The following is a 115,343-nucleotide window of genomic DNA, read 5'->3' as shown; positions in this document are numbered from 1 at the left end:
CCAGCAGATCGTGGCCGTTGGCCCGGCTGGCTGTCGCGGTCACTGTTGGCACTCTCCGTGACGGATTTGTGTGCTACTCACCCGGTAGTGCAGTTGCGACAAGGGAGGTGACGACAGTGCGCGACAACAACTGGACGGTCCGGTCGTGACCGGACGACCGGCTCGAGCCTCGACCCCGGGTCGAGACTTCCGTCTTCGCAGGTGAGAGGAGGTGTCCACGGTGCGGGACAACAACTGGTGACCGAACTGCCGCGCGCGCGGCGCCCGAACGTCATCGAAGGGAGGCGAAATGGACTTGCGGGACAACAACTGGACCTGCTGAGGCCGGAGGCTGGCCGTTTTGCGAGAAGGGAGGTGGCTACGGATGCGCGACAACAACTGGACCCGCTGAAGCGAATGGCCGGCCGGTTCTGTGAGAAGGGAGGTGGCCTGGATGCGTGACAACAACTGGACTCGCTGAAGCGAGTGGCCGGCCGGTTCTGCGAGAGAGGAGGTGCCCGGATGCGTGACAACAACTGGACCCGCTGAAAAGACTCGATCCGTCTCGTGGCGAGGAGGTGAAACCCGTGCGCGACAACAACTGGACCCGCTGAAGCCCGTACGTCCGCCCGGTTTGCTCTGCGTGCGGAAGGAGGCCCGGATGCGTGACAACAACTGGACCCGGTGAGCGGTCGCCGTCCCGGAAACGTGCCGTCGAGGAGGTGAAAGGCATGCGTGACAACAACTGGACCTGAGGTCACCCGACCCCGCGGATCACTGCGCCGGAGGTGGCGTGGCCCCGTCGAGGGGACTTCGGCGGGGCCGCACCGCGCGGGCCCACGCGGTGCCGGCCACGGCTGCGCACAGCGCACCCGCGACGCCCGCGATCGCGACCACTGTCGTCGGCGTGAACGCCTGCGTCAGTGCTCCCGCGACGATGATGCCGAGACCCTGTGCCGCGCGCAGGGCGGCGATCGCCACGCCGATCACCTGGCCGCGTTGCCCGGGTGGTGCGGCGAGGCTGTACTGCACCTGCGTGATCAGGTCGTGCGCGGAGCAGGCGCCGGACACCGTCCACAGCACGACCAGCACCGGCAACGCGGGCGTCCAGCCGGTGGGCAGCAGCACCAGGCTGCTGGCCACGGCGAGCGGACCGAGCCAGCGGATCTGCCGTGCCCTCGGCAGACGGCTGATCAGCAGCGCGCCCAGCAGCGTGCCGACCGGGTTGGCAACCAGCAGCCAGCCGAGCACCCCGGTGCCGCCGAGCTGCGCCGCCACCGGCACGGCCAGTCCTTCGGGGACCACGTAGAACCCGCAGCAACACGCGATCGCCAGCAGCGATCGCAGTTTCCGGTCCCGGGCGACGAGCCGGCAGCCGGCGACCAGCGAAGCCCACTGTGGCGTGCGTTCGACGACCGTCGTGACCGGATACGGCCGCAGCCCCCAGCGCAACGCGGCCGCCGACACGGCGAAGGTGACCGCGTCCACCCAGAGCGCGCCGGACACCCCCAGCCACGTCACCACGGCCGCGCCCGCGCCGAAGCCCACGACGAGGGCCGCCTGGTAGGTCGAGGACAGGATCGCCTGTCCGGTCGGCAGTTTCTCCTCGCCCAGCAGGTCCGGCAGCACCGCTTGGCGTGCCGCCTGAAACGGACCGGCCGCCAGTTGCACGAGCACGAGCAGCCCCGCGGCGAGCGGCCACGGGATGGCGGGGATCGCCATCGCCGCGACGAGCACCGCACGCAGCACGTCGGCCACCACGAGCACCGAACGGCGCGGGAACCGGTCCGCCAGGCCGCCGAGCGCGCCACCGAGCAGATCCGGCAGATAGGTCAGCGCGTACGTTCCGGCGGCCCAGCCGGCGGACTCGGTACGGTCGAACACGAGCACCGTCAGCGCCACCCTGGCCAGTTGATCTCCGGCCACGGACAGCACATGAGCCACCCACAACGCGCGGAATTCCCCGACACCGAACACGTTCCGGAACGACGGTGCCGTGGTGGTCATGTGCTCAGCCTGTCCTGGCGCGGGCACTCGGAGCAACCCCCGCGGGCCGGGGTGGGTCGTCGGAGGCGCCCGGGCCGGTTCGTGGAAAACTGGGAGGTCGCCGTCCGTGAATCGTCGCATCGAGGGGTTTTCCGTTGACCGAGGAGAGCCGGCAGGTCGCCGGTCGCTACGAGCTCGTCGAACTCGTCGGCAGCGGTGCCATGGGCATGGTCTGGCGGGGTGAGGACAAGATCCTCGGCCGGATCGTCGCGGTGAAGGAACTCCTCATGCCCGTCAACCAGGGCGAGGACAAGGTCGAAGAGGCCAAGAACCGTGCCATGCGCGAGGCACGCATCGCGGCCCGGCTGCAGCATCCCAACGCGATCTCCGTGTTCAACGTGGTCGAGTACGAGGACCGGCCGTGGCTGATCATGGAATACCTGCCCTCGCGCAGCCTGTCGGTGAAACTGCACGAGGACGGCCCGCTCGGCGTCGAGGAGGTCATCCCGATCGCGGTGCAGCTGGCGGGCGTGCTGGCCGCCGCGCATCGGGCCGGCGTGGTGCACCGCGACGTCAAACCGGGCAACGTGCTGCTCGGCGACGACGGCACGGTCAAGGTCACCGACTTCGGCATCTCCCGCGCGATGGGTGACGTCACGCTCACCGCGACCGGGGAGATCTCCGGGACGCCGGCGTTCCTCGCGCCGGAAGTCGCCCGTGGCGAGGAGGCCACGTTCGCCTCCGACGTGTTCGCGCTCGGTGCCACGGTGTACATGGCGGTGGAAGGCGCGCCGCCGTTCGGTACGTCGGACAACGCGATCGCCTTGCTGTACCGGGTTTCCAGCGGGTCGATCACCCCGCCGAAGCAGGCGGGGAAGCTCGAACCGCTGCTGCTGAAACTGCTCGAACTGAAGCCCGACGACCGTCCGTCGATGGCGGAGGTGGTCACCGAACTGCGCGCGCTCGACGGAGGCGTCACGCCGGTCGTGACGGTCCCCGAACCGCCGACGCTGCCGAAGACCGCACCGATGACCGTGCTGCCGGGTGGCCGTGGGCGTTGGGGCTCCGCCGCGGGTGGGCACGGTGTCGGCTCGGCTGCCGGTGGTGGGGAATGGGGCTCGGGCGCGGGGGTAGCGGGTGCCGGTGACTCGGCCGCTGGAGCGGGCGTGGCGGGCTCGGGTGCAGGCGTGGCGGGCTCGGCCGCCGGTGACTCGGGCGCTGGTGCAGGTGTGACCGGCCCGGCTTCTGCGGCGAGCGATGCCGCTGGAGGAGCGCCTACCTTCGATGCCACGCACGGTGCTGCGGCCTCCGCGGCCGGTTCACCCGGTCCGGATGCTGCATCCGGTTCGACCGCCGGTGGCGCGCCGGGGGACACGGCCTCGCTGCCGGCCGATCGAAGACGTCGCGCGATGATCCTCGCCGGGGCGGGCGCACTGGTCGTGGTGCTCGCCGTGCTCCTCACCGTCGTGCTCACGCGCAGGCAGGACCAGCCGGACCCGGTCGCGAACCCCCCGGCTCCCGCGCCGTCGACGTCGGCGCCCGTGTCCACGCCGAGCAGTTCCCCTCCGGTGTCCTCGTCTTCCTCGAGCCCGCCGGTCTCGTCGAGTTCCGCCGATTCGTCGCCCGAAGCGATGTCCGCGGCGCTGCGTAGCTACTTCTCGCAGATCCCCACGAACTTGAAGGTGAGCTGGACGATGCTCAGCGACAAGTTCCGCGCTGAGCGCAACCAGACATTCGAGAGTTACTCCGATTTCTGGGACGGGTTCTCCTCGGTGTCCGCGAACGACGTCAAGGTCACCGGCAGCAACACGCTCAGCGCTCAGATCACCTACCGCCGCCGGAACGGCAGCACCACGGTCCAGCACCACACCTACACCATGGTGCAGCAAGACGGCGTCTGGAAGATCGAGGTGGAGAGCAAGTGACCGCGGCCCGCCGAGGCGGTTTTTAGCCCGTTCGGGTGGCAGATCCCCGGTTTTTGTCGTACTTCGATGCGAACATGTGTTCGTGACGAACGAAGGACCGATCCTGCATGCCGACCTCGACGCGTTCTACGCGTCGGTCGAGCAGCGTGACGCGCCCCGGCTGCGTGGCCGGCCGGTGATCGTCGGCGGCGGCGTGGTGCTGGCCGCGAGTTACGAGGCGAAGGCGCTCGGCGTGCGCACCGCCATGGGTGGTGCGCAGGCTCGGCGGCTGTGCCCGCAGGCGGTGGTGGTGCCGCCGCGTATGCCGGTGTACAGCGCGGCGAGCAAAGCCGTGTTCGAGGTGTTCCGGCGGACCACGCCCGTGGTCGAGGGCGTGTCCATCGACGAGGCGTTCCTCGACGTCGGCGGTCTGCGGCGGATCGCAGGGCGACCGTCGGAGATCGCGACGCGGCTGCGTGCGGAGGTGCTGGCGCAGGTCGGGCTGCCGATCACGGTCGGGGTGGCGCGCACCAAGTTCCTCGCGAAGGTGGCCAGCGCGGTGGCGAAGCCGGACGGGCTGCTGGTGGTGCCGCCGGAGGGAGAGCTGGAGTTCCTGCACCCGCTGCCGGTGGAGCGGCTGTGGGGAGTGGGGAAGGTGACGTCGGCGAAGCTGCGGGCGCTCGGCGTCACCACCGTGCGGGAGGTGGCGCTGCTGCCGGAGGTGGATCTGGTGTCCCTGCTGGGTCCCGGCGCCGGCCGGCATCTGCATCTCCTTGCCCACGGTCGTGATCCACGCGCGGTCCAGCCGGCGCGGCGCCGCCGTTCGATGGGTGCGCAGCGGGCACTCGGCCGCCGAAGACGTTCCCGGGCCGAGCTGGACGAGATACTGATGTCCATTGTGGACCGACTGTCCCGCCGCCTCCGCGCGGCGTCACGGGTGTGCCGCACGGTGGTGCTCCGCCTGCGATTCGCCGACTTCACCCGCGCCACGCGTTCGCGCAAGCTGGGAGAATGCACCGACCACACGGCCACCCTCCTGGCAGCAGCATGTGCCCTGCTGTCCGCCGCCGAGCCCACGATCCACGACCGAGGGCTGACGCTGCTGGGCCTGTCGCTGACGAACCTGGACAGCCCCCACGCAGTCCAGCTGACGCTCCCTTTCGACACCCTCCAGCCGACGCCCCTTCCACCATCGGCAGACGCCCTACCAGCGAGAGCTGCAACACCGGCGAGCGCCAGGTCAGCGACAACTTCACCTCCGGCGGCAGTCCTTCCGCCGTCGCCCGTTCCACCGTCGAGGCACGTTGCTCAGCCGCCGAGGCCCGTTGCTCAGCCGTCGCCCGTTGCGCCGACGAGGCACGCTGCGCCGCCCGCGAGTTCTGCCGAGCTGACGAGGCTCGTTGTGCCGCCGAGGTTCGCTGAGTCGTCGGGGCCCGTTGTATCGGCGACGTCTGCTGAGTTGACGAGGCAGTTGCTCCGGCGAAGTTTGCTGAGTCGCCGACGTCCGGCCAGCCGAGGCGCGCTGCTCAGCCGACACACGTTGTGCCGCCGACGTCCGCTGAGCCGGCGAGGCACGCTGACCCGACGAGGTCTGCGCAGGCGTCGTCGCGGGTTGCGCCGTCTAGGTCCGTTGCGTCGAGGGATGCTGCGCCGCCGACGTTTGCTGAGTCGAGACTCGTCGCGCTGCCGATGAACGTTGCGCGGCCGAGGTTTGCTGAGTCGCCGATGTCCGGCCAGCCGACGCACGTTGTGCCGCCGACGTCCGCTGAGCCGGCGAGGCACGCTGACCCGACGAGGTCTGCGCAGGCGTCGTCGCGGGTTGCGCCGTCTAGGTCCGTTGCGTCGAGGGATGCTGCGCCGCCGAAGTTTGCTGAGCCGGGACTCGTTGCGTTGCCGACGTCTGCTGCGCCGGCGAGGTCCGTGCCGCCGATGCATGCTGCGCCGACGACGCCCACACAACCACCGACGTCCGCTCAACCGACGACGTCCGCTCAACCACCGACGTTCACCTCGCCACCGACGTTCACCTCGCCTCCGGCGGTCGGACTGCCGTCGACGTCCCACCCGTCGGTGACGCCCATTCCGGCACCGGTGACGGCCATCCCGCTTGTGGAGTCCAACCCGGCATCGGTACCCGACCCATCGCCGAGGTCGCCACGGGGCTCGGCTTCGACGGGTTCCGCTCCGCTGTCGAGGTCTGGCCTCCAGGCGGACGCGCAGCCACCGAAGCCCGTTTCGTCGTTTCGATCTTCTCCCTCGCCCGCCTCGTCTGCTCGGTCGGGCACGTCCGCTCGGTCGGCGCCTGCCGATCCGCTGGACGTCGCGATGGACAGCGTCCGCGATCGGTTCGGGGCCGCGGCGGTGACCCGGGCCGCCCTGTTGCGCCACGATCCCGGAGTGGAGATGCCCATGCTGCCGGACTGACTCACGGCCGGGCACCGGTCTCACAACTCGGACAGCCGGCTGAGCATCAGGTCGAGTGCTTCCCGCCAAGCGTCCGGCGGGTAGCTCCCGATGGGCGGATACACCACGAGAAGCCGCCCGTCGACCAGTTCGCCGACGATCGCGCGGGTGTCCTCGACGGGCAATTCCAGCCGAGCAGCCAACTCGGCGACCGCCATCGTGTCCCCACACAACGCGCAGGCTCGGTCGTACGGTGCCCGCAACAACCGTTGTAACCGCAGCCCGAGTCCAGTGGTCGAGAGCAATGCCTCGAGTGCCGGATCGCCTCCCGCGCTGTGCCGCGGGTCGCCACTCGCCGGGATTTCTCTGCCGGGTAACCCTTCGAGGTCACGCCGTACGTCGGCACCGGTCTGCACCTCGACATCCGGCAACGGTCCCGGATCCACAGACCCAACGGTTCCCTGACGCTCGAACTCCTGGTGACCCGTCCAAGGCGACTCCACGGCACCCGTGTGCCCGACCTCGACCCCTGCCGAACCGACCCGTCGCCGCCCCGCCAGCGGCTGCCCGGGTGGTGGCTGTCCGGCTGATTGCCGCCTGGGCGCCGGCTGCCCGACCGGTGGCTGCCCGGCCGGGTGCTGTCCGAGCGGTCGTTGTTCCGTGGGTTCGGGCAGCCGGTGCCGGCCCGGGCGCGGTGGCGGGAACGGCGCTCCGGGGAGTTCCGGCTCGAGCATGCCGCACCTCCTCACGTCCTGTGCGGCAGTACAGCACCGGGCGCGGGGCGATGCCAAGGGCCGTCCGTCGTGCCTTGTCCGAAGTGGACCGGGTGTCGCCGCGACCGCCGGCGCGGGCCGCGATGCGGAAGTGGCGGGGCAGGCGGCCGGTTCCTGCTCGAACGATCACGCGAGAAAGCCGCCTGGCATCCAGGCGGCTTTCCCCACTATCTGTTCTCCGTCAGGCCAATCCAGCCCAAAAGCTGCTCAGGCGGCTTGGGTGTCGGTCCGGGCGTTGTGGCGGCCTCGGAGGTCCAGTTCGATTTGCTCCAGGCTGCGGCCCTTCGTTTCCGGGACCAGCCACTTCGTCAGGGCGAACAGGACGACGTTGATGCCGGCGAAAAGGAACATCGAGCCGCCGATGCCGAGGGCTCCGGGGTCCGAGATGATCGGGAACACGGCGCTGATGATGCCGGTCGCGGCCCACAGGACGACGCTGCTCACGCCCATGCCGGCGGCGCGCGCCTTGAGCGGGAACACCTCCGACATCATCACCCACACCACGGCGCCCCAGCCGAGTTCGTAGCCGACCAAGTACAGCACCATCGCGATCAGCATCAGGACGCCCTTGGTTCCGGTGTCCTCGACCCCGATCACCACGAAGCCGGCGGTGACCAGCGTCAGTACCATGATCACGTTGCCGATGAGCAGCAGCGGTTTGCGGCCCCAGCGGTCCACCACGAAAACCACCCACGCGGTGAACAGGAACTTCGTCACGCCCAGCAACACCCCGGACAGCAGCGCCGCCTGCGTCGCGAACCCGAGGCCGATCAGCATGGTCGGGAAGTACGCGTTGACCGCGTTCACGCCGCTGAACTGCTGACCGATCGCCAGCAGCAGGGCCACCACCAGCATCGGGCGCACCATCGGCGTCACCAGATCGCGGAAACGGGTCTTCGCCGATTCCGTGTCCAGCCGGATGACCTCGCGGATCGTGCCGATCTCCTCGTCGACGTTCACCGCCGAACCGTGCGAGCTCACCAGCACCGCGCGGGCCTGTTCCTCATGCCCGTTCGCGACCAGCCAGCGCGGCGTTTCCGGCAGGAACATCAAGCCCACCAACAGAATCGCCGCCGGCACGACCGCGCCGGCGAACATCGCGCGCCAGTTCTCCGACGAGCCCAGCCCGTAGCTCACCAGGAACGCGATCAGGATGCCGAGCACGATGAAGATCTGGTTCAGCGCACCCATCGCGCCACGCAACCGGGCCGGCGCCAGCTCCGACAGGTACGTCGGCACGGTCGACGACGAGAACCCGATACCCACGCCGATCACCAGCCGCGACACGATCAGCAGGCCGAACGACGGCGAGAAGGTCGCCGCCGCGGTGCCCACGATGACGATCACCGCGGCCACCATGATCGTCCGGCGCCTGCCCAGTTTCTCGTTGAGTCGACCCGAGAAGAGCGCGCCGACGACCGCACCCACCGAGATGCTGGCGGTGATCACGCCCTTGTCCCAGCCGGTCAGGTCCCAGACCTTCCCGATGAACGGCAACACCCCGGAAATGACCCCGAGGTCGTAACCGAACAGGATGCCGCCCAGTGCGCCGAAGAAGTACAACGTGGTCCTGTTGATGGGCCGCCGCGCCGCGGCTGTCTGTGTCATTGCCGAGCCGTCTCTTTCCGGAGGGGCCGGCCGGTCGGAGTCCGCTGGCGGGAGACCAGCGCCGTCCGGGCCGGGCGATGGGGGTCGGTTGGCCGCCGCGCGCGCCGAACGTGCCCGCGGATCGCCGTGAACAGCACTGTGGAACGATCGGTTCCCTTGCCGGGCAACGCCTTTCCTCGTCACCACTGCGGTGGGGAAACGAACTTCGCCGTACACAGTCACACGCGGTCTCCACACGGGCAAGACGCGGGCTGATAACTATTCAGTCACGTGACTAGCATTCACATATGTGTACGCCTATGAGGGGCAAATTCGCAGGTCAGCGCCCTCGTGTTCACCCGGAAACTGAAGGTGCCAGGTTTGCTGTCGTACGGTGGTCGTCCGGCTCAGGCGCCGGTGAGGACGCCGTCGGCGTGCGGCTGAGAATGAAGAAGTGGCCCTGGGGATGCGCGGGAGAGGGTTTCGAGGTCGCTCCGGCAGGAGGTCCAGAGGGAGTGTGCGCATCGAGCCGTCGTGGTGGATGCGTCCGGTCTACCTCACGGGCGCGCTCGCCGGCGTCGGGCTGCCAGGCGAGGCGAGCGTGGTGGCTGGCCCGCGGCTGGCTACGGCGAAGCGGCGGGAGTGGGGGACGGTGAAAGTTGTGACGGTTCAAGTTCCGGCAAGGTGAAGCACGAGAACTACCGGCGAAGATCATTATCCGTCGCCAGAATCAGTGGCTGCTCCCGGTTTCGTCGCCAGAGTCGGCGGTTGGTTCCCGGTGCCATTGCCGGAGTCGCCAGTTGGTTCCCGGTGCCATTGCCAGGGGTGGCGGATGGCTCCCGGCCCGCGGATGAACCGGTGTGGGAGGTCCTGAACGCCGCGCAGCTCGCGATGCCGGTGAAATCGCCTGAGAAACGCCCGGCGCGGACGTGGTTGGCGGGAGCTGGTCCGGACGGGGTGGGTCCGGACTGATCGGGCCGGCGGTCGGCGCGGACGTCGACGGTGGGATTCGACGGCGGGGTCCGACGGCGGGGTCCGGACAAGCCAGGCCAGCCGCGGGAAGGCGGGCTTCGGTGGTGGTCTCGAAGCCCGCCCTGCGGTGTGCTCAGGCGTTCTTGATCGCGGAGATCTCGAACTCGAGAGTGATCTTGTCCGAGACCAGCACGCCGCCGGTCTCCAGCGGGGCGTTGAAGGTGACACCGAAGTCGCTGCGGTTGATCACGGTCGAGCCGTCGAAGCCCACGCGGTCGTTGCCGAACGGGTCCTTCGCCGCGCCGCCGAACTCGAACGGGATGGTCACCGGCTTGGTGATGCCCTTGATGGTCAGGTCGCCGGTCACATCGAAGCCGTCCTCGCCGTTCTGGGCGATGGCGGTCGAGGTGAAGGTGATCACCGGGTGCTCGTCGGCGGACAGGAAGTCGTTGGTGCGCAGGTGGCCGTCGCGGTCGGCGTTGCGGGTGTCGATGCTCTTGGTCTGCAGGGTGACCTGGGCGCTGGACTTCTCCGGGGCGTCGCCGTCGACCGTGAAGCTGCCTTCGAACTCGTTGAACGAGCCCCGGACCTTGGTCACCATGGCGTGCCGGGCGACGAACCCGATGCGGCTGTGCGTGTCGTCGATCGTGTACTCGCCGGTGAGCTGGGGGTAGGTCATGTCTGCTTCCTTCGTGCTTCGGGCTAGGTTGTTGAGGGCTCAACCAACACTGTAACCCAGGATAACTGATTGCGCGAGCAAGTGTTCGGCTAGACTCGTCCCCGTGGTGAACAGAGCTCCGCTGACCGGTAGGGAACAAGCCGTGTGGCGGCCGCTGACCAGGATCATCACCGTGCTGCCCCGCGTGCTGGAGGACCAGTTCGACCGGGACACCGGCATCTCGATGACCGACTACACGGTACTGGTCTCGCTGTCCGAGGCCGCCGAGGGCCGGTTGCGCCTCACCGACCTTGCCGAGGCCGCCGCGCTGTCGCTCAGCCGGATCAGCCGGGTGGTGGAAAGTCTCGAGCGCCGCGGGCTGGTCCGCAAGGTCAGGTGCCCGCAGGACCGGCGGGCCGCGCACGCCACCCTCACCGACGAGGGGCACGCGAAGCTCGCCGCCGCCTACCCTGGGCATCTCGAGCGGGTGCGGACCCACTTGTTCGACCACCTCTCTCCCGACGAGGTGCGCGCCGCGGGTCCGATCCTCGCCCGGCTGGCCGCCGCGCTCGAGCCGCCCGAACCAAGCCGACGAAAGCAGGGCCGATGACCGAGAAGGGCGCTTTCCGGCGCGACATGAACTACCTTGCCGACCGCGTCACCGCCGACGGCCGCGACGGCTGGCCGGTCGAACCCGGCCGCTACCGGCTGGTGATCGCCAGGGCCTGCCCGTGGGCCAACCGCGCGTCCATCGTGCGGCGGCTGCTGGGACTCGAGGACGTGCTGTCCATGGGCATCTGCGGGCCGACGCACGACGAGCGCAGCTGGACCTTCGACCTCGACCCGGGCGGCCGCGATCCGGTGCTCGGCATCGAACGGCTGCAGCAGGCGTTCTTCGCGCGCGATCCGGAGTACCCGCGGGGGATCACCGTGCCGGCCCTCGTGGACGTGGCCAGCGGCCAGGTGGTGACCAACGACTTCAAGCAGATGACGCTCGACTTTTCGCTGGAATGGCGTGCGCACCACCGCGAAGGCGCCCCCGAGCTGTATCCGGAGCCGCTGCGCGCGGAAATCGACGACGTGGCGGAGAAAGTCTTCCACGACGTGAACAACGGCGTGTACAAGGCCGGGTTCGCCAGTTCTCAGGACGCTTACGAGCAGGCCTACCGCGATCTGTTCGGGAGGCTCGACTGGCTGTCGCAGCGGCTGGCCGGACAGCGTTACCTGGTGGGCGACACGATCACCGAGGCCGACGTCCGGCTGTTCACCACGCTGGTCCGCTTCGACGCGGTGTACCACGGCCACTTCAAGTGCAACCGTGCGAAGCTCACGGAGCTGCCGGTGCTGTGGGCGTACGCGCGGGACCTGTTCCAGACTCCCGGGTTCGGCGACACCATCGACTTCGCCCAGATCAAGGAGCACTACTACGTGGTGCACCGGCAGGTGAACCCGACCGGGATCGTGCCGCTGGGCCCGGAGCTGTCCGGCTGGCTCTCCCCGCACGGACGCGAGGAGCTGGGCGGCCGTCCCTTCGGTGACGGCACCCCACCCGGCCCGCCGCCGGCGGGCGAGCGCGTGCCGGAGCTGCCGTCGGCGGACTGACTCAACCCGTCGCGAGGAGGATGCGCAGCAGCTCCCGCGGCGCGTCCCGCATCAGGTCGTGCCTGCTGTCCAGTTCGTGCACGTTCCAATGTGGATCGTCGCGGAGTGTGCAATAGGTCGGTTCGAACGGCGAGCCGCCGTCCCAGATCTTCGCGTAGACGTAGTCGCGGCGGCGGAACCGGCTCAGGTCGCCCTCCAGCCGGATGGTCTGGAGCAGGGAGGCCAGCGGGTGCGCGGAAGCGCGGGAGTCGAAGAACGGCAGCGGAGGTACGGCGTAGCCGATCTCGCCGACGGTCAGGTACCACTCCCGTTGCCGTTCGTCGGTGAGGCTCCAGCAGGATTCGCCGTTTTCCGGGACGAACGCGTCGAGGTAGACCAGCGCGTCCACTCGCCAGGGGACACGGTCGGCGGCGCCGGTGATGACCATTCCCCCGTAGCTGTGGCCCACGAGGACCGCGTTCTCGACGCGTTTGGCTTCCAGCACGTATACGAGATCTTCGATGTGGGTTTCGAGATTGACGCCGGCGTGCAGCAGGTGACGACGTTCACTGAGGCCGGTCAGAGTCAGCGGGACGACACGGTGTCCGGCGTCGCGCAGCTCCGCGGTGAGCCGATCGAAGCACCAGCCGCCGTGACAGGCGCCGGGGACGAGGATGTAAGTGGTCACGTCCGCAACGCTACGAACGCGGGCGGCGGAAGTCCAAGGCCTGGTTCTTCCACGTACCATAAGCAGTGGTTATTCCGGCAGTGCCAGGTCGTGTGCTTTGCGGAAGTCCGTTAGTGTCGACCACGCGAGGTGCGGGTCGAGGGCGAGGTGGCGGCGGGCCACGGCCAGCTGGTGCAGGGCCGGGGTGAGGCGGTCGTCGGTCAACGCGTCCGTGAACAGCTCCAGCATCGTGGCGCAGAAGAGGACGAACGCACTGCTGTGGTGGCGCAACAGGTTCACCGGCGTGGCGAGGTCGTGCGTGGCGCCCTCGTGCAGTTCGGCGGCCAGCGCGGCGAGTTCGGCGGCCTCCCGGGTTTCGGGGATGCGCAGCAGTTTCGTCCAGAGCTGCGCCAGTTCCGTCGTCTGCTCCAGTGCGCGCGCCTGTCCGGTGAACGCGCTCGTCTTCGCGGTCAGCTCCGCGCGGAGCAGGATCGACGTGACCGCGGACAGCGACGGCTGGTACAGCTCGGTCGTCACGTCCACCATGTCGATCGTGACGCGGCGCAGGTCGCGGGGGAGGCCGCCGGACAGGCAGTGCCCGAGGTGGCAGAACTGCTCCGGGACGCCGGGCAGCCGCTGCGCGATCCACAGCCTGCTTTCGTCCTGGGTGAACGGTTCCAGGCGGACCAGTTCGGAGAACGCGCTGTCGAAGGCGTCCCGCATGGCGAGTCCGCGCTGCTCGAAGCTGAGCACCGCGTCGTCGGACACCGCGACCAGGTAGAGGCAGCCGGGGACGCCGAAGATGCCCTTGACGTCGTTCACCAGCTGCTGGGCTTTTTCCTGCTCGCCGATCTTGTCCAGTTCGTCGATGGCGACCACGAGCCGGTCGGTGACCCCTTCGCCGCGCAGCAGCCCGGCGGTCCGCTGCGCGAACGCCCGGAACTCCGCCACCACCTCGGGATGGGTCAGCTGCTGCTCGGCCCGCTGCGTCGACTGCGTCCGGCCCAGGTCCGCGCTGCCGGGGAAGAGCAGCTTGCCCGACCATCCGCTGGTGTGCGTCTGCAGGTAACGGATCCGGTCGAGCTGGCGGCGCGCGTCCGCCTCCAGCTCGAGCAGTCCGGCAGAGCGCTTGCGCTGCACGGCGTCCAGCAGCACGTCGATCGGGATGCGCAGCACTTTCAGCGTCCACCGCAGGGCGAGCAGTACGATCACGATCAGCGCGATCCGGTTGCCCGCCGGCTGGTCTGTCCACAGAGGATCTATCAGGTCCGGGAAGTGGATCCGGCGCAGCAGCAGTCCCAGTTCGATCGGGAAGCGGGTGAACGAGCCGTCCCACAGCCAGCCGCCGATCGCCCAGGCCACCGCGGCGGAGCCGATCAGGTCTGCCGACAGCCGCGCACCCCGGCGCAGCCAGCTGCGCCAGGAGCGGACCGGGGGCAGTTCGTTCCAGAGCAGGTCGAGCACCGCCTTGCACAGCAGCCCGTGCAGATGCAGCACGAAGTCCCGGGCGTCGTAGTTGGCCGGGGCCGCGGCGACGACCACCAGCGGTGCCGGATTCTCCGTGCCGTGGATCAATCCGCGTTGCAGGGAAAGGATTGCCGTCGTCTTGCCGGAACCGCGTTGCCCGCCGAGCGCGATCGCGCCCGTCCCCGCGCGTTCGAGGATGCGGCGCAGTCGTTTCGCCGCCGCTGTGGGCACGACGTCACCGGTCGCCTCCTCGTAGAGTTCGCACTGCTTTTCGAAGACCAGCTCGGTGCCGTAGTGCAGCAGGCGGTGCGCGGAGATGAAGTCGCGCGCCTCGGGCAGCACGATCTCCCGCAGCGCGAACGGACGGCGGCGGCCGAGCCCGAGCTGTTCGTCGCCGAATTCCGCCGGTCCGCTCGTGAATCGGGCACGCAGCTCAGGCGTCCTCCTGGACATTCGCGCCACGGCAGCCACCAGGCCGCAGGGCAACGCCAGAACCGCGAAGATCCGGAGGAACACCGGCATCGCGTCCCAGGCCCGCTGCAGCAAGCTCAGGTAGCCGACTTCGAGCACGAAGGGGATCAGCAGCCACCCCAGCTCGCTCACGCGGACCGGACGGCCACGCGGCCGGAACCCGCTCGCTCCCTCGGCCGAGACCTGATCCTGCAGCATCCGGATCTTCGCGAGCAGGGACTCGTTCTCCAGCAGCCCTTCGCGGACGTCGGTCGCCCGCAGTGACTCCCGGCGGAGCGCGCCGGCGAGCTCCGGTCCGGCGAGGGCTTCATCGACCAGGGATTCCAGTGCGGCGCGAGCGGTCCACGAGGCGAAGTCGTCCAGCCACCCGGCATCGAACGCGCGCGGGTCGCTCCACTCACCGGTCACCGGCGGATGATGCCACATCGGTCACGGCGGAACAGGCGGTTTCGTGTCAGTGCGGTGTCAGCGCGAACGCCACCGGGTGTCAGGGAAGCCGGGCACGGTGCGGGCATCACAGCGAAAGGGGGACCGATGTCCACCACCCCGGCGATCAGCGTCCGCGGGCTGCGCAAGGCCTACGGCGAACACACCGTGCTCGACGGTATCGACCTGCGGGTCGAACCGGGCACCGTTTTCGCCTTGCTCGGGCCCAATGGCGCGGGCAAGACCACCACCGTCCAGATCCTCTCCACGCTGCTTGCCCCGGACGGGGGTGACGTGTGGGTGGCCGGATGCGAGGTGCGGCGGGAGCCGGACGGGGTCCGGGCCGCGATCGGCGTGACCGGGCAGTTCTCCGCTGTCGACGACCTGCTCACCGGGACGGAAAACCTGCGGCTGATGGCCGATCTGCGCCACCTCGGCCGGGCGGGCGGACGTGCGCGGGTGGCCGAGCTGCTGACGCGGTTCGACCTCACCGACGCGGCCCACCGGCTGGCCGGCACCTACTCCGGCGGCATGCGGCGGCGGCTCGACCTGGCGATGAGCCTCGTCGGCTCGGCGCGGATCGTCTTCCTCGACGAGCCGACCACCGGGCTCGATCCGCGCAGCCGGCGCACGATGTGGTCGATCATCCGGGACCTCGTGGCCGATGGGGTCACCCTCTTCCTGACCACGCAGTACCTGGACGAGGCCGACCAGCTCGCCGACCGGATCGCCGTGCTGGACCGCGGCCGGCTCGTCGCCGAGGGCACCGCGGACGAGCTGAAACGGCTCGTCGCCGGCGGCCACGTGCGGTTGCGCTTCTCCGACAACGCATCGCTGGACGCGGGTGCGCGGCTGTTCGGCGAAGCCGTCCGCGACGACGACGCGCTCACCCTGCAGGTGCCGAGCGACGGCGGGGTCCGGTCCCTTCGTGCGCTGCTGGACCGGCTCGACGCGGCGGACGTGGAAGTCGGCGAGCTGTCGGTGCACCTGCCCGACCTCGACGACGTGTTCCTCACCCTCACCGAACGGAGCGTGACCGCTGATGCGTGACTCGGTCGTCATGGTGCGCCGCAACCTCAAGCACCTGATGCGCTACCCGTCGATGACGCTGGTGCTGCTCGCGATGCCGGTGATCTTCCTGCTGCTGTTCGTGTACGTCTTCGGCGGTGTGCTCGGCGCCGGTATCGGCGGGGGCCGCGGGACCTACCTCGACTACGTGGTCCCGGGCGTGCTGCTGATGGCGATCGCCGGTTCGGTGCAGGGGACGGCGGTGTCCGTGGCGATGGACATGACCCAGGGCATCGTCGCCCGCTTCCGCACGATGGCGATCAGCCGCGCGGCGGTGCTCACCGGGCACGTGGGGGGCAGCTGTGTGCAAGCGATGCTGAGCGTCGTGGTGACACTGGGGCTGGCGGTCGCCATCGGGTTCCGGCCTTCCGCGGACCTGCCGCGCTGGCTGGGCGTGCTCGGCATGCTCGCGCTGCTGGCGTTTTCCCTGACCTGGCTGACGGTCGCGCTCGGGATGGTGACCAAGAGCGTCGAGGGCGCGAGCAATCTTCCGATGCCGCTGATCCTGCTGCCGTTCCTGGGCAGTGGCTTCGTGCCCACCGGCTCGATGCCCGCCGGACTGCGGTGGTTTGCCGAATACCAGCCGTTCACGCCGGTGATGGAGACGGTGCGGGGCCTGCTCCGTGGTACGCCGGTGGGCTCGAATCCGTTGCTGGCGCTGGGTTGGTGCGTGCTGATCAGCCTCGCCGGGTACCTGTGGGCACGTCGGCTGTTCGAGCGGAACCTGATTCGCTGAGCACCTCGTGGGCCAGCGCAATCGCGTCCGCGACCGGGGCTTCGGCAGGCGCGTGCTCGCCGAGGCCCCGGATCGAGGCTTCGACGGCGGCGGTGTCGGGGGAGCCGTGGTCCGGTCCGCCGCGCAGATCCGTGGCGGCGCGCAGCAGTAGGGCAGCGTCGGTGATCCGGCCCAGGCGCACGGCGTGGTCGGCGACCCCGACCAGGCTCTGTGCCAGGTAGACCACGTCGTTGACCTCGAGGAACAGGTCCAGGGCCCGGCGCCGGCGGACGCGTGCCGAGTCCAGATCGCCGGCGCCGGCGTCGAGGTAGGCGTGCGAATGCTCCAGCATCGCGCGGAACACCGGGTGCATGGTGGTGTGGCCGAGCAGGGCTTCGGCCCGCTCCAGGTTCAGCCGTGCGGTGGCCGGATCGCCTTGCCAGCGGGCAAGATCTCCCTTCGCGTGAGCCAGGCCGGCCAGCGCGTCGGGGAACGTGACGGTCGCCGATTCGAGGTCCGCCGCGGCGATCGCGGCCGCCGCACCCGCTTCGTCGCCCAGGTGCAGCAGCAGCTGCGCTTGCCGGCCGCGCGCCCAGATGGCGTCCTCGAGTGCGCCCAGCTCGCGCACGGCGTCGACGGATTCCCCGTACAGCGCCGCGGATTCGGCCAGCGCGCCACGCCGGGCGACGAGCTCGGCGAGCCCGCTCAACGCCAGCGACGCCCCCCAGCGTTCCCCGCTGAGCCGGAACAGCCGTACCGACTCCCGGCCGTCCTCCTCCGCCGCGGCCACGTCGCGGTGGACGCTCACCTGCAGCCGGGACCGGTTCAGCAGGGCGTGCGCCCGCAGCCACGGATCCGGGTCCACCACCAGATCGTCCAATGCGGACAGAGTGGGCGGCGTACCGTCCCTGCCACTGCGCAGCAACTCGTGCGACGGGACCATGAACCGCAGGATCGGATGCTGCCGCGCGACCCGGCCGCCGGCCAGCTCCAGCGCCGCGTCCACCCAGTCGTCGGCACTGCGGTCGTCGGCCAGCCCGGCGGTCATGAGCAGCGCCCGCATCGCGTACGCGGTGGCCCGTGCCCCGTCGTCCACCCGGCCCGGCACGGCCAGCGCGGCCGCGATCAGGTCGAGGCCTTCCAGTTTGTGCCCGGTCAGCAGCCAAAACCACGAACAGCTGACCACCAGCCGGACGGACAGGGCCGCGTCGCCCGCGGCGATCGCACTCCGGATGGCGGCGACGAGGTTGCCGTGGTCGGCTTTCAGCCGGGGAAGCCAGTCGAGTTGTTCGATAGCGCGCAGATGGCCGTCGGCGCGTTCGGCCAGCGAGGCGAACCACTGCGCGTGCGCCTCCCGCACCGCTTCGCCCTCACCCGCCTCGGCCAGCCGCTCCAGGCCGTAGGCCTTGATCGTCTCCAGCATCCCGTAGCGCGGCTCGGGATCGCCGGAGACGGTCAGCAGCGATTTGTCGACCAGCGGGAGAAGCGAGTCGGCGCCGCCCTCGCAGACCGCCTCGGCAGCCTCGGCCGTCGCGCCGCCGGAGAACACCGCGAGCCGGCGAAGCAGCCGGCGTTCGTCCGGTTCCAGCAGATCCCAGCTCCAGTCGACGACCGCGCGCAGCGTCCGGTGCCGCGCCAGCGCCGTGCGGCTGCCCCCGGTCAGCAGGCGAAACCGGTCGTCGAGCCGGGCCGCGAGCTGCGGCACGGTCAGCGACCGCAGCCGCGCCGCGGCCAGCTCCACGGCCAGCGGCATTCCGTCGAGCGCCCGGCAGACCCGGACCACATCGTCCACAGTGGAATCGTCAACGGTGAAGCCCGGCCGCACCGCGGCGGCCCGGTCGGCGAACAGGCGCACCGAGGCGCAGGTCATCGCCTCGGGTGCGCCGGCGCCCTCGGCCGGGAGCGTCAGGGGTTCGACCGGCCACAGCGCTTCACCGGTCACCGCGAGGGCTTCCCGGCTCGTGGCCAGGACGCGCAGCAGCGGGCACTCGCCGAGCAGTCGTTCGGCCAGCTCCGCGGCCGCGTCGATGACGTGCTCGCAGTTGTCCAGCACCAGCAGGGTTTCCCGGCCGCGCAACGCTGCCACCGCACGGTCCCGAGGTGAGCCGCCGGCGTGCAGCCCCAGGTGCACGTGCCCGCGTTGTTCGAGTGCGCCGAGCACGGCCTGGGCGAGATCCGTGCCGGGGGCGGCCGAGGCGAGCTCGATGAACCAGACGTCGCCGTTCGCTTCACTCAGCAACCGGTGCCCGGTCTCGCCCGCGAGACGGGTCTTCCCTGCGCCGCCCGGCCCGATGAGCGTGGTGAGCCGGTATTCACCGACGAGCTTGGCCACCTCGGCGACGTCCGAGTCGCGGCCGACGAAACTGGTGAGCCCGGCGCGTAGATTCGTCCGCGGTCCGGTCGCAGTCGTACCGCTGTTCTCGCGCAGCAGCGAAGTGTGCACTGTGGACAGCTCGGCGGACGGATCAGCGCCGAGTTCGTCAGCGAGCGCGGCCCGGATCCGCGCGAACACCCGCAACGCTTCGGCCGGCTGTCCAGCGGCATGCAGCGCGCGCATCAGCGCGGCCGCCAGCCGTTCGCGCAGGGGGTGCTGGGCCAGGAGTTCGGACAGCTCCGTGGTCAGGTCCGCTCCGTGGCCGAGGCGCAGTGCGGACTCGGCGTGGTCTTCGGCGGCAGTGAGCCGGAGTTCGGTGAGCCGGGCGACGGGAGCCTGGAAGAACTCGCCGTCGGCGACCTCACCGAGTGCGGGTCCACGCCAGAGGTCGAGTGCTTCGCGCAGCAGCCGCACGCGGGTGTGGTCGTCTCCCGCGGCGCGGGCAGCGGTGACCAGCTCCTCGAACCGCGCCACGTCCACGGTCGCGGCGGGCAGCCGGTACCCGGCGGGCGTGCTCTCCAGATCCGCGCCGGCCCGCCGCAGCCGGGAGACGAGTGCCTGCAAGGCATTGGCGGTGGCCGGCGGATGTGCTCCCCACACCGCGTCCACCAGCCGTCCCGGCGCGACGACCCGCCCGGGCTCCAGCGCGAGCGCGCTCAGCAACGTCCGCACCCGGACGCCGGCGACCTCGACCTCGGCGCCCGCGTCGGTCCGCACCTCGAGGGGTCCCAGCACGCCGATCCGCACCACCCGATTCTGCCGCGTCCGCGGACGTCCCGCGTCCGGGTTTTCCCCGGATCCTCGATTTAGTGGTGTCGACTCCAAATTTGGAGTGTGCTTCAATGAGCGGTATGGGACTGCGCGAGCGGAAGAAGCGGGAGACCGTCCGGCGGATCGCCGACACCGCGCTCGGGTTGTTCGCCGAGCGGGGGTTCGACGCGGTGACGATCGCCGAGGTGGCCGAGGCCGCCGATGTTTCGGTCAACACCGTCTACAACCATTTCCGGGTCAAGGAGGACCTGGTGCTGCCGCCGGACGAGGCGTCGGCCGGGCGGCTGGCCGGGATCGTGCGGGCGCGGGAACCGGGGGTTTCCGCGGCCGGGGCGGTGCTGGCGCACCTGCGTGGCGAGATCCGGCGGCGGGAACGGACCGTGGGGCTCACCCCGGGGTTCGGCCGGATCCTGCCGATGATGCTGGCCGCGCCGACGCTGGCCGCCCGGTTGCACGCGCTCGGCGAGCAGATGGTCACCGAGCTGGCCGAGCTGCTGGTGGCGGAGACCGGCGCGGATCAGGCCGATCCGGTCCCGGGGCTGGTCGCCGCCCAGATCGGCTGGGTGCACAGCCTGGTGTTCGCCGAGATCGGCAAGCGCACCGTCGCCGGGGAGGTCCCGGACGACATCGCGAAGGCGGCCGAAGACCTGCTCGACGCAGTGGAAGGGCTGCTCGGCGAGCGAGTGCTCGGCTATGCGACCAGGAAGGAGAGCTGACATGGACGCGTTCCGCGTGCTTATCCGCGGCAAGTTCGACGGTCTCGACGACGCCGGCCGCGCCGCGCTGGCCGCCAAGGGCGGCGACCTGATGTTCAGCGAGGCCGGCACGTTCACCTACGACGTGAACGCGACCGCGTTCACCTTCCGCTGCCAGGTTCCCGCCGGGCCGGACGACGACGAGAAGACGGCGAAAGCCCGTGCCACCACGGCATTGCGGGCGCACGGGCTGCCCTGCCGGGACCTCAACTACGCGGTCACCGATCTGCGGGCGATGCGGGTGCGGCGCAAGAAGCGTTAGCCGGAGGTCGCGTCGTTCCCGCCGTTCGGCGCGCTTCGTACCTACAGTGGCCGGGTGACGACGGCTGCTGAGGACCAGCGTGACCAGGCCGAAGCGCGGGTGTCCGCACTTCGGCGGCAGCTGCGTGCCGGCTTGGCCGAGCTGCCCGCGCTCGCGGACGCCGAACGCACCCAGGCACTCGACGTGCTGGTGGCGCGGGCGGAGAACCTGCTGCGGACGGAACAGGACGCGGAGGTGGCCGCCGAGCAGGTGCGGCTGGCCCGGATGGAGTCCAAGCGCGCCGTGGTGCAGCGGACGGTGCTGTATCTGGCCGTCGCGCCGGTCGCGGCCGGCATGGTGAGTGGCGCGCTGCTGCTCTTCGGCGTGCTCGGCGTGGCGTGGGTGCTGTTCGCGCTGCCGCTGCTCGGCGCCGGGCTGCGTATCGCGTTCGGCCCCATCGGCCCGACGCCGCTGATGGTGGGCCGCCGGCTCCGTGCCGCCTACCTCGGCGCCCTGGCCGCGGTGCTCACCACCGTCGCGCTGCTCGTCCCCGGCGGTACGGCCGAGACCGTGCTGGTCGTCCTCGCCGCGGTCGCCACCGCGGCGACGGCGGCCTGTCTGGTGCAGGAGGTCCGGTGACCTATTCCGAGTACTACCCGGACACCGACTACTACGTGGACGAGGACGGTCCGGCGACCGAGCAGGATCCCGAACTGCTCGCGTTGTCCGACACCGTGGGCGGCATGCAGGAGACGGTCGAGGACCTCGAATCCCGCACGTCGCGCGATCTGACCGAGCTGCGCGAAACCGTCGAAACCTTCACCGAGACCCATGCCCGGCACGAATCGCGGCTGGACCACACGGCACGGCAGCTCGAACGGCTCCGCCAGCGGTTGCTGGTGCTCGAGCGCGCCGTGCGGGTGTCGGAGAAGGTTCCCGTGGTCGACCTCGACGACGTCGGGCCGGAGGTGCGGAAGCTCGCCGCGGAAGCGCAGCGAAGGCACGCGCTCACCGCGCAGCTGCTGACGCCGAGCCAGCGGCGCCCGTACGAGGAGGACACCGAACGTCTGCCGCAGGCCCGGGAAGCCTTGGCGCGCAGCGAAGAAGCGTTGATCGGTGTGCTGGAAGCACTGGCGGGCAGCGAACGTGGCGGGCCGGGACGGGCCGAAGCGCAGGAGCGGCTGCCCGAGGTGATCGCCCGCCGTCGTGGCGTACTGGACCGGCAGCTGCCCGCCGCGGTGCAGGATGCCGAAGCGGCACACCAGGTCCTGGCCGCGGACGAGGTGACCCGTACCCGGGTGCTGCCACAGATCGAGAAGTCCGAACGCGACTGGGAAGAGCTGCACCTGCGGCTGCGCGAGCGGATCACCGGCGCCATCGGGTCGAGCGCGCTGCTGCCGGTGTGGTTCACGCACGCCTTCGGCGTCGCCCCGCCCACCGGCGCGGCGGGCGACCGCTGGATCCGCGCGGCGACTTCGGCACTGGCCTACCGCGTCACCCACGGCGTCGCGGACCCGGCGCTCCCACTGGGAGAACCGCCGGCCGAGGACACCGACTGGACCGAACCACAATGGTCCTGGCGGGCCCGCATCGAACACGACATCGAAGAACTGGACGTCGGCGGGGACTAGCCGCGGGTCCTGTCCCCGGGAAGTCGCGGCCGCCTCGGCAGGGCGGTGGCGGGATCATCGCCAGGTGATCAAAGCGATTTTGTGGAGGCTGCGCGCCGGTGCGCCATGGCGTGACCTGCCTGATCGCTATAGACCTTGGAAGACCGCGCATGAACGGCTGCGGTTGTGGACCTGAGACGGCACCGGGGACAGGATTCCGCGCCGGGTGATCGTCAGAGACGACGCCCTCTCCTGCGACGGAGAGGGACTCGGGCGGTCCCGCGGCGGGCTGGGCACCAAGATCCACCTCGCGGTGGACGGGTGTGGTCTGCCGATGCGTTTTCTGCTCACCCCGGACCCGCGGGTGACAACCCGCAGCTGGTTCCGTTACTGGACGGCATCAACGCGGACCGGTCGCGGGCCGGGCAGGGCGCGACGCCGACCGGAGACGGTGATCGCGGACAAGGCGTATTCACACCCCTCGACCCGGCAGCCGCGGGTCAGCCCTCGGGAAAGGCGAAGAACTCCAGCGCGATGTTGTCCGGGTCGCGGAAGGAGATCCCGCTGCCGTAGTGCGCCTTCTTGATTCCGTCGTGTGCGATGCCCAGCTCGGTCAGCTTCCGTGCCCACTGCTGCAGATCGGCCTGCGAGCCGACCGCGAAGCTGATGTGATCGAGGCCGGTGCGCTCCTCCGCGAAGCGGTCACCGGACTCCCGCCCCTGGTGGGTGTGCAGCCCGAACAGCATGCCCCCGTCGAGGGCGTAGACGGCGTGGTGGAACCTCCCGCCCTCCTCGTCCTCGTCGAGGACGGGCTCGGCGCCGAACAGCGCGGAATACCACCTCGCGCTGCGCTCCAGGTCGCTGACGGTGATCGCGACGTGCTGCAGGCCGGGGAAAGCCACGGGACGACTCCTCTGTCGATCGGCGGAGGGGATCCGCGCGGCGGACCGGCCCTCCGGCTATCTCTTGATACAGAATGTGGCCCGGTCGTAAGGCAATTGTCAAGTAACGGGCGGCAGTCCCGTGCGGGACGGGGCTCAGTGCGGCTCGGCCGGGGCTTCGGTGGTGGCCGGCGCCAGTTCCCGTTGTGCCCAGGCGACATCGCGCCACGCGCCGTGCTTCCAGCCGATCCGGCGGTAGGTGCCCACGGGCTCGAAACCGAGCGCGCGGTGCAGTCCGATGCTCGGCTCGTTGGGCAAGGTCATCCCCGCGACCGCCGTGCGGAAGCCGCGCTCGGCGAGGCGGGCGAACAACGCCTCGTACAGCGCCCGCCCGCCGCCGGTACGGCGCCGGCCCAGCTCCAGGTACACGCTGACCTCGCACGACCATCGGTAGGCGGCCCGTTCCTTGAACGGAACCCCGTAGGCGTAGCCGGCGACCTGTTCGTCCACTTCGAGCACCAGCCACGCGTGGGTCCTGCTCGCCTTGGCGATCCGCGCGGCCATCTCCGCCGGGGTGGGCGGCTCGGCCTCGAAGGTGATCGTGGTGTCGCGGACGTACGGCGCGTAGATCGCCGCGCAGGCCGCGGCGTCCCGCTCCTCGGCAGGTCGAATCAGCATGGACACTATAGTAAACAAATCCCGCTGCTATAGTCGACAGCTGTGTCCGATGCCCTCACCGGTTCGCTGGCCACCGCGCTGCGTGCGGCCCGCGAGTCCCACGAGCTGTCCGCCGGCGCGCTGGCCGAACGCTCCGGCGTTTCCCGCGCCATGATCGGCAAGATCGAACGCGGGGAAGCGCAGCCCACCGCGGTGCTGCTCAGCCGGCTGGCCACCGCGCTGGGGCTGACGCTGTCCGAACTGGTGGCCCGCGCGGAGGGTGGCGACCGCGGCCTCGTCCGCCGCGCGGACCAGCCGACCTGGCAGGACCCGGTGACCGGATACGTCCGCCGCGCGGTCTCCCCGCCAGGGCACGGGGCGACCGAACTCGTCGAAGTCGAGCTGCCGTCGGGCGCCGAAGCCGGTTTCCCGGCCGGCTCGTACGCCTTCGCCGGCCACCAGATCTGGGTGCTGTCCGGCCGGCTCCGGTTCCACGAGGGCGAGCACCGGCACGACCTCGCCGCGGGTGACTGCCTGCGGCTCGGCCGTCCGGTGGACTGCGCCTACGAAAACCCGGGGCCCGAACCCTGCCGGTACCTCGTGGTGCTCACGAAACGCTGAGGCTCACGCCAGCTCGGGAACCACCTTGTCGGTGAACAGTTTCACGCCGGAACGGTCGTAGGCCGACTCGACGAAGTACGCGATCGCGTACGTCATGCCGAGCCCTTCCAGCTCCTTGAGCCGCTCCACGATCTGCTCCGGAGTGCCGACCAGCGGACCGGTGGCGTAGTTCTGGTAAGCGTTCTCCAGCACGTCCGCGGGCAGGTGCGGCGCGTAGTGCGCGCGGATCCAGGCCAGCCGGTCGGCCACGTCCTTCTCGGTTTCGCCGATCACCACGTTGTAGTTCGCGGACCGGACGATCGCGTCGAAGTCCGTGCCGAGGTCCTTGCAGTGCGCGGCGAGCACCTCCGACTTCTGCCGGAAACCCTCCGCGTTGCCGACGAAGTTCGTGTAGGAGGCGTACTTCGCCGCGGTGCGCAGGGTCTTCTTCTCCCCGCCGCCGGCGATCCACAGCGGAATCCCGCCCTCCTGCAACGGAAGCGGACGGGCGATCGCGCCGTCGACCTGGTAGTGCTTGCCCTCGAGGGTGGCCTTGCCCTCGGTCCACAGCTGGCGCATGATCTGCACGCCCTCGTCGAGCTGGCCCAGCCGCTCGCCCGCGCTCGGGAAACCGTAGCCGTACGCCCGCCACTCGTGCTCGTACCAGCCGCCGCCGATGCCCATCTCGACCCGGCCGCCGGAGATCACGTCGATGGTCGCGGCGACCTTCGCCAGGTACGCGGGATTGCGGTAGCCCATGCAGGTGCACATCTGGCCCAGTCGGACCCGGTTCGTCGCGGCGCCGTAGGCCGCCATCAGGCTCCACGCCTCGTGCGTGGCCTGGTCACTGGGCACCGGCACGGTGTGGAAGTGGTCGTAGACCCAGATCGATTCGTACGGGCCCGCGTCGGCGTAACGGGCGAGGTCGAGCATGGTCGTCCAGTGCTGCGCGGGGTCGATGCCGACGAGATCGTGGCGCCAGCCCTGGGGAACGAAGAGTCCGAATCGCATACCCCGACCGTATGCCTGGAGCTGCTCCATCCGCGCGCCGATTTCTACAGCCGAGGCAGGCGCTGTGCGCTTTTCCCCAGCTCGGCGTACGGATCACCCACCCGCGCCACCCGATCCAGCACGGTACGCAGGGTCCAGCGGTCCGGCGTGAGGTCCGGATCGTCGAGTTCGTCCCAGTTCAGGGGGACCGACACCGGACCACCCGGGCGTGGCCGCACGCTGTAGGGCGCGACGAGGGTCTTGTTCAGCACGTTCTGCGTGTAGTCGAGCCGGGCCAGCCCACCGCGCCGGTCCTTGTGCCAGGCCCAGCTGATCAGGTCCGGCACGGTGCGGCCGATCGTCCTGGACACCGTCTCGGCGAACCCGCGCGTCTCGGCGTAGGTGTAGCGCGGCTCGATCGGCACCCACACCTGGATGCCGCGCTGGCCGGTGGTCTTCGGCAACCCGGTCAGCCCGAGGTGTTCCAGTGCGGTGCGGTGCAGGCGGGCGAGCGCCAGCACGTCGTCGAACGACGTCTCGGGACCCGGGTCGATGTCGAACAGCAGCCACGTCGGATGCTCCACGTCGGAGATGCGGGACGTCCAGGCGTGCAGCTCCAGCGCGCCGAAGTTGGCCAGCCACGCCAGGTCGGCGACGCCGGACGGGACGAGGTACTGCTGCACGTCGTCCGGTTCGGCGGCCTGGTAGTGCCAGCGCCGCAGCCACTTCGGCGCGTGGCCAGGGACTTCCTTGTGCCAGAAGCCGGGCTTGTCGATCCCGCCGGGGAACCGGTGGGTGTTCAGTGCCCGGCCGGCCAGGTAGGGCAGCATCGTGGGGGCGATCCGGGTGTAGTACTCGACGAGCTCGCGTTTGGTGATCGGCTCCTCGCCGTCCCGGCCGGGAATGAGCACCTTGTCCAGGTTGGTGAGCTTCAGCTGCCTGCCCGCGACGGTCCAGGTGCCGTTCGCACCCAGCTCGTGCAGTGCTTCCAGCTCCTCCTCGGACGCGGGGTCCACCACGGTCTCCAGCGGCACCTCGGCCTGGTCGGCGGGCAGGTCGCCGCGCCACAACGCCGGTGGGGCGTCGGCGATCTCGTCGTTGGTGAGGCCGCTCTTCACCGACTTCGGATGGTCCTCGGCGTCCCAGCCGCGGCTGGCGTGCTCGTCCTGCTTGTGCAGCAGCAGCCACTGCTTGCCGTCCCCGTCGCGGCTCGGGTGGACCAGCACGAAGCGGCCGGCCAGCTTGTCCCCGAACAGGTCGAAGTGCAGGTTCCCGTCGGCCAGCGCCTGTTCCGGATCCTCGGTGTCCACGGGCTGCCAGGTACCGCGGTCCCACACGATCACGTCGCCGCCGCCGTACTCGCCGCGGGGGATCACCCCCTCGAAGTCGGCGTAGTCGAGCGGATGGTCCTCGACGTGCACAGCCATCCGCCGCGCCTTCGGATCCAGCGTCGGTCCCTTCGGCACGGCCCAGCTGACCAGGACGCCGCTCAGCTCGAGGCGCAGGTCGTAGTGCCGGCGCCGGGCCCGGTGGCGTTGCACCACGAACCGGTTGCCCGGACTGCCCGCGGTGTCCGAACCGGAGGGTTCGGCGGTCTTGGCGAAGTTGCGCATGGCGCGGTACTTGGCAAGTCGTTCCGCCGCTGGGTCCATCCCCGCAGTTTAGGGGACGACCAGCGCCGGGTGCCGTGTTATAAACGCCGTGACCTGCGTAAAGCGTCCTTGGGGGATCAGCGAGATGGCCCATTTGCTGCACATCGACTCGAGTATCAGCGGCGCGCGGTCGGTGACCCGCAAGCTCACCGCGCGTGCGGCCGCGGTCTGGCGGGCGGCGCATCCCGGCGCCCCGGTGACCTATCGCGATCTGGGTGCGGATCCACTGCCGCACCTGGACAGCGAGACCGGCCTCGCCCGTTTCATCCCGTCCGCGGAGCGCACGCCCGCCCAGGCGGAGTCGGTGCGGCTGACCGAGGAGGTGCTCGCGGAGGTGCGGGCCGCCGACACCGTGCTGCTGGGCCAGCCGCTGTACAACTACGGTCCGCCGAGCGGGGTCAAATCGTGGATCGATCACCTGGTCGCGCGTGGGTTCAGCATGGACGCCGAAACCGGGGAGGGCCTGCTCGGCGGCCGCGACTTCGTGGTCATCTCGGCTCGTGGCGGGCGGTACGGCCTCGGCAGCCCACGGCACGGCTGGGACCACGCCCAGACCTGGCTGCCGTGCGCGCTGAGCTGGGTCGGCATGGAGGCACGCTTCGTCACCGTGGAGATGACCGCGGCCGCCTGGGTCTCCGAGATGACCGAGCTGCGCGCCCGTGCAGTGGAAAGCCTCGCCGCCGCGGAACGCGAGATCGACGCCCTCTGGACCCCGGTCACCGCCTGACCCGGCCGCGCACGCGGGCGACCTCGCGACGGACGTGAAGGGCTTCGTGAACGGTTTCGCGCTAGACGAGGTCGCTGTGCCGGATTCGGTACACCTGCAGGCGCAGGCCGTAGTACTTGGTGGTTTCGCCGACCCACTGCATGCCGAGGCGTTTCGCGGTGGCGTTGGCGCGCGTGTTGGCCGGACGGGCGACCGCGAAGAGCTCGTCGGTGTCGTGCTGGGCGAAGGCCCATTCGATCAGCGCGCGGGCGGCTTCGGTGGCGTAGCCCTGCCCCCAGGCCTCCGGGTGCAGCTGCCAGCTCAGCTCGAGGTCTTCCTGGTACGGCGGCAGCAGCCGGATGCCCAGCCCGCCGACCACCCTGCCGTCGGACCGGCGTTCCACCGCCCAGCGCCCGCGCGGCGGGATCAGGTTCGGCTGCGCCTCCTGCCAGGCCTGCAGCACCGAGCGCATCGCCGCCGCGTCGGTGACCTGGTCCATCGCCGGCGTGAGCCAGTGGGTGACTTCGGACGAGCCGTAGATCGGGTACGCGGCTTCGGCGTCCTCTTCCGACCAGTCCCGGATCACGAGACGGTCGGTCGTCAGCGGCATGCTCATGTCCGAACGGTACGCCGGTCCGGGCCGTTTTCGGCAGTGATCCGGGACGCAGTACCGACGACGTCCTCAGTGGACGGATCGGCGTCCGGCGCCCGGGTAGGGTGGAGCCGTGGAGATCTGGGTGAACCCCCGTTGTGCGAAATGCCGCTCGGCGGTGTCACTGCTCGACGAAGCGGGCGCGAAGTACACCGTGCGGCGGTACCTCGAGGAGCCGCCGGCCGAGGACGAACTCGTCGCGGTGCTCGGCAGGCTCGGCCTCGAACCGTGGGACATCACCCGCACCGGGGAGAAAACGGCCGGTGAACTCGGACTGAAATCGTGGCCCCGCACCCCGGAGGAACGGCCGCGGTGGATCGCCGTGCTCGCCGCGCACCCGGAGCTGATCCAGCGTCCGATCATCACCGCGGACGACGGCACCACGGTGGTGGCCCGCGACGAGCAGTCGGTGCGTTCGGTGCTGGAGCACTGACCGACTGGGGCACTGGCCAGGCCGGAGCACTGACCGGCCGGAGCACTGGCTCGACCGGAGCACTGACCGACTGAAGTACTGACCCGCCGGTCTCAGCCGCCGAACGCGACGGCGAGCAGGGCGGCCGCCAGCAGCAGGACGTACGCGATCGCGTGCCCGCGGTCCGGGAGCCGGTCGGCGACCCGGCGGAGCACCGCGATCGCCGGCAGGGAGCCGGCCAGCAGGGCGGCTGCGGCGACCGGGTCGAGGTAGCCCGCGGGGCCGCTACCGGCGGTGGCGTAGACCGCGGTGCCGATCACCGCGACCGGCACGCTCAGCGGGTTGGCCATCGCGGTGGCGCCGGCCATGGCGAGGCCCTTGCGGCGCAGCAGGGGCACCGTCAGCACACTGCCGCCGACCCCGAGGAAGCTCGCCACCGCGCCGATGCCGATTCCGCCCACCGTGGTCGTGACCGGACCGAGCGGCCGCGGTTCTCCGTGCGCGCGAAGGAATCCACCGCGTAGCACACTGTCCACAATGGTCAGAGCGAGATACCCGACGAACAGCACGCGCAGCACGCCGTCGCCGATCCGGGTGGCCAGCACCGACCCGGCCACGGCGCCGGCCGCGATGAACGCGGCCAGCGGCCACACGTACTCCCGCCGAAGCCGTCCGGCGCGGGCCTGCACGATCGTCGCGGTCACCGAGTTGACCACCATCACCGCGGTGGACGTGGCGACCGCGACGTGCATGGCGTCACCGCTGCGGGTCACCGCGGCGACCACCGGCACGGTGACGAACCCGCCGCCGAAGCCGAACAGCACCGTGGTGACTCCACTGAGGCAGCCGAAGAGGAACAGCACCAGGATCGAGGGGAACACCGGGGTGACGTTAGGGCTCCGCGGTCGCGGCGCGCATTCGAACGTTTGCCAGGTTCTTTCGCGGAACGGACACTGGGTCCATGCGTAACGTCCCGCTCGGCGAGGTGGACGGCATCCCGCGTGCCGTACTGGCGATCAGCACCGACTACCCGCCGGAGCACGTGCTGCCCCGGCACCGGCATCGCCGCGCGCAGTTCCTCTACGGCGCCACGGGTTCCATGCGGGTCGAAACGGCCGACGGCACCTGGACCGTCCCGACCCGCCGTGCGGTCCTGATCCCGCCGGAGACCGACCACGGCGTCGTGATGACGAACGTGACCACGCGCAGCCTCTACCTCGAGCCGTCGGCGGTGCCGTGGTTTCCCCGCCGCTGCCGGGCCGTTGACGTTTCGCCGCTCCTGCGGGAGCTGGTGGCCGAAGCGGTGCGGCTGCCGCCCGAGTACCCTCGCCGCGGCCGGGACGCGGCGCTGATGTCCTTGGTGCTGCACGAGATCTCGCGATGTGTGCCGCTGCCGCTGGAACTCCCGCAGCCACAGGATGACCGGCTACGGGCGTTGTGCCGGTCCTTTTCGGACACTCCGGATGTGCACGACCCGCCGTCGCGCTGGGCACGCGAACTGCACGTGAGCGAACGAACGGTGCACCGCCTGTTCCGCGCGGAAACCGGGCTGAGCTTCGCCCGCTGGCGCGAGCGCGCGTGTGTCCTGCACGCGCTGCCGTTGCTGACCGCGGGCCTGCCGGTGGCCGAGGTCGCCGCGCGTCTGGGCTACGAAAGCCCCGCCGCGTTCAGCACCAGGTTCACCCGCCTGCTGGGTGCGCCGCCACGGGCGTATCACGCCGTGGACTGAGCTGTCCGCGGTTTTCCGCCGTTCGCCCGGCCGGGACCACTACGATGTGCCGCCATGAGCACGCCAGGGGGGCCGCAGCAGCCCGAAGCACACCAGCCGGAACCACCCGTCCCGAACGCGGGATGGTCACCACCGGCCGCACCGAGGCAACCGGCGCCGTCCGGTCAGGGAGGTCAGCCGGGTTACGCGGGCCAGCCCGGCCAGCCGGGCTATGCGGGCCAGCCCAGCCAGCCCGGTCACCCGCCGCAGACGGCGCAGACCGCGCAGTCCGGCTACTCCGGTTATTCCGGTTATGGCCAGCCAGCCCAGTCGCAACCCGGCTATCCCGCGCAACCAGCCCAGGCCCAGCCCGGTCAGCCTCAGTCCGCCCAGACGCAACCAGGTTACCCCGCGCAATCCGCCTACTCCGGCCAGCCGCAGCCCGCGATGGCCCAGCCCGGTTATCCGTCCCAGCCACAAGGCTTCGCCGCGCAGCCACCGCCCGGCCAGCCGTTCCCGGGGCAGCCGCAGCAGGCGTGGCCGGGTCAGCCGTATCCCGGTCAACCGCAGGCGGTCAGTGGTCCGCTCACCACCGCCGGGCTCGGGGCGATTCCGGCGGGGATCGGGATCGTGCTGCAGGTGGTCGCGTTGGTCGCGGTGCCGTGGGTCAGTGTCACCAGTACAGGGCAGCCGGCGAGCCTGACGTTCCTCGACCTGATCAGGGCCTCCGCCAACGCGAGCGGGTTCACCCAGGTCTACGTGCAGATCATCGCCATCGTCGCGACGGTCCTGATGCTCTACTCGTCGCTCGCGTGGACGCTCGGGGCCTACCGGGGCCGGCGGTCCACCCGGCTGCTCAGCGGGATTCGCAGCCGGGAGCTCACGCGGGCGAACTTCTGGTGGTACCGCACGGTCAATGCCGCCAGGGCGGTGGTGATCCTGATCGTCCACGTCGCCGGGATCATCGCCGTGTTCTCGGACGACTTCTCCGTGATCGGGCTCGGGCCCTGGCTGCTGGCCGGTGGCGGTTTGCTGATCGCGGCCGGCATGGCGGTCGGCCCGCGGCAGGGGCCGGGCCTGCCCTGAGCGGGCGCGCCGCGCGGGCCCGGGACAGTACCGAGCGCGTCCGGAATCCGGCCGTGATCGGTACTCTCCCGGGCGTGGAGCACCGTCCGGATTCCGATGCGCAGCGCTGGCTGCTCGGCTGGCGTCGGCTGCTGCTGGACGTCGGGCTGCTCGTGTTCCCCGTCGTCGTGCTGACGCAGGCCGGGCGGTCGCCCGGTGCGGTGGCGCTGGTGCTCGCGTTCTGCGTCTGCTACGTGGGCGCGGCGTTCGCCGACTACCGGGCGTGGCCGCGGGTGTTCTGGTGGCTGACCGGCGTGCTCGGGCTGCTGTTCCTGGCCGCGTTGCCGTTCACCGGGGCCGACGGGTTCTACCTGCTCGTCGTGGTCGCTTCGCTCGCCGTGCCGCGGCTGCCTCGCGGCGGCGGGTACGTGCTCGCGGTGGCCGCGGCCGCGACGCTGGTGGTGCCGTGGCTGGTTCCCTCCTGGCAGAGCGGCCCGGCGTGGGGGCAGACGGTCGCGCTGGTGTTCACCGTGCTGATGATCTCCGTGTTCGCCGAGGCGATCCGGGCGAACCGGGAGCTGGTGCGCGCCCGCGCGGAGCTCGTGCGCCTCGCCGCGGACGCGGAACGCGCGCGGATTTCGCGGGACCTGCACGATCTGCTCGGCCATTCGCTGACCGCCATCACGGTCAAGAGCAACCTCGCCCGCCGGCTCGCGATCAAGGGAGCCGGCCGGGCCGTCGACGAGATCACCGAGGTCGAGCAGCTTTCCCGGCAGGCGCTGGCGGACGTGCGCGCGGCGGTCTCCGGCTACCGCGAGGTCACGCTGGCCGGTGAACTCGCCCGCGGGCGCGAGTTGCTGCGTGCCGCCGGGATCACCGCCGATCTGCCCACCTACGCCGACGGCGGGTGTCCGGAACTGTTCGGCTGGGTGATCCGCGAAGGCCTCACCAACGTGGTCCGGCACGCGCGGGCCACCTCGTGCACGGTCCTGCTTTCGGCCACTTCGGTCGAGGTGCGCGACGACGGCGTGGGGGGTTCGGCGGGCTCCGGCAGCGGACTGTCCGGATTGCGGGACCGGGTCGCCGAGGCCGGCGGCACGATGGAGGCCGGACCGGTCCGGCCGCGGGGCTGGCGGCTCCTGGTCACGGTGGAGGCACCGGCGTGACCGTCCGCCTGCTGCTCGCCGACGACCAGGTGCTGGTCCGCCAGGCACTTCGCGCGCTGCTGGAGCTGGAGGACGACTTCACCGTGGTGGCCGAGACCGGCCGCGGTGACGAGGTCCTCGACGCCGCGCGCGAGCACCGGCCGGACATCGCCCTGCTCGACATCGAGATGCCCGGGCTCGACGGGCTCGCCGCGGCCGCACTGGTCACCGAGCACGTGCCCGGTACGAGAGTGGTCGTGCTGACCACGTTCGGCCGGGCAGGCTACCTGCGCCGGGCGATGGACGCGGGCGCTGTCGGGTTCGTGGTGAAGGACGCTCCGGCCGAGGCGCTGGCCGACGCGATCCGCCGGGTGCACAGCGGGGAACGGGTGGTCGATCCGGCGCTGGCCGTGGCCACGCTGGCCGCCGGCGAATCCCCGTTGACCGCGCGCGAACGGGACGTGCTGATCGCCGCCCGCTCCGGTTCGTCGGTCGCCGGGATCGCGGGCAGCCTCCACCTGTCCGAGGGCACCGTGCGCAACTACCTGTCCGCCGCGATCGCCAAGACCGCCACCCGCAACCGCATCGAAGCCCTGCGGGTCGCCGAAGAACGGGGCTGGCTCTAAGCCCTGTTACCCTCGCCCCAACTCTTAGGTAAACCTTGCCTAATAGCTGGATGTGTGGTGGGGTGACCGGGTGATCGAGGGAGCACGTGAGTACTGAGCTGGTGGCGGCGAGCCCGCCGGTCGTGGTGCGGCCGTACCGGGTGGCGTACGCCGAGGTGCTCCGGGTGAGCGAGGTGACCCCGCACATGCGCCGGGTCACGCTCGGCGGCCCGGACCTCGCCGGGGTCACCAGTGCCGGGCTGGACCAGCGGATCAAGGTTTTGCTGCCACAGCAAGGGCAACCGGAACCGATGGTGGCGCGGACGCCCGACTGGTACGCCCGTCACCAGCAGCTGCCCGAGGAACTCCGACCGGTGCTGCGCACGTACACGGTCCGCGCGTTCCGTCCCGCGGAGCCGGAGATGGACGTCGACTTCGTGCTGCACGGCGACACCGGCCCGGCCACGCGCTGGGCCGCCCGCGCCCGGCCCGGTGACCGGCTCGTCGTGGTGGCTCCGGACGTCCGGCACGACCTGATCACCGGGTACGAGTTCCGGCCGCCGGCCACGGCCGCGTGGACGCTGCTCGCCGGCGACGAGACCGCTCTGCCCGCTCTCGGGTCCATTGTGGAATCACTGCCGGACGGACACCGCGCGCTCGTCTTCGCCGAGGTCCGCGACGCCAAGGCCGAGCAGGCGCTGGCGGTTCCCCGTGGAGTCGAGCTGACGTGGGTCCGCCGGGATCGTGGACAGACCCTGCTCGACGTGCTCCGCGCCAGGGAACTGCCGCAGGGGCCCGGATACGCGTGGCTCGCGGGGGAGGCGAGTGCGATCCGGGACCTGCGCCGGCATCTGGTGGCGCAGCGGGGCTTCGCCAAGGACGAGATCTACTTCGCCGGGTACTGGAGATTCGGTGAGCGATCTTGACGTCCGCGTGGCCCCCGGGGCCGGTCCCGGCCGGGCCCCGCTGAGTCACGCTGCCTGGGTGCGGCTGCTGGGGCTGCTGGTCGTCGCCGGACTGCTGCTTTTCGTGGTGCTGTTGAGCATTTCGGTCGGGGCACAGAGTCTGCCGCTGGGCACGGTCTGGCATGCGCTGTGGTCCGGCGCGCACGACTACGACAGCAAGGTCATCCTCGACCTGCGGCTGCCGCGCACCCTCGTCGGCGTCGCGGTCGGCGTCGCGCTCGGGCTGGCGGGCACGCTGATGCAGGCGCTGACCCGCAATCCGCTCGCCGATCCGGGCATTCTCGGGGTCAACGCCGGCGCGGCCTGCGCGGTGGTGATCGCGGTGGCCTACCTGGGGTTGAGTTCGCCGCTCGGATACGTGTGGTTTGCCTTCCTCGGCGCGGGAATCGCCTCGCTGGTGGTGTACCTGCTGGGGTTTCGCGGCAGCGTCGGCCCGGTTCGGCTCGCGCTCGCCGGTACCGCGGTGTCGGCCGTGCTCGGGGGCCTGACCTCGACGGTGCTGGTGCGGGACGCGGCCACGCTGGAGGTGGTGCGGTTGTGGCAGGTCGGTTCGCTGGCCGGCCGCGATCCGGCGGTGACCACCCAGCTGCTGCCGTTCCTGGTGGCCGGCGCGGTGCTCGCGCTGACGGTGGCGGCTCCGTTGAACGCGCTCGCGCTCGGGGACGAACTCGGCGGGGCGCTCGGCGTGCGCACCGGCGTGACCCGGGTGCTCACCGGGATCGCGGTGATCCTGTTGTGTGGCACGGCGACCGCGATCGCCGGGCCGATCGGGTTCGTGGGGCTGGTGGTGCCGCACGCGGTGCGCATCGTCTCCGGCCCGGACCAGCGCTGGCTGATGGCGTACTCGATGCTGGTCGCGCCGGTGCTTCTGGTCGGCGCCGACATCATCGGCCGGTTCGTGGTGCGGCCGGGGGAGCTGGAGGTCGGGGTGATGACCGCGGTGATCGGTGCGCCGCTGTTCATCGCTCTGGTGCGCAGCCGGAAGAAGGTGCGGTTGTGACCCACGGCGTGGTCGTTCCCGCGGAGACGACATGAGCAGCGCGCTGGCCGGCAAGCCGGTGCGGCTGTGGGGGGACCGGATTTCCGCGCGGGTGCGCGGCAGGCAGGTCGTGGTGTGCGCGGCGCTCGCTGCCGGCCTCGTGGTGGTGCTCGTGCTGAGCCTGATGCTGGGGGACTATCCGGTGCCGGTCGGTCGGGTGCTGTCCGCGCTGTTCGGCGGGGGCGCCCGGCTGGACCGGTTCTTCGTGCTCGACGTGCGGCTGCCGCGGGCGTTGCTGGCCATGGCGATCGGTGCCGCGCTCGCGCTGGCCGGCGCGATTTTCCAGCGGCTGTCCGGGAATCCGCTGGGCAGCCCGGACATCGTGGGGTTCAACGACGGTGCCGCGACCGGTGCGTTGCTGGTCACCCTGGTGCTCGGCGGGGTGTCGGTGTCCGCGCCGCTCGGTGCGGTGCTGGGCGGTTTCGTCGCCGCGGTGGCCATTTACCTGCTGGCCTACCGGGGCGGGGTGCACGGGCTGCGGCTGATCCTGGTCGGCATCGGGGTGAGCGCGATCCTCACCTCGGTCCGCTCCTACCTGATCACCCGCGCCGACCTCTCGGCCGCGCAGGGTGCGCTGGCCTGGCTCATCGGCAACCTCAACGCGCTCGGCTGGGATCAGGCCCGCCCGGTGCTGATCGGGCTGGCCTGCGCGGTTCCGGTGCTCACGGTGCTCGGCCGTGGCCTCGGCCTGCTGGAGATGGGTCACGAGCGCGCCGCCGGGCTCGGGGTCGCGGTGCAGCGCACCCAGCTGCTGTTGCTGCTGGTCGCCATCGTGTTGACGGCGCTCGCGGTCGCCTACGCCGGTCCCATCCAGTTCGTCGCGCTGGCCGCGCCGCAACTCGCCCGGCGGCTGGCGCGGACCGCCGGATCCGCGCTGGTGACCACGGCGCTGATGGGAGCCGTGCTGCTCGGCTGCGCGGATCTGGTGGCCCAGCGGCTGTTCGCGCCCACCCAGATCCCGGTCGGCGCGGTCACCCTCGTGCTCGGCGGTGCTTACCTGGCGTGGCTGCTGCACACCGAACGGCGGGCGGGGCGAGCTTAGTCACGCTCGGAAATGTGGCGTCCACCCAATTGACCTATTGGTCACCAGATTACTTAGGTTATGCTCGCCTAAGTTGAACACGTGGTGACGAGACAGATGGGGCATGCGGTGACGAATCCGTTCGATGACGAGGACGGCCGGTTCTTCGTGCTGGTGAACGACGAGGGGCAGCACTCGCTGTGGCCCTCGTTCGCCGAGATCCCGGGCGGCTGGCGGCAGGTCTACGGCGAGGCGGACCGCCAGTCCTGTGTGGACTACGTCGAGACGCACTGGACCGACCTGCGGCCGAAGAGCCTCATCGACGCGATGGAATCCGATGCCTGAGCCGGAATCCGGTGAGGTACGGGGCCTGAGCAGACGGGAGCTGTTCGGCGGTGCGGTTTCGCTGGCCGCGGTCGGGGCACTCGGCTACCGCGCCTTGGTGGCCGAGCCCGGCGCGCAGGCCGCGGCGAGCACGCCGACCGTCCACACCGGACACCACGGCACCGTCGTCCCGGCTGCGAACGCGACAAGGCCCGGTGGCGACATCGCGCCGTCGGTCAAGGACCTGACCCCGTTTCTCGACCGGCTCCCCGTGCCGCCCACGGTGCGCATGCGGGAGCAGGACGGAGTGTCCTACGCGACGGTGACGATGCGGGAGTCGTGGGTGCGCCTGCATTCGCAGCTGCCGCGTACCCGGGTGTGGGCCTACGACGGGCGGTATCCCGGTCCGACGTTCGACGTGCGTCGCGGGCAGAAGCTCCGCGTCACCTGGACCAACGAACTCGGCGGGGACTATCCGCTGCAGGTCGTGGAGCTGCCCTTCGCCACCGGAAGCGAGCCGTACCAGTGGGACCGGCCCGGCAAGGAAGGCGGAACGCCGCGCGAAGACGTGGCCGCGCTGCCGCCGTGGGTCGCGGTGCATCTGCACGGTGCGCTGACCGGCGGCGGGCAGGACGGCTGGCCGGAGAACGCGGTGCTGCCGGGGCAGTCGCAGCTCTCGGAGTACGAGAACGACCAGGCGTGCGCCACGCTGTGGTACCACGACCATGCCATGCACATCACGCACTTCAACGTGCTGGCCGGCCTGAACGCGGGCTTCTACCTGATTCGCGACGATGAAGAGCGCGCGCTCGGGCTGCCCTCTGGTGCGCACGAGATCCCGCTGGTGCTCTCGGACCACAATCTGGACACCGACGACGACGGGCTGCTCGACGGCGGCGTGCTGTACAAGACCATCGTCACCAATCCCGAGGGCGTCCGGCTGGTCCGGCCGTTCACCGGGCCGTATTCGCTGGTGAACGGGGTCATCTGGCCGTATGCCGAGGTGCAGCCGCGGTGGTACCGGTTCCGGCTGCTGAACGCGTCGAACATGCGGCCCTACAGCCTGCGGTTCGAGGACGAGCAGGGCAACCGCGTGCCGGCCGGCACGGTGCGTCAGATCGGCGCGGACGCCGGACTGTTCCCCGCACCGGTCACTGTGGACGGTGACCTGGTGATCACGCCGGCCGAACGGGCGGATCTGCTCGTCGACTTCTCCGCGTTGCGGGGCAAGAAGATCCGGGTGCGCAACGGGTTCGCCACGCCGCCGGTGCCGTGGGTGATGGAGTTCCGCGTGGGCGGTTCTCCGGTGCGGGACCCGTTCCGCCTGCCCGCGAAGGTCTCGCTGTCGTTCCGCCGGGTCACCGATGCGGAGCTGGAGTCGGTGCCGGAGCGCGTGGTGGTGGTCACGCCGGTGTCGCCCCCGGATGCGCAGATGTGGGAGATGGAACGCACCGAAGCGCCGGAGGGTCCGTTGCCGATCGACGGGATCGTGCAGGTCCAGCAGGGCGACGGCAGCGTGGTGACCTACCGCAGGGTGGCCTCGATGCCCTCGGACGCGGTGCAGTTCACCGTCGCGCGCGACAGCTGGGAACGCTGGACGTTCTTCAACGTGGAGCCCGCGGCCGGCGCGTTCCCGCATCCGATGCACCTGCACGCCTGCTCGTTCCAGGTGCTGGGCAAGGAGAAGTGGGATGTCAGTGGCTTCCGTTACTTCAAGCTCGCCGACGGGAAGAGCTGGGGTGGTGGCACCGCGACGCCGATCAAGCGCACGCAGGCCGAGGAGATTCCGCGGGGGGAGCGGGCCTGGAAGGACGTGGTGCCGATGTGGCCGGGCCAGAAGGTCAGCATCGCGCCGCAGTTCGCCCGGGTCAGCGGCCGCTACGTCTACCACTGCCACACCTACGAACACGAGGACATGGCGATGATGCGCCCGTTCGTGGTGATGCCGCCGGAGGTGCTGGCGATGGACCCGCACACCGGTGGCGGCGGGATGGCCGGACACCGCGGCCCGCATTCCTGATCAGTCGAGAATCCGGGGGATCTTGGTGCCCACGAACGAAACCGAGTCCACCGCGTGGCCGCTGACCCGGGCTCAGTCCGGGATCTGGCGTGCCCAGCACGTGGACGAGGACAGCCCGGCCCACAACACGGCCGAGTACGTCGACCTCGCCGGCGAGCTGGCCGAACCGGTGTTCGCCGCGGCGGTGCGGCAGGTGCTGGAGGAGGCCGGCGGGCTGCGGGTCCGGTTCTCCGGGGACGCCGAGCCGACGCAGCAGGTGCGCCCGCTCGGGGAGAACCCGTTGCAGGTACTCGACTTTCGCGACGAGCCGGAGCCGTTCGCGGCAGCGCACGAGTGGATGCGGGCGGACGTCGCGAAGCCGGCCCGGCTGACCGGCGATCGGTTGTGCACACAGGCGTTGCTACGGGTCGGTGAAGCGAGGTACCTGTGGTTCCAGCGGTTCCACCACATTCTGCTCGATGCGTATGGGTTCGCCATCGTCTCCCGGCGGGTCGCCGAGGTGTATCGCGCACTGCGCGAGGGCGGACCGGTGCCGCCCTCGCCGTTCGCCTCGTTCGACGACTGGGTGGCTGAGGACGTCGCCTACGCCGAGTCGCCGCAGTACACAGTGGACCGGGAGTTCTGGACGGAACGGCTCGCCGGTCTCGGCGAAGTCCCGGTGCTCGGCGATCGTGCAGCACCGGCGGCGCACTCGTTTCTCCGAGCCGAGCAGACTGTGGACGCCGGCGTCTTTCGGCGGGTCGAGGCGTTCGCTGGAAAGACCAAAGCCACCTGGGCCGAAGTTCTGATGGCGGCCGCGGCGGCGTATCTGCACCGCCGGACCGGGTCGGCGGACGTGGTCCTCGGTCTTCCGGTGATGGGCCGGATGGGATCGGTGGCCGCGCGGGTGCCGGCGAGCACGGTGAACGTGCTGCCGCTGCGGTTGGCAACCCAGCCGTGGACGAGCGCAGGCGAGCTGGTGGCCGCGGTCCGTGCCGAGCTGCGGGCCATCCGCCCGCACCAGCGTTACCGCGGCGAGGAACTTCGGCGGGATCTTCGTCGACTGGGCCGGGGACGGCGGCTCACCGGTCCGTGGATCAACGTCAAGCCGTTCGACGCGGAGCTCGATTTCGGGACCTGCCGCGGCCGGTCACGGTATCTAGCGGCGGGTGCGGTGGAGGATCTTTCGTTCACCGTCAGCCGTTCGACGGACGACACGCTTCTCCTGCAGGTCGACGGCAATCCGGACGGGTACCGGCCGGCGGAGCTGGCGACCCACCTGCAGGCGTTCCGGGCGCTGGTGGAGCAGTTCACCGAGCCGGATGTCCGGCTGGGAGCACTGTGCGCGACGGTCCACAGTGAACTCCCCGTCGGCGCGGACGGTCCGGTCGCGCAGGTGCCGCCGGACGGTCTCGCGGCTTTGGTCGATCGCCAAGTCGCCGCGAATCCCGAAGCCACCGCTGTGGTCGCCGGAGACGAACGGCTGTCCTATCGCGACCTGGCGGGTCGGGTCGACCAGCTGGCTCACACGCTCGCCGCGGACGGTGCGGGTCCCGGAAAGCTCGTCGCGGTGCTGCTGCCGCGGGCTTCCGATCTCGTGACCGCGCTGCTCGCGGTGACCCGTACCGGCGCGGCGTATCTGCCGCTCGATCCGGATTTTCCCCGGCCACGGCTGGAAATGATGCTCGAGGACGCCCGGCCCGCGGTCGTGCTGACCGCGGACCACACGGATCTCGCGGTGCCGGAAGGGACCGTGCTGCAGACTCTGCCGGAACCGGGACCAGCGGGACCGTTCCCCGCGGTGGTGCCGAATCCGCGGCAACCGGCGTACGTCATCTACACCTCCGGCTCGACCGGAAAGCCCAAGGGCGTGGTGGTCTCGTCCGGGAACCTGGTCAACTTCCTGTCCGCGATGCAGGCCGAAGTCCCAGTGCGACAAGGAGAACGGCTACTGGCGGTGACCACGGTCGGGTTCGACATCGCTGCGCTCGAACTGTTCCTGCCGTTGGTGAGCGGGGCGACCGTGGTGCTCGCAGACCGCGATCAGGTCCGGGATCCTGCGCTGCTTTCCGGGCTGTTGTCCGAAAGCGGCGCAGACGTGATGCAGGCGACGCCGTCGTTGTGGACCGCGCTGGCCGAGCACGCACCGGAATCGTTGCGTGGCCTCCGGGCGCTCGTCGGTGGTGAACGGCTGCCGGGTGCGCTGGCGGATCGGTTGCACGACGCGGGCGCGACCGTTACGAATCTCTACGGTCCCACGGAAACCACGATCTGGTCGGCGGTCTGGCACCTCGATCCTGTTGTCCGCGGGGAAGACCCGCCGATCGGCCGCGGGGTGCTGAACACGCGGCTTCGCGTGCTCGACAGTGCGTTGCAGCAGACTCCGGCCGGTGCGATCGGTGAGTTGTACCTCGCCGGGGACGGTGTCGCGCTCGGGTATCTCAACCGTCCGGGATTGACCGCGCAGCGTTTCGTCGCCGCAGCCGATGGCGCGGTGCTCTACCGGACGGGGGACTTGGCGCGAGTGCGCCCGGACGGGGTGACCGAGGTGCTCGGCCGGGCCGACCATCAGGTCAAGGTCCGGGGTTTCCGGGTGGAACCCGGCGAGGTGGAAGCCGCTTTGCTGGCTCAGCGCGGCGTTTCACGCGCGGTCGTCGTCGCCTCCGGTCCCCGGCTGATCGGTTACCTCGTCGCCGAGGCAGGCGCTCAGCTCGATCCGGAGGTCGTCCGGCGGGCGGTCGGCGAGAACCTGCCGGAATACCTGACGCCGTCATTGCTGGTGGTGCTTGACGAGTTTCCATTGACGCCGAACGGAAAGATCGACCGTGCCGCGTTGCCCGATCCGGGACCGGACGCAGCCGCGGTGAAGACTGGCGCGACGCCGGACGAACAGGTGCTGTGTGGGCTCTACGCGGAAATCTTGAACGTTTCCGGGGTTGGCGTCCACGACGACTTCTTCGCGCTCGGCGGGCATTCCCTGTCGGCGATGCGGCTCGTCGCCCGGCTGCGGCCCGTGCTCGGCGCGGAAGTGCCGGTGCGCGCGGTCTTCGACACGCCGACCCCGGCCGGGCTCGCGCGCGTGCTGGGGAAGCGCGGGGGGACGAGGCCTGCTCTGCGCGCCGGGTCCGCGGGTGCCGGTCCAGCGCCCCTGTCGTTCGCCCAGCGGCAATTGTGGTTCCTGCACCGGATGTCAGGACCTTCCGCCACCTACAACGTGCCTCTGGCGCTGCACCTTTCCGGGGCCTTGGACACGGACGCGCTGGCTGCCGCGGTACGCGACGTCGTCACCCGCCACGCGAGCCTGCGCACCGGGTTCGACGAAGGCGACGGCGAGGTCACATCCGTCCGTCAGGTACTGACCGACGGACCGCGGCTGATCAGCTTCGACACTGGTTTTTCGACCGAACACGCGCAGCGCGCGTTCGAACTCGGCCCGGAGCCGCCGGTGCGGTTCGAGCTGTACCGGGCCGAAGGCGGCGAGCACACGCTGCTCGTGCTGCTGCACCACATCGTTGCCGACGAGTGGTCGCTGGACATCCTCGCCGCCGACCTCGCCCGTGCCTACACCGCACGTCGAGCCGGGACCGAACCGTCGTGGGGTGCCGAGGGACCCGGCTATTTCGACGCGACGCTGTGGCAGGTCGAGGTGCTCGGCTCGCCGGACGACCCGGATTCGGCCGGTGTCCGGCAGCTCGGGTACTGGCGAACGCAACTCGCCGGGCTGCCGGAGGAGATCGCACTGCCGGTGGACCATGCGCGTCCGGCTTTGCCGGCCGGCGCCGGTGACGTGGTGGCGTTCGACGTGTCACCAGCGGTGCACGAGCAGCTCCGGGCCCTCGCCGCGGCCGAGGGCGTCAGCCTGTTCATGGTGCTGCACGCCACCCTCGCGACCTTGCTGACCCGGCTCGGCGCGGGAACCGATCTGCCCATCGGTGTCCCGTCCGCGGGCCGGACGGACGCCGCGCTCGACGCGGTGACCGGCTTCTTCGTCAACCCGCTCGTGCTCCGCACCGGTACCGCGGGCAATCCGACGTTCGCCGAACTGCTCGCCCGCGTCCGCGACACCGACTTGGCGGCGCTGGCGCAGCAGGACCTGCCGTTCTCCCGGCTGGTCGAGGAGCTGAACCCGGCGCGGGTGCCGGGCCGGCATCCGCTGTTCCAGGTCATGCTCGACGTCCGGACCGGGAACGCGGTGGCGGACGCCGAGTTCGCCGGGCTGACGCTCCGGCGGGAACTGATCCGGGCCGGAACCGCGAAGTTCGACCTCGCCTTCGCCTTCACCGAGGACGCGGGTCTGCGGGCGGAGATCGAGTTCAGCACCGAGCTGTTCGACCGGTCCACAGTGGAGTCGGTCGCCCGCTGGCTCGGCACGCTGCTGATCGAGGTCGTCGTGGACCCGCATCGGCCGCTGTCCGCGATCGAGGTTCTTTCCCCGGCCGAGCAGCGCGGTGCGCTGCGGGCCGGACGCCAGGCGGGAGTGCGCGCGGAGACCGCGCCAGTGATCTTCGAACGACAGGTCGCGCGTGATCCGGACGCTCCGGCGTTGCTCGACGACGAACGGGAGCTGACCTACCGCGAGCTGAACGAGCGGGCGAACCGCCTGGCTCACGAGCTGATCGCCCGTGGCGCCGGACCTGAGCAGCCTGTGGCCGTGCTGCTGCCGCGGTCGTCCGAGGTCGTGGTGAGCCTGCTCGCGGTGCTCAAGGCCGGTGCGGTGTATCTGCCGGTCGACCCGGACTATCCGGCCGAGCGCGTGGCTTTCGTGCTCGGTGACGCGCGTCCGGTGCTCGTCGTGACCGACCGCGCGAGCGTGGGGAGAGCGCCATCCGGCGTGCCGGTGCTCGTCCTCGACGACGAAGCGGACCGGGCCACGCTGGCAACTCGTCCGGCCACGAACCCGTCCGACGGGGATCGTCGCGCACCGTTGCGTGTCGCGCACGCGGCGTACCTGATCTACACCTCGGGATCGACGGGGAAGCCGAAGGCAGTCGTGTCCACCCACGAAGGCCTCGCCGGCCTGGTCGAAACCTGGGACAGCACGGTGACCGCCGGCCCGGGCACCCGGCATCTGCAGTTCGCCTCCCCGAGCTTCGACATGATGTTCTCCGAGTTGGCGATGAGCGTGTTCTGCGGTGGCGCGCTGGCCGTGGTTCCCGCCGAACACCGCCTGGGCGCGGGACTGGCCGAGTTCGTCACGCGGCACCGCCTGACCCACATCGACGTGCCGCCGTCGGCGTTGGCCACGGTGCCGGAGGGCAGCCTGCCCCGTGGCATGACTGTGATCGTGGGGGCGGACCACTGCCCGCCGACACTGTTCGCACGCTGGTCGGCGGACCATCCGATGTTCAACGCGTACGGCCCGACCGAGTCCACGGTCAACTCGACCTTGTGGACGTGCCCACGGGATTTCCGCGACGGCACTGTCGCGATCGGACAGCCGGACGTGGACAAGAGCGCTTACGTGCTGGATGCCGCGCTCCGCCCGGTTCCGCCGGGAGTGCCGGGGGAGCTGTACCTCGGCGGCGCCGGCCTCGCCCGCGGTTACCTGCGCCGGCCGGGGCTGTCCGCGACCCGGTTCCTGGCCGATCCCTTCGGCCGGGCCGGGACTCGGATGTACCGCACCGGCGACCTGGTGCGCTGGACCGGTGACGGACAGCTGGAAATGCTGGGCCGGATCGACGACCAGGTCAAGATCCGGGGCTTCCGCGTCGAACCGGCCGAGGTCGAGGCCGCCGTGCTGGCGGACCCGGCGGTCGCCGAGGCCGTGGTCGTCGCGACCGGTGACGGCGACGGCGGACGGCAGCTGGTCTGTTACGTCGTGCTGGACAGCGGTGTTTGTCGGGAGGGTGACGCGGGTCCCGCCCGGTTGCGCCGGAATGCCGCCGGGCGGCTTCCCGCTCACCAGGTGCCCGCCGCGTTCGTCGTGCTGGACGCGTTTCCGCTGCTGCCCAACCAGAAAGTCGACCGGCGCGCGCTACCGGCACCGGACCGTGCGGCGCTGGTGGGCGGCACGGAGGCGCGCACCCCGGTGGAAGCGGCGTTGTGCCGCGTCACCGGCGAAGTACTGGGTGTGCCCGGAGTCGGCATCGACGACGACTTCTTCGCGCTGGGCGGGCATTCCCTGCTCGCCATGAAGCTGATCACCAAGGCGCGCGCCGAACTGGGTGTCGAGATCGCGCTGCGGGATGTGTTCGCCTCGCCGACCGTCCGTGATCTCGCCGCGGCCCAGCGGACTGCCGCGACGCGCACCCCCCTGCGCCCGGCAGAGCGTCCTCCGGAAGTCCCGCTGTCTCCGGCGCAGCAACGGCTTTGGCTCGCCGACCGGCTGGACGGCGGGGCGGCGTACAACGTGCCGGTGGGCATCCGGCTGCGTGGCCGGCTTGACGAGAACGCGCTCCGGGCCGCGGTCGCGGACGTGCTCGAACGGCACGAGATTCTGCGTACGATCTACCCGACCCGTGACGGAGTCCCCTACCAGCAGGTACTTCCGTCCGGGGATGCCGACCAGTGTTTCGCCGAGCCGGACGTGTCCCCGGAAACGGCCGCCGCACGCCGGTTCGACCTGGAAACCGAGCTGCCGCTCCGAATCCGGCTGTGGGAGCGTGGGTCGGAACACCTGCTCCTGATCGTCGTGCATCACATCGCGTGCGACGAGTGGTCGATGGGGCCGCTGCTGGGTGACCTCGCGCGCGCGTACTCGTCGCGTGTGGACGGTCATGCGCCGGACTGGGTGCCGCTGCCGGTCCAGTACGCAGATTACGCGCTCTGGCACCGCGACGTGCTCGACGAGGTGCTGGAAAGCCAGACCGGCCACTGGGAACGCGTGCTGGCCGACCTGCCGGTGGACCACGATCTGCCGTTCGCCCAGCACGGTACCGGGGTCGGGAACGAGGGCGGGTACCACGACGTGGTGCTGTCCGCGGCGGCCACCCGAGGTGTCCGGCGGCTGGCAGCCGCGACCTCGACCACGCCGTTCATGGTGCAGCGGGCCGCGACCGCCGCCGTGCTCTCGCGGCTGGGCGCCGGGACGGACCTGCCGCTCGGCACCGTCACCGCGGGCCGTTCCGACCCCGCGCTCGACGGGCTGGTCGGGTTCTTCGTCACCACGCTGCTGGTGCGTACGGACGTCACCGGAAACCCGGCTTTCGGTGAACTGCTGAGCCGGGTCCGCGACACCGACCTGGCCGCCTACACGCACCAGGACGTCCCGCTGGACCACCTGATCGACACGCTCGGCCTGCGTCGCGCGGATCCGGCCGCGCCGGTGCCCCGGGTGCTGCTCGTGCACCGGGACGCGGTGAGCCCGCCTGCGTGGGGAGAGCTGGTCGCGGAGCCGTTCCCGCTGCGTACCGCGACCGCGAAGTTCGACCTGACGCTCGTGTGCACCGACGCCGGGATCACCGTCAACTACCGCACCGCGTTGTTCGACCCGGCCGACATCGAACGGCTCGGCGCGTATCTGGCCCGGTTCCTCGAACTGGCCGTCGCCGAACCGGATGTCCGGATCGGCTCGATCCCGCTGGTCGCCCTCGACGCGCTTCCGGTGCGAACCGAGCCGGGCTCGCTCCTCGCGCCGGACGAGTTGTTCCGCGCCCAGGTCGCGCGCACGCCGGATGCGATTGCCTTGGTACAGGACGAACTCACGGTGTCCTATGCGGACTTGGACGCCCGGGTGACGACGCTGGCAAGGCGGTTGTCCGCGGCAGGCGCCAAGCCGGAAACGGTGGTGGCGTTGGCTTTGCCGCGCAGCGTGGACCTCGTCGTCGCGACGTTGGCCGTACTGCGTGCCGGAGCGGCGTACCTGCCGTTGCAGGCCGGACAGCCCGCCGCTCGCACGGCGGAGTTGCTGCGGTCCGCCAAGGCCGTACTGGTGCTCGCGGACCACGAGGTACCCGGCGCCGGCACGGTGGTGCGGGTCGATGAGCCCGGATCCTCCGGTGAGCTGCCGGAGCCGGACCCGGCCCGGCTCGCTTATGTCATGTTCACTTCCGGGTCCACCGGTGTGCCCAAGGGCGTCGCGGTGACCGGGCGGGACATCAGTGCGTTGGCGACGGACCGCCGGTTCTCCACCAGCGCGCACGAACGCGTGCTGCTGCATTCGCCGTATTCGTTCGACGCGGCGACTTATGAGCTGTGGGTTCCGTTGCTGTCGGGAGGTCAGGTCGTGATCGCGCCGGACGGCCGTCTCGACCCACCGGCGTTGCGGGACCTGATCGTGCGCCGCGGCGTCACCGCGCTGTGGCTGACCGCCGGACTGTTCACTGTGGTCGCCGAAGAGATGCCGGAAGCCTTGCAGGGCTTGCGTGAAGTGTGGACCGGCGGAGACGTCGTACCGCCCGCCGCGGTACGCGAGGTGCTGAAGACCGTGCCGACGGTCGTGAACGGTTACGGCCCGACGGAGACCACGACGTTCGCCACCGCGCACGCGATGACGCAGGTACCGTCCGCGGTGAGCCCGATCGGCACCGCTCTCGACGGGATGAGCGCGTACCTGCTGGACGCGACCCTGCAGCCGGTGCCCGACGGCGTGACGGGTGAGTTGTATTTGGCCGGCGCCGGGCTGGCCCGCGGCTACCTCGGACAGCCCGGGCTGACCGCTGAACGATTCGTCGCCGACCCGTTCGGCGAACCCGGTGCACGGTGCTACCGGACCGGGGATCTCGCGCGCCGTCGCACGGACGGGACGCTGGTCTTCGTGGGCCGGGCGGACGCCCAGGTCAAGATCCGCGGCTACCGCATCGAACCCGGTGAGGTCGAGACGGTGCTGGCGGACCATCCCGAGGTGACCGGCGCGGTGGTGCTGGCCCGGCCGGACCGGCTGGTGGCCTACGTGACCGGAACAGCGTCCGTCGAAGCGATCGCCGAACACGCCCGTGCCCTGCTGCCCCCGCACCTGGTGCCCGAGGCGTTCGTCCCGCTGGAGACGTTCCCGTTGACCGGTAACGGAAAGCTCGATCGTTCGGCGTTGCCCGACCCGTCCGCCACACCCGCCCGGTCCGCGGCTGCAAGCACGGACGGCGAGAAACTTCTGTGCCGGTTGCTCGCGGACCTGCTGGAAATCCCGGAAGTCGGTGTCGACGACGACTTCTTCGCCCTCGGCGGGCATTCCCTGCTGGCCATCCGTCTGGTCTCGCGGATCCGCGCGGCGACCGGGGCCGAGCTCAACGTCCGCGCGGTGTTCGAGGCACCGACGGCCCGTGCCCTCGCCCTCCGCGTCAATGGTGGTTCGCGACGTCCGGAGTTGGTCGCCGTCCCGCGTCCAACAGCGGTCCCGTTGTCGTTCGCCCAGCAGCGTTTGTGGTTCCTGCACCAGTTGGAAGGCGACAATCCGGCCTACAACGTGCCCGTGGTGCTCCGGCTTTCCGGTGACCTCGACCGCTCCGCCCTGACCGCGGCGCTGAACGACGTCTTGCAGCGCCACGAAAGCCTGCGCACGGTGTTTCCCGAGGAGGGGGGTGTACCGAGGCAGCACGTACTGTCCGATGTCCACCTCGGACTGTCCGACTCGGACGACCTGGCGCCGGCCGCGCGGACACCGGTTCCGCTGAACGACGGGCCGCCTGTCCGGGCCCATCTCGTCCAGGCCGGTCCGGACGAGCACACCTTGCTCCTCGTCGTGCACCACATCGCCGCGGACGAGTGGTCCTTGCGCCCGCTGGCCGACGATCTCGCCACTGCCTACCGGGCACGGCTGGCCGGTTCGGCTCCGGAGTGGGTGCCGCTGCCCGTGCAGTACGCGGACTACGCGATCTGGCAACGGAATCTCCTGGGTGACCCGGCGGATCCCGGCAGCACGCTGTCGACGGAGGTCGACTACTGGCGTGCGCGCCTGGCGGGGTTGCCCGAGGAGCTGAATCTGCCGTACTCGCGGTCCCGGCCGGACACTCCCGGTTACCGCGGGGAGACGGCGGAATTCCGGCTGCCATCGGAACTCTCCGGACAGGTGCGGGAATTCGCCGAGCAGACCGGCACGAGTGTGTTCATGGTGTGTCAGTCGATCGTGGCGGCGTTGCTGGCGAAGCTCGGGGCCGGTCCGGACGTGCCGATCGGCACCCCGGTCGCGGGCCGTGACGAGGACGCGCTGGGAGAGCTGGTCGGCTTCTTCGTCAACACTCTGGTGCTGCGCAACGACCTCAGCGGCGATCCCGGCCTGACCGAACTGGCCGACCGGGCCCGCCGCAGCGTGCTGGACGCGCTGGAGCACTCCGCGGTGCCGTTCGAGCAGCTGGTCGACGAGCTGCGTCCGGTGCGGTCGCGGTCCCGGCATCCGCTGTTCCAGGTACTGGTTTCCTACCAGCGCCGGGATTCCCGCCGGATCGAGCTGCCCGGTCTGACCGCGGAGCTGGACCTGATCGACACCGGCACGACGAAGTTCGACCTCACCTTCGCCGTGGTCGACGACGGCGACGGAATCCACGGTGCAGTGGTCGCCGACGCCGATCTGTTCGTCTCGGGTACGGCTGCACAGCTCGCCGGACGCTGGCAATCGCTGCTCGCCGCGATGCTCGCCGAACCGGACGCGCCTTTGTCCCGGTTCGACCTGCTGACCGCCGACGAACGTCGGAAAATCCTCGGTTCCTGGGCCGGAAGCACTGACGAGCCCGCGCACGAGTCCATCGCCGACGTCTTCCAACGGGTGGCCGCGCGGCAGCCGGACGCCCCAGCAGTCCGGTTCGCGACGTCCTCGACGGCGGCACTGACCTACGGCGAACTCAACGCCCGCGCGAACCGGCTCGCGCGGGTCCTGATCCGCCACGGCGCCAGGCCGGAACGCTTTGTCGGGCTGTGCCTCGACCGCACGCCGGGCCTGGTCGTCGCGCTCCTCGCCGTGCTCAAGTCGGGCGCCGCGTACCTGCCGCTCGACCCGGCGTATCCGGTGCAGCGACTGGCGTTCATGATCGAGGACGCCGAGCCGGTCCTGGTGCTCACCGACCGTGCAGACCCGCCGTTGCCACCCGGCTGCCCGGTCCTGCGGCCGGCCGATGAGTCCGGTCCGGACGACGACCTCGACGTCCCGGTTTCACCGCAGCATCCGGCGTACGCGATCTACACGTCCGGTTCGACCGGTCGGCCGAAGGGCGTCGTGGTGCCGCAGTCCGCGGTGGTCGGGCTCGCCGCCTGGGCGCAGGCCGAACTCGGCGCGACGGCGCTTCGGAGCGTCCTTGCGACGACGTCGCTGAACTTCGACGTGTCCGTGTTCGAAATCTTTGCGCCACTGTTGAGCGGCGGCACGCTGGAGCTGACCACCGACCTGCTGGAACCGGCCCGGAGCCCGGACCGCGACTGGGCACCCAGCGCGATCAGCGGCGTGCCGTCCGTGCTGGACGCGCTCGTCAGTACCTCGGACCTGCGGCTGGAAACCGGGCTGGTGGTACCCGCGGGCGAGGCGTTGTCCGCGGGATTGCTGCGAAAGATCCGCGAGACGTTGCCCGGCGCGGAAGTGCTGAACGCGTACGGGCCCACCGAAGCGACGGTCTACGCCACGGCGTGGCAGGCGCCGGACGCGCACGATGCCGAGCCGTCCATCGGCCGGCCGATCGGTGGAACCACCGTCTACGTGCTCGACGCCGGGCTCGCGCCGGTGCCCCCTGGCGTCACCGGTGAGCTGTACCTCGGTGGTTCCCGGCTGGCGCGGGGATACCTCGGCCGGCCGGGGCTGACGGCGGAACGGTTCGTCGCGGATCCGTTCCGCGGCGGGCGGATGTACCGGACCGGCGACGTCGTGCGCTGGCGGGCGGACGGGCAGCTGGACTTCCTCGGCCGCTCCGACGACCAGGTGAAGCTGCGGGGGTTCCGGATCGAACCCGGTGAGGTCGAAGCGGTCCTTCGGACCCTGCCGGGGGTGGCGACCAGCGCCGTCGTCGTGCGGGAGGAACGGCTGGTCGGCTATGTCGTCCCGCAGCCGCGGTCGCGGCTGGACGAAGACGCTGTGCGGGCGCAGGCGGCGGCCGTGCTGCCGGACTACCTGGTGCCGTCCGTCGTGCTCGTGCTGCCGGAGCTGCCACTCGGTCCGACGGGCAAGCTGGATCGCTCCGCGTTGCCGGCGCCGGCGCGCACCGGGACCGGTTACCGGGCGCCGGTTTCGGCTGCCGAGAAGACGCTGACCGCCATCGTGGCCGAGCTGCTCGGACTGGACAGCGTCGGTCTCGACGACAACTTCTTCAGCCTCGGCGGCGACAGCATCGTCTCGATCCAGCTGGTCAGCCGGGCCCGGGCGGCGGGACTGTCGGTGCGGCCACGGGACGTGTTCGACCACGCCACGATGGCGGAGCTGGCCGCCGCGGCCACCCCGGTGGAGGTCGTGCGCACCGGCGGAAGCGGAACCGGCGTCGTTCCCGCGACGCCGATGGGCCGGTGGCTGGCGGAACGTGGCGGTGACTCCCGTTCCTTCGCTCAGCACGCCGTGGCCTACACCCCGGCTGGCCTGACTCTCGACCGGCTGCGGGAGCTGTTGTCCGCGCTGCTCGTGCGACACGACCTGCTCCGCGCCCGGCTCGGCGACGACGGAACGCTGGTGGTCCCGGACACCGCTGAGCCGGCACTCCGCAGGGTCGATGCCACCAGTGCGGACCTGACGGAACTGGTCGCGGCCGAACACCGCACCGCACTGTCCGAATTGGACCCCGCAGCGGGTGCGATGGTGCGGTTTACGTGGCTGGATCGCGGCGGCGAGCCGGGGCGACTGCTCATCGTCGCGCACCACCTGGTCGTGGACGGGGTTTCCTGGCGGGTGCTGCTGGGTGACCTCGCGGAAGCGGCCGAATTGCGGGCCCTCGCCCCGGTGCCGGTGTCCTACCGAGAATGGTCAGAATCCCTGCGGCAGCGGGACTTTTCCGGGGAACTGCCGTTCTGGCTCGACCAGGTCGGGCCGGAAGAGCCACTGGGCAGTCGGATGCTCGATCCGGTCCGCGACACGACCGCCACGGTCGAGCACCTGTGGCGTGAGCTGCCGACCGAACGGACGACGGAAGTCCTGACGACCGTTCCGGCGGCCTGGCACGCACGGTTGCCGGAGGTGCTGTTGTCCGCGCTCGCCCTTGCCGTCACGCGCTGGCGGGCCGGTGACCAGCCGGTCCGGATCGCGGTCGAGGGGCACGGGCGCGACGGCGACCTCGACCTGACCCGGACGGCCGGCTGGTTCACCAGCCTGCACCCGGTGACCTTCGACCTGGCCGGTGCGACGGACGTCGCCCAGGTGGTCGACCAGGTCAAGACGCGGCTGCGGGCGGTCCCGAACGGTGGCACCGGCTTCGGCGTACTGCGGTACCTGCACCGTGAACCAGGACTGGCGAGCACACCGCAGATCTCGTTCAACTACCTCGGCCGCGTCGGCGGCGGGACCGGGGCCGACTGGTCGCCCGCGCCGGAACCCGGGGCAGGGGACGGGGTACCGGAAAGCCTGGCCGCCGCTGCCGTACTCGACATCAATGCGTCCACAGTGGACACCGCCGAGGGGTCGGTGCTGAAGGTCCGGTGGTCGTTCCCGAGCGGCGTGCTGACCGAAGCCGAGGTCGCGCGCCTGGCCGACGGCTGGTTCACGGCGCTCGCCGAGCTGGCGGACACACCTGGCCGCCGTGGCCCGGCCGACTTCCCACTCGTCGAGCTGACCGACGGAGAAGCACAAGAGCTGCACCCGGTCGTTCCGGAGCGAGCCGAGGTGTGGCCGCTGACGCCGTTGCAGCGCGGGCTGTTGTTCCATGCCCTGTTCGACGGTGACGACGCTGTCGCGCCCGACGTCTACACCGTGCAGCTGGTCTTGTCGCTGAGCGGTCCGGTCGACGCGGCGCGGCTGCACGCGGCGGCACGGGAGCTGACCGCTGCGCACCCGGCGTTGCGGACGACCTTCCGGCAGCTCGGCTCGGGCACGACGGTGGCGGTGATCCCGCCACGGCTCGATCCCGGCTGGCGGAGCACGACCGCGACCGAGGCGGAGCTGGACCAGCTGCTCGCCGCGGACCGCGCGGAGCGGTTCGACCTGGGTACCGGGCCGCTGCTGCGGTTCCTGCTCGTCCGGCTCGGTCCCGGCGAACACCGGCTCGTACTGACCAGCCACCACTTGATCACCGATGGCTGGTCCAATCCACTGCTCGTGGGCGAGCTGCTCAGCCGGTACGCCGGCGAGCCGGTTCCGCCGCGCCGGCCCTATCACGATTACCTCCGCTGGCTGGCCGGCCAGGACGCCGAGGCAGCACGGAAAGCCTGGACGCAAGAGCTTGCGGACCTGCCGGCGCCGACCCTGCTGGCCGCGCCGGACCCGGCCCGGCCGCCGGAGGTGCCCGCGGAGACCGAGCTGAGCATCCCGGACGCCGCGGGGCTCACTGCCCTCGCCCGCGAGTGCGGGGTCACCCTCGGCACCGTGCTGCAGACCGCCTGGGCGCTGACGCTGGGCAGGCTGACCGGGACCACCGACGTCGTGTTCGGCACGGTCGTGTCCGGACGGCCCGGTGAACTCGCCGGGGTCGAAGCGATGGTCGGGTTGTTCGTCACCACGGTGCCGGTGCGGATCCGGCTCGGGGAGATCGGCGACGTCGCCGGGCTGCTCGCCCGGGTGCACCACGAACAGGCCGGGCTGCTCGCACACCAGCACCTCGGTCTCGGTGAGATCCAGCGTGCGGCCGGGGCCGGCGAGCTGTTCGACACCTTGCTCGTGGTCGAGAACTACCCGGTCGATCCGGCGGCCGGACGCAAGGTGGCCGGGCTGTCGGTGTCCGGTGTGACCGGCCAGGACGCCACGCACTACCCGGTCAGCGTGCTCGTCGCGCCCAGCGGCGGCGGGCTGCGGATCCTGGTGAAACACCGGCTCGACCTGATCCCGCAGGAACAGGCGCGGCTCATCGGCGACAGCCTGCGATCCGTGTTGGCGCAGTTCACCGCCGGGCAGCCAGTGCGGGAGGTCGTGCTCGACGCGCCCGCCGAGTCGCGCGGACCGGAGCTGGTCGTGCCGCGGTCCGGCTTGGCGCAGTTGCTCGCCGAACGTGTTCGCGCCCAGCCGGACGTCGTCGCGCTCGTCGCTGGTGCGCAACGGCTGACCTACTCGGACCTGAACCAGCGGGCGCGGACCTTGGCAGCCCGGCTCGCCGAGCAGGGTGCCGGGCCGGAACGCCTCGTCGCATTGCTGTTGCCGCGTACGGCGGATTACGTGACCGCGGTGTTCGCGGTGGCGATGACGGGTGCGGCCTTCGTACCGGTCGATCCGGATTATCCGGCCGAACGCATCGAGTACATGCTCGCCGACGCCGCTCCCCTCCTCGTGGTGACCACGGCGGAAACCACGGTGCCGTCGACGGTTCCGGTGCTGCGGATGTCCGGCGACGAGCAAGCGCAGGCGTTCCCGGACGCAACAGCGCCACCTTCGGACGCGTTGGCTTACGTCGTCTACACCTCGGGTTCGACCGGACGTCCCAAGGGTGTCGCGGTGTCCGTCGGTGCGCTGGCGAATCTGTACGCCGGCCATCACCGGACGTTGTTCGCCCATGCCGGGGCCACGCGGTTGCGGGTCGCGCATCTGGCGTCGTTCTCCTTCGACGCCGCGCTGAACCCGCTGCTGTGGATGCTCGCGGGGCACGAACTGCACCTGATCGGCGAAGCCGAGCGGCGCGACCCCGAACTGCTCGCGGCCACCTTCGCCGAACAGCGCATCGACGTGTTCCAGGCGACGCCCTCGCAAGCGGAACCGTTGCTGGACCAGGGTTTGCTCGACGGATCGCATCCGCCGGCCTTGATCGCCTTCGGTGGCGAGGCGCTTCCGCCGGCGATGTGGGACCGGGTCGCGGCGTCCGACACTGTCGGCTTGAACCTGTACGGGCCGGCTGAATCCACTGTGGACGCCCTCAGTGCACAGGTCGACGGGCCGGAACCGGTGCTGGGCGGTCCGGTGCCGAACGTGCGGGTGCTGCTGCTCGACTCCGGTCTGCGGCCGGTGCCGGACGGTGTTCCTGGGGAGATCTACCTCGGCGGCGCGCAGCTGGCCCGCGGATACCTCGGGCGCCCGGGCCTGACCGCGGAACGGTTCGTGGCCGCGCCGGGCGGCACTCGCCTCTATCGCACCGGCGATCTTGCCCGGCGAAACACTGACGGCCGGCTGGAATTCCTCGGCCGCGCCGACCGACAGGTCAAGATCCGCGGATTCCGGATCGAGCCCGGCGAGGTGGAAGCCGTCCTCGGCGAACACCCCGCGGTGGCCCGATGCGCGGTCGTGCCTCGTGAGGACGTGCCCGGCGTACGCAGGCTGGTCGCCTATGTCGTGCCGGTGGGCGCACTGGACGCCGTCGAACTGCGCGAACACCTCGCCGCCCGGCTGCCTGCTTACCTCGTGCCCGCGGTGTTCAGCGAGCTGCCCGAGCTTCCGGTGACACCGAACGGCAAACTCGACGTCGCGAGCCTGCCCGAGCCCGAGCAGTCGGCCGGCGGTGCGTTGCCGAGGGACGAACGGGAACGCGTGCTGACGGAGCTCTTCGCGGATCTGCTCAAGGTTCCGGGTGCCGGCGTGCACGACGGGTTCGTGACGCTCGGCGGCGACAGCATCCTGGCCATCCAGCTGGTCGCCCGCGCCCGCGCGGCCGGGCTCCGCATCACGCCGCGGCAGGTGTTCGAACGTGCCACTCCCGCGGAGCTCGCCGCTGTGGCCACCGCCACCGCCGGGGCGCAGGCCGACGACCGGGAAGCGGTCGGGTCGGCCCCGCTGACCCCGATCATGCGGCGGCTGCTCGATCGCGGCGGTCCGATCACCCGGTTCTGTCAGTCGATGCTCGTGCGCTTACCCAGCGAGATCGACCACGGTGGACTGGTCGCGGTGCTGCAGTCCGTGCTGGAGCGACACGACGTCCTCCGGGCCCGGCTCGCCGTTGGCATGCTTCGCATCGATCCGGCGCGTGACGGGCTGGCCGAAGGCCTGCTCGAGGAAGTGTCCATTCCGGATGATCCAGCGGTCGAGGTGGAACGGGCGGCTGCCCGGCTCGATCCCGCGGGCGGTGTGCTCGCCCGTTTCACCCGCCTCGGCGACGACCGGCTGCTGATCGTCCTGCACCATCTGGTGGCCGACGCGGTGTCGTGGCGGATCCTGCTCGGCGACCTCGCCGCCGCCTGGACAGCGGTGCGCGACGGGCGTTCGCCGGTGCTCGATCCGGTGCCGACGTCGTGGCGGCGCTGGGCGGGCTTGCTCACCACGGAAGCCACCCGGCGGTCCGGAGAACTGGATCACTGGACGACCACCTTGCGTGGCAACGATCCGAAGCGCCTCGATCCGCACCGCGACACCATGGGCGCCGCGCGGACGCTGACCCGCACCCTGTCCTCGGCGCGCACCGAACCGGTGCTGGGTGCCGTCACCGAGGCCTTCCACGCACGCGTGCACGAGGTGCTGCTCGCCGGGCTCGTACTCGCGCTCGGCACGGAGTCCGTGGTGGTGGAGGTCGAAGGCCACGGCCGGGTCGACGAGCTGGATGTGGATCTGTCCCGCACCATCGGCTGGTTCACCACCGCGCACCCGGTCCGGTTCGACCTCGCCGGGCTCGACGTGTCTGCCGCACGGAACGGCGGGCCCGATGCCGGGCAGGCGTTGAAGCGGGTGAAGGAGACCGTCCGCGCGGTTCCCGGGGACGGGATCGGCTACGGCCTGCTGCGGTACCTCAACCCGCGGACCTCCGGGGCGCTGAGCCGGTTGCCCGCTGCCGGGCTCGCGTTCAACTACCTGGGCCGGACGGACACGGCGGCGACGGCGGACGAGCCGTGGGCGCCGTTGTCGGCCGGGCTCGGCGGTACCGCGGATCCCGGACTGGCATTGGCGAACGGGCTGACCGTGAACCTGTCGGTGGTTCCCGGACCGGAACTCGCCCTGCACTGGGTGTACGCGCCCGAGTTGTGGAGCGAGGACGAACTCGGCGCGCTCACCGACCGCTGGTTCGGCGCACTCGACGGCTTCGCCGCCCATGCGGCGGGTGACGACGCGGGTGGCCACACCCCGTCCGACCTTCCGTTGGTTTCGCTGAGCCAGGACCAGATCGATCTGCTCGAAACGACTTGGAGGACCCGGTGACGACGCGGTCGCGCATCGAGGACGTCCTGCCCGCCGCACCCCTGCAGCAGGGCCTGCTCTTCCACACGATGTACTCCGAAGCCGGCCCCGACCGCTACACCGTGCAGCTCGCCCTCGACCTGCGCGGACGGCTGGATCCGGACCGGCTGCGCGCGGCCGCTGCCGCGCTGCTGCGCCGGCATCCGAACCTGCGGGTGGCGTTCTGGCACGAGGGCATCGACCAGATCGTGCAGGTCGTGCCGGCCGAGGCGGAACCGGAATGGCACGAGACCGACCTGCGGGGACGCCGGGAGGAGCTGCCCCGGCTGTCCGAAGAGGACCGCAGCCGTCGCTTCGATCCGGGGACACCGCCGTTGCTGCGGTTCACTCTCGTCCGGCTGGCCGACGAGGAGCATCGCCTGCTGCTGACCCATCATCACCTGCTGCTGGACGGCTGGTCGGTGCCGCTGCTGGTGCGTGAACTGCTCGCGCTCTACGGTGACGAGGATTCCTTGCCCACCCCGCGCCCGTACCGCGACTACCTGGCATGGCTGACCAAACAGGACAATGCCGCCGCCCGAAAAGCCTGGCGCACCGCGTTGACCGGGGTGGACGGTCCGACTCTGCTGGCGGAGGGCGGCAACGGGGAACCGGACTCGGACCCGCGGCGATACGACACCGAGCTGGACACCGCGACGACCGAGGCGCTCACCCGGCTCGCCCGGCAGCAGGGCGTCACCCTCGGCACCCTGCTCCACACCGCGTGGGGGATGCTGCTCGGCGCCTCGACCGACCGCTCCGACGTGGTGTTCGGCGGGGTGGTGTCCGGCCGTCCGACCGACCTGGCCGGGGTCGAGTCGATGATCGGGCTGTTCGTCAACACGGTCCCGGTGCGGGTACGGCTCCAGCCCGGCGAGCCGATTTCCACGCTGCTGCGGCGGGTGCAGGCCGAGCAGAACACGCTGCTCGAACACCACCACGTCAGCCTGGCCGAGATCCAGCGTGACGCGGGCGCCGGAACCCTGTTCGACACGCTCGTGGTGATCGAGAACTACCCGGTGGACCCGGATTCGATCGACACCGCCGGTGCCGCCGCCGGGCTCCGGCTCGCCGGGATCACCGGCAGCGACGCCACGCACTACCCGGTCACCCTGATCGTGCAGCCGGGTCGCCGGCTGAAACTGGGCCTGCTCTACCTGCCCGATCGCCGCACCGCCGGGCAGATGGCCACGCTCGCGGACCGGCTCGTCCGGCTGCTCACCCGGATCGCCGCCGGCCCGGACCGGGCGCTCGCGGAGTTCGACCTGCTCAGCGACGGTGAACGAGCCCAGTTGCCCCGCACGCCGGTGGCCGTCGACCGCGTGCGGACAGTGCCGGAACGCATCCGTGAGCACGCCGTTCGCCGGCCGGACGCGATCGCGGTCTCCGATTCCGAGCAGTCCCTGACCTATGCCGAACTCGACGACCGTTCCGGACGGCTTGCCGCGGTGCTCGTCGGGCGCGGTGCTGGACGCGGGGACTTCGTCGGCGTCATCCTTCCCCGTGGCGTAAACACCATCGTCGCCTTGCTCGCCGTGCTTCGCGCTGGTGCCGCGTACGTGCCCATCGATCCGGACTACCCGGCCGACCGCATCGCCGGGACACTGGATGACGCGCGCCCGGTGACCGTGGTGACCGACCGAGCCACCGAACACGTGCTTCCCGCGGGTGTCGACCGCGTCCTGGTTGACGCCGGTGCAGCGGCGCGGGGGGATGTCGTCGTCGATCCCGAAGAGGCGGCCTACGTCATCTACACCTCCGGTTCGACCGGGCGCCCGAAGGGCGTGATCGTCACGCACCACAACGTCACGCGGCTGCTCGACACCACGCGCGAGCTGTTCCGTTTCGGGCCGGAGGACGTGTGGACGTGGTTCCACTCCACGGCTTTCGACTTCTCGGTGTGGGAGATCTGGGGTGCGCTGTGTCACGGCGGCCGTCTGGTCGTCGTTCCGGCAGAAGCGCGCCGGTCGCCGCGCGAGATGCTTGGCCTGCTCGCCCGCGAACGCGTCACAGTGCTCAACCAGACGCCTTCCGCGTTCGCCGCGCTGTGCCGTGCCGACGACGAGGAACCTGAACCGGGACTCACGCTGCGGCAGGTGATCTTCGGTGGTGAAGCGCTCGACGAGTCCGTGCTGCGGTCGTGGTTCGCTCGCCACCCCGGGACGTCGCTGGTCAACATGTACGGGATCACCGAGACCACCGTGCACGTGAGCCACACCGAGCTGCGCGCGGACCACCCGTCGGGCATCGGTACGGCGCTCCCGGACCTGCGGATGTACTTGCTGGACCACGCTTTGCGGCCGGCGCCGCCGGGGGTGCCCGGTGAGATCTACGTCGGCGGCCCCGGCGTCGCCCGCGGCTACCTCGGCCGTTCCGCGCTCACCGCGACGCGGTTCGTCGCCGATCCGTTCGGCCCGCCCGGTGCGCGGCTGTACCGCAGCGGCGACCGGGCGATCGCGCGGCCGGACGGAGTGCTCGACTACCTCGGACGGGCCGATCGGCAGGTCAAGGTCCGCGGGTTCCGTATCGAACTCGGCGAGGTGCGTGCCGTCTTGGCCGGACACGCCGAGGTCGCCGCGGCCGAAGTGGTGGCCCGTCCCGGTCCGGACGGCACACTGCGGCTGATCGGCTACTACGTACCCACGGCAAGCGCCGGTCCGGACGGACTGCATGACCACCTGGCGGCCCGGCTGCCCGCACACCTGGTTCCTGCCGTCCTCCTGCCAGTGCGCGAGTTCCCTTTGACGCGTAACGGAAAGCTCGATGTCGATGCTTTGCCCGAACCGTCCGCGCGGGCAGGGAGGACCCCAAGTGGACCGGCCGAGGAGCTGGTCGCCGCGGCCGTCGCGGAGGTCCTGGGGGTGTCCGAAGTCGGCGCGGACGACGACTTCTTCGCCCTGGGCGGGCACTCCCTGTCGGCGATCCGGCTGGTTTCGCGGCTGCGTTCGAGGCTGGGCACGGACATCAGCATGCGCGCGGTGTTCGACCAACCCACGGTGTCCGGGATGGCCGCCCTTGCCGCCGGCCCGGCTCGGCACGGCCCGGCGTTGACTCCGCGCGAACGGCCGGCGGCGCTACCGTTGTCGTTCGCGCAGCAGCGGCTGTGGTTCCTGGATCGGCTACACGGCCTGGGAACCGGTTACACCATCCCGTTCGCGGCGCGGATGCGAGGCGAGCTTGACGAAGCGGCGTTCCGCTCGGCACTCGCTGACGTCGTCGCGCGGCACGAGGTTCTGCGTTCGCTCTTCGGTGAGGACGGCGGACTGCCGTACCAGCGGGTACTACCCGTTGCCACGCCTGAGGTCGTTTCGACGGCCGTCACGGCCGCGGAGGTCCCCGAACGGCTGGCGGAGATCGCGGCTTACGAGTTCGACCTTTCCGCCGAGATTCCGGTACGGGCGTGGGTCTTGCATCTGTCCGAAGTGGAATCCGTGGTGGTCGTGCTGGTGCACCACATCGCTGCGGACGAGTGGTCGGCCGGTCCACTGCTGGGCGACCTGGCCACGGCATACGGTGCACGAGCCGCCGGCGGGCCGCCGGACTGGGCGTCGCTGCCTGTCCAGTACGCGGACTACGCCCTGTGGCAGCGGGATCTGCTCGGCGGAGAGGACGACCCCGATAGTCCACTCGGGACTCAAGTTGGCTACTGGCGCGACGCGCTGGATGGCCTGCCCGCGGAAACCACCCTGCCGTTGGACCACGCGCGTCCGGCGGTCTCGGACAACCGTGGCGACACGGTGGATTTCACTCTGGATCGGGACAGTTACCTTGCGCTGTCCGAGTTCGCGGCGGCTGCCGGGGTAACGGTGTTCATGGTGTTGCAGGCCGGGGTGGCCGGGTTGTTGTCGCGGCTGGGTGCCGGAGACGACGTCCCGCTGGGTTCTCCGGTGGCCGGGCGCGGCGACGCCGCGCTGGACGAGCTCGTCGGGTTTTTCGTGAACACCTTGGTCCTGCGTACCGATGTTTCCGGCGATCCGTCGCTGCGTGCACTCGTTGCCCGCGTCCGGGAGGCGAACCTGGGTGCGTTCGCTCACCAGGACGTGCCCTTCGAGCGGCTGGTCGAGCTGGTGAACCCGGAACGCTCGCTGTCGCGGCATCCGTTGTTCCAGGTGATGGTGCTCTACCAACGCCGCGACGCCGGGCTGCCCGGTCTGCCCGGGCTGGAAAGCGAACCGGAGCCGGTGCACCGGCAGACCGCGAAGTTCGACTTGACCTTCGCGTTCGCCGAGGACCCCGGCGCCGGCCTGTCCGGTTCCATCACCTACCGCACCGACCTGTTCCAGCGGGACACCGTGGCGTCGGCCGCTCGCCGGCTCGGCCGCCTGCTTCGAGGGTGGGTTGCCGATCCGGACACCCCGCTCGGTGCGGTGGAAGTGACGGACGAGGACGAACAGCGTGCGCTCTCGCAGTGGAACTCCACCACCGCGCCGGTTCCGTCGACGACGTTGCCCGAGTTGTTCGCCGAGCAGGTCCGCCGGAATCGGGACACCACCGCTCTCGTGGCCGGCCAGGTCCGGCTCAGCTACGGCGAGCTGGACGCCCGGGCCGAACGGCTGGCCGGTTCCCTGCGCAGGCACGGTGTCGGCCCGGACGTGGTCGTCGGGGTCGCCGTGCCGCGCTCGATCGAACTGGTACTGGCGTTGCTCGCGATCCATCGCGCCGGTGGTGCGTACCTGCCGATCGACCCGGACCACCCGGCTGCCCGCAACGACTACGTGCTCCGTGACGCTCGTCCGGCGCTGGTGCTGTCCAATGAGGACTTCACTGCGCCGGTACCAGTGCACAAGTTCACCGCCGATGGAGTGCTGGACGCACCGGGCAAGGCCACCGAGACCGCCCAGCCGCGACCGGAGCACACGGCCTACGTCATCTACACCTCCGGTTCCACGGGCAAGCCGAAGGGCACAGTCGTCTCGCACCAGGCCATCGTCAACCGGCTGTGCTGGATGCAGGACACCTTCGGGCTCACGGCCGGAGAGCCGGTGCTGCAGAAGACTCCGTCCGGATTCGACGTTTCGGTGTGGGAGTTCTTCTGGCCGCTGATCACCGGCGCGACGCTCGTCGTCGCCGAACCCGGCGGCCACCGTGACCCTGCCTATCTGGCGAAGGTCATCCAGGACGAGCGGATCACAACTGTCCACTTCGTACCGTCGATGCTGCGCGCCTTCCTGGCCGAGCCCGCCGCCGCGCGGTGCACCTCGGTGCGGCGGGTGCTGTGCAGTGGCGAAGCACTCCCGCGTGAGCTTGCCGACCAAGCTCTGTCGACAATGGACGCGGAACTGCACAACCTGTACGGGCCGACCGAGTGTGCGGTGGACGTCACCTGGACCAAGGTGGAGTCCGATGCCCGTCCGGTGCCGATCGGGGCACCGGTGTGGAACACCACCTGTCACGTGCTGGACGCACGCTTGCGTCCGGTGCCGCCCGGCGTGCCGGGGGAGCTGTACCTCGGCGGCGTGCAGCTCGCCCGTGGCTACCTCGCGCGCCCCGCTCTCACAGCGAGCCGGTTCGTCGCGGCGCCCGGGGGAGCGCGCCTCTATCGCACCGGCGACCGGGCGCGGTGGACCGCGGAGGGGCAGCTCGAATTCCTCGGACGCGTCGATGATCAGGTGAAGATCCGTGGTCAGCGCATCGAACTCGGCGAGATCGAGAGCGTGCTGACCACGCATCCGGACGTCACCTCGGCCGCCACGGCGGTGTGGGACGGCCGGATCGCCGCGTATGTCGTGTCACGGCCGGGCGCCGAACCGGCGGAGGCCACGCTGCTCGCCCACGCGGCGGAGACACTGCCGGACCACATGGTGCCCACGGTCGTCCTGCGGCTCGACGAGCTTCCGCTGAACCCCAACGGGAAGCTCGACCGCGGCCGGTTGCCCGAGCCCGACTTCGGCACCCGCACCGGCAGCCAGGCCCCGCGGACACCCCGAGAAAGTCTCTTTGTCGACTTGTTTGCCGAGCTGCTGCGGCTGCCGTCGGCCGGGGCGGAGGACAGCTTCTTCGCACTCGGCGGGGACAGCATCCTGTCGCTGCAGCTGGTGAGCCGCGCGCGGGACGCGGGCCTGCTCGTGACGCCAAGGCAGGTGTTCGAGAGGCAGACCCCGGCCGGGCTCGCGGAAGTGGCCGAAGCCGCGGCGAGCGCGCCGGCGCCGGACCCTGGTGAGTCCTTCCGGGATCTGCCCCTCACGCCGATCATGCGCGAACTGCTCGACCGCGGTGGGGACCTGCGCCGCTTCGCCCAGCATCGACTGCTCACCACCCCGCCGGGCCTGCGGCGGGACGAACTCGTGCACCTGCTCAGCGTGGTGCGTGACCGGCATCCGATGCTGAACGCGCGACTGGACCGCGCGGCCGGCCGGCTGGTGCTCGAAGGTGGGACGCCGGCGATCACGGTCACCGGACCTCGCGATCCGGACGGGATTTCCCGTGCCCTGCGTGATTCCGTCGCCTGGCTCGACCCGGAACGCGGACAGGTACTGGCCGCGGTCTGGTTCGACGCCGGTGCACAGGAGCCCGGACGGCTGTTGCTCGTCGTCCACCACCTTGTGGTGGACGGGGTGTCGTGGCGCATCCTGATCGACGAGCTGAGCCGCGCCTGGCACGATCCGCATGCTGTTGCGCCGGGCGGCACGCCGATGCCGGCGTGGGCGCGCGCCCTCGCCACGCGCAGCGGGGAGCTGGCCGGTGAACTGGACCAGTGGCGACGGATTCTCGGCGGCCCGGACCCGCTGCTCGGTACCCGTGCACTGACCCGGGACGACACCATGGAGTCGGTGTCGCACCTGGTCACCTCGGTGCCTGCCGACGTGACCGAGCAGCTGCTGATCACCGTCCCCTCGGCCTTCCACGCCCGCACCGACGACGTGCTGCTGACCGCGCTCGGGCTCGCCTTGGGTACCTGGCGCCGTGCGCCGGGTGCGTTGATCGCTTTGGAGGGGCACGGCCGCGAAGACCACTTGGTGCCCGGCGCGGACCTTTCCCGCACTGTCGGCTGGTTCACCAGTCTGTACCCGGCGCGGCTCGATCTGTCCGGCATCGATCTGTCCGCGGCGATGCGCGGGGAGGCGGCGGCCGGGCAGGCGGTGAAACGGATCAAGGAGGATCTGCGTTCGTTGCCGGGCAACGGTTCGGCATTCGGCGTGCTCCGGTATCTCGAAGAGTCCACTGCGGACGTATTGGCGCAGTTTCCGGAGCCGCAGATCGGGTTCAACTACCACGGTCAGGTCGGTGCCGGCCGCGTCGAGGACTTCTCGGTCGCGCCGGAGAGCGGTGCACTCGTTCCGGCGGTCCCGTCCGGGCTGCCGGCGCCCCGGGTGCTGGACCTCAATGCGTCCGTAATGGACGGAGTGCTGCGGATCAGCTGGTCCTGGGTGCGGCCGCTGCTGGCCGAAGACGACGTGCGGGAGATCGCCCGGCTGTTCGGCGACGCGCTCGCCGCGCTGGGCGAACACGTCGAGGGTGGCGCCGGCGGACACACACCGTCCGACGTGGACCTGCTGGACCTCGACCAGGCCGAGATCGACGAATTCGAAGCGGAGTGGGGAACACGATGAGTGCCGACCGGGGACTCGAGGACATCCTGCCGCTGTCGCCGCTGCAGGAAGGACTGCTCTTCCACGCCGAGGAGGCCGCTTCGGCGGGGGACACGGACCCGTACACCGTGCACCTCGCCGTCGACCTGGCAGGCGAGGTGGACGAGCACCGGCTGCGGGAAGCGGCCGTCCGGCTGGTCGCGCGGCACACCGCGCTGCGGTCGTGTTTCCGCCGCCGGAAGAACGGCGAGCCGGTGCAGCTGGTCGTGCGTGCCGTGGAACCGGAGTGGAGTTTCCACGACGTGCAGGACGCCGAGACCGCCGAGGCGATCGCGGCGGCGGATCGGGCCAAGCCGTTCGATCTCAGCAGGCCACCGCTGGTGCGGTTCACGGTGCTGCGGCTGGGATCCGCGCGGCATCGGCTGCTCGTCACGCACCACCACATCGTGCTCGACGGCTGGTCGCTGCCGCTGATCGTGCGTGAACTGCTCGCCCTCTACGAAGGCGCGGAACACACTCTCCCGCGTGCCCGGCCGTACCGGGATTACCTGTCCTGGCTGGCCAGGCAGGACACCGCGAAAGCGATCGACGCGTGGCGCTCGGCTCTGGAAGGCGTCACCGAGCCGACCCTGCTCGGAACCGGCGCCGGAAGCGCCGGCGCACCGGTGGAGATCACCGCCGAACTCGACGAGGCGGAGACCGGACGGCTGACCGCGTACGTCCGGTCGCAACGGCTCACGCTCGCCGGCGTGACACAGGCGGCGTGGGCGCTGGTCCTCGGCCGGCTGACCGGCCGCGCCGACGTCGTGTTCGGCAGCACGGTGTCCGGCCGCCCACCGCAGCTGCGTGGCAGCGAGACCATGCCGGGCCTGTTCGTCACCACCGTCCCGGCACGGTTTCGCATCCCACCCGCGGAGAGCTTCCTCGAACTGGGCTCGCGCACGCAAGCCGAACAAGCGGAACTGCTCGAGCACCAGCACCTCGGCCTGGCCCGGATCCAGCAGGAGACCGGCCACGGCGAACTGTTCGACACGTTGTTCGTGGTCGAGAACTACCCGCTGGAACAGGCCCCGGCCGAGGAGCACGAGGTCACCGTCACCGGTAGCGCGGGCCAGGACGCCACGCACTACCCGCTGACCGTGCTCGTCATCCCCGGACCGCGGCTGCGGCTGCGCGCCAAGTACCAGCCGGGCCGGATCACCGCGGCACGGGCGCAGGCGGCGGTGAACGGCTTGCGGGCAGTGCTCGTCGCGGCACTGTCCGAACCGGAACGGCCCACGGGCGCCCTGGGTCTGCTGGAAGCTGCTGACCGGCAGGCGATGCTTCGGCAGAGCCGGACCGAACCGCCGGCCCTCGGCGAAACCACGGTGCGAGACCGCTTCGCCGCCCAAGTCCGGCAAACCCCGCAGGCTCCGGCGGTGCACCTGCCCGGCGGCGACTTCTGGACTTACGCCGAACTCCAGGCCCGCGCCGAACGGGTCGCGGGTGCGCTCGTCTCGCGGGACGTCGGCCCGGGCGACCTGGTCGCGATCGCCCTGCCCCGGACACCGGAACTGATCGCGGTGCTGCTCGGCGTGCTGACTGCCGGGGCGGCCTACCTGCCGCTGGATCCGGAACATCCGGCAGAACGGCTCGCGTTCACCTTCGCCGACGCACGTCCACGGTTGCTCATCTCCGACCGGGAACTCGCCGGCGACCTCCCCGCTGTGGCGCCGGAAGCGCTCGACGGTCCGGTGGGGTCCAGCCTCGTGCGGCCGGTGCTGCCCGGGCATCCGGCCTATGTCATCTACACCTCCGGATCGACCGGCGTGCCCAAGGGCGTGGTCATCAGCCAGCGCAACCTGGCCGGCCTGGCTGCCTGGGCGGCGGCCGAGTTCGGCCGCGACGGGCTCGGCCGGGTGCTCGCCGCCACCTCGCTGACCTTCGACGTGTCGGTCTTCGAGATCTTCGGGCCGCTGCTCTGCGGCGGTTCGGTCGAGCTGGTGCGGAACCTGCTCGAACTCGCCGAGCACCCGGGCCGCAGCTGGGAATTCGACCTGGTCAGCGGTGTTCCGTCGGTTGTCGAAGTGGTACTCGACGAGCCCGCGGTAGACCTGCGCGCACGGACGATCGTGCTGGCCGGGGAAGCCTTTCCCAGGGAGTTGTTCGCCCGGTTGCGGGACCGGCTGCCCGCCGCGCGGATCGGCAACATCTACGGTCCGACCGAGGCGACTGTGTACGCCACGGCATGGTTCGGCGACGACCCCGAAGGCGCGCCGCCGATCGGGCGTCCGATCGAGGGCGCCTGCGCTCACGTGCTGGACAGTTCGCTGTCGCCGGTCCCGCCCGGGGTGCCGGGGGAGCTGTACCTCGGCGGACAGGGGGTGGCCGACGGCTACCTGCGTCGCGCAGGACTCACCGCACAACGGTTCGTCGCCGACCCGTTCGGGCCGCCGGGCGCGAGGCTGTACCGCACCGGGGACCTGGCACAGTGGACCGCCGACGGCCAGATCGACTACCTCGGCCGGCTGGACGACCAGGTCAAGGTCCGTGGTTTCCGGGTCGAGCCGGGCGAGGTGGAATCCGCACTGCTGAGCCACCCCGCGGTGCGCCGGGCAGTCGTTCTCGCAGACGGCGGAGGCAGCCTCACCGCGTTCGTCGTGGCGGACCAGCCGGTGGCCGAACGTGATTTGCTCGCCACGGTCGCGGATCGGGTGCCGTCCTACCTGGTCCCGTCCACAGTGGAACAGCTCGCCGAGCCGCCGTTGACCGCGAGCGGCAAGCTGGACCGCAAGGCGCTCGCCGCGCGGCCCAAAACTGCTTCCGTCACGCGCGCACCGCGCACGCCGCAGGAGGAAGTGCTGGCGGGCTTGTTCGCCGAACTCCTGGGAGTCGGCGAGGTCGGGATCGATGACGACTTCTTCACCCTCGGCGGACACTCGCTCCTGGTGGTCCGCCTGATCGGCCGGGTCCGCGCAGTGTTCGGAGTGGACCTTCCGGTTCGCGAGGTCTTCGACCACCCGAGCGTTGCCGCGCTGGCTGCGAGGCTCGGCGAAGGTGATCCGGCGCGGCCGCCGTTGCGACCCGCGGCGCGGCCGGAGGTGATTCCGCTGTCCTACGCGCAGCAGCGCCTGTGGTTCCTGGACCGGCTCGGCAACGCCGGGGCCGCATACAACATCCCACTCGTCGCGCGCATGCGGGGAAGCCTGGACATTCCCGCGCTGCGGGCGGCGCTGGGCGACGTGGCTGCGCGCCACGAGAGCCTGCGTACCGTCTTCGCCGAGTCCGGAGAGACGGCTCGGCAGGTGATTCTCGACGAGGCGCGACCCGAGCTGGTCGAACAGGAATGCCAGACCGGTCTGGACGCCGCGCTGTCCGAAGTGGTCCGGTACGAGTTCGACCTTTCCGCGGAAATCCCCTTGCGGGCATGGGTGTTGCGGGTGGCGGCGGAAGAATCCGTCGTGGTGCTGCTCGTGCACCACATCGCCGCGGACGAGTGGTCGGCCGGCCCGCTGCTGGGTGACCTTGCCACCGCGTACGGCGCGCGAGTCTCCGGCACCGTTCCGAGCTGGACACCGCTGCCGGTGCAGTACGCGGACTACGCGCTGTGGCAGCGGGAACTGCTCGGCTCCGAGGGTGACCCCGGCAGCCTGCTGGCGAGCCAGACTTCGTACTGGCGAAAGACCCTGGCCGAGCTTCCCGACGAACTCCCGCTGCCGAGAGACCGGCCGCGCCCGGCCGTGCCGACCTACGGCGGTGGCTCGGTGCCGTTCCACTTCCCCGCCGAGACCCACCGGCGAGCACGAAAACTCGCCGCGGACGCGGGTGCGACGGTGTTCATGGTGCTGCAGGCCGGAGTAGCCGGTCTGCTGTCCCGGCTCGGCGCCGGTGACGACATCCCGCTGGGCTGCCCGGTGGCCGGTCGCGGGGACGGCGCGTTGGACGGGCTGGTCGGGTTCTTCGTGAACACGCTGGTGCTGCGTACCGACGTTTCCGGCGATCCTTCGCTGCGGTCACTGGTGTCCCGGGTGCGGGAGACCAACCTCGGCGCGTTCGCCAACCAGGACGTGCCCTTCGAGCGGCTGGTCGAACTGGTGAACCCGGAGCGCTCGCTGTCGCGGCATCCGCTGTTCCAGGTCGGCGTCACCTATGAACATCGCGCGCGGCCGCTGCCTGGCCTGCCGGGGCTCGAAGTCGAGCCGGTCGCCGCACGCACTGGTGCGGCGAAGTTCGACCTGACCTTCTCCTTCGTGGAATCGCCGGACGGTGTCCACGGCAGCCTGAACTACAGCACCGACCAGTTCGACCAGGCCACCGCGGAACGCATCGCGCGCAGCCTGACGACGTTCCTCGGCCGTGCGCTCACCGAGCCGAACTCCCCGTCAGGACGCTGGGACGTCCTGGACGAGAGCGAACGCCGTGACCTTCTCGTCCGGAGGAATGAAACTGCCCGCGCGGTACCGGATGTGACGCTGCCCGTGCTGTTCGAGGCCTTCGCGAAGTCCACTCCGGACACTGCTGCTGTCGAGAGTGATGAAGGCACCCTCAGCTACGCGGACCTGAACGCGGCGGCCAACCGGCTGGCGCGGGCATTGGTGGCACGGGGAATTGGGCCCGAGGACAAGGTCGCAGTCGCGCTTCCCCGCTCTCCCCAGGCCGTCGTTGCCGCACTGGCGACCATGAAGGCCGGCGGAACGTACCTTCCGGTCGATCCGGCGTATCCGGCGGAACGGATCAGCTACCTGCTGTGGGACGCCGAGCCCGCGGCGGTGGTCACCGCGTCCGGGATCGAGCTGCCCGAGGTGGCCCCGGCACTCGTGCTCGACGATCCGGAGTCAGCGGCCTGGATCGCCGGCCTGCCCGGCACCGACCTCACTGACGCCGATCGCCGGTCACCACTGCGACCGTCCAATTCTGCTTACGTGATCTACACTTCCGGCTCGACCGGCCGGCCGAAGGGCGTCTTGGTCACCCACGGTGGGGTGCCGAGCCTGGCCGAGACCATGCGCCGGGAATTCGGTGCCGGACCGGGTTCGCGGGTGCTGCAGTTCGCTTCGCTGAGCTTCGACACGGCGATGTGGGAGATCGGCATGGCCCTGCTGACCGGCGCCACGCTGGTGTTCGCCGGCGAGGAGGACCGGCTCGGTGACCGGCTGGCCGCGTTCGTCCGAGAGCACCGGATCACCCACCTGACCCTGCCACCCGCCGCGCTCGCCGCGGTCACCACCGGATTCGCCCACGAGACGACGCTGATCGTCGCCGGGGAGGCCTGTGGCCCGGACCTGGTCGACCGGTTCGCCGGTGCGCACCGGATGTTCAACTCCTACGGTCCCACCGAGACGACCGTGGACATCACGCTGAGCCGCTGCCGGCCGGAGTCCGCGACGACCCGGGTGCCGATCGGGCTGCCGGTGGACAACACCGTGGTGTACGTCCTCGACGAGTTCCTGCGTCCGGTCCCGCCCGGGGTCGTCGGGGAGCTGTACGCAGGCGGCTTCGGCCTGGCGCGGGGCTATCTCGAACGACCGAGCCTGACCGCGAGCCGATTCGTGCCGGATCCCTTCGGCCGCGCCGGTGCACGGCTCTACCGCACGGGCGACCTGGTGCGCTGGAACAACTCCGGTGAGCTGGAGTACGTCGGCCGCTCCGACGGCCAGGTCAAGATCCGCGGCTTCCGGGTGGAACTCGGGGAGATCGAAGCGGTGCTGTCCCGGCATCCGGCGGTGGTGAGCTGTGCGGTGATCGACCGCGAGGACACGCCGGGTGAACGGCGGCTGGCCGCCTACGTGGTCGGCTCGGCCGATCCGGCGGACCTGCGCGCGTACCTGTCGGGCGCGTTGCCCAGCTACCAGGTGCCTGCCTCAATCACCGTGCTCGACGCGCTGCCCCTTACTCCGCACGGCAAACTCGACCGTGCTGCGTTGCCTGCGCCGCGCTACGAATCGAGCGGTGAAGCGGCGCGTGAGGGCATCGAGGAGCTGCTGGCCGGTCTCTTCGGCGAGGTGCTGGGGATTCCGGCACCGAGTGCGCGGGAGAGCTTCTTCGACCTGGGTGGTCACTCGCTGCTGGCGACGCGGCTGCTTTCGCGCATCCGTACGGTGCTCGGCTGCGAGATCCCGCTGCGCGAGCTTTTCGACAATCCGACCGTCGCCGGGCTCGCCGCCGCGCTCGGAGCGGCGGCGGAAGGCAGGCCCGCGGCGACGGCGATGGTGCGGCCGAAGGAGCTGCCCCTGTCGTTCGCCCAGCAGCGGTTGTGGTTCTTCGACCGGCTGCACGGACCGGATGCGACCTACAACATTCCGCTCGCGGCAAGGTTCACCGGACCGCTCGACCCGGCTGCACTCCGGACCGCGCTGAACGACGTGGTAATGCGACACGAAAGCCTGCGTACGGTCTTCGAAGAGACCCAGCAGCGCATCCTGTCCGAAGTGGACGTCCCGTGGGTTTTCGAAGACATCAGCGAGGACGAAGTGGCCGCGAAGGTCCGGGAGGAGGCGCAGTACTGTTTCGCGCTCGGTACGGAGATCCCGATCCGCGCGAAGCTGCTCCGCGTCGCTGCCGACGACCACGTGCTGGTGTTGCTGGTCCACCACATCGCCTCCGACGAATGGTCGACCGCGCCGCTGCTGCGGGACCTCGGCCAGGCCTACGAACGACGAAAGGCAGGGCAGGCTCCCGACTTCACGCCGCTGCCGGTGCAGTACGCGGATTACGCGCTGTGGCAACGCGAGCTGCTCGGCGACGAACACGACCCGGAGAGCCTGTTCTCCCGCCAGCTGGCCTTCTGGCGCAACGCGCTGGCCGACCTTCCCGAAGAACTACCGGTGCCGCGTGACCGGCCCCGCCCGGCAGTAGCCGACAGTCGCGGTGGCGCAGTGCCGTTCGCGCTCGATGAGGACACCAGCCGGGGGCTGCGGGAGCTTGCGGCGGACGCCGGCGCGAGCCTGTTCATGGTGCTGCAAGCCGCGATCGCCGGATTGCTGCGGGCATTCGGTGCGGGCACCGACATCCCGCTCGGCGTGCCGGTCGCCGGACGTACCGACGAAGCTTTCGACGATCTGGTGGGCTTCTTCGTCAACACGCTGGTGCACCGCTGTGACGTCAGCGGGGACCCGGAATTCACCGAACTCGTACGCAGGGTCCGGGAGGGCAGCCTCGCCGCCTACGCGCACCAGGACGTGCCGTTCGAACGCGTGGTGGAGGCCGTCGGCGCGCAGCGTTCCCTCGCGCGGCATCCGCTGTTCCAGGTCATGGTCGTGCACCAGCATCGTGGGAACGAGCAGTTCGGGTTGCCCGGGGTGGAAACCGCCTCCGTGCCCGCGCCCGACGAAGTCGCCCGCTTCGACCTGACGTTCATGTGCACCGACCACCGCGATGGCGTCATCACCGGTGCCGTCAACTACCGCACCGCGCTGTTCGACACGGCCACCGCGCAGCGGCTCGCCCGCGCTCTGGAGCGCTTCTGCGTCAGCGTGGTGAGCGCGCCGAGCACCCGGCTGAGCCGGATCGACGTGCTGGGCGAGAACGAGCGGCGGCGGCTGCTGAGCCTCGGCGACGGTGGCCCGATCCCCGCGGCGGAAACGTTCCCCGACCTGTTCGCCGCACAGTCCGCCCGTACGCCGGACCAGCCGGCCCTCGTCTGCGACGACACGGAACTCGCCTACGCCGAGCTGACCGCGCGCGTCAGCCGGTTGGCCCGGGCACTCATCGACGCCGGCGCGGGACCGGACCGGGTGGTCGCGGTGATGTTGCCGCGGACTGCGGACATGATCGTCGCGCTGCTGGCGGTACTCCAGTCCGGTGGCGCATACCTGCCGATCGACCCGGACTACCCGGACGAGCGGATCACCGTGATGCTCGAGGACGCCGCGCCGGTCGCGCTGGTCACCGTCGCGGACCTGACCACCCGGACCGCCGGCGCGCTCCCGCGGTTGGTGCTGGACGGCGACGACCGGGAGCGGATCGCCGCCTACCCGGCTGAGCCGGTCGGCGACGCGGAACGGCTCGCCCCGCTACACGCCGGGCATCCGGCGTACGTGATCTACACGTCCGGTTCGACCGGCACGCCCAAGGGCGTGATCGTGCCGCACGAGGGCGTGGTCAAGCTGCGTGAGCTGCAGAACCACGTGTACCGGCCGGGTCGGCGGACCCGCATGCTGCACTTCGTATCGCTCAGCTTCGACCTGGCCTTCTGGCAGATGATGGTGCCGCTGGTGTCCGGGGGCACGCTCGTGCTCGCGCCCTCCGACGTCCGCGTGCCGGGGGAGCAGTTCACCGAGTACCTGCGACGGCACGAGGTGAACGTGGTGAACGTGCCGCCGTCGTTCATCGGCGCGCTGCCCGCCGGATGCGAGCTGCCCCCGGAAGCGACGCTCGCGGTCGGCGCGGAGCGGATGCCCGCCGAGCTGACCGAACGGTTCGCCGGACGGCCGCTGATCAACTTCTACGGGCCGACCGAGGCCACCGTGAACGCGACCACCTGGCTGCGGAGTCCGGAGTGGACACCGGGGCCGGTGCCGATCGGCCGTCCCGACCCCGGGGTACGGGCATATGTGCTCGACGAATTCCTCCGGCCGGTCCCGTCCGGCGTGGCGGGCGAGCTGTACCTCGGTGGGTCCGGGCTGGCGCGCGGCTACCTCGGCCGTCCGGGGCTGACGGCGGACCGGTTCGTGGCCGACCCGTTCGGTCCGCCCGGTTCCCGGCTCTATCGCACCGGTGACCGCGTCCGCTGGCTGGCCACCGGCAACCTGGACTTCCTCGGGCGCACCGACGACCAGGTCAAGATCCGCGGCTTCCGGATCGAACCGGGCGAGGCCGAAGCCGCGCTCGCGGCGTTGCCCGCCGTCGCGCAAGCGGTCGTGCTGGTGCGGGAGGACCAGCCGGGTATTCGCCGGCTCGCCGGGTACGTGGTGCCCGCCGGAGAGGCCACTGTGGACGGTGCCACGCTGCGCCGCGAGCTGGCCGCGGTACTGCCGGACTACCTCGTCCCTGCCGCGATCGTGGTGCTGGACGCGCTGCCGGTGACCACCAACGGAAAGGTGGACCGCGCGGCGCTGCCGGCCCCGGACTTCACCGGACGCGACGGGGGCCGTCCGCCGGCGCCGGGCGCCGAGCAGGCACTGGCGGCGGTGTTCGCGGATCTGCTCGGCGTGGCCTCGGTCAGCGCGGACGACGACTTCTTCGCCCTCGGCGGCGACAGCATCGTCTCGATCGGGCTCACCAGCCGTGCCCGGGAAGCCGGGCTGCGGATCACCCCGCGTCAGGTGTTCGAGGGCCGGACGGTGGCCGGGATCGCCGAACTGGCGGCGGAAGTGACAGCCGAACCCGCGGCGGAACCGGCGGATGCGGCGGTCGGCCCGGTCGCGGCGACACCGATGCTGCGGCGGTTCACCGAACGTGGCCCGATGCCCGCCCGGTTCGCCCAGTCGATGCTGCTGCGAGTCCCGGCCGGGACGAGCATCGAGCGGCTGCGACAGGTCCTCGACGCGCTGCTGGACCGGCACGACCTCCTGCGTGGCCGGCTTTCCGGCGACCGGCTGGAGGTCCGTCCGATCGGTGCCGTCCGGGCGGCCGACGTTCTCACTGCCGGAGAGACCGGGCGTATGGCCGACGAGGCCCGGCAGGCTTACGACGAGCTGTCCCCAAAGCGAGGTGACCTGATCCGCGCGGTGTGGTTCGACGGCGGTCCGGACGAACAAGGGCGGCTGCTGCTCGTCGTGCACCACCTCGCGGTCGACGGTGTTTCCTGGCGCATCATCAGCGCCGACCTCGCCCGAGCGTGGAAATCGGGTGCGCTGCTGCCTCGTACGGGCACGTCCGTGCGTACCTGGGCGGCCGGGCTGACCGAAAGCGCGGCACACCGGGACGGCGAAATCGAACTGTGGCAGGACACGCTGCGGGCTGGCGGCAGGACCTTCGGGGACCGGGACCTCGACCCGGCAGTGGACACCGTCGCGACCATGGGCCGCCATTCGGTGACGCTGCCGCCGGACCTCACCGAGCCCTTGCTCACCGAGGTGCCCGCGGCTTTCCACGCCGGCATCAACGAGGTACTCCTCGGCACGCTGGCGGTCGCGTTCGCGGCGTGGCGGCGCGGCCGCGGCGGCCTGCTCGTGGAGATGGAGGGGCACGGCCGGGAAGAACAGGTCGTCGCGGGTGCGGACCTGGCGCAGACCGTCGGCTGGTTCACCAGCGTTTTCCCGGTGGCCGTCGCAGTTTCCGACGAGGAAGTCGACGACGCGCTGAACGGCGGTCCGGCCTTGACCGCGGTGGTGAAGCGGGCCAAGCAACGGTTGCGTGCCATTCCCGACGGCGGAATCGGCTTCGGCCTGCTGCGGTACCTGCGCGGCGCGCTGGCCGACCTGCGTACCCCGCGATTCGGCTTCAACTACCTCGGCCGGTTCGGCACCGGGGGCAGCGACGAACCGTGGACGCCCGCGCCCGAGGCCGTCGCACTCGGTGGTGCGCTGTCCCCGGACATGGCGCTGGAACACGTTCTGGAGCTGAACGCGCTGACCCAGGACCGGGAAACCGGACCGGAGCTGGTCGCGCAATGGTCGTTCGCGTCCGGGATCCTCGGCGAGGACGAGATCGCCGACCTCGCCGGGAAGTGGTTCGCCGTCCTGCGGAACCTCGTCGAGAACCGCACGGCCGACCACGGGCACAGCCCCGCGGACTTCCCGCTCGTACCACTCGGTCAGTCCGATGTGGACGATCTGGATACCCGGTTCCCCGCGGTCGACGTCTGGCCGCTGACGCCGTTCCAGCGTGACCTGTTCGAGGAGGCGGAGACCGGTCCGGCCGGACACGCTGTCGGCACCATCCAGCTCGTGCTCGACTTCGACGGCGACGTGGATCCCGGGCGCCTGCGTGAGGCGGCGGCCGCGTTCCTGCGGCGGCAGCCGAACCTGCGCACCGCGTTCACGCGCACGGCGAGTGGCGTGCCGGTCGCTGTCGTGCACGCCGATCCGCCGCTGCCGTGGCGAGAGGCCGACGACGTGGTTCTCGAAGAGCGAGCACGTCCGGTCGCGCTCGACCAAGCGCCACCGCTGCGGTTCGTGTTCAGCCCGGTGCAGCGGCGGCTCGTCCTCACCTCGCACCATGTCCTGCTCGACGGGTGGTCCACGTCGCTGGTGATCGCGGAACTCCTCGCCGGTTACCGGGGCGAGGAGGTGCCGCGGGCCCGGCCGTACCGTGACTTCCTCCACTGGCGCCGTGACGGTGCCGAGGAAGCCTGGCGTGACCAGCTCGTCGGGCTGCCCGGGCCGACGCTGGTGGCCCCGGACGCCCCGCGGGTCCTGTCCCGGGTGCCCGACCGGCTGGTGGGGGAGCTGAGCGAAGAAGCGACGGCGCGGCTCAGCGACCGCGCCCGCGCCGCCGGGGTCACGCTGAGCACCGCGGTCCAGGCCGCGTGGGGCAGCTGGCTCAGCGAACGGACCGGGCGGGCCGACGTGGTCTTCGGCGCCGTGGTGTCCGGCCGTCCGGCGGACCTGCCGGGTGCGGACCGCACGCCGGGCCTGTTCGTGAACACCGTGCCGGTGCGCGTGCGGTCCGGCTCGCTCGCCGAACTGCACGCCGCCCAGGTGGCCATGCTCGACCACCACCACGCCGACGTCCGCCGGATCGCCGAACTCGCCGGGTACGAACGGCTTTTCGACACCGTGGTGCTGTTCGAGAACTTCCCTGCCGGTGGCGGCGCGGCGCCGGAAACAGAGCCGCGCGTGGCCGGCGTCGGCGGATGGGACAACCTGCCGTACCCGCTCACCTTGTGGGTCACCCCGGGCCGTCGGCTGCATCTGCGGCTCGGCTACCGCGGTGACGTTTTCACCGAGGCGCAGGCGCGGGCCGTACTGGATCGGTTGTGTGACCTGCTCGATTGACGGGATGCCGGGTTTACGATTAGGTAAGGCTCGCCTTATCGATGGACTTGGGAGCGACGATGGTGCTGCAGCGGGACGTGTCGAGAAGAGCCGTGCTGACCGGCGCGCTGGGGGCTCTGGGCACCCTCGGCCTCGCCGCCTGCGGCAGCGGCGGCGGGGACGCGGCGGCGCCGGCCGGGGCGACCAGGAAGGTCACCACCGACCTCGGCGAGATCGAGGTGCCGCTGAACCCGGGCAAGGTGGTCGCCGCGGACTTCTACCCGCCGTTCATCCTGCAGGACCTGGGCATCACGCCGGCCGGGGTGTGCGAGTACACCGCCGAACTCGTGCACCCGGCCTACCGGAACCTGCTGTCGCTGCCGAAGATCGGCCCGAACGGCCAGCCGAACGTGCAGGAGATCGCCAAGCTCGCCCCGGACCTCGTGGTGTCCATGACGTACCAGTCCGGCCGCTCGCGGATGCAGCCGGTCTACGACCAGCTCCAGGCGGTCGCCCCCACGATCGTGCTGCTGTCGAGCAACCAGGCCAAGTTCTGGCGCGAGTGCGCGGACCGGCTCGCGCCGATGATCGGGAAGGACGCCGAGGGCAAGAAACTGCGCGCGGCCTACGAGGGCAAGATCGCCGACATCAAGAAGCAGCGCGCGAGCCGGCTGGCCGGGCACAAGTGGGCCTACATCTCGCAGGGCAACAACTCCGGCACCTGGACGCTGAACATGGCCGGTTCCGCCCTCGGTGGGGTGCTGGCCGACGCGGGGGTCCAGTTCGGCAAGGCGGCCGCCGGGCAGAGCAAGAACGGCCAGGAGTTCTCCTACGAGCAGTTCAGCGAGATCGCCGACTGCGACGTGATCGTCTACCCGGTCACCTACGACGGCAAGCCGCGCCAGCCGGTGCAGGCAGTACTGGACCAGTCCACCTTCCGCGAGCTCCCCGCGGTCAAGGCGGGCCGGCTGCACCCGATGCCGAACTACAGCGTGGCCTCCTACCGGATCGCCACCGACGCGCTGGCCGACGTCGACAAGATCCTCGCGGGGCTGTAGGTGGACAAAGCCGACCTCCGCCTGCTGGCCTCGTGCGTACGCGAGCACCGCGGCCCGGTGCTCGTCTCGATCCTCGCCGGCCTGGTGTTCCAGGGCGCCTCGATCGTCCTGCCCGACCTGATCAAACAGGGCCTCGACGAGGGGGTCGTCGCGGGCGACCGCGGTTCGCTCGTGGTCTGGGCGCTGATCATCCTCGGCATGACACTGGTGTCGGTGGGCGGGCTGATCGGCATGCTGTGGTCGGCCGTCACGTACTCGACCACGGCCGCCGGGCAGCTGCGGGAAAGGCTGCTCGAGCACGTGCTGACGCTGGACCGCGCGGCCGAGCAATTCGGTGCCGGGGATCTGGCCATCCGCGGGACGCGGGACGTCGACGCGGTCCGCGCGTGGCTGGCCGGGATCGCGTCACTGGTGTCCGGGGCCTGCGGGTTCGTCGCGATCGTGGTGGCGATCGCGCTGCTCGACCCGCTGCTGGCGGTCGTCGGTCTCGCGATGGTTCCGCTGATCGCGGTCGCGAGCGTGTTCTACCCGAAGCGGATGTCCGCGGTGAACGCGGATCTCTCGGCCGCGCACGGCCGTCGCGCGGACGCGGTGGAGAACCTGCTGACGGGGGCGGAATCCGTACGCGGGCTCGGTGCCGAACGAGTACTGGTCGACGCGCACCACCGGGACAGCGCCGAGGTCACCGCGCACACCTTCCGGGTGGCGCGGGTCGCGGCGGACTGGGCGGCGCTGGCGCCGTTCATCCCGGCCGCCGGTACCGCGATCGGCCTCGCGGTCGGCGGGCCCGCGGTGGCGTCCGGCACGCTGAGCATCGGCGGGCTGGTCGCGTTCACCACGTGGATGACCATGCTGTCGGGCTGGGTCGGCATGCTGACCATGCGGTTCAACCAGATCGTGCAGGCGAGGACCGCGGCCCGGCGGATCACCGAAGTACTGCGCACGGAACCGGCCGTGCGCGAACCGGAGCAGCCGGTCGCGCTGCCCGCGCGCGGCGAACTGGAGCTGCGCGGGGTGGACCTGCCCGGCGACGTGCTGTCCGAACGCGTGGCGCCCGGTGAGTTCGTCGCGGTCACCGGGCCGCTGGGCTCCGGCAAGACCCGGCTGACCCGATTGCTGTGCCGGCTGGACGATCCGGCGCGGGGCGAGGTCCGTTACGGCGGGGTGGACCTCCGCTCCGCCGAGCTGGCCGAGGTACGGCGGCGGATCACCTACGTCCCGCAGCGGCCGGCCATGGTGTCCGGCACGATCGCCGAAAACCTGGCGCTCGGACAGCCCGGCTGCACGCTCGGCGAACTGCGGGCGGCCTGCCGGGCCGCCGCGATCGACGCCGAGTTCGAGTCCTTTTCGGACGGTTACGAAACAGCCGTCGGCGAACGCGGCGGCACGCTGTCCGGCGGGCAGCGCCAACGGCTCGCGCTGGCCAGAGGGATGCTGGCCGGTGGCGAAGTCCTCGTGCTCGACGACGTGACTTCCGCGGTGGACATCGCCACCGAACGCACCATGCTGACGAACCTGCGTTCGTGGGCGACCGAAACCCGCACCACCGTGGTGTTCGCCACGCATCGCGACGCCGTGCTCGAGGAGGCCGACCGGGTGCTGACGCTGCCCAGCCGGACGCTGGTACCCGCCGGAGCCGTCGATGGCTGAGCCGACTGTGGTGCTGGAAGAAGCGCCGTCGCAACAACATCTGCGTGCCCGGGCATGGCCGTACCTGCGCCCGCACCGGCGGCTGATCGTGCTCGCGATCGTGGTCACCGCACTGTCCACTTTGGCGCTCGCGCTGATCCCGCCGGCAATCGGCTGGGTCACCGACGTCGTGCTCGCCGGGGACCGCGCCGGAATGCTGTGGGCCGCGCTCGCCGTACTCGGGCTCGCGGTAGCACGCATGGCCTTGCTGCGGGCGTCGGAAATCCTGCTCGTCCGCGCCGGTGAACGCGTGGTGCGGCAGCTGCGCGAACTCGTGGTCGAACGGCTGGCGGCGACCGCGTTACGGTTCCTGGAACGGCACCGCACCGGCGACCTGCTGCGGCGGGTCACCAGCGAGATGTCCGACCTGGCCGGATTCGTCCGCTCGGACCTGCCGGACCTGCTCGCCGTGGTCGGCTACCTGGTCTTCTCCACGATCGTCCTGCTGCTGTACTCGGTTCCGCTGACCTTGGTGCTGGCGCTGGTCTTCCTGCCCGCGACGGTCTGGCTGCTGCGCTCGTTCAAACGAGCCGCGGCACCCGCCTTCGCCGCCCAGGCCGCCCGGCAGGCGGAAGCGGCGGCGACCTACCGGGAAGGCACCGAGGCGCGCGAGCTGCTGCAGACCACGGGCGCCCAAGGCGTGCTCGGCGAGCGGCTGGCCGAGGACCACCGCCGACTGGTCGACGCGGCCCGGCACGCGCAACGGGTCGCCTTCCGCAGCAGCGCGGTCACTGTCGTCCAGGGCGCGGCGGACGCGGTCATGCTGGTCGCGGCAGGCTTGCTGGCGGTGTACGGAGTGATCAGCGTCGGGACTGTCGTGGTCTTCGTGCTCGCCATGCGCCAGCTGTTCAGCTCGGTCACGCAGCTGACCCAGCTGCTCACGCAGATGCAGACGTCCCGTACCGCTTTTGCACGGCTGCTCAACCTGCTGAGCGCGACGTCGGACGTGCCTGAGCCGGTGAAGACGGACGCACCGAGCACGCCGCGGCGTGGCGAGCTGAGCGCGGACAGCGTGTGCTTCTCCTACACCGAAGAGGCGCAGGTGCTGCACGACGTGGTGGTGCATTTCCCGAGCGGGGACCGCGCGGCGCTGGCCGGGCCGACCGGATCCGGCAAGACGACGTTGTCGAAGCTGCTGTCCGGGCTGTACCGCCCGGCTGTGGGCCGGATCCGTTACGCCGGAACCGATCTGGTCGACATCCCGCCTGCCGAACTGCGGGAGCGGATCGTGCTCGTGCCCCAGCAGGTCCACCTGGTCACCGGCAGCCTCGCGGACAATCTCGCGCTGGTGCCGGGAAATCCGGGCCGGGACGAGCTGTCCCGCGCGGTCGGCGCACTGGAGCTGGAGGACTGGGTCGCCGGGCTCGAAGCCGGGCTGGACACCGACCTCGGCGCGCGCGGCGCCCGCTTGTCGGCGGGCGAACAGCAGCTGGTGGCCTTGCTGCGGGCCGCGTTGCTGGATCCGGCCGTGCTGATCCTGGACGAGGCGACCGCCGACATCGACCCGTCGACCGCGGCACGCATCGAAACCGCGATCGACCGGCTGCGCGGGGACCGCACGCTCATCGTGATCGCGCACCGCCCGGCCACGATCGCGCGCATGCGCACGGTGATTTCGTTGCGGGAAGGCAGGATCGAAGAACGGAGTGCCGGCTGATGACGTGGGCCGTTGGCGAGTTCAGCCAGGAAGAGGACCGTTACGCCGAAGTGCTGCGACGGCAGTGGAGCAGTGACACGCTGCGGGGGATCTACCGGGACGCCTACGGCGCGGACTATCCGGAGGAGGCCGACCCGTTCGGCTTCGTCACGCGGACGGACCTGGTCCGCATCGCCGAGCTCTGCGGGCACGTGCGCGGCAGGCGGCTCGCGGACCTGGGCTGCGGCCGTGGTGGTCCGGGCCTGGAGGTGGCGCGTGCGCTGGGCACGTCCCTGTCCGGGGTCGACGTGGTGGAAGCCGCGGTGCTCGAAGCCCGCACCCGGGCCTCGGCGCACGAGCCGGCCACCGACGCCCGGTTCGAGGTCGGCAGCTTCGAGGCGACCGGGCTGGGGACCGGCTCGTGCGCCGCGGTGATGAGCGTGGACGCGCTGTGGATGGTCTGGGACAAGCCGGCCGCGTTCGCCGAAGTCACCCGGATCCTGGAACCGGGCGGGCACTTCGTGTTCACCACCTGGGAACCGGCCTACCTGGACCACCGCGCACTGCTGTCCGAAGCCGGTTTCGAGGTGCTCGTGCACGAGGAAACCCCGGCCTGGCTGAGCCGCCAGCTCGCCGTCTACCGCGGAATCCTTTCCCACCGCCGGGAACTGGCCGGCGAAATGGGCCAGACCGCGGCCGCGACGCTGATCGCGGAGGCACGCGAGACGCGTTCGGTGCTGGCCACGACCCCACGCGTGCTGGTGGCGGCGAAGAAAGGAGCGGAGAGCTCCGGCCTCAGTCGCCGACCGCGTCGATCCCGCGCTTGACGATCAGCGGATCCGGCGCGCCGACCACGGCGGCGTCCTTGCCGGGGTAGTCGAACCGCGCCAGGAAGTGGCGCATGGCGTTGACCCGGGCGCGCTTCTTGTCATTGCTCTTGACCGTGGTCCAGGGCGCCCAGTCGGTGTCGGTGCGGCGGAACATCGCTTCCTTGGCTGCGGTGTAGTCGTCCCACTTGTCCAGTGACCGCAGGTCCATCGGCGACAGTTTCCACTGGCGCACCGGATCGACCTGGCGGATGATGAACCGGGCCCGCTGCTCGGCCCTGGTCACCGAGAACCAGAACTTGGTGACCGTGATCCCGCTCTCCACCAGCATCCGCTCGAACACCGGTGCCTGGTGCATGAACTGCTCGTACTGCTCGGGCGGGCAGAATCCCATCACCCGCTCGACACCGGCCCGGTTGTACCAGGACCGGTCGAACAGCACCATCTCCCCCCCCCCGGTCGGCAGGTGCTGGACGTAGCGCTGGAAGTACCACTGGTGGGTCTCGCGGTCGCTGGGTTTGCCGAGTGCGACCGTGCGCGCGTACCGCCCGCCGATCTCCAGCCGGTCGATGTATTCGCGCACGTCCTCGAGCATGCGCGCGAGACCAGGCGTGGAAGGTGAACACCGGATGTCCGCCTAGGATCCACGGACGGGACGAGAAGGAGGTGGCCGTGCTCTTCCGGCAGCTGGAGTACCTGGTCGCGCTGGCGGGGGAGCGGCATTTCGCCCGGGCCGCGCAGCTGTGCGGGGTCTCCCAGCCGTCGCTGTCCGAGGCGATCCGCAAGCTGGAGGAGGAGCTGGCGGTGCCGCTGATCCGGCGGGGCAGGCGGTTCGGCGGGCTGACCCCGGAGGGGGACCGGGTCGTCGCGTGGGCACGGCAGATCCTCGCCGACCGTGACGCGCTGCTGACCGAGGTCGGGGCGATGCGGACCGGGCTGACCGGACGGCTGCGCATCGGCACCGTGCCCAGCGCCGCGGTGACCGCGCCCCGGCTGATCGAATCGCTGCGCACCGTGCACCCGCTGCTCACCGCCGACGTCGCCTCGGACCTGACGTCGGTGAGCATCGTCGAACGGCTCCGCGACTTCTCCCTGGACGCCGCGCTGACCTACCTCGACGACGAGATGCGCGCCGAGTTCCGGGTGCGCACGCTCTACCAGGAGCGCTACATCCTGCTGGTGTCCGCCGACCGCGCCACGTCGCTGGGGCCGGTGGCGTCCTGGGCGGAAGCCGCCGCGCTCCCGCTGTGCCTGCTGACCCCGGCGATGCGCGGCAGGCGGATGATGGACGCCTGCTTCGCCGAGGCCGGGGCCGCGCCGGTGGCCGAGGTCGAGACCGACTCGTTCGCGACCGTGCTCGCGCACGTGGCGAGCGGGCGTACCGCCGGGGTGGTGCCGCCGGCCTGGCTGCACGCGCTGGGCATCCCCGCGGGCGTGCGGGCGGTGCCGCTGACCGCGCCCTCGAAGCCGGTGGAGATCGGATTGGTGGTGCGCGCCCGGGACCCGCTGCCGCCCGCGGTGCAGGCGCTGCTCTCCGCCGCGGAACGGGCCGATTTCCAGGATCTGGAGGACGGGCCGGTGCGTTACCCGACCGGTTCGGGCACCCGTAGCCGCTCGGTCCGGCTGTAGACGTTCACCGATCGCCCGCGCAGGAAACCCATCAGCGTCAGCCCGGTTTCCCCGGCGAGGTCGACCGCCAGTGACGACGGTGCGGACACCGCGGCCAGCACCGGGATCCCGGCCATCGCGGCCTTCTGCACCAGCTCGAACGACGCCCGCCCGCTGACCATCAGCACCGCGCCGCGCAGCGGCAGCCACCCCTGGCGCAGGGCGTGCCCGACCAGCTTGTCCACCGCGTTGTGCCGTCCGACGTCCTCGCGCAGGGCCAGCAGCTCACCGTCGGTGGAGAACAGGCCGGCGGCGTGCAGCCCGCCGGTGCTGTCGAACACCCGCTGCGCGGCACGAAGCCGGTCCGGCAGGGAGTACACGACCTCCGGATCGATCGTGGTCCGGTCCTCGGCGAGGCTCCACCGCGTGGTGGTGCGTACCGCGTCCAGGCTGGCCTTGCCGCACAGACCGCAGGACGAGGTGGTGTAGAAGTTCCGCTCCAGTGACGGCTCCGGCAGCGTGGTGCCCGGGGCGAGCGCGACGTCCACCACGTTGTAGGTGTTGCTGCCGTCCGCGGTCGCACCGGCGCAGTACCGGATCCCGGTGATCTCCTCGGCGTGGTGCACCACGCCTTCGCCGACGAGAAAACCGGCCGCGAGGTCGAAGTCGGAGCCGGGGGTGCGCATGGTCACCGTGAGCGCCTTGCCGCCGACCCGGATCTCCATCGGCTCCTCACCGGCCAGCGTGTCAGGCCGGTGCGTGCTCGTCTCGTCGCGCAGCCGCAGCACCTGCCGCCGTACCGTCGCTCGTCCCATGCTGTGCGCTCCTTCCGGCCCGCGGCTCCGCTGCCGGCTCCAAGCGGACCACAATGCCCTTCGACGTGGGGCAGTTGCTCTTCTCGGCGACGCTGTCGAGCGGCACCAGCACGTTCGTCTCGGGGTAGTAGGCGGCGGCCGAACCCCGCGACGTCGGATACGGCACGACCCGGAAGTTCCGCGCCCGCCGCTGTGATCCGTCGGTCCAGACGCTGACCAGGTCGACGCGCTGCAGCTCGGTCAGGCCGAGTTCGGCCATGTCGTCCGGGTTGACCAGCACGACGTGCCGGCCGTGGTGGATCCCGCGGTACCGGTCGTTGGCCGAGTACGGGATGGTGTTCCACTGGTCGTGCGAACGCAGTGACTGCAGCACGAGGTGGCCCTCGGGCACGTCGAGGAAGTCGAAGGCGTTGCGGGTGAACATCGCCTTGCCGGTCGCGGTGCGGAAGACGTGGTCGTTGACCGGATTGCGCAAGCCGAACCCGGCAGGGTCGGCGATCCGCGCGTTGAAGTCCTCGAAACCGGGCACCACGCGGGAAATCCGGTCCCGCACAGTGCCGTAGTCGGCTTCGAACTCCGCCCACGGGATTTCCGGCCGGTCGCCGAGCGTCCGGCGGGCCAGCCGGGAGATGATCGCCACCTCGCTGAGCAGATGCGGTGAGGCCGGCGGCAGCTTCCCGCGGGAGGCGTGCACCATGCTCATCGAATCCTCGACGGTCACCACCTGCTCGCCGGTGGCCTGCACGTCCCGGTCGCTGCGGCCGAGAGTGGGCAGGATCAGCGCCACGTCCCCGCAGACGCCGTGCGAACGGTTGAGCTTGGTGGAGATGTGCGCGGTCAGCCGGCAGCTGCGCAACGCCTGCTCGGTCACTTCGCTGTCCGGTGTCGCCCGGACGAAATTGCCTGCCACGCCGAGGAAAACCTTCACATCGCCGTCTCGCATGGCCCGGATCGTGCCGACCGTGTCGTGCCCGTGCTCGGCCGGCGGGGTGAAGCCGAACTCGCGGCCGAGTGCGTCGAGGAAACTCTGCGGCACGCGTTCCCAGATACCCATGGTGCGGTCGCCCTGCACATTGCTGTGCCCGCGGACCGGGCACACCCCGGCGCCCGGCTTACCGAGATTTCCGCGCAGCAGCAGGAAGTTCACCATCTCCCGGATGGTCGGCACGCCGTGCCGGTGCTGCGTGATGCCCATCGCCCAGCAGACGATGACCTTCTCACTGGCGAGCACCCGTTCGTGCACCTGCTCGATCTCGGCGCGAGTCAGCCCGGTCGCGGTCAGCACCTCGTCCCAGCCGGTTTCGCGGATGTGCCCGGTGAACTCGTCGAAACCGGAGGTGTGCGCGTCGATGAACGCGCGGTCGAGCACGGTACCCGGATGTGCGTCCTCGGCCTCGAGCAGCAGCAGGTTCAATGCCTGGAACAGCGCGAGGTCGCCGCCGGCGCGGATGTGCAGGAACTGGTCGGCGATCTTCGTCCCGCGCCCGGCGAGACCCCGTGGGCGCTGGGGATGCTTGAACCGCATCAACCCGGCTTCGGGCAGCGTGTTCACCGCGACGATGTGGCCGCCGCGGCGCTTGTTCTCCTCCAGCGCGGTGAGCATCCGCGGGTGGTTGGTGCCCGGGTTCTGGCCGACCACGAAGATCAGGTCGGCCTCGTGCAGATCGTCCAGGCTGACGCTGCCCTTGCCGACGCCGAGCGTTTCCATCAGGGCGGAGCCGCTGGACTCGTGGCACATGTTGCTGCAGTCGGGCAGGTTGTTGGTGCCGTACGCGCGGGCGAAGAGCTGGAGCAGGAACGCGGCCTCGTTGCTCACTCGTCCGGAGGTGTAGAAGGCCGCTTCGTCCGGCGAGTCCAGCGCACGCAGCTCGTCGCCCAGCAGGGACAGGGCATCGTCCCAGCCAATGGGTTCGTAATGGTCGGAGCCCGACCTTTTCACCATCGGTTCGGTGAGCCGGCCCTGCTGGTTGAGCAGAAAATCGGACATCGCATTGATTTCGCCGACGGAATGGCCGCGGAAGAATTCGCGATCGACCCGGCGGGTGGTCGCCTCGTCGTTGATGTGCTTCGCGCCGTTTTCGCAGTATTCGTTGAGGTGCCGTTTTCCCGGCGCCTCCTCCGGCCAGGCGCAGCCGGGACAGTCGATTCCCTTGCCCTGGTTGACGTTCAGCAGGGTGGTGAGCATCCGCCGCGGCGAGGTCTCCTTCAGCGAGTACTCGATCGCGTGCGCCACCGCGGGCAGGCCGGTCGCCCAGGTTTTGGGTGCCGTCACCTTCAGCGCGTCGTCGCCGGGTTCGTCCTTCACGAGATTCTCCATTCAGGCGTGCACCACGGTAGTTCGGCGCGTTTACCGCCGTCAAAAAGGCGATATCTGACCGGTGATAGGGCGCGCCTATCCGAGGTGATCCGGGACACAATTCATGGCACCTCACATCGATGTCAGGTTCTAAGCTCGAGTGCATGGAGATCACGGGCACCACCGCATTGGTCACCGGCGCGAACCGGGGCATCGGCAAGGCTTTCGTCGAGGAGCTGCTGGAGCGCGGCGCGGCGAAGGTCTACGCCACCGCGCGGGACGTCGCCGGCATCACCGCCGGCCCGCGGATCGTCCCGCTCCGGCTCGACATCACCGACCAGGAGTCGGTGACCGCCGTCGCCCGCGCGGCCACCGACGTCGCCCTGCTCGTGAACAACGCGGGTATCGGCACCCGCGCCACCATCTTCGGCCCGGAGGACGGGCTGCGCCGCGAACTGGACACCAACTTCTTCGGCCCGGTCCGCGTGACGAGGGAGTTCGCCCCGATCCTCGCGGCCAACGGCGGTGGCGCGGTGGTCACCATGCTGTCGGTGATGTCCTGGCTCGCGAACCCGATGGCCGCGGGCTACTCCGTCGCCAAAGCCGCCGCGTGGGCGGCGACCAACGCCCAGCGCCTGGAGCTGGCGGGACAGGGAACCCTGGTGACCGCGGTGCACGTGGGCGCGGTCGACACCGCGATGATGGCCGACTTCGACGTCCCGAAAACCCACCCGAACGCTCTGGCCGCACAGGCTCTGGAGGCTGTCGAGGCCGGTGAACCGGAAGTACTCGGCGACGCACCCACCCGCCAGGTCAAGGCCGCCCTCGCCGGCGACCTGCGGAAGCTGTACCCCGAGCTCGGCTGAACACGCCCGCGGTCACCGGTGCACGGGCTCTTCGCGCGGGGTGCCGAACCAGGTGGGCAGCACGCGGGCCAGGTCCTCCTGGGCTTCGCCGGTCCACGCCACATGTCCGTCCGGGCGGAGCAGCACCGCGGGAACGTCCAGTTCCTCACTCACGTCGGCCACGTGGTCGACCCGGTCCGCCCAGCCGGTCACCGAGAGGTGGCCCGTCTGGTCCAGCAGCAGGCCCCTGCCCCGGTGCATGCGCTCGTAGAGACGGCCCTGTGTGAGCCGCACGTCCCGCAGACGCTTGCCCAGCAAGGGATGTCCCTCGCCGAAGTCGTAGCGGATGGCGGTACCCATGACCTTTTCGACCAGGTGGCGGTGCACCTGCTCGAACTCCATCAGCTCGGCGAGCAGCCTGCGGACGGCCTGTGGCCCCGGCTCCGGTGACAGCAGTTCGGCCTGGGCGCGGGTGTTGTCGAGCACGCTCGCGCCCACCGGGCGGCGTTCGGACTGGTAGCTGTCGAGCAGTCCCGCCGGGGCCCAGCCGTGCACCGCGGCGGCCAGTTTCCAGCCGAGGTTGAACGCGTCCTGCATCCCGAGGTTCAGCCCCTGTCCACCGATCGGCGGGTGGACGTGCGCCGAATCGCCGGCCAGCAGGCCGCGGCCCTCGCGGTATCGCTCGGCCAGCCGGGTCGCGTCGCCGAACCGGGAAAGCCACCGCGGGGAATGCATGCCGAAATCGGTGCCGGCGATGACGCGTGACTGCTGCTGCAATTCTGCCAACTCGACCGGGGCGGCGGGATTCTCGGCGACTTTTCCGGCGCGCACCAGGTAACGGAAGTAGCCGTTTTCGAGTTGCATCCCGCCGAAGGTGTGGTCGGTTTCCCGGACCTTGGCCGTCACCGCGGCCAGTTCGTCCGGCGACGCGGTCATCTTCACCTCGCCCAGCAACCATTCACGTTTCGCCGGTTCGCCGGGAAAGGCGATGCCGAGCAGTTTGCGCACCGTGCTCCGCCCGCCGTCGCAGCCGACAAGGTACCGCGCCCGCAGCGACGTGCCGTCGGCGAGCTCGACGGTCACTCCCTGATCGTCCTGCTCCAGCCCGACCAGCTCACAGCCACGCCGGATCCGGGGGCCGAGCCGCTCGGCGTGCTCGGTCAGCAGCCGCTCCACGATGGTCTGCGGCATTCCGAAAAGATACGGATAAGTGGTGTCCAGGTTTTCCGGTGCCGGTTTGCGAATGCCCGCGAACCCGCCGACCGGATACAGCTTGCCGAGCGCGAGGAACCGATCCAGCAGCCCACGCTGATCCACCACCTCCAGGCTGCGCGCGTGCAACCCGAGCCCGCGCACGATTTTCGTCGGCTCGGACTCCCTGTCCAGCACGACCACCCGCACACCGTGCAATCGCAACTCGGCGGCGAGCAGCACCCCGGTCGGCCCGGCCCCGGCCACGACGACGTCAAACATGAAACCCCCGGTTTCCCCTGCCGCAGATTCGACCCGCGAAGTGTGCCGCACGACCCGGGTCTTGCGGCAAGACCGGGGATGCGCTATATAGTGAAAGGGGCAGGGAATTGTGTTGCCTGACGATCCTCTCTTGGTGATCGCTACCGTGCTGGGCACGTGAATCAGATCGGAATACGGGACTGCGTGCTTCCCGCGTGTTCGCCTATGCCCGCAACGGCGGCGAGCGCTCGGTGAGCGCGTGCACGGACGCTCCGGCAGCCCGCGAAGGTCACCGCGGCCGGCGGTGCGGTCGGCGGTGCGCCCAACGATCTGGGCAACGATGCGGCTGGCGGTGCGCCCAACGATGCGGCCGGTGTGCGGCCGGCGGTCCGGCCCCGCGGTGTGGCCAATGATGCGGTCGGCGGTGCGGCCGACGATCCGGGCAACGATGCGGTCGGCGCCGCGGACTACGACGCGACGACTCACCCGTGCAACGTGACCTGGCAGTCCTGCGCCAGGCTCTGCTCTCGGTTCCGGACCCGGCGTGTCGTTAGGCCGATCTGCTTAACCTGGGCAAACACCACCAATGTGACTCTTGACACACTCTTCTGCGGCCACCTAACGTCAACGGGAAATCGATTACTCGTGACCGTGTGTCGATCTTCAGGTTTCCTCGTTCCCCGTTGATCGGAGTGCTGCCATGCACAGCCGAAGAGTTCGTCATGCCCTCACGTCGTCACTCTCCGCTGTAGCGTTCGTACTTCTGGTGATGGGCGTCGTCGTGGTGCCGGCCGGGGCGCAGGACGCTCAAGCGCCCGGGGCGGCCTCGGTCGGGCCGATCGGCTGGGACGTCTACCGTTCGCTCGACGCCATGGCCCGGTTGCGGCCGGGTGCCCAGACGAAGCAGTTCTCCAGTTTCGATCGCACCGGCGGCAACGAAGACGGCTTCAACGGCGTGTACAGCTGCTTGCGGATCACCGCGGCGGGCTGCGTGATCGCCGAGAAGACCGGCGCCGGCGAGATCGAAAGCATGTGGTTCACCCGCGACTACGGCGCCATGGTGGACAACGGCCGGCTCAAGGTCGAACTCGACGGCCGCACTGTGCTGAACCGTTCCTTGCAGGACATTGTGGACGGACGGCTCGGCGCGCCCTTCGTGTGGCCGCTGGTGGGCAACGGAGCCGACACCTCCGGCGGTTCGGTGATCAAGGTTCCCATGCCGTACCGGCATTCGATGCGGGTCACGGTCCAGCACAACCCGCTCTTCTACCACGTCACCTACCGCGAGTTCCCCGGCTCGGCGGGAGTCGCGACCTTCGACCCGGCCGATCGTGCGCTCGACGTCGTGGACCGCCTGCGTGGATTCGGGGTCCGGGACCCCAAACCGTCCGCACGCCGGGCGGAAACGCTTTCGCGTACCGCGGACGTCTCCGACGGCGCTTCCGTGCGGTTCGCCGCGCTGCGCGGCCCCGCCGCGATCAGCCGGCTGCGGATCACGCTGCCCCAGCTCGTTTCCGAACCCCGCGTCCGCGACGACGGCCGTGCGTTCGGGCCAGGCGGGCACAGTTCATTCCGGATCGCTATCGATCCGGACAACACCGGCGTCCGGATCACCCGGCGGTCGGACCCCTCGATCGGGCACCAGATCGCGGACGTCACGGTGGACGGCAAGCCGGCCGGCCGGTGGACGACCGGGAACCCGCTGCCGCACGGCACCTGGACCGACCAGGTGCTCGAACTCCCGGCGAGCCTGACCGCGGGCCGCTCGCACCTGCGGATCGGCACCGCGTTCGTCTCGTCCGATGTGGACGTCAACGAATTCCGCTACGACGTGCATTCGCTGGTCGAAGGCCAGTGGCTGCGCACCGATGTGCTCGACCTCGGCCCGGATCACCCCGGGGAGGAGAACGCACACGACTACCGGCTGAGCCTGCAGACCTGGAACGGTCACCAGATCTACCGCTACCAGCGCGATCCGGCGGAACTCGCGGCGTCCCAGGCGGTGCTGAGCGGGACCAGGCTGGCGATCACCTTCGACGGCAAGACCACAGTGGACTCGCCGCTGGGAGAGTTCTTCGGGTCCGGGCTCGGCTTGTTCGACAGCAGGACGATGCTGTCCTCGATCGACGTCGGTGGCGGCGTGCTCACCGCGTGGTGGCCGATGCCCTACCGCCGGAGCGCGACCGTCGAGCTGCGCAACGCGAGCGGCCACCCGATCACCGGAGCGCGTGTCGAAGTCACTTCGGCGCCGGATCCGCGGGCCACCGCAGGTCTGCGTCCTGGCGGCGAACTCGGCTACTTCTCCGCGACCAGCCACCAGGGACCCACCCGTGCCGGGGTGGACTGGCCGATTCTGACGACCGCCGGACGGGGCGTGTTCTACGGCGAGACCCAGACCATGACCGGACGCATTCCCTCGGGCAACCAGCGAAATTACCTCGAGGGCGATGAGCGCGTCTACGTGGACGGGATCGCGAGCCCGCAGTGGCACGGAACCGGAACGGAGGACTTCTTCGAATCCGGCTGGTACTTCCGCGACGGTACGAACTTCGCGATGCCGCTGACCGGCAACCCGGCGTACAAAGTGGATGGTGACGGCTGCCGATACGACTGCACCGGCGCGATCCGCGTACTGGCCGGCGACGCGGTGCCGTTCTCGTCGGCGCTGACCTTCGCCATCGAACACGGCCCGGCCGATGACGCGCCCGCCGACTACAGCACCACCGCCTACTGGTACGGGCAGCCGGACCAGGTGATGCGGCAGACCGACTTGATCGACACCGGCGACGACACCAGCCGCGTCACGCACGCCTACACCGCCTCGGGCGAGACACGGGAAACCTTGACCTCAACCTTCGAGGGCACGCAGATCGAAGGCCCAGTCAGCCGGGTGGGCACAGCTTCGACCGGCTCGGTGCACTTCACGATGACGCTGGATCCACACAACGTGGGCGCCCGGCTGCTGCGGACCGGCGACCAGAACGTGGGCTACCAGCAGGCCACGGTTCTCGTTGACGGCAAACAGGTCGGTACCTGGACCCAGCCTTTGCAGAACAGCACACACCGCTGGCTCGAAGACAGCTTCGCAGTGCCTGCGTCTGTCGCCAGTGGACAGTCCACGATAGACATCCGGATCGTTCCCGCGGGCGGAGCGCCGGCGTGGTCGGCGGCGCAGTACCGGCTGGAGGTGCTGTCGTGACCGGTCCTGACACGAGAGGCCGAAGTCCGATGGAGACAGACCTGACGGTCGGGGGAGACACAGCTGTGTGCTCCTCGCGTGATCCGCGTCGGGGACCCCTACGTCCTCCGGATCGACGGACAGTGGGTGCTGCACTACACCGGCACTACCGAGCCGGGCGGCGGAAACCACGCGGTGCTCTACCGAACGAGCCACGACCTGCGGCACTGGAGCGACCGGAGCATCGCTTTCGACCGGCCGGGCAGTGTTGTCCGAGAAGCCCCTGAGAAGCAGCATCGGCAGGGCCCGGGTTACGACGTTCGTCGGTGTTGTCCCGGTTGGTGGCCGGGCAGGATGGAGCGTGTCAGTTTCTTACCGACCGTAATGCCGCGGATCCTGTCCGCGTTTCCCCGTCAGACCGTGCCGGCCCGTCGCGGGCCGTCGGACCAGGGAGGACTGCATGCGAAAGACTCGTGTCAAGATCGGAGTTCTCGGGATCGCCTCAGTGGGCGCGCTGGCGCTCGGTGCGGCCACGACGCCGGTGGCGACCGCCGCGATGGAACCGGCCGCGGTGATGAACAGCTTCGGCGCCGCCACCGGCGGCTACTACCTCGACGACGCGGGCAAGCCGGTGGTCACCGTGCTGAACGACGCCGACGTGGCCAAGGCGCAGTCCTCCGGGGTGACCGCGAAGGTGGTGCAGCACAGCCTGGGTGAGCTGACTGGGGTCAAGCAGCACCTCGACTCCCTCGGCAGTGTGCCCAACGCCGGCTGGGGCCTCGACATCGCCCACAACCAGGTGGTCGTCGACGTCTACGACGCGACCCCGGCGGCGGAGAAGGCCTCGCTGCTCAAGACCGTGCAGCAGTACGGCGACCTGGTGCGCGTCGACCGGCACGCGGGCGAGATGTCGTTGTTCATCAAGGGCGGCGACGAGATCAGCAACGGCAGCGGCCTGTGCTCCAACGGTTTCAACGTGGAGAAGGACGGCCAGAAGCTGATGCTGTCGGCCGGGCACTGCGAGGTGCTGGGCGGGGGCGGACCGTGGAACGGCGGCGAGACCGTCGGCTACAAGTTCCCGGACGAGGACAACCTGCTCATCGAGAACGCCTCGGGCGAGGGACCGAGCGAAACCACCGACGGCACGAAGATCACCAGCTTCGCCGACGCGGTGGTGGGCGAGCAGATGAAGCGCGACGGCCGCACCTCGGGCGTCACCTCCGGTGAGGTCACCAAGGTCGACTACACCTTCGAGGCCGAGGGATACACCGTCTACCACGAATTCTGCACCACGGCCAAGTCCGCGGGCGGTGACTCCGGCGGCCCGGCCTACGACGGGGGCAAGGGCCTCGGCACGCTGTCCGGCGGTGACGGTTCGACGTCGTGCTTCTTCCCGGCGACGCTGTCCGCCGAGCGGTACGGCGTGACGCTGCCGCAGTCCTGATCACCCGCCGTCGCGGGCGGGCGGGCGGACTCGCCCGCCCGCGACGGCGCGCTCAGCTGCCGGTGATCGGATTGTTCCGGCGGGCCTCGTAGAGCACGATCGACGCGGCCACCCCGATGTTCAGCGAGTCCACCGTGCCGACCATGGGGATCCGCAGCCGGCGGGACGCGGCGGCCAGCAGGTCCTCGGGCAGGCCCTCCCGTTCGCTGCCGAGCAGGACGGCGAGCGGGGGTTCGTAGCCGGCGCGCCAGTGGTCGCCGTCCGCGGTGCCCGAGGTGGCCAGCACGGTGACGCCCCGCTCGGCGGCCCAGCCGAAGAACGCGCCCGCGTCCGGCGTGTGCACCACGTCGACGGCGAAGAGCGACCCCATGCTGGCCTTGACCGCGGCGGGGGAGTACGCATCCACCGTGTCGCCGATGAGGATGACGCCGGCGCCACCCACCGCGTCCACCGTGCGGATGATCGTGCCGAGATTGCCTGGATTGGCGATTCGGTGCAGTGCCACGAAGATCGCGCCGGATGGAGCGTCCAGAGTGGACAGACCGCCGGGGCGAGTGCGCACGATCGCCGCGAGCCCGCCGGGCCCGTCCCGGTCGACGAGCCGGGCGAACAGGTCCGCGCTGACCCGCGCCACCGCGACCCCCGCGCGTTCCCGCTCCTCGACCATGCGTCGCGCCGGCGCCCCTGCCAGCAGATCGGGGGCGACGATGAGCGTCTCGATGTCCCACCCGGCCTCGACCGCGCACCAGACCGGCTGGAGTCCCTCGACGACGAACGCCTCCTCGGCCCGCCGGTGCTTGCGGTCCGCGAGCTGGCGGACCCGCTTGGCGAGCGGGTTGGCGGCGCTGGTGATGAGGCCGGTCACGAGGGTTCTCCGCAGCGGATGGTCACGCCGGCATGCTATCCCGGCCTACCAGCCGCTCTTGTGCGCCCGTGCCTCGTACAGCAGCACCGACGCGGACACCGACACGTTCAGTGAATCCGCCGACCCCAGCATCGGAATCCCGACCCGCTGGAAACCGCTCTCGTACCATGGCCGGGAGATGCCGAACCGCTCACTGCCGACCACCAGCGCGGTCCGCCCGCGGTAATCCAGCTGCCGGTAGTTGACGCTTTCGTCGGTGTCGGCGAGGTAGACCCGGAAGTCGTTGCGCTCCAGCCAGCCGATCGCTTCGCCGGTGTCGTCGAAGTCGAACGAGGGCACCTTGATGCTCATCCCCTGACTGCTGCGCAGCACCTTCGGATGCGTCATGCGCGTGCGCCGGTTCGTCATCACCAGGCAGTCCGCGGCGCAGGCGTCCATGGTGCGCAGCAGCGTGCCGAGGTTCCCGGGAATCTCCAGTGCGTCGGTGACCAGCACCAGCGCGTCCTCACCGAAGGCGAACTCTTCCGGCTCCCAGTCGGGCAGCCGGGCGATCGTGAGCAACCCGTCCGGATTCGGCCGCTCGGCCAGCCGCGCCAGGGTCTTTTCGGAGATCCGGTAGGCCCGCCGGGCCCGCCCGGCCAGCTGCTCGGCCCGCGTCCGCGATTCGTCCGAATAGGACGCTTCGGGACACCACAGGAAGGTCTCCACCGCGACCCCGGATTCGAGCACGATGTTGTTCTCGAACAGCCCCTCGGCGACGAACGTACGGCGCGGGATACCGGATCGGTTGTGCTGGATGTCCCGGACGAGGTTCGCCGCCGGATGCTGCAGGCCGATCTGCTGGAGTTCCATGCCACCGCTCGTGTGTCGCCGGGTTTCAGTGCCACCTCACGATACCCGGGACGGATTCCGCCTTCCCGGCGATCAGCACGGTATCCCGCCCAGGTGACGATGCACTGCTTTCGGCCCGGATTTCCTCGGCCAGTGCAGGAGTTGTCCGCCGTGACGATGCGGAGACGCGCGCCGGAACGGGGACTCGTCACTCGGGACGAATTGCCGTGAGGCTGCGCATCAGGATCGTGCTGACCCGGTGCGGCCGGCTGCCGCGGTCAGGCTGGAGCCGGCCGAGCCCGGGCCGGTCACCTGTCAGCCTTCGGCCGGGTCCAGCAGGACCTCGACCCGCGTGCCTTTGCTGTCCCGGACGGTGACACCGTGGCCCCTGCGGTCGGACCCGTCGAGTTTCAGGGCGAGCGGGCCGCCGTCTCCGGTGAAGTTGCGCCACCACGTCTTCTGGTCCGGGAGCGCGATGTCGATGACGAAGCGGTCACCGGTGGTCCGGTACGTCACGGGAATGGAGAACACCCGACCGGATTTGCGCCCCGTGTAGGTGACGACAGTCATCCGACCGCCCAGCGCACGGCTCCACCGCGATGACGCGGCGAGCGGCAGCATCGCGCGATTGACGAGCCGCGCCGCGTTCTGCAGGAAGGTCATCGGCTTTTCCTCGGTTCTGCGGTGGGACCCAACGGGCGGGAGGCGACGACCGCGGTGCCGCGGACCGGGCGGGAGCCGGGGCCCGGCACCGGGACGAGGTCGGCGGTGGTCACCGGCTGCGCGCAGGTCGAGCAGGCCACAGTGGGCACGCACTCGTGACCCTCGTGTTCGAACAGCAGCGGGGGACCGCCTTCCGGCGTGTGCCAGCGGTCTCCCCATGCGCTCAGCGCGGCCAGCACGGGGATCAGGTCGTGGCCCGCGGGCTCGAGCAGGTAGCGGTAGCGGTCGCCGCGGTCGCTGTAGGTCTCGCGGCGGATCACCCCGTCCTCGGCCAGCCCGTTGAGCCGGCGGGTGAGCAGGCTGCGGGAAATGCCGAGGTCGGCGACCAGCTCGTCGAAGGTGTCCACGCCGAGGTAGAGGTCACGCAGGATCAGTGGGGTCCACCACTGGCCCATCACCTCCACGCTGCGGGCGACGGAGCACGCGAAATCGGAGTAGTCGGTCCGGGCCATCCCGGAAGGATATCAGGTGCGTTCTGTACGAGAACTCAGCTAGCATCCGAGTTCACTTACAGAACCCATGGAGGTGTGGCAATGCCCTACCACTACGTCGTGAGCCGGATCGTGCGCGGGATCTGGCGCAGGGTGAACACCGGCGACCTCGACGCACCGTCGCGGATGTCGGCCGCGGGGCTGCGGTTCACCGTCGTCGGCGACACCGTGATCGGCGGGAGCTGGCAGGGCCGCGACGCCATCCGGGACTGGCTGCACTCGTTCGCCGCCCGCTTCACCGACCTGCGGTTCGAGGTCGAGGACGTCGCACTCAGCGGCTGGCCGTGGCGAACCAGGGTCGCGATCCGCCTGGTGGTCGGCGGCACCCTCCCCGACGGCACGGCCTACCGCAACAACGCCACGCAATGGCTGACCCTGCGCTGGGGCCGGATGACCGACGACTGGGTCCTCGAGGACACCAAGGTCGTCGACGCGGGCCTGGGCCGCGCTTCCTGAACGGCTGACCGGTTCCGGTTGACTGTCCCCGGCTGGCCAACCACGGCTGACCAGCGCCGGCCGGCCGGACTCGGCGGCTCGGTGGCGGCGGATCGGCCCGCGCTGACGGGCGTCGCCTGACCGGACTCGGCGTGCCGGTGTCGGCGGACCGGTGTCGGCGGACTGTCGCCACACTGTCCGGCCCCGGTGAGCGGCTTTCGTCAGCTACTTGGCTTCGGTGAGCGGACTTCGTCGACTCGGCTGGTGCGAGCGGCTGCCGTGGCGGCCGGGTTCGTCGGGCGGAAGTGGGCCGCTCCGGCTCCTCGCGCAGCTGTCCGGCTGGTCGGCTCTGCTCTGAGACCGCCGGCGACTCGGGTTTGGGCTGCGACCGCCGGCCACCCGGTTCCCCCGGAGGGCTGTCGACTGTGGCAACCCGCTGACCGAGGCTGAGTGAGACCGAACGTGGGCCGAGTCAGCGTGGTTGGTCGAGTGGCCAGTGCCGGCCTCGGCGGCGGATTCGGCCGTGGCGGCCTCGCCAGCGGCGGTCCGCGCCTCGGGCCGCGGCCAGGACCGGGTGGTGGGCGGCGAACTGGTCCGCGGTGATGCTCATCAGCACCGGGTACCGGACTTCTCCGCACTGCAGTTCGGTGTCGCGCGGCCGGCCCTCCTCGTGGAAGCCGAGGTCGCCGTGCAGCGCCAGCGAGGCGAAGTTGCCGCCGTTGATGCTGACCTCGCACTCGCGGTACCGGCGGTGTCCGAACATGAACGCGAGCAGCGTGGCCACAGCGTCGGCCGCGTAGCCGCAGCGGCGGTGGTGCACGCCGATCCCGATGCCGTAGCTGAACCGGTCGGCGGACGCGTCGGCCTGCACCCAGATCGACCCGACCAGCGTCGCGGTGCGCAGCTTCTCGATCGCGAAGTGGAAGTCGTCGCCGGAATCGGCCGGGTCACCCCGATGCGCGGCCCAGTGCCGATAGCCCCCGACCTGCGGATCGTTGTTGCGTGCCGAATCCCGGTCGAAGCCGGCCAGCGTGCGGTGGTCCGCGGCCCGGATCTCCCGCAACCGCACTGCCCAGCCGGTCAAGCCGGGCCCACCGGCCGCCCACGGTCCTGGGCTCCCGGTCAGCGCCGACTGGGGCGTGTTCGCGGTCATCAGCGGTGATGGTACTGGATCACCGGGGCACGTCGAAGCCCGGCGAACGCCCCGTTCCGGACCTGGGTGAGGCCGGCGTGCCCCGGGAAACCAGGTACCAGCCGGCCCTGTCGAATCCGGTGACGCGTCCGGTGCCGGTCAGCTGCTTGCCCAGGACTTGGTCACCTTCCACCAGCCCGGGTACCGCGGCGCCGTCCGCCGAACGGTCGAGCGCGACGAGTGCTCCGGCGGCGCGGGCCGCGCCGGCGTCGACCGTTCGGGGGACCCCGTCGCAGGCGCCGGCGACTTCCGCGCCGTCGATGCGCCAGCGCACCAGCAGCCGGTCGCTCTCGTCGCCGACGTTGATGCCGTCGCCGAGCCCGCCGTAGAAGTCGGGCAGGTACTCCGCCGCGGTGGCCGCGAGCTTGCCGAGGTTGAAGTACGCGTTACGGCTCACGAGCGGGTCGAACGTCCACTCGATCACCGCGATGCCGCGCCGCAGTGCCCACGCCCGCTGGTGCAGTTTCACCGCGAACCCGACGTGACGGCGCACCGCCGGGGACACGCCGGCGATGTGGCTGTGCAGGACTTCGTCGGACGGGGTGCCGAAGAACCCGGCACAGGCGCCGACCAGCTCGTCGCCCGAGTAGGCACCGGCGACGTAATTGCCGGCCTTCGTCAGCGCACGCATCAGTTCGGCCGTGATCGGCACGCCGGCTTCGTCGGTGCGCCACACTCGTTCGAACAGCCGCTGCACCGACTGCAGCTCGGACAGGTCGGACAGCTCGCGGATCCGCACGCCCGCCGCGGCAGCCGCGGCGGTGGCGACAACCTCGGCCTTCCGGTCCACCGCTCGCGCGCTCACGCTCGGATCTCCGGTGCGCTCAGGTCGGCGACGCGCTGGGTCATCCGGTTCGCCCCGCGGTGTCCGGAGCGGACGCGGCCGTCGCGAAGTGGCAGGCGGCGTGGTGGCGGTGTCCGGTGCCGGCCGGTGCGGTGTCGTGGCAGATCTCCCGGTCGTCCAGCACGAGCGGCCCCACCGGGCAACGCGGGTGGAACCGGCAGCCCGACGGCGGGTGCTGCGGATCCGCGGGCTCGCCTTCGAGCGTGTCGTCCGGGACGCCCGCGCCGGCCGCCGCCAGCAGTTCGCGGGTGTAGGGGTGTTGCGGATCGCGCAGGACGTCGGCGGCCGGGCCCTGTTCCACGATCCGGCCGAGATACATCACCGCGAGGAAGTCGCTGACGTAGCGAACCACGGCGAGGTCGTGGGAGATGAACAGCAGCGAGAGCCGCATCCGCCGTTGCAGGTCACGGACCAGGTTGAGCACGGTGCCCTGCACGGAGACGTCGAGTGCGGAGGTGATCTCGTCGGCGATGATCACCTCGGGCCGGGCCGCGAGCGCACGGGCGAGCGCGACCCGCTGCCGCTGCCCGCCCGACAGCTGCGCGGGATACTGCCCGGCCCGGTCGGCGGGCAGGTCGACCTGCTCCAGCAGCCGGGCCACCTCGCCGCGCCGGTCACGCTGCCCGCGTGGCAGCGCTTCGGCGATCGAAGCACCGATGGTCATCCGCGGATCGAGGGACGAATAGGGGTCCTGGAAGACCATCTGCACCGGACCCGGCCGGGGCACCGGCTTCCCGTCGAGCACGATCCGGCCACCGGACGGTTCGACCAGGCCCACGGCCGCGCGCGCCAGCGTCGACTTCCCCGAACCGGACTCGCCGACCAGACCCACCGTCGCCCCGGAAGGGACGGTGAGCGTCACTCCGTCGACCACTGTCGTGCCACGACGACGGCCGCCGTAGCGGACCGACACGTCGTCGAAGCGCAGTTCACCCGTCACGTCGGCTGCACCATCCACTTCGGACAGATCCGTCATCGTGTTTCTCCCGCTCCGACCGCGGTCGCGTCCGGCGGTACCGTGTCGCCCGCGTGCCAGCACGCGACCCGGCGCCCCTCGTCGTCGACCTCCAGCGGCGGCTGCTCGGTCTCGCAGCGGGTGTCCGCGAGCGGACAGCGAGGCGCGAACGCACAGCCCGGCGGCGGATTCCCCGGCTCAGGGGGCCGGCCGGGGATCACCGCGAGCGGCTGGTCCCGGTCGGTGTCCAGGCCGGGCACGGCGGCGAGCAGCGCACGCGTGTACGGGTGTCGCGCGGCCGCCAGGTCCGTGGTCGGCAGGTCTTCCACGATCTGCCCCGCGTACATCACCAGCACCCGCGCGCACATCTGGCCGATCACCGAGATGTCGTGGCTGATCAGCAGGATCGCCACGTCGTCGGCGTCGCGTACGTCCCGCAGCAGCCCCAGTACCTGGCGCTGCACCGTGACGTCCAGCGCGGTGGTGGGTTCGTCGGCGACGATCAGCGCCGGCTTGCCCATCAAGCCCATCCCGATCATCGCGCGCTGACGCATGCCGCCGGAGAACTCGTGCGGCAGCTGCTTCGCCCGCCGCTGCGCCGCCGGCAGCCGCACCGCGCGCAACCGGTCCACCGCATGGGCGAACGCGTCCGCGCGCCGCATTCCCCGGTGGTACCGCGCCACTTCGGCCAGCTGGGCACCGATCCGCCGGGTCGGGTTGAACGACGACGAGGGGTCCTGGAAGACCATCGCGAACGACGCGCCGAGCAGCGGCCGCAACGCCCGTTCGTCGCCGAGCAGCGACCGGCCGAGGAACTCCACCCGCTCTGCCCGCACCTGCCCGGGCTCCTCGATCAGCCGGGCGACCGCGAGCGCGGTCAGGCTCTTGCCGGAGCCCGATTCCCCCACCACGCCCACGGTTTCCCCGCGGCGAAGGGAAAACCCGACGCCGCGCACCGGGTGCACCGGACCGTCCGGCCCGGGAAAGCTCACTCGCAGATCCTCGACCACCAGCACCGGACCGTCCGGCGACGAGACGGCGGGCTTCTCCACCGGCACGGCGGCTTTCGCGCGGGAGCGGATCTTCTGTCCGGGCGACGGGTGCCCAAGTGCCTTCGCCGCGACCTCGCCGAACAGGTTGAACGCCAGCCCGGCGACCACGACCGCGAGGGCAGGCGCCAGCGCGGCCGCGGGATGCAGGTACAGCCCGGTCAACCCGTCCCCGAGCAACCGGCCCCAGTCGTAGGACGGCGGCTGCACGCCGAGTCCCAGGAAGGACAGCCCGGCGAAGGAGATCAGCGCGCCGCCCGCGGCGATGGTCGCGTTCACCACGAGTGGTTCGGCGATGTTGGGCAGGACGTGCCGCACCAGTACCCGGATCCGTCCGGCGCCGGTGATCCGGGCCGCGGCGATGTAGTCCAGTCCGCTGACCCCGGCGGCAAGGGTGTGCGTCAGCCGGGCGAAGGCGGGTGCGACGGCGAAGCCGATCGCCAGCACCGCGCCCTTCGTGCCCACCCCGAAGATCACCGCGAAGAACAACGCGAGCAGCAGACCGGGGAACGCCACCGCGATGTCCACGGCCGCGACCACGAGCCGGCCCGCTCGCCTGCCGAGCAGCAGCGGCGCGGTACCCAGCACCAGTCCCACGACGACTCCGAGTGCCGTTGCGGCCATTGCCAGTTCGATCGAGAACCGCGTGGCGACCAGTACTCGGAAGAAGATGTCGCGGCCCAGGTTGTCGGTGCCCGCCCAGTGTTCCCCGGACACGCCCCGCAGGATCTGGCCGGTGTCCACGGCCTCGGCCTGGTGCGTCCACAGGATCGGCGCGGCGATCGCCAGCAGGAGCACCAGGAGCAGCATCCCTGCGGCGGTCGCACCGGTCGGCGTGCGCACCGCGGCAGTCCACCTCGTCCGGCGCACAGCTCAGCCCTCCTTCTTCAGGGACCGGGGATCGAGCACCGCGATCGCCACGTCCACGACGAGGTTCACCAGCAGCACGCCGAGGCCGTACACCAGCACCACCGCCTGCACCTGCGGATAGTCCTTGGCGATGATCGACTGCACGATCGTGCTGCCGAGTCCCGGCCAGGCGAACACGTTCTCGACCAGCACCGTCCCGGCGACCATGGCGCCCAGCAGCATCCCGGCGACGGTCAGCGTGGCGGTCAGCGCGTTCGGCAGCGCGTGCCGGAGGTAGACCACCGCGGACGGCAGTCGTTTCGCCCGTGCGGTGCGGACGTAGTCCGCGTGCAGCACCGCGAGCATCTCCACCCGCACGATCCGCGAAAGCACCGCGGCCGGGCCGATCGCGAGCGCCGCCACCGGCAGCAGGTACGACGCCGGGTCGCCGCGGCCGGCCACCGGCAGCCAGCCGAAGCTGACCGCGAACACGAACACCAGCCCGACCGCGAGGAGGAACTCCGGGATCGCGGCCAGTACGACGGTCGTCGAGGTGAACGCGAGCTCGGTCCGGCCGCGTCTGCCGCCGCGGGTCAGCACGGCCATGCCCGCGCCGAGCGGCACGGCGACGACCACCGCGACGAGGAAGGCGTACCCGGCGATCTCCACCGTCGCCGGCAACCGGTCCGCGATCACCTGCGAAACCGGCAGCCCGGTGCTCATCGACGTGCCGAAGTGCCCGGTGAACAGGTCACCGAGGTAGCGAAGGTACTGCTGCCACAACGGATCGGTGAGCCCGAGCGCCGCCCGCCGCGCCTCCACGAGCGCGGCAGGGGCGTTCTGGCCGAGTGCCGCACGGACCGGATCGCCGGGAATCACGTGAATCATCCCGAACGCCGCGGTCAGCAGCACCCACACCGAAACCAGCAGCCGGACCAGCCGGCGCACCGCGAAAGACAGCCAGACGTGCTCGCCGGAGCGGCCACGGACGGTGCTCTCCGGGGACGCCGTGTCCAAGGTGCTCACTGTGCTTCCCAAGGGAAACCGCCTCCGCTCAGCCGAGCATCCGGATCGAGCCGGGGATGATGGAGCCTTCGGCCAGGTCGAACCGCGCGCCCTGCACGTAGGTCGGCCGGACACTGTTCACGAACGGCACCACGTTCAGCGCCCGCACGAGGGCCTTCTCCGCGTCGGCCCACTTGCCGCATCCCGACGTGCCCGTGAGGCTGGAGGCGGCCTTGACCGCCGCGTCGTACTCGGGGTTGTGCACCTGCGCGAAGTTGTTCCCGCTCGTGCCGCCGGGGCCGGAGAAGAACGGCACCAGCTGCGAGGGCAGCACGGTGGTCAGCGGCACGAGTGCCGCGCCCCAGCTGTTCTGCGCGAGGATCTGCGAACTCTCCGCGTCGGTCATGCCCTTCACCTCGACCTGCACGCCGATCGCGCTCCAGCGCTGCTGGACCAGCTCGGCGGCCGCCTGCATCGTCGAGCCGAGCGTGGTCGGGTAGTAGAACGAGACGCTGAGCTTCTTGCCGTCCTTGGCGCGGACGCCGCCCGCGCCCGCGACCCAGCCCGCGGAGTCCAAAGCGGACTTCGCGGCGGTCGCGTCGGACTTCGGCAGCAGTCCGGCGAGACCGCTGGAACCGCAGGGCCCCATGCCCGGCGCCACGAGCCCGTCGGTCGGCCGGCCGGTACCGCTGGTGAGTACCTGGCCGAGCTGGCCGAGGTCGAGGGCCTGCGTCAGCGCGCGGCGGACCGCCTCGTCGGCGGTCGGCAGGCCGGGCGCCTGGTCGAACCACATCTCACCGAGGATGGCCTGCGTGGCCTTCTTTTCCAGGTCCATCGCGTCGAGCCGCTGCCGCTCCGGGCCGTTCACCTGTGCGGCGTTGGCCTGGTCGGACACCAGCAGGTTCGCGGTGGTGGTCTCGTTGCCGACCACGCGCAGCACCACGTGCTCCGGCATGCCACGGGGGTCGCCGGTGTTCGGGCCCCAGCGGTAGTCCTTGCGCCGGGTGAACGTGTAGTGGTCACCGGAAACTGCTTCGGTCAGGGTGAACATGCCGGTGCCGTCCGAGCCCTGCTTCAGCAGCCCGCGATCGCGCATGCCCTTCGCGCAGACGATCGGCAGGCTGCCGACGTTGCGCACCAGGAACGCGTCGGGAGCGGCCGCGGTGACCGTGACGGTGCCGGCCGCTTCGTCGGCGGTCGCCCGCACCCCCGGCTGGACCGTCAGCCCGAGCATCGACGACCCGTTGGCGGGGTCGGTCACGAAATTGATGTTGTCGGCCACCTGTTTCGCGGTGAGCGGGGAACCGTCGGAACAGGTGACGCCCTTGCGCAGCGTGTACTTCGCGTGCGTGGTGTCGCCCTCCCACTGCTGCGCGAGTGCGGCGGTTTCCTCGCCCTTGGGATCGAGGGAGACGAGGGAGTCGTAGAGGAACTTGCCGGCCTGGATGGCCACCGACAGGGTGGTGAACTGCGGGTCGAGGGTGCCCAGATCGCTGCCGATGAGGTAGGTGAACGTGCCGCCCTCGACGACCGAGCCGCCCTGTCCGCCGCCTCCGCAGGCGGTGAGCGCCGCGGTCAGCACGCCGGCACCGGCCAGCGCCGCAATGGTCTTCTTCATCGCTCCTCCAGGTGCGTGCGCGCGGTGTCAGCCGGCGCGGCGGGTCGCGCGTCCGGAGTGGACGTACTGGGCGTGCCCGTCGCCGTCGTCGCCGAGGAAGACCAGGGGCAGATGGATTCCTTCCTGTGCCTCGCGAAGGATCAGGGTGTCGTCGCGGAGCCGGACGAGTTCGGAACGCAGCGCGGCGGCCAGCTCGGCGGCGACGCCCTTGGGCCGCTGTTCCAGCCAGACCCGGCCGCCGTCGTCCTGGGACACGACGAGGTCGGCGAGCGTGCTCGAATAGGTGCCGAGGTACCGGGCGGCCTCGAACGGCTCCGGTTCGGCGGGTGGCTTCGGCGGCAGTTCCACCTCGACGCCGGCGAGATCGCGCAGCAGCGCCGGCACGATTTCGGCGTACAGGCTCATCGCGTCGCCGCCGTTGGTCAGCAGAGCCACGACCACACCCTGTTCCGGAGCCAGCCGCAGGAATGCCGCCTGTCCGATGGTGTTGCCGTCGTGCCCGTACACCGGGCCGCCGGCGGCGTCGAACAGTTCCCAGCCGAGTCCCCATCCGTCGCCCATGATGCCCAGCGGCGGCACGGTGACCTGACGCTGCGGCATGGCGGCGACGCTCTTCGCGCTCAGCACCTCGTGCCCGTTCCAGGTGCCACCCGCGAGATGCATCCGCGCGAACGTCGTGAGGTCGCGGGCGGTCATCGACAGTACCGAACCGGCTGGTCCGTTGGACCGCATCAGCGACCACATCGGCGCGGGAACGAGGTCCGCGCCCGGCTCGGGCGCGATGTGCCCGAGCGCGGCACGGAACCGGATCGCGTCGCTCGCGCCGGTCGCGAAGTGCGTCAGGCCCAGTGGGGTGGCCAGCTGGTCGCGAAGGCATTCGTCGTACGGCTTTTCGCGCAGCACCTCGACGATCCGGCCGAGCACGACGTAACCCGCGTTGTTGTAGGAGAACAACTCGCCGGGGTCGAAGAGCTGGGCAACGTCGCTGAGCGTCGCCACGTACTTCTCCACGCAGTCGTCGCCGGGACCGGTGTCGGTGAAGATGTCCCCCTCGAACCCGCCGGTGTGGCTCAGCAGCTGCCGCACCGTGATCGCCGCGGCCGCGGCCTCGTCACCGAGGCGCAGGTCCGGCAGGTAGCGCCGGACCGGGGCGTCGAGCTCGACCCGGCCCTCGTCCACCAGCTGCAGCACGAGCGTGGCCGTCCAGACCTTCGTGATGGAGCCGATCTGGAAGACCGAATCGGTCGTGGCCGAGACGCCGGTCCCGGTGTTGAGCACCCCGGCCGCCACCTCGGCCACCTCGTCCCCGGCCACCACCGCTATCGCGGCCGCGGGCACCCCGTGTCGTTCCAGCAAGGCGGGCAGCTCCCGCTCCAGTCGCCCGCGCATCTCGCCAAGCTTCGCCATCGAGCGAACGTAGCCCCGAGCCGCCGGGAAAAGTTGGTCCGCTGCGACAGATGTGGGCACCGAAGCTGGCGTACCCGACGAAGCGGTCTCGCAGACGAAGCCTCGGCTGGTCGCGCTTCAGCCGACCAGCCGGGGGAACAGCTCACGGGCACCGCGGCGGAGTTCGTCGAGTGCCTCTCCGGCGCCGGCGAGGTGGCGTAGCAGCGCCTGCTGGAACAGGCCGTCGAACAGGGCGTACGCGTCGGACGGTGAGCACGTCGGCTCGGCGCCGGAGAGAGCGGCGTAGGCCGCCACGTTGCGCCAGATCATGTTCTGGAGACTTTCGTCGATCTCGGCGACGTCGTCGCGGAAAGCCTTTTCGAACAGCGACTGCGTGCGCAGGTCGTACCAGAGCCGGTGCATGACCGGGGCTTCTTCGAGCGTCGCCGCCAGCCCTTCGGCGCAGGCGGTGGCGAGTTCCTCCGCGGTGGTCACCTCGCGGACGCCGCCCTCGTAACGCTGCACACACGCGGCCTTGTAGCGGCGCACGCAGTAGGTGATCAGCTCGACCTTGTCGGCGAAGTAGTAGTGCAGCAACCCGTGCGAGAACTTGGTGTGCTCCGCGATCGTGCGCAGGCTCGTGCGGGCGTAGCCGAGATCGGCCAGCGCCAGCAGCGCCGCGTCCGCGAGTTCGCGCCGCCGGTCCTCGAACTTGTCGGCTCGGGTCCGGCGCCTCACGGCGGCTGCACTGGTCACGAGGCCGAAGATACCATCGAGCGGTTCTCTGACCAATCGTCCAAGAAAATCTTGACATTCGTCCAACCGGCGGCCAAGGTCTTCACCAGCCTTCGGTGCCGCGGACAGAATTCAGGAGGGACGACGATGTCTCTGTTCTTCTACCTGGAGAAAGGCGCGTCGCTGGATCCCGGCGCGCCCTGCCTGACTCTCGACGGGGTCTCGCGGTCCTACGGAGAAACCGTCGCTCTGGCCGAGGCGGTCGCCCGCGCGCTGCGGCGATCGGGCGTCGCGCCGGGGGACAAGGTCGGCATCCTCTCTGCCAACGACCCGGACGCGTTCACCTGCGTCTTCGGCATCTCCCGTGCGGGCGCGGTGTGGTGCCCGATCAACCCGCGCAACGCGGCAGGGGAAAACGCGGAGCTGCTCGACCTCTTCGACTGCTCCACCCTGATCTACCAGCCGGCTTTCGACGATCTGGTCGGGCAGATCGCGCCGAAGCTGCCGAAGCTGACCACCCTCGTGCGCCTCGGCGACGGCGACGAGCGCGCGGTGGGCTTCCACGACTGGCTCGGTGCCGCCCAGGACGATCCGTCTGCGGCGGCGGCACCGCCCGACGAGGTCGTCGCACTGGTCGGTACCGGCGGCACCACGGGCCGCCCCAAGGGAGTCATGCTCACCGACCGCAACCTCGAGGTCATGTCGGCGATCGTGCTGATGAGCTACCCGTTCGCCGGACGTCCGGTGTACCTGGCGCTGGCGCCGCTGACCCACGCGGCCGGGGTGCTGTGCTTCCCGATTCTCGCGAGCGGCGGCGAGGTGGTGATCATGGCCAAGCCCGACGTCGGCCGGTTCCTCGAACTGGTCGAGCGGCACCGGGTCACGCACACCTTCCTGCCGCCGACCCTGATCTACATGGTGCTCGGGCACGCGTCGCTGGACTCCACGGACCTCTCGTCCCTGCAGTGCTTCTGGTACGGCGCCGCGCCGATGTCCACGGCCAGGCTGACCGAGGCGCTGGACCGCATCGGCCCGATGGCCCAGCTGTTCGGCCAGTCCGAGGCGCCGATGATGATCTCGACGATGTCGCCCGCCGAGCACCGCCGTCCGGACGGCACTGTCCACACCGGACGGTTGGCCTCGGCGGGACGGCCGTCGCCGTTGGTCACCGTGGCGATTCTCGACGAGCAGGGCGTCCCGGTACCACGAGGAGAACGCGGGGAGATCTGCGTTCGCGGCTCGCTGGTGATGGCGGGCTACTACCGCAACCCCGAGGCCACCGCGGAGGCCTCCGCGCACGGCTGGCACCACACCGGCGACATCGGGTTCCTCGACGACGAGGGTTATCTCCACATCGTCGACCGTGCCAAGGACATGGTGATCACCGGCGGTTTCAACGTCTATTCGGCCGAGGTCGAACAGGCGGTGATGGCGCACGACGCGATCCGCGACTGCGCGGTGATCGGCCTGCCGGACGACAAATGGGGGGAGCGGGTCACCGCCGTCGTCCAGCTGCAGCCCGGTACCGAACTCGACGCCGCGGAGCTGATCGCGTTCGTCAAGGAGCGCATCGGCAGCGTCAAGGCGCCCAAGCAGATCGAAGTCTGGCCGGAACTCCCGCGGTCGGCCATCGGCAAGGTCCTGAAAACCGACATCCGCACCACGCTCCACCCGGCACACCGGTAACTGGAAGAAAACGCAGCAAGGAGGCTGTCCGTCCATGAAACTCGCGCTCTATCTCCCGAACTTCCGGGACAAGGTGACCGTCCGGGAACTCGAGGACCTCACGGCGCAGGCCGAGGACCTCGACTTCGACTCCGTCTGGACCCTCGACCGGATCATCGTGCCGGAGACGTCGGACAGCGAGGAAATGCAGTACGCGTTCGGCCGGATCGAGGGCTTCCCCAAGGGTCTTCCGGTGAGCTCGCGCGGTGAGTTCCTCCAGGGCATGCCGCTGATCCCGTGGCTGGCCGCGAAGACGTCCAAGGTCCGCATCGGCATGAGCGTCATCGACACGCCCTACCGCTCGCCCGGCGTGCTCGCCGCCGAGCTGGCCACCATCGACCACCTCGCGGCCGGCCGGCTCAACGTGGCCGTCGGCGCGGGCTGGATGCCCGAGGAGTTCGACGCGGCCAGCGCTTCGCACATCTACCCGAAGCGCAACAAGCACGTCCGCGAGACCCTGGAGATCCTGCAGGGGATCTGGACCAACGACCTGTTCGAGTACCACGGCGAGTTCGCCGACTTCCAGCGCAGCGGGTTCGGCGCCAAGCCGGTGCAGAAGCCGCATCCGCCGATCTTCTTCAGCGGCCTCAAGGACCCCAAGCGCGCGGCGACGCGCATCGCGAAGTACGGGCTGGCCGGCTGGATCGGCATCCAGGACTCGCCCGAGGACATCACCCGGTGGCGTTCGGAGATCCAGCGCGAGCTGGCGGAACTCGACACCCCGCGTTCGGTCGACGATCTCGAGATCTCCAGCATGATCTGGTTCGTGATCACCGACGAGGACGCCGACCAGAGCCCGCTGGGCAAGGGCAGCAACCTGCTCGTGGGCTCGGCCGCGCAGATCACCGACCAGCTCAAGCGGTACAAGGAAGCCGGGCTGACGATGCCGTTCCTGTGGCCGCCGTTCCAGGACGTCCCGGTGGCCAAGACCCTGGACGACATGAAGCGGCTCAAGGAAGAGATCCTGCCCAAGGTCGAAGCGGCCTGAACAACCCCACAACGGAGTGAGAGGAACGAAATATGCCCGAACTTGACGGAAAGCGCGTCTTCGTCACCGGGTCCGGTGCCGGGATCGGCAAGGCGATCGCGGCGCTGTTCACCCAGCGCGGTGCCCGGGTCGTGGTGAGCGACCTGAACGCCGACTCGGCCAAGCAGTCGGCCGCGGAGATCGGCGCCGCGGGCGTCGCCAACTGCGACGTCACCGACGAGTCGCAGGTCCAGGCCGCCGTGGCGCAGGCGGTCGAGCAGCTGGGCGGTCTCGACGTCCTGGTCAACAACGCCGGGATCGAGGTCTCCTCACCGCTGCTGCAGCAGTCCACGGAGAGCTTCGACAAGATCTTCGCGGTCAACGTCCGCGGTACGTTCGTGACGATGAAGGCGGCGACCCCGCACCTGATGGAGTCCAAGGGCAACATCGTCAACATCTCGTCGATCGCCGGAGTCGGCGGCAGCCCGCTGCTCGGGTCCTACTGCGCGACGAAGGCCGCGGTCATCCAGCTCACCCGGGTCGCCGCGGTGGAGATGCGGGCGGCGGGCATCCGGGTCAACGCGGTCTGCCCCGGCTTCGCCGACACGGCCATGGTCGACCGGCTGGTGCCTGATTTCGAGGCGGCGACCCAGGTTCCGTTCGCCGACCTGGTGGCCCAGAAGCAGGGCAGGCTCGGCACCCCGGAGGACATCGCCGAGGTGGCGGCGTTCCTGGCGTCGGACCGGGCCAGCTGGGTCACCGGCAGCCACTACGTCCTCGACGGCGGGCTGAGCGCCTCCCTCGTGTGACGTCCCGGCCGGCGGGTCCCGCAGGGGGGAACCCGCCGGCCGTTCCCGGCTCACGCCCCGCTGTTTCGGGCGCCTGCGCCGAGATCGATGCCGAACACCACCCGGTCCAGCCCGGGGCCGTCGTACCCCGGCTTCACCGCGGAGGTCGTGAAGCCGAGCCGCGTGTGGAATGCCTGCGACGCCGAGTTCTGCGGGCTGGTGATGCAGGAGACGTGACGGCGCCCGTGTTCCCGGACGAGCGCGAAGAACGCCCGGTACAGCGCACGTCCGATGCCCCGGCCGTGCAGCGCCGGATCGACGCCGACGAAGTGCACGTACGCGGCTTCGGGCTCGGTCTGGGACAGGAAGCCGATCAGAAAAGCCGCCATCTCCCCGTTGTCGCGTTCCACCACGAAACTGGTGCTCGTGAAATGCTGGAAGTACAACCGCGGGAGAAGCAGCGCGCGTTCTTTCGCTCCCGCCGGGCCCTTGAGGCCGCCCCACCAGCTGTCCAGGACGGCGAGCACCGGCAGATGGTCTTCCTCGTCGAGGCGACGGGCGCCGAATCCGGCGGGCAGGTCGTCGATCATTCGCTCATCCTTCCGCGGCGGGGGCGGAACTCGTCACCATTTTCCGTAGTACCGGCCCGATCCGGGCAGCCAAATCCGCGTCGATCTCGACTACCTCGCGCTCCAGGGCGGAGCACGTCGCGGTGAAGGCTTCGTGTAGAGCCGTCACGCCGGTCGATGCGACGAGGGTCGCGGCGAGCGGATCCGTGATCGTGCGCGGCAGGTCGTCGACGCCGCGGCCCTGCGTGGCCGGGAGGCCATGGCGAAGGCACGCCATCGCGACGACGTGATCCCGCATTCCGCCGATCAGATGGACGGCCTGCCAGACGCGGCCGCGTGCGATCGCCGACCGCACATGCAGCGCGTACAGCCACGCCCATCCGGCGAGCCGGGTGGCAGGCTCCGGCTCGATGATGCCGGCTTCCAGCGCCTCCCCGAACAGCAGGGAGAAGCGTGGACCGGTCGGCCGGAACCGGTCGTACTCCCAGAAGGACACATCGACCTGCAAGGAGTCGGCACGCAGGAAAACCCGGTAGATCGCACCGGGTCCCGAGACGTCGAGATGGTCGACGGCGAGGTGCTGCTGCCGCATCCGCTCGGTCCAGTCGGCCAGCACGGTGTCCCGATCCACCTCCGCGCCGAGCCGGAGCGCGAGGTCGATGTCGGACCAGCGGTCCTGCCCGCCGGTGGCGCTCGAGCCGACCAGCGCGGCCGCGACCACCCGTTCGTCCTGGCGGGCCGAGTCGATCAGGGTGTGTTGCAGGGCTTCACGTGTTTCCTCGGTGAACATTCGGCGCTCCGCCAGTATTCGACCACAGTGGACAGTGCAGTGCTCGCGAGGGTCAGGCCGGCCGGGTCGAGGACTGCCGGCGCCATTCCGGGGCGAGCAGCGACCAGACTTCCGCGTCGTGCCGCTTCCCACGGTGCAGGTAGTGCTCGCGCAGGAGGCCTTCGCGCTGCATGCCCAGCCGGCGGGCGACCGAGGTGCTCGCGGTGTTCTGCGGGGAGGCTCGCCATTCCAGGCGGTGGATACCGTGCTGCTCGACGGCCCACTCGATGAGCACGCGGGCCGCGCGGGTCACCAGGCCGCGGCCGACCGCCGACGGCTCGAGCCAGCATCCGAGCTCGGCGAACTGCTCGGGTACGTTCATCGTGCGCAGCATGATTCCGCCGACGAGGAGACCGTCCGACCAGATCCCGTCGAGGCGCCCCGTGTCGGTGGCGAGGCGCTGTGCGTAGGTGGCCAGGTACTGGCGCGCCGACCCGAGGTCGGTCACGACATCCGGGAGCCGGACGAAGCGGCCGACGAACTCGCGTCCGCGGTCGACGTGGGTGAGGAATTCCTCCGCGTCCCCGGGCTGCAGCGGTCGCATTTCGGCCCCGGGCCCGAGGGGTGTGGCCCCCGGCGAACTGGTGGTCATTCGGCACTCCTTGGTACAGCTCTCGTCGAGCAGGTTTCCGTGGTGACGCCCTCGAACAGAGTTTCGTGTGCTGGCAGGGTTTTCCGAGTCAGCCGAGGTGGAACGAACCGAGCACGCCCACCCCGCTGAGCACACCGGTCACGCTCAGCGCGAGACAGGCCACGAGCGCTGACCCGAGCCATTGCCGCTGCCGCCGGGGACTGACGAAGCAGAGTGCCCACGCCGCCCACAACAGCCCCTCCACGAGAAACCACGGCTCGTTCAGCAGCAGATCCTGCAGGTCGGCGGCGTGCCGGTCGAAGGACTGCCACGTACTCGCGGGCAGCTGCGTCGGGTGTACCCCAGTGACACTGAGTACCCGAAGCGTGCTGTCGACCAGCGCGTGCATGCAGCAGCCGACCGCACCGAGCCAACCCAGCACGGGCATGACCCGCCGCAGCGACCGAACCCGCACGCCGACCAGCGGCACCACCGCCGCGACCAGAATGATCGCGGCGCCGACCGCGTTGATGACCTGAAACTGCGAAGCCGAGACCGGTGTCCCGATCAGGCCGAACGTGCCACCCGCCGCGTAATAGGCTCGGTAACCCGCGTAGCCGAACGCCCACAACGCGAGTACCACGGCGAGCACACGAAGCCGGCGACCATCCTGCACAGGCCCGGCCGCGGCCGTCCTCTGTAAAGCCATGCCGCTCATTGCTTCCCCCAGTCTTGCTTCCCCAGTCCGGATCAGTGAGCCCGGTGCTTCGAACGCGACGACACTCGGTCCGAACAGTGAGAGATAACAACACATGACCACTGAGATCTCAACTGTAATATACAGTGCTCTCACCTGCTCGTGGGTCGGACGAGGTTCGCGTATCGCGGGCCGGACGGGAGTCTTTCGTGAGCACTGCACTGATCATCGGCGACATCCAGCGGGGAATCACCGGTGGCTACCCGTTCGCCAGGCGGGTCGTGTCGCCGCTGACCGACCTGCTGCCCCGCGCCCGCTCGGCGGGTGCGCTCGTGGTGTTCGTGCGCTTCGCCTTGCGGGGCAACGAGACCGACCTGCCGCCCGGTGGTGGGCTCTATCGTTCGTTCTTCGACGCCGGAGACGCCTTCCACCAGGGTTCGCCCGGTACCGAGATCGACCTGCCGGTCACCGATGCCGACGTCGTCGTGCGCAAGCGCAGGGCCGGTGCGTTCGCGGGCACCGACCTCGATCTCGTGCTCCGTGCCCGGGGTGTGCGCTCGATCGCGGTCGCCGGGGTCGCGACCAGCGCGATGGTCGCCGCGACCTGCTATGACGCGGCGGACCGGGACTACGAGGTGACCGTACTGCGTGACGGGTGCGGTGACGAGGACCCGGCAGTGCACGACTTCTTCATGGACACCGTCTTCCCCGGGCGTGGGTTCGAGATCGCGACCTGTGCCGGCTGGCCGGGGTGAGCACCGCGCCGCTGGGACGGCACCTCGCGACCTGGAGCTGGTGGACACTGCGTGACTTGGGGCCGGTAGACGCGGCGCCGCTGGGTCAGGCTCCGCGTGGCTTGGGGCGGGCAGCCGCCGTGGCACGCGGGGCCGCGTTCGGGGGCTGTTTCGCCGGCGCCGGCGCAGGCGGCTGAATGTGGACCTGGCTCACCGACGTGCTCTTCGCGAGTACTCGGAGGACGTCGCGCCGCACGCGATCGCACCGTTCGCGCATGGCGTGGTGGGCGCCGCCGGTGTCCCGCGCGCGCAGCCGGTCCGCGATCGCAGCCAGTTCGCCGGGCGGACTCGCGATGCTCGGGTCGATCAACGCGGCCAGGCGCAGGACCCGTTCCAGCTCGTCGATCGCGTCGACGACCGCCTTGCCGAGCCGGTGGTTGCCGCTGAAGGCGGCGATGATGCCTTCGAACTCGATCCCGGCTCGTAGCCCCTCTTCCTGCCCCACCTCGCCCGTCGAGAGTGCGAGCGGCACCTTGGACAGCTCTTCGAGCCGGTCGAGTGCCGGCGCCGGGCAGCCCGCGCGCGCTGCGGCGCCGGCGGCCTCACTGGAGAGCATCGACCGCAAGGCGCACAGATCGTCGGTGTCCTGCAAGGTGATCGGGCTGACGACGTAACCGGCGCGCGGAAGCGCGGAAACCAGGCCGTCCCGCCTCAGCCGCGCGAGCGCTTCGCGCACCGGCGTCTTGCTGATGTCCCATTGCCGGGCGAGTGACGCCTCGGTGAAACTGCTGCCGGGCGGCAACGTCAGATCGATGATCTGCCGCCTGATCGCCCGGTAGGCCCGGCTGGTGCGGCCGAGGCCTTCCTCGTCCTCGCCGACCAGCAGCAACGCGGGGATGTGCGGAGTTCCGGCGACCACGCCGAGGATGTCGGGCACCACAGCAGGATACCAACGCGCGGAGTTGATACGGCACGGCGAGCCAACGCTCGTCAGTCCCGCCGGCGTGCCCGTCGATCGGCCTCGACGACGTCCGCCGCGTCCGGCGCGTGGTCCGGATCGGTCAGCCACTGGACGGCGAGTCCGACGAGCAGGGAGTAGTAGTGGGCGCCCACCACGCGCACCTCGTCCTGCCCGGCGTCCGGGGACAGGCCGCCGAAGGCCTGCGCCAGCGCGGTGCGGGCGAGTTGCTGGCCGTGCGCGTTGATGGCGCGGATCTCGGCGTCGTGCTGGACGTAGCTGACGCTTTCGAAGTTGAGGAACCACAGATCCCGGTGGGTGCGGATCGAGTCGATGATCCGGCGCCAGCGGTCCACCTGGGCGACCGGCTCGTCCGGAGCACCGAGCGCGGAGAACAGCCGCTCGCCCCATTCGGTGTTGAGGTCGATCAGGGCGCGCGTGAGCAGCTGCTCCTTCGAGCCGAAGTGGTAGTTGATCGAGGCCTGGTTGGCGCCGGAGGCCGCGACCAGATCCCGCACGGTCGTACGTGCGTAGCCGGTCGTGAGGAGGCATTCCCGCGCCGCGGTGAGCAAGTTGTCCCGGTGTCCCACCTGCGCTACCGTAGCATGTAAACGTTCGTTTTAAATGTACGTTCATACTGATGGAGGGGATCATGACGACGGTGCGCACGCGGCAGCTCCGGTGCAGATTCGAGGCGGAAGGGGGACCGGTCGACGCGCTTCGCGGAGTGGACCTCGACGTGCCACGCGGTGCGTTCGTCGCGATCATGGGCCCGTCCGGCTCCGGCAAGACGACACTGCTGCACTGCGCGGCCGGGCTGCGCACGCCGACCTCGGGCACGGTCGAGCTCGGCGGCGTGCACCTGGCCGGGCTCGGGGAGGCCGCGCTGGCCGAGGTCCGCCGTCGCCGGATCGGGTTCGTGTTCCAGTCCTTCAACCTGCTTCCGGCGCTGACCGCCGCGGAGAACGTGGAGTTGCCGCTGCGCCTGGACGGCCGCCGTCCCGATCCGCGGCACACGGCGGGGCTGCTCGCCCGGGTCGGGCTGGACGGGCGGGGGAGCCACCGGCCCGGGCAACTGTCCGGAGGTCAGCAGCAACGGGTCGCCGTCGCCCGTGCGCTGATCACCGATCCCGAGGTGGTGTTCGCCGACGAGCCCACCGGTGCGCTGGACATCCGCAGTGCCCGTGAGGTGCTTTCGCTGCTGCGGTACCTCGCCGACCGCGGCCAGACGATCATCATGGTCACCCACGACCCCGTGGCAGCGTCCTTTTCGGACAACGTTCTCTTCCTCGCCGACGGGCTGGTGGTCGACCACCTGGTGCGGCCGGGTGCCGCGGCTGTCGCGAACCGGATGGCCACGCTCGTCGAGTCGGCCGAACGGGCCGCGAACGCGGCGGGGGTGCGCTGACGTGCTGACTCTCGCTGTGCGCCT

76 protein-coding genes and 2 pseudogenes (1 of these 78 only partly in view) are annotated in these 115,343 nt (G+C 70.6%); 41 read left to right on the top strand and 37 right to left on the bottom strand.

From position 1 onward, the window contains the following. Positions 1-753: 753 nt before the first annotated feature. Positions 754-1,986 carry an MFS transporter gene (locus BJY18_RS16365; protein WP_184780802.1) on the bottom strand — a complete coding sequence of 411 codons (1,233 nt, stop codon included), beginning with the start codon at positions 1,984-1,986 and terminating at the stop codon, positions 754-756. Between the two features lie 134 nt (positions 1,987-2,120). Here BJY18_RS16365 and BJY18_RS36930 point away from each other — a divergent pair, with 134 nt between their 5' ends. Beyond that, entirely contained in the window at positions 2,121-3,890 is a 1,770-nt protein-coding gene (locus tag BJY18_RS36930) for a serine/threonine-protein kinase (RefSeq protein ID WP_246458886.1), read from the top strand. Positions 3,891-3,972: 82 nt separating this feature from the next. After that, positions 3,973-5,031: pseudogene (gene dinB / locus BJY18_RS16355) on the top strand (DNA polymerase IV); the annotation flags it as partial. Positions 5,032-5,860: 829 nt separating this feature from the next. Here dinB and BJY18_RS37475 read toward each other — a convergent pair. From BJY18_RS37475 to BJY18_RS16340, 4 genes are all read right to left on the bottom strand, one after another. Next, complete coding sequence (locus BJY18_RS37475) at positions 5,861-5,989, bottom strand: hypothetical protein (protein WP_281393675.1); 129 nt, start codon at positions 5,987-5,989, stop codon at positions 5,861-5,863. 324 nt (positions 5,990-6,313) lie between these two features. Next, positions 6,314-6,718 (bottom strand): DUF742 domain-containing protein, encoded by a 405-nt coding sequence (locus BJY18_RS37765; protein ID WP_184780801.1) that lies wholly within the window; start codon positions 6,716-6,718, stop codon positions 6,314-6,316. A 534-nt stretch (positions 6,719-7,252) separates the two neighbouring features. Further along, on the bottom strand, positions 7,253-8,653 hold the full coding sequence (locus BJY18_RS16345; RefSeq protein WP_184780800.1) for a sugar porter family MFS transporter: 1,401 nt from the start codon (positions 8,651-8,653) through the stop codon (positions 7,253-7,255). A 1,084-nt stretch (positions 8,654-9,737) separates the two neighbouring features. Continuing rightward, positions 9,738-10,283 carry a YceI family protein gene (locus BJY18_RS16340; RefSeq protein ID WP_184780799.1) on the bottom strand — a complete coding sequence of 182 codons (546 nt, stop codon included), beginning with the start codon at positions 10,281-10,283 and terminating at the stop codon, positions 9,738-9,740. 103 nt (positions 10,284-10,386) lie between these two features. On the opposite strand from BJY18_RS16340, the gene BJY18_RS16335 reads away from it, so the two are divergent. Both BJY18_RS16335 and BJY18_RS16330 read left to right on the top strand, forming a co-directional pair. Continuing rightward, positions 10,387-10,872, top strand: a complete 486-nt coding sequence (locus BJY18_RS16335) for a MarR family winged helix-turn-helix transcriptional regulator (RefSeq protein WP_184780798.1) — start codon at positions 10,387-10,389, stop codon at positions 10,870-10,872. Beyond that, positions 10,869-11,864 (top strand): glutathione S-transferase family protein, encoded by a 996-nt coding sequence (locus BJY18_RS16330; protein ID WP_184780797.1) that lies wholly within the window; start codon positions 10,869-10,871, stop codon positions 11,862-11,864. Before BJY18_RS16335 ends, BJY18_RS16330 begins: the two co-directional genes overlap by 4 nt. A 1-nt stretch (position 11,865) precedes the next feature. Here the strand turns inward: BJY18_RS16330 and BJY18_RS16325 are convergent, their stop codons facing one another. Together BJY18_RS16325 and BJY18_RS16320 are read right to left on the bottom strand one after the other, a co-directional pair. Then, positions 11,866-12,531 (bottom strand): alpha/beta fold hydrolase, encoded by a 666-nt coding sequence (locus BJY18_RS16325; RefSeq protein WP_184780796.1) that lies wholly within the window; start codon positions 12,529-12,531, stop codon positions 11,866-11,868. A gap of 69 nt (positions 12,532-12,600) precedes the next feature. Next, positions 12,601-14,856 carry a hypothetical protein gene (locus tag BJY18_RS16320; RefSeq protein ID WP_312873864.1) on the bottom strand — a complete coding sequence of 752 codons (2,256 nt, stop codon included), beginning with the start codon at positions 14,854-14,856 and terminating at the stop codon, positions 12,601-12,603. Between the two features lie 126 nt (positions 14,857-14,982). Here BJY18_RS16320 and BJY18_RS16315 point away from each other — a divergent pair, with 126 nt between their 5' ends. Together BJY18_RS16315 and BJY18_RS16310 are read left to right on the top strand one after the other, a co-directional pair. Beyond that, positions 14,983-15,924 (top strand): ATP-binding cassette domain-containing protein, encoded by a 942-nt coding sequence (locus tag BJY18_RS16315; protein ID WP_184780794.1) that lies wholly within the window; start codon positions 14,983-14,985, stop codon positions 15,922-15,924. Beyond that, positions 15,917-16,678 carry an ABC transporter permease gene (locus BJY18_RS16310; RefSeq protein WP_184780793.1) on the top strand — a complete coding sequence of 254 codons (762 nt, stop codon included), beginning with the start codon at positions 15,917-15,919 and terminating at the stop codon, positions 16,676-16,678. The genes BJY18_RS16315 and BJY18_RS16310 overlap by 8 nt, the downstream gene beginning before the upstream one ends. Here BJY18_RS16310 and BJY18_RS16305 read toward each other — a convergent pair. Next, a complete protein-coding gene (locus BJY18_RS16305; protein ID WP_184780792.1) occupies positions 16,620-19,778 on the bottom strand; it encodes an AfsR/SARP family transcriptional regulator in 3,159 nt (1,052 codons plus the stop codon). The two genes, BJY18_RS16310 and BJY18_RS16305, sit on opposite strands and share 59 nt — an antisense overlap. Positions 19,779-19,882: 104 nt before the next feature. Here BJY18_RS16305 and BJY18_RS16300 point away from each other — a divergent pair, with 104 nt between their 5' ends. The 5 genes and pseudogenes from BJY18_RS16300 to BJY18_RS38045 form a co-directional block, all read left to right on the top strand. Further along, the gene (locus BJY18_RS16300; protein ID WP_184780791.1) at positions 19,883-20,518 is read left to right on the top strand and encodes a TetR/AcrR family transcriptional regulator; all 636 of its coding nucleotides are present in this window, start codon (positions 19,883-19,885) and stop codon (positions 20,516-20,518) included. A 1-nt stretch (position 20,519) separates the two neighbouring features. Then, a complete protein-coding gene (locus tag BJY18_RS16295) occupies positions 20,520-20,819 on the top strand; it encodes a DUF6204 family protein (RefSeq protein ID WP_221457770.1) in 300 nt (99 codons plus the stop codon). Positions 20,820-20,873: 54 nt separating this feature from the next. Next, a complete protein-coding gene (locus BJY18_RS16290) occupies positions 20,874-21,437 on the top strand; it encodes a hypothetical protein (RefSeq protein ID WP_184780789.1) in 564 nt (187 codons plus the stop codon). After that, on the top strand, positions 21,434-22,429 hold the full coding sequence (locus tag BJY18_RS16285; protein ID WP_184780788.1) for a hypothetical protein: 996 nt from the start codon (positions 21,434-21,436) through the stop codon (positions 22,427-22,429). Before BJY18_RS16290 ends, BJY18_RS16285 begins: the two co-directional genes overlap by 4 nt. Before the next feature lie 49 nt (positions 22,430-22,478). Beyond that, a pseudogene (locus BJY18_RS38045) lies at positions 22,479-22,601 on the top strand (transposase); the annotation flags it as partial. A gap of 307 nt (positions 22,602-22,908) precedes the next feature. Here BJY18_RS38045 and BJY18_RS16275 read toward each other — a convergent pair. Continuing rightward, positions 22,909-23,310, bottom strand: coding sequence for a VOC family protein (locus BJY18_RS16275; RefSeq protein WP_184780786.1), 402 nt, complete (start codon positions 23,308-23,310; stop codon positions 22,909-22,911). Positions 23,311-23,445: 135 nt separating this feature from the next. After that, on the bottom strand, positions 23,446-23,967 hold the full coding sequence (locus BJY18_RS16270; RefSeq protein ID WP_184780785.1) for a GNAT family N-acetyltransferase: 522 nt from the start codon (positions 23,965-23,967) through the stop codon (positions 23,446-23,448). A 42-nt stretch (positions 23,968-24,009) separates the two neighbouring features. Between BJY18_RS16270 and BJY18_RS16265 the strand changes: the two genes are divergently transcribed. Continuing rightward, a complete protein-coding gene (locus BJY18_RS16265) occupies positions 24,010-24,567 on the top strand; it encodes a helix-turn-helix domain-containing protein (protein WP_184780784.1) in 558 nt (185 codons plus the stop codon). A gap of 3 nt (positions 24,568-24,570) precedes the next feature. Here the strand turns inward: BJY18_RS16265 and BJY18_RS16260 are convergent, their stop codons facing one another. Further along, complete coding sequence (locus BJY18_RS16260; RefSeq protein WP_184780783.1) at positions 24,571-25,557, bottom strand: LLM class F420-dependent oxidoreductase; 987 nt, start codon at positions 25,555-25,557, stop codon at positions 24,571-24,573. Positions 25,558-25,601: 44 nt separating this feature from the next. After that, complete coding sequence (gene ligD, locus BJY18_RS16255) at positions 25,602-27,188, bottom strand: non-homologous end-joining DNA ligase (protein ID WP_184780782.1); 1,587 nt, start codon at positions 27,186-27,188, stop codon at positions 25,602-25,604. An 85-nt stretch (positions 27,189-27,273) separates the two neighbouring features. Here ligD and BJY18_RS16250 point away from each other — a divergent pair, with 85 nt between their 5' ends. Next, positions 27,274-27,915 carry an FMN-dependent NADH-azoreductase gene (locus BJY18_RS16250; protein WP_184780781.1) on the top strand — a complete coding sequence of 214 codons (642 nt, stop codon included), beginning with the start codon at positions 27,274-27,276 and terminating at the stop codon, positions 27,913-27,915. A 61-nt stretch (positions 27,916-27,976) separates the two neighbouring features. On the opposite strand, the gene BJY18_RS16245 is transcribed toward BJY18_RS16250, so the two are convergent. Further along, entirely contained in the window at positions 27,977-28,510 is a 534-nt protein-coding gene (locus BJY18_RS16245; protein ID WP_184780780.1) for a GNAT family N-acetyltransferase, read from the bottom strand. 109 nt (positions 28,511-28,619) lie between these two features. Here BJY18_RS16245 and BJY18_RS16240 point away from each other — a divergent pair, with 109 nt between their 5' ends. Beyond that, the gene (locus BJY18_RS16240) at positions 28,620-28,979 is read left to right on the top strand and encodes an ArsC/Spx/MgsR family protein (RefSeq protein WP_184780779.1); all 360 of its coding nucleotides are present in this window, start codon (positions 28,620-28,622) and stop codon (positions 28,977-28,979) included. A gap of 92 nt (positions 28,980-29,071) precedes the next feature. Here BJY18_RS16240 and BJY18_RS16235 read toward each other — a convergent pair whose 3' ends face one another. Further along, entirely contained in the window at positions 29,072-29,839 is a 768-nt protein-coding gene (locus BJY18_RS16235) for a sulfite exporter TauE/SafE family protein (RefSeq protein ID WP_184780778.1), read from the bottom strand. Between the two features lie 80 nt (positions 29,840-29,919). Between BJY18_RS16235 and BJY18_RS16230 the strand changes: the two genes are divergently transcribed. Beyond that, on the top strand, positions 29,920-30,687 hold the full coding sequence (locus BJY18_RS16230) for an AraC family transcriptional regulator (protein ID WP_184780777.1): 768 nt from the start codon (positions 29,920-29,922) through the stop codon (positions 30,685-30,687). Between the two features lie 126 nt (positions 30,688-30,813). On the opposite strand, the gene BJY18_RS16225 is transcribed toward BJY18_RS16230, so the two are convergent. Continuing rightward, entirely contained in the window at positions 30,814-31,065 is a 252-nt protein-coding gene (locus tag BJY18_RS16225; protein WP_184780776.1) for a hypothetical protein, read from the bottom strand. A 48-nt stretch (positions 31,066-31,113) separates the two neighbouring features. Here BJY18_RS16225 and BJY18_RS16220 point away from each other — a divergent pair, with 48 nt between their 5' ends. The 15 genes from BJY18_RS16220 (at position 31,114) to BJY18_RS16150 (ending at position 81,457) form a co-directional block, all read left to right on the top strand. Next, positions 31,114-31,752, top strand: coding sequence for a hypothetical protein (locus BJY18_RS16220; protein ID WP_184780775.1), 639 nt, complete (start codon positions 31,114-31,116; stop codon positions 31,750-31,752). A 74-nt stretch (positions 31,753-31,826) separates the two neighbouring features. Then, entirely contained in the window at positions 31,827-32,897 is a 1,071-nt protein-coding gene (locus BJY18_RS16215; protein ID WP_312873863.1) for a sensor histidine kinase, read from the top strand. Then, a complete protein-coding gene (locus tag BJY18_RS16210; RefSeq protein ID WP_184780774.1) occupies positions 32,894-33,502 on the top strand; it encodes a response regulator transcription factor in 609 nt (202 codons plus the stop codon). Before BJY18_RS16215 ends, BJY18_RS16210 begins: the two co-directional genes overlap by 4 nt. Before the next feature lie 86 nt (positions 33,503-33,588). After that, entirely contained in the window at positions 33,589-34,407 is an 819-nt protein-coding gene (locus BJY18_RS16205; protein ID WP_221457765.1) for a siderophore-interacting protein, read from the top strand. Further along, the gene (locus BJY18_RS16200; protein ID WP_312873862.1) at positions 34,394-35,446 is read left to right on the top strand and encodes a FecCD family ABC transporter permease; all 1,053 of its coding nucleotides are present in this window, start codon (positions 34,394-34,396) and stop codon (positions 35,444-35,446) included. Before BJY18_RS16205 ends, BJY18_RS16200 begins: the two co-directional genes overlap by 14 nt. Positions 35,447-35,477: 31 nt before the next feature. Continuing rightward, a complete protein-coding gene (locus BJY18_RS16195; protein WP_184780773.1) occupies positions 35,478-36,527 on the top strand; it encodes a FecCD family ABC transporter permease in 1,050 nt (349 codons plus the stop codon). A gap of 108 nt (positions 36,528-36,635) precedes the next feature. Beyond that, complete coding sequence (locus BJY18_RS16190) at positions 36,636-36,851, top strand: MbtH family protein (RefSeq protein WP_312874105.1); 216 nt, start codon at positions 36,636-36,638, stop codon at positions 36,849-36,851. Further along, positions 36,844-38,850: a multicopper oxidase family protein gene (locus BJY18_RS16185; RefSeq protein WP_184780772.1), complete on the top strand. Its 2,007-nt coding sequence runs from the start codon at positions 36,844-36,846 to the stop codon at positions 38,848-38,850. Before BJY18_RS16190 ends, BJY18_RS16185 begins: the two co-directional genes overlap by 8 nt. A gap of 25 nt (positions 38,851-38,875) precedes the next feature. Beyond that, on the top strand, positions 38,876-56,863 hold the full coding sequence (locus tag BJY18_RS16180) for a non-ribosomal peptide synthetase (RefSeq protein ID WP_184780771.1): 17,988 nt from the start codon (positions 38,876-38,878) through the stop codon (positions 56,861-56,863). Next, the gene (locus BJY18_RS16175; RefSeq protein ID WP_184780770.1) at positions 56,860-64,431 is read left to right on the top strand and encodes a non-ribosomal peptide synthetase; all 7,572 of its coding nucleotides are present in this window, start codon (positions 56,860-56,862) and stop codon (positions 64,429-64,431) included. The genes BJY18_RS16180 and BJY18_RS16175 overlap by 4 nt, the downstream gene beginning before the upstream one ends. Continuing rightward, a complete protein-coding gene (locus tag BJY18_RS16170; protein WP_184780769.1) occupies positions 64,428-76,268 on the top strand; it encodes a non-ribosomal peptide synthetase in 11,841 nt (3,946 codons plus the stop codon). The genes BJY18_RS16175 and BJY18_RS16170 overlap by 4 nt, the downstream gene beginning before the upstream one ends. A gap of 59 nt (positions 76,269-76,327) precedes the next feature. Continuing rightward, positions 76,328-77,305: an ABC transporter substrate-binding protein gene (locus BJY18_RS16165; RefSeq protein ID WP_184780768.1), complete on the top strand. Its 978-nt coding sequence runs from the start codon at positions 76,328-76,330 to the stop codon at positions 77,303-77,305. Continuing rightward, on the top strand, positions 77,306-78,955 hold the full coding sequence (locus tag BJY18_RS16160; RefSeq protein WP_184780767.1) for an ABC transporter ATP-binding protein: 1,650 nt from the start codon (positions 77,306-77,308) through the stop codon (positions 78,953-78,955). Further along, complete coding sequence (locus BJY18_RS16155; RefSeq protein ID WP_184780766.1) at positions 78,948-80,651, top strand: ABC transporter ATP-binding protein; 1,704 nt, start codon at positions 78,948-78,950, stop codon at positions 80,649-80,651. Before BJY18_RS16160 ends, BJY18_RS16155 begins: the two co-directional genes overlap by 8 nt. Continuing rightward, positions 80,651-81,457, top strand: a complete 807-nt coding sequence (locus BJY18_RS16150; protein ID WP_184780765.1) for a class I SAM-dependent methyltransferase — start codon at positions 80,651-80,653, stop codon at positions 81,455-81,457. The genes BJY18_RS16155 and BJY18_RS16150 overlap by 1 nt, the downstream gene beginning before the upstream one ends. On the opposite strand, the gene BJY18_RS16145 is transcribed toward BJY18_RS16150, so the two are convergent. Then, the gene (locus BJY18_RS16145; RefSeq protein ID WP_312873861.1) at positions 81,426-82,052 is read right to left on the bottom strand and encodes a polyphosphate kinase 2 family protein; all 627 of its coding nucleotides are present in this window, start codon (positions 82,050-82,052) and stop codon (positions 81,426-81,428) included. The two genes, BJY18_RS16150 and BJY18_RS16145, sit on opposite strands and share 32 nt — an antisense overlap. A 77-nt stretch (positions 82,053-82,129) precedes the next feature. Here BJY18_RS16145 and BJY18_RS16140 point away from each other — a divergent pair, with 77 nt between their 5' ends. Next, positions 82,130-83,086 carry a LysR family transcriptional regulator gene (locus BJY18_RS16140; protein ID WP_184780764.1) on the top strand — a complete coding sequence of 319 codons (957 nt, stop codon included), beginning with the start codon at positions 82,130-82,132 and terminating at the stop codon, positions 83,084-83,086. Here BJY18_RS16140 and fdhD read toward each other — a convergent pair. Together fdhD and BJY18_RS16130 are read right to left on the bottom strand one after the other, a co-directional pair. Continuing rightward, the gene (gene fdhD, locus BJY18_RS16135; protein ID WP_184780763.1) at positions 83,041-83,880 is read right to left on the bottom strand and encodes a formate dehydrogenase accessory sulfurtransferase FdhD; all 840 of its coding nucleotides are present in this window, start codon (positions 83,878-83,880) and stop codon (positions 83,041-83,043) included. The genes BJY18_RS16140 and fdhD overlap by 46 nt on opposite strands. After that, a complete protein-coding gene (locus tag BJY18_RS16130; protein ID WP_184780762.1) occupies positions 83,813-86,197 on the bottom strand; it encodes an FdhF/YdeP family oxidoreductase in 2,385 nt (794 codons plus the stop codon). Before BJY18_RS16130 ends, fdhD begins: the two co-directional genes overlap by 68 nt. 143 nt (positions 86,198-86,340) lie before the next feature. On the opposite strand from BJY18_RS16130, the gene BJY18_RS16125 reads away from it, so the two are divergent. Next, entirely contained in the window at positions 86,341-87,042 is a 702-nt protein-coding gene (locus tag BJY18_RS16125; RefSeq protein ID WP_184780761.1) for an SDR family oxidoreductase, read from the top strand. A gap of 12 nt (positions 87,043-87,054) precedes the next feature. Here the strand turns inward: BJY18_RS16125 and rox are convergent, their stop codons facing one another. Continuing rightward, positions 87,055-88,494 carry a rifampin monooxygenase gene (gene rox, locus BJY18_RS16120; protein ID WP_184780760.1) on the bottom strand — a complete coding sequence of 480 codons (1,440 nt, stop codon included), beginning with the start codon at positions 88,492-88,494 and terminating at the stop codon, positions 87,055-87,057. A gap of 748 nt (positions 88,495-89,242) precedes the next feature. Between rox and BJY18_RS16115 the strand changes: the two genes are divergently transcribed. Together BJY18_RS16115 and BJY18_RS16110 are read left to right on the top strand one after the other, a co-directional pair. Continuing rightward, positions 89,243-91,672, top strand: a complete 2,430-nt coding sequence (locus tag BJY18_RS16115) for a glycoside hydrolase family 172 protein (protein ID WP_246458884.1) — start codon at positions 89,243-89,245, stop codon at positions 91,670-91,672. A gap of 439 nt (positions 91,673-92,111) precedes the next feature. Beyond that, a complete protein-coding gene (locus BJY18_RS16110; protein ID WP_184780758.1) occupies positions 92,112-93,095 on the top strand; it encodes a S1 family peptidase in 984 nt (327 codons plus the stop codon). 52 nt (positions 93,096-93,147) lie between these two features. On the opposite strand, the gene BJY18_RS16105 is transcribed toward BJY18_RS16110, so the two are convergent. From BJY18_RS16105 to BJY18_RS16090, 4 genes are all read right to left on the bottom strand, one after another. After that, positions 93,148-93,960 (bottom strand): TrmH family RNA methyltransferase, encoded by an 813-nt coding sequence (locus tag BJY18_RS16105; protein WP_184780757.1) that lies wholly within the window; start codon positions 93,958-93,960, stop codon positions 93,148-93,150. A gap of 45 nt (positions 93,961-94,005) precedes the next feature. Then, positions 94,006-94,812: a TrmH family RNA methyltransferase gene (locus tag BJY18_RS16100; RefSeq protein WP_184780756.1), complete on the bottom strand. Its 807-nt coding sequence runs from the start codon at positions 94,810-94,812 to the stop codon at positions 94,006-94,008. A gap of 294 nt (positions 94,813-95,106) precedes the next feature. Next, on the bottom strand, positions 95,107-95,454 hold the full coding sequence (locus BJY18_RS16095) for a hypothetical protein (RefSeq protein WP_184780755.1): 348 nt from the start codon (positions 95,452-95,454) through the stop codon (positions 95,107-95,109). After that, the gene (locus tag BJY18_RS16090) at positions 95,451-95,966 is read right to left on the bottom strand and encodes a winged helix-turn-helix transcriptional regulator (RefSeq protein WP_184780754.1); all 516 of its coding nucleotides are present in this window, start codon (positions 95,964-95,966) and stop codon (positions 95,451-95,453) included. Before BJY18_RS16090 ends, BJY18_RS16095 begins: the two co-directional genes overlap by 4 nt. 81 nt (positions 95,967-96,047) lie before the next feature. Between BJY18_RS16090 and BJY18_RS16085 the strand changes: the two genes are divergently transcribed. Continuing rightward, a complete protein-coding gene (locus BJY18_RS16085) occupies positions 96,048-96,461 on the top strand; it encodes a nuclear transport factor 2 family protein (RefSeq protein ID WP_184780753.1) in 414 nt (137 codons plus the stop codon). A gap of 451 nt (positions 96,462-96,912) precedes the next feature. On the opposite strand, the gene BJY18_RS16080 is transcribed toward BJY18_RS16085, so the two are convergent. The 8 genes from BJY18_RS16080 to BJY18_RS16045 all read right to left on the bottom strand — a co-directional run bounded on the left by BJY18_RS16080 (position 96,913) and on the right by BJY18_RS16045 (position 106,094). Continuing rightward, a complete protein-coding gene (locus tag BJY18_RS16080) occupies positions 96,913-97,509 on the bottom strand; it encodes a GNAT family N-acetyltransferase (protein ID WP_312874104.1) in 597 nt (198 codons plus the stop codon). 103 nt (positions 97,510-97,612) lie between these two features. Beyond that, positions 97,613-98,437, bottom strand: coding sequence for a GNAT family N-acetyltransferase (locus tag BJY18_RS16075; RefSeq protein WP_312873860.1), 825 nt, complete (start codon positions 98,435-98,437; stop codon positions 97,613-97,615). 40 nt (positions 98,438-98,477) lie between these two features. Beyond that, positions 98,478-99,452 (bottom strand): oligopeptide/dipeptide ABC transporter ATP-binding protein, encoded by a 975-nt coding sequence (locus BJY18_RS16070; protein ID WP_184780751.1) that lies wholly within the window; start codon positions 99,450-99,452, stop codon positions 98,478-98,480. Beyond that, positions 99,449-101,290, bottom strand: coding sequence for a dipeptide/oligopeptide/nickel ABC transporter permease/ATP-binding protein (locus tag BJY18_RS16065; RefSeq protein ID WP_184784641.1), 1,842 nt, complete (start codon positions 101,288-101,290; stop codon positions 99,449-99,451). Before BJY18_RS16065 ends, BJY18_RS16070 begins: the two co-directional genes overlap by 4 nt. A 63-nt stretch (positions 101,291-101,353) precedes the next feature. Beyond that, positions 101,354-102,346, bottom strand: a complete 993-nt coding sequence (locus BJY18_RS16060) for an ABC transporter permease (protein ID WP_184784640.1) — start codon at positions 102,344-102,346, stop codon at positions 101,354-101,356. A 37-nt stretch (positions 102,347-102,383) separates the two neighbouring features. Further along, the gene (locus BJY18_RS16055; RefSeq protein ID WP_184780750.1) at positions 102,384-103,952 is read right to left on the bottom strand and encodes an ABC transporter substrate-binding protein; all 1,569 of its coding nucleotides are present in this window, start codon (positions 103,950-103,952) and stop codon (positions 102,384-102,386) included. A 27-nt stretch (positions 103,953-103,979) separates the two neighbouring features. Further along, complete coding sequence (locus BJY18_RS16050) at positions 103,980-105,359, bottom strand: serine hydrolase domain-containing protein (protein ID WP_184780749.1); 1,380 nt, start codon at positions 105,357-105,359, stop codon at positions 103,980-103,982. A 117-nt stretch (positions 105,360-105,476) separates the two neighbouring features. Continuing rightward, entirely contained in the window at positions 105,477-106,094 is a 618-nt protein-coding gene (locus BJY18_RS16045) for a TetR family transcriptional regulator (RefSeq protein WP_184780748.1), read from the bottom strand. A gap of 126 nt (positions 106,095-106,220) precedes the next feature. Between BJY18_RS16045 and BJY18_RS16040 the strand changes: the two genes are divergently transcribed. Genes BJY18_RS16040 through BJY18_RS16030 form a run of 3 tightly spaced genes read left to right on the top strand, consistent with a single transcriptional unit; the run spans position 106,221 to position 109,574 of the window. Beyond that, positions 106,221-107,759, top strand: coding sequence for an acyl-CoA synthetase (locus BJY18_RS16040; RefSeq protein WP_184780747.1), 1,539 nt, complete (start codon positions 106,221-106,223; stop codon positions 107,757-107,759). Positions 107,760-107,793: 34 nt separating this feature from the next. Beyond that, positions 107,794-108,786: an LLM class flavin-dependent oxidoreductase gene (locus BJY18_RS16035; protein WP_184780746.1), complete on the top strand. Its 993-nt coding sequence runs from the start codon at positions 107,794-107,796 to the stop codon at positions 108,784-108,786. A gap of 32 nt (positions 108,787-108,818) precedes the next feature. After that, positions 108,819-109,574 carry an SDR family NAD(P)-dependent oxidoreductase gene (locus tag BJY18_RS16030; RefSeq protein ID WP_184780745.1) on the top strand — a complete coding sequence of 252 codons (756 nt, stop codon included), beginning with the start codon at positions 108,819-108,821 and terminating at the stop codon, positions 109,572-109,574. A gap of 50 nt (positions 109,575-109,624) precedes the next feature. On the opposite strand, the gene BJY18_RS16025 is transcribed toward BJY18_RS16030, so the two are convergent. The 4 genes from BJY18_RS16025 to BJY18_RS16010 form a co-directional block, all read right to left on the bottom strand. Continuing rightward, a complete protein-coding gene (locus BJY18_RS16025) occupies positions 109,625-110,143 on the bottom strand; it encodes a GNAT family N-acetyltransferase (protein ID WP_184780744.1) in 519 nt (172 codons plus the stop codon). A gap of 4 nt (positions 110,144-110,147) precedes the next feature. Beyond that, complete coding sequence (locus BJY18_RS16020) at positions 110,148-110,912, bottom strand: nucleotidyltransferase domain-containing protein (protein WP_184780743.1); 765 nt, start codon at positions 110,910-110,912, stop codon at positions 110,148-110,150. A 52-nt stretch (positions 110,913-110,964) separates the two neighbouring features. Beyond that, entirely contained in the window at positions 110,965-111,543 is a 579-nt protein-coding gene (locus BJY18_RS16015) for a GNAT family N-acetyltransferase (protein ID WP_184780742.1), read from the bottom strand. An 88-nt stretch (positions 111,544-111,631) separates the two neighbouring features. Further along, complete coding sequence (locus tag BJY18_RS16010) at positions 111,632-112,231, bottom strand: hypothetical protein (protein ID WP_184780741.1); 600 nt, start codon at positions 112,229-112,231, stop codon at positions 111,632-111,634. A 197-nt stretch (positions 112,232-112,428) separates the two neighbouring features. Here BJY18_RS16010 and BJY18_RS16005 point away from each other — a divergent pair, with 197 nt between their 5' ends. Continuing rightward, positions 112,429-112,974 carry a cysteine hydrolase family protein gene (locus BJY18_RS16005; RefSeq protein WP_184780740.1) on the top strand — a complete coding sequence of 182 codons (546 nt, stop codon included), beginning with the start codon at positions 112,429-112,431 and terminating at the stop codon, positions 112,972-112,974. A gap of 85 nt (positions 112,975-113,059) precedes the next feature. On the opposite strand, the gene BJY18_RS16000 is transcribed toward BJY18_RS16005, so the two are convergent. Both BJY18_RS16000 and BJY18_RS15995 read right to left on the bottom strand, forming a co-directional pair. Next, positions 113,060-113,890: a GntR family transcriptional regulator gene (locus tag BJY18_RS16000; RefSeq protein ID WP_184780739.1), complete on the bottom strand. Its 831-nt coding sequence runs from the start codon at positions 113,888-113,890 to the stop codon at positions 113,060-113,062. A gap of 53 nt (positions 113,891-113,943) precedes the next feature. After that, the gene (locus BJY18_RS15995) at positions 113,944-114,501 is read right to left on the bottom strand and encodes a TetR/AcrR family transcriptional regulator (protein WP_184780738.1); all 558 of its coding nucleotides are present in this window, start codon (positions 114,499-114,501) and stop codon (positions 113,944-113,946) included. Positions 114,502-114,563: 62 nt separating this feature from the next. Between BJY18_RS15995 and BJY18_RS15990 the strand changes: the two genes are divergently transcribed. Both BJY18_RS15990 and BJY18_RS15985 read left to right on the top strand, forming a co-directional pair. Continuing rightward, positions 114,564-115,319, top strand: a complete 756-nt coding sequence (locus tag BJY18_RS15990; RefSeq protein WP_184780737.1) for an ABC transporter ATP-binding protein — start codon at positions 114,564-114,566, stop codon at positions 115,317-115,319. A 1-nt stretch (position 115,320) separates the two neighbouring features. Continuing rightward, positions 115,321-115,343, top strand: the start of a protein-coding gene (locus BJY18_RS15985; protein WP_184780736.1) for an FtsX-like permease family protein. 1,306 nt of this gene lie beyond the right edge of the window; the window shows 23 of its 1,329 coding nt (coding positions 1-23); its start codon is at positions 115,321-115,323; its stop codon lies beyond the right edge, outside the window.

The sequence above is a fragment of the Amycolatopsis jiangsuensis genome, assembly GCF_014204865.1.
Taxonomy (GTDB): Bacteria; Actinomycetota; Actinomycetes; order Mycobacteriales; family Pseudonocardiaceae; genus Amycolatopsis; species Amycolatopsis jiangsuensis.
Note: the sequence above shows the minus strand (reverse complement) of the source record. Positions and strands in the feature narration are given on the sequence as shown.

What these genes read in the sequence shown, in the direction of transcription:
- BJY18_RS16365 (WP_184780802.1), bottom strand. Translation starts at nt 1,986, where the DNA reads ATGACCACCACGGCACCGTCGTTCCGGAACGTGTTCGGTGTCGGGGAA.
- BJY18_RS16345 (WP_184780800.1), bottom strand. Translation starts at nt 8,653, where the DNA reads ATGACACAGACAGCCGCGGCGCGGCGGCCCATCAACAGGACCACGTTG.
- BJY18_RS16340 (WP_184780799.1), bottom strand. Translation starts at nt 10,283, where the DNA reads ATGACCTACCCCCAGCTCACCGGCGAGTACACGATCGACGACACGCAC.
- BJY18_RS16330 (WP_184780797.1), top strand. Translation starts at nt 10,869, where the DNA reads ATGACCGAGAAGGGCGCTTTCCGGCGCGACATGAACTACCTTGCCGAC.
- BJY18_RS16315 (WP_184780794.1), top strand. Translation starts at nt 14,983, where the DNA reads ATGTCCACCACCCCGGCGATCAGCGTCCGCGGGCTGCGCAAGGCCTAC.
- BJY18_RS16310 (WP_184780793.1), top strand. Translation starts at nt 15,917, where the DNA reads ATGCGTGACTCGGTCGTCATGGTGCGCCGCAACCTCAAGCACCTGATG.
- BJY18_RS16300 (WP_184780791.1), top strand. Translation starts at nt 19,883, where the DNA reads ATGGGACTGCGCGAGCGGAAGAAGCGGGAGACCGTCCGGCGGATCGCC.
- BJY18_RS16295 (WP_221457770.1), top strand. Translation starts at nt 20,520, where the DNA reads ATGGACGCGTTCCGCGTGCTTATCCGCGGCAAGTTCGACGGTCTCGAC.
- BJY18_RS16270 (WP_184780785.1), bottom strand. Translation starts at nt 23,967, where the DNA reads ATGCTGATTCGACCTGCCGAGGAGCGGGACGCCGCGGCCTGCGCGGCG.
- BJY18_RS16260 (WP_184780783.1), bottom strand. Translation starts at nt 25,557, where the DNA reads ATGCGATTCGGACTCTTCGTTCCCCAGGGCTGGCGCCACGATCTCGTC.
- ligD (WP_184780782.1), bottom strand. Translation starts at nt 27,188, where the DNA reads ATGGACCCAGCGGCGGAACGACTTGCCAAGTACCGCGCCATGCGCAAC.
- BJY18_RS16250 (WP_184780781.1), top strand. Translation starts at nt 27,274, where the DNA reads ATGGCCCATTTGCTGCACATCGACTCGAGTATCAGCGGCGCGCGGTCG.
- BJY18_RS16245 (WP_184780780.1), bottom strand. Translation starts at nt 28,510, where the DNA reads ATGAGCATGCCGCTGACGACCGACCGTCTCGTGATCCGGGACTGGTCG.
- BJY18_RS16230 (WP_184780777.1), top strand. Translation starts at nt 29,920, where the DNA reads ATGCGTAACGTCCCGCTCGGCGAGGTGGACGGCATCCCGCGTGCCGTA.
- BJY18_RS16220 (WP_184780775.1), top strand. Translation starts at nt 31,114, where the DNA reads ATGGCCCAGCCCGGTTATCCGTCCCAGCCACAAGGCTTCGCCGCGCAG.
- BJY18_RS16195 (WP_184780773.1), top strand. Translation starts at nt 35,478, where the DNA reads ATGAGCAGCGCGCTGGCCGGCAAGCCGGTGCGGCTGTGGGGGGACCGG.
- BJY18_RS16185 (WP_184780772.1), top strand. Translation starts at nt 36,844, where the DNA reads ATGCCTGAGCCGGAATCCGGTGAGGTACGGGGCCTGAGCAGACGGGAG.
- BJY18_RS16170 (WP_184780769.1), top strand. Translation starts at nt 64,428, where the DNA reads ATGAGTGCCGACCGGGGACTCGAGGACATCCTGCCGCTGTCGCCGCTG.
- BJY18_RS16165 (WP_184780768.1), top strand. Translation starts at nt 76,328, where the DNA reads ATGGTGCTGCAGCGGGACGTGTCGAGAAGAGCCGTGCTGACCGGCGCG.
- BJY18_RS16155 (WP_184780766.1), top strand. Translation starts at nt 78,948, where the DNA reads ATGGCTGAGCCGACTGTGGTGCTGGAAGAAGCGCCGTCGCAACAACAT.
- BJY18_RS16150 (WP_184780765.1), top strand. Translation starts at nt 80,651, where the DNA reads ATGACGTGGGCCGTTGGCGAGTTCAGCCAGGAAGAGGACCGTTACGCC.
- BJY18_RS16145 (WP_312873861.1), bottom strand. Translation starts at nt 82,052, where the DNA reads ATGCTCGAGGACGTGCGCGAATACATCGACCGGCTGGAGATCGGCGGG.
- fdhD (WP_184780763.1), bottom strand. Translation starts at nt 83,880, where the DNA reads ATGGGACGAGCGACGGTACGGCGGCAGGTGCTGCGGCTGCGCGACGAG.
- BJY18_RS16130 (WP_184780762.1), bottom strand. Translation starts at nt 86,197, where the DNA reads ATGGAGAATCTCGTGAAGGACGAACCCGGCGACGACGCGCTGAAGGTG.
- BJY18_RS16125 (WP_184780761.1), top strand. Translation starts at nt 86,341, where the DNA reads ATGGAGATCACGGGCACCACCGCATTGGTCACCGGCGCGAACCGGGGC.
- rox (WP_184780760.1), bottom strand. Translation starts at nt 88,494, where the DNA reads ATGTTTGACGTCGTCGTGGCCGGGGCCGGGCCGACCGGGGTGCTGCTC.
- BJY18_RS16115 (WP_246458884.1), top strand. Translation starts at nt 89,243, where the DNA reads ATGGGCGTCGTCGTGGTGCCGGCCGGGGCGCAGGACGCTCAAGCGCCC.
- BJY18_RS16110 (WP_184780758.1), top strand. Translation starts at nt 92,112, where the DNA reads ATGCGAAAGACTCGTGTCAAGATCGGAGTTCTCGGGATCGCCTCAGTG.
- BJY18_RS16100 (WP_184780756.1), bottom strand. Translation starts at nt 94,812, where the DNA reads ATGGAACTCCAGCAGATCGGCCTGCAGCATCCGGCGGCGAACCTCGTC.
- BJY18_RS16095 (WP_184780755.1), bottom strand. Translation starts at nt 95,454, where the DNA reads ATGACCTTCCTGCAGAACGCGGCGCGGCTCGTCAATCGCGCGATGCTG.
- BJY18_RS16090 (WP_184780754.1), bottom strand. Translation starts at nt 95,966, where the DNA reads ATGGCCCGGACCGACTACTCCGATTTCGCGTGCTCCGTCGCCCGCAGC.
- BJY18_RS16085 (WP_184780753.1), top strand. Translation starts at nt 96,048, where the DNA reads ATGCCCTACCACTACGTCGTGAGCCGGATCGTGCGCGGGATCTGGCGC.
- BJY18_RS16070 (WP_184780751.1), bottom strand. Translation starts at nt 99,452, where the DNA reads ATGACGGATCTGTCCGAAGTGGATGGTGCAGCCGACGTGACGGGTGAA.
- BJY18_RS16065 (WP_184784641.1), bottom strand. Translation starts at nt 101,290, where the DNA reads ATGCTGCTCCTGGTGCTCCTGCTGGCGATCGCCGCGCCGATCCTGTGG.
- BJY18_RS16055 (WP_184780750.1), bottom strand. Translation starts at nt 103,952, where the DNA reads ATGAAGAAGACCATTGCGGCGCTGGCCGGTGCCGGCGTGCTGACCGCG.
- BJY18_RS16050 (WP_184780749.1), bottom strand. Translation starts at nt 105,359, where the DNA reads ATGGCGAAGCTTGGCGAGATGCGCGGGCGACTGGAGCGGGAGCTGCCC.
- BJY18_RS16040 (WP_184780747.1), top strand. Translation starts at nt 106,221, where the DNA reads ATGTCTCTGTTCTTCTACCTGGAGAAAGGCGCGTCGCTGGATCCCGGC.
- BJY18_RS16035 (WP_184780746.1), top strand. Translation starts at nt 107,794, where the DNA reads ATGAAACTCGCGCTCTATCTCCCGAACTTCCGGGACAAGGTGACCGTC.
- BJY18_RS16030 (WP_184780745.1), top strand. Translation starts at nt 108,819, where the DNA reads ATGCCCGAACTTGACGGAAAGCGCGTCTTCGTCACCGGGTCCGGTGCC.
- BJY18_RS16025 (WP_184780744.1), bottom strand. Translation starts at nt 110,143, where the DNA reads ATGATCGACGACCTGCCCGCCGGATTCGGCGCCCGTCGCCTCGACGAG.
- BJY18_RS16020 (WP_184780743.1), bottom strand. Translation starts at nt 110,912, where the DNA reads ATGTTCACCGAGGAAACACGTGAAGCCCTGCAACACACCCTGATCGAC.
- BJY18_RS16015 (WP_184780742.1), bottom strand. Translation starts at nt 111,543, where the DNA reads ATGACCACCAGTTCGCCGGGGGCCACACCCCTCGGGCCCGGGGCCGAA.
- BJY18_RS16010 (WP_184780741.1), bottom strand. Translation starts at nt 112,231, where the DNA reads ATGGCTTTACAGAGGACGGCCGCGGCCGGGCCTGTGCAGGATGGTCGC.
- BJY18_RS15990 (WP_184780737.1), top strand. Translation starts at nt 114,564, where the DNA reads ATGACGACGGTGCGCACGCGGCAGCTCCGGTGCAGATTCGAGGCGGAA.